83 protein-coding genes and 3 tRNA genes (1 of these 86 only partly in view) are annotated in these 115343 nt (G+C 52.2%); 43 read left to right on the plus strand and 43 right to left on the minus strand.

From position 1 onward, the window contains the following. Positions 1–100 precede the first annotated feature (100 nt). Positions 101–1516: a hypothetical protein gene (locus AB1L42_RS08640; protein WP_367053370.1), complete on the minus strand. Its 1416-nt coding sequence runs from the start codon at positions 1514–1516 to the stop codon at positions 101–103. 392 nt (positions 1517–1908) lie between these two features. Here AB1L42_RS08640 and AB1L42_RS08645 point away from each other — a divergent pair. Then, a tRNA-Leu gene (locus AB1L42_RS08645) sits at positions 1909–1993 on the plus strand. Between the two features lie 566 nt (positions 1994–2559). Here the strand turns inward: AB1L42_RS08645 and AB1L42_RS08650 are convergent. The 11 genes from AB1L42_RS08650 to AB1L42_RS08700 all read right to left on the minus strand — a co-directional run bounded on the left by AB1L42_RS08650 (position 2560) and on the right by AB1L42_RS08700 (position 17411). Next, entirely contained in the window at positions 2560–3120 is a 561-nt protein-coding gene (locus tag AB1L42_RS08650; RefSeq protein ID WP_367053371.1) for a hypothetical protein, read from the minus strand. A 286-nt stretch (positions 3121–3406) separates the two neighbouring features. Further along, complete coding sequence (locus AB1L42_RS08655) at positions 3407–6007, minus strand: polynucleotide kinase-phosphatase (RefSeq protein WP_367053372.1); 2601 nt, start codon at positions 6005–6007, stop codon at positions 3407–3409. Further along, positions 6004–6585: a HEAT repeat domain-containing protein gene (locus AB1L42_RS08660; protein ID WP_367053374.1), complete on the minus strand. Its 582-nt coding sequence runs from the start codon at positions 6583–6585 to the stop codon at positions 6004–6006. Before AB1L42_RS08660 ends, AB1L42_RS08655 begins: the two co-directional genes overlap by 4 nt. 738 nt (positions 6586–7323) lie before the next feature. Further along, positions 7324–8097, minus strand: a complete 774-nt coding sequence (locus tag AB1L42_RS08665; RefSeq protein ID WP_367053376.1) for a nucleotidyltransferase domain-containing protein — start codon at positions 8095–8097, stop codon at positions 7324–7326. Then, on the minus strand, positions 8094–8492 hold the full coding sequence (locus tag AB1L42_RS08670; protein ID WP_367053378.1) for a hypothetical protein: 399 nt from the start codon (positions 8490–8492) through the stop codon (positions 8094–8096). Before AB1L42_RS08670 ends, AB1L42_RS08665 begins: the two co-directional genes overlap by 4 nt. After that, entirely contained in the window at positions 8492–9544 is a 1053-nt protein-coding gene (locus tag AB1L42_RS08675; RefSeq protein ID WP_367053380.1) for a nucleotidyl transferase AbiEii/AbiGii toxin family protein, read from the minus strand. The genes AB1L42_RS08670 and AB1L42_RS08675 overlap by 1 nt, the downstream gene beginning before the upstream one ends. Beyond that, positions 9541–10173 carry a hypothetical protein gene (locus AB1L42_RS08680; protein WP_367053382.1) on the minus strand — a complete coding sequence of 211 codons (633 nt, stop codon included), beginning with the start codon at positions 10171–10173 and terminating at the stop codon, positions 9541–9543. The genes AB1L42_RS08675 and AB1L42_RS08680 overlap by 4 nt, the downstream gene beginning before the upstream one ends. Next, positions 10173–11117: a nucleotidyltransferase domain-containing protein gene (locus AB1L42_RS08685; RefSeq protein WP_367053384.1), complete on the minus strand. Its 945-nt coding sequence runs from the start codon at positions 11115–11117 to the stop codon at positions 10173–10175. Before AB1L42_RS08685 ends, AB1L42_RS08680 begins: the two co-directional genes overlap by 1 nt. Further along, positions 11110–12507, minus strand: coding sequence for a 3' terminal RNA ribose 2'-O-methyltransferase Hen1 (locus AB1L42_RS08690; RefSeq protein WP_367053387.1), 1398 nt, complete (start codon positions 12505–12507; stop codon positions 11110–11112). The genes AB1L42_RS08685 and AB1L42_RS08690 overlap by 8 nt, the downstream gene beginning before the upstream one ends. Before the next feature lie 649 nt (positions 12508–13156). Further along, positions 13157–16222, minus strand: a complete 3066-nt coding sequence (locus tag AB1L42_RS08695) for an efflux RND transporter permease subunit (protein WP_367053389.1) — start codon at positions 16220–16222, stop codon at positions 13157–13159. Positions 16223–16226: 4 nt separating this feature from the next. Continuing rightward, positions 16227–17411 carry an efflux RND transporter periplasmic adaptor subunit gene (locus AB1L42_RS08700; RefSeq protein WP_367053391.1) on the minus strand — a complete coding sequence of 395 codons (1185 nt, stop codon included), beginning with the start codon at positions 17409–17411 and terminating at the stop codon, positions 16227–16229. Positions 17412–18162: 751 nt separating this feature from the next. Here AB1L42_RS08700 and AB1L42_RS08705 point away from each other — a divergent pair. The 3 genes from AB1L42_RS08705 (at position 18163) to AB1L42_RS08715 (ending at position 20598) form a co-directional block, all read left to right on the plus strand. Next, positions 18163–19446 (plus strand): flavohemoglobin expression-modulating QEGLA motif protein, encoded by a 1284-nt coding sequence (locus AB1L42_RS08705; RefSeq protein ID WP_367053393.1) that lies wholly within the window; start codon positions 18163–18165, stop codon positions 19444–19446. A 430-nt stretch (positions 19447–19876) separates the two neighbouring features. Then, complete coding sequence (locus AB1L42_RS08710; protein WP_367053395.1) at positions 19877–20074, plus strand: hypothetical protein; 198 nt, start codon at positions 19877–19879, stop codon at positions 20072–20074. 116 nt (positions 20075–20190) lie between these two features. Then, entirely contained in the window at positions 20191–20598 is a 408-nt protein-coding gene (locus AB1L42_RS08715; protein WP_367053397.1) for a hypothetical protein, read from the plus strand. A gap of 337 nt (positions 20599–20935) precedes the next feature. On the opposite strand, the gene AB1L42_RS08720 is transcribed toward AB1L42_RS08715, so the two are convergent. The 4 genes from AB1L42_RS08720 to AB1L42_RS08735 all read right to left on the minus strand — a co-directional run bounded on the left by AB1L42_RS08720 (position 20936) and on the right by AB1L42_RS08735 (position 25682). After that, positions 20936–21253 (minus strand): hypothetical protein, encoded by a 318-nt coding sequence (locus AB1L42_RS08720; protein WP_367053400.1) that lies wholly within the window; start codon positions 21251–21253, stop codon positions 20936–20938. A gap of 274 nt (positions 21254–21527) precedes the next feature. Next, complete coding sequence (locus AB1L42_RS08725) at positions 21528–22103, minus strand: hypothetical protein (RefSeq protein ID WP_367053403.1); 576 nt, start codon at positions 22101–22103, stop codon at positions 21528–21530. A 265-nt stretch (positions 22104–22368) separates the two neighbouring features. Continuing rightward, complete coding sequence (locus AB1L42_RS08730; RefSeq protein WP_367053405.1) at positions 22369–23754, minus strand: DUF1552 domain-containing protein; 1386 nt, start codon at positions 23752–23754, stop codon at positions 22369–22371. Then, a complete protein-coding gene (locus AB1L42_RS08735) occupies positions 23754–25682 on the minus strand; it encodes a DUF1592 domain-containing protein (RefSeq protein WP_367053408.1) in 1929 nt (642 codons plus the stop codon). The genes AB1L42_RS08730 and AB1L42_RS08735 overlap by 1 nt, the downstream gene beginning before the upstream one ends. A gap of 664 nt (positions 25683–26346) precedes the next feature. Here AB1L42_RS08735 and AB1L42_RS08740 point away from each other — a divergent pair. The 9 genes from AB1L42_RS08740 (at position 26347) to AB1L42_RS08780 (ending at position 42423) form a co-directional block, all read left to right on the plus strand. Further along, a complete protein-coding gene (locus tag AB1L42_RS08740) occupies positions 26347–27900 on the plus strand; it encodes an efflux transporter outer membrane subunit (RefSeq protein ID WP_367053411.1) in 1554 nt (517 codons plus the stop codon). Continuing rightward, on the plus strand, positions 27893–29125 hold the full coding sequence (locus AB1L42_RS08745; RefSeq protein ID WP_367053413.1) for an efflux RND transporter periplasmic adaptor subunit: 1233 nt from the start codon (positions 27893–27895) through the stop codon (positions 29123–29125). Before AB1L42_RS08740 ends, AB1L42_RS08745 begins: the two co-directional genes overlap by 8 nt. A gap of 47 nt (positions 29126–29172) precedes the next feature. Continuing rightward, on the plus strand, positions 29173–32247 hold the full coding sequence (locus AB1L42_RS08750; RefSeq protein WP_367054817.1) for an efflux RND transporter permease subunit: 3075 nt from the start codon (positions 29173–29175) through the stop codon (positions 32245–32247). Positions 32248–32787: 540 nt separating this feature from the next. Then, positions 32788–33303: an RNA polymerase sigma factor gene (locus AB1L42_RS08755; protein ID WP_367053416.1), complete on the plus strand. Its 516-nt coding sequence runs from the start codon at positions 32788–32790 to the stop codon at positions 33301–33303. Then, the gene (locus AB1L42_RS08760) at positions 33300–34247 is read left to right on the plus strand and encodes a hypothetical protein (protein WP_367053419.1); all 948 of its coding nucleotides are present in this window, start codon (positions 33300–33302) and stop codon (positions 34245–34247) included. Before AB1L42_RS08755 ends, AB1L42_RS08760 begins: the two co-directional genes overlap by 4 nt. Before the next feature lie 3 nt (positions 34248–34250). Then, complete coding sequence (locus tag AB1L42_RS08765; protein WP_367053421.1) at positions 34251–36761, plus strand: PSD1 and planctomycete cytochrome C domain-containing protein; 2511 nt, start codon at positions 34251–34253, stop codon at positions 36759–36761. Between the two features lie 45 nt (positions 36762–36806). Continuing rightward, positions 36807–38264, plus strand: a complete 1458-nt coding sequence (locus AB1L42_RS08770; RefSeq protein WP_367053424.1) for a DUF1501 domain-containing protein — start codon at positions 36807–36809, stop codon at positions 38262–38264. A 368-nt stretch (positions 38265–38632) separates the two neighbouring features. Next, a complete protein-coding gene (locus AB1L42_RS08775; RefSeq protein ID WP_367053427.1) occupies positions 38633–39892 on the plus strand; it encodes a DUF1552 domain-containing protein in 1260 nt (419 codons plus the stop codon). 47 nt (positions 39893–39939) lie between these two features. Further along, a complete protein-coding gene (locus AB1L42_RS08780) occupies positions 39940–42423 on the plus strand; it encodes a DUF1592 domain-containing protein (RefSeq protein ID WP_367053429.1) in 2484 nt (827 codons plus the stop codon). Between the two features lie 109 nt (positions 42424–42532). Here the strand turns inward: AB1L42_RS08780 and AB1L42_RS08785 are convergent, their stop codons facing one another. Next, positions 42533–43744: a slipin family protein gene (locus AB1L42_RS08785; RefSeq protein WP_367053432.1), complete on the minus strand. Its 1212-nt coding sequence runs from the start codon at positions 43742–43744 to the stop codon at positions 42533–42535. Between the two features lie 128 nt (positions 43745–43872). On the opposite strand from AB1L42_RS08785, the gene AB1L42_RS08790 reads away from it, so the two are divergent. Beyond that, a complete protein-coding gene (locus tag AB1L42_RS08790) occupies positions 43873–44616 on the plus strand; it encodes a hypothetical protein (protein WP_367053435.1) in 744 nt (247 codons plus the stop codon). Between the two features lie 26 nt (positions 44617–44642). Here AB1L42_RS08790 and AB1L42_RS08795 read toward each other — a convergent pair whose 3' ends face one another. Both AB1L42_RS08795 and AB1L42_RS08800 read right to left on the minus strand, forming a co-directional pair. Continuing rightward, the gene (locus tag AB1L42_RS08795; RefSeq protein WP_367053437.1) at positions 44643–44825 is read right to left on the minus strand and encodes a hypothetical protein; all 183 of its coding nucleotides are present in this window, start codon (positions 44823–44825) and stop codon (positions 44643–44645) included. A gap of 184 nt (positions 44826–45009) precedes the next feature. Next, positions 45010–45086, minus strand: a tRNA-His gene (locus AB1L42_RS08800). 198 nt (positions 45087–45284) lie between these two features. Between AB1L42_RS08800 and AB1L42_RS08805 the strand changes: the two genes are divergently transcribed. The 5 genes from AB1L42_RS08805 (at position 45285) to uvsE (ending at position 48841) form a co-directional block, all read left to right on the plus strand. Continuing rightward, positions 45285–45794 (plus strand): hypothetical protein, encoded by a 510-nt coding sequence (locus AB1L42_RS08805; protein ID WP_367053440.1) that lies wholly within the window; start codon positions 45285–45287, stop codon positions 45792–45794. A 412-nt stretch (positions 45795–46206) separates the two neighbouring features. Continuing rightward, a complete protein-coding gene (locus AB1L42_RS08810) occupies positions 46207–46794 on the plus strand; it encodes a hypothetical protein (RefSeq protein ID WP_367053443.1) in 588 nt (195 codons plus the stop codon). A gap of 141 nt (positions 46795–46935) precedes the next feature. Next, positions 46936–47358 (plus strand): protein tyrosine phosphatase, encoded by a 423-nt coding sequence (locus AB1L42_RS08815; RefSeq protein WP_367053445.1) that lies wholly within the window; start codon positions 46936–46938, stop codon positions 47356–47358. A 158-nt stretch (positions 47359–47516) separates the two neighbouring features. Then, positions 47517–47945: a TspO/MBR family protein gene (locus AB1L42_RS08820; protein ID WP_367053447.1), complete on the plus strand. Its 429-nt coding sequence runs from the start codon at positions 47517–47519 to the stop codon at positions 47943–47945. Then, positions 47942–48841, plus strand: a complete 900-nt coding sequence (gene uvsE, locus AB1L42_RS08825) for a UV DNA damage repair endonuclease UvsE (RefSeq protein ID WP_367053449.1) — start codon at positions 47942–47944, stop codon at positions 48839–48841. Before AB1L42_RS08820 ends, uvsE begins: the two co-directional genes overlap by 4 nt. Positions 48842–48984: 143 nt before the next feature. Here uvsE and AB1L42_RS08830 read toward each other — a convergent pair whose 3' ends face one another. Continuing rightward, positions 48985–49824: a PP2C family protein-serine/threonine phosphatase gene (locus AB1L42_RS08830; RefSeq protein WP_367053451.1), complete on the minus strand. Its 840-nt coding sequence runs from the start codon at positions 49822–49824 to the stop codon at positions 48985–48987. A gap of 170 nt (positions 49825–49994) precedes the next feature. Between AB1L42_RS08830 and AB1L42_RS08835 the strand changes: the two genes are divergently transcribed. Beyond that, positions 49995–51257 (plus strand): PQQ-binding-like beta-propeller repeat protein, encoded by a 1263-nt coding sequence (locus AB1L42_RS08835; protein ID WP_367053453.1) that lies wholly within the window; start codon positions 49995–49997, stop codon positions 51255–51257. 42 nt (positions 51258–51299) lie between these two features. Here AB1L42_RS08835 and AB1L42_RS08840 read toward each other — a convergent pair whose 3' ends face one another. Further along, positions 51300–51695, minus strand: coding sequence for a DUF4345 family protein (locus AB1L42_RS08840; RefSeq protein ID WP_367053455.1), 396 nt, complete (start codon positions 51693–51695; stop codon positions 51300–51302). 450 nt (positions 51696–52145) lie between these two features. Between AB1L42_RS08840 and AB1L42_RS08845 the strand changes: the two genes are divergently transcribed. The 4 genes from AB1L42_RS08845 to AB1L42_RS08860 all read left to right on the plus strand — a co-directional run bounded on the left by AB1L42_RS08845 (position 52146) and on the right by AB1L42_RS08860 (position 57729). Further along, the gene (locus AB1L42_RS08845; RefSeq protein WP_367053457.1) at positions 52146–54644 is read left to right on the plus strand and encodes a DUF1588 domain-containing protein; all 2499 of its coding nucleotides are present in this window, start codon (positions 52146–52148) and stop codon (positions 54642–54644) included. After that, positions 54641–55996, plus strand: coding sequence for a DUF1552 domain-containing protein (locus AB1L42_RS08850; RefSeq protein ID WP_367053459.1), 1356 nt, complete (start codon positions 54641–54643; stop codon positions 55994–55996). The genes AB1L42_RS08845 and AB1L42_RS08850 overlap by 4 nt, the downstream gene beginning before the upstream one ends. 115 nt (positions 55997–56111) lie before the next feature. Continuing rightward, on the plus strand, positions 56112–56642 hold the full coding sequence (locus AB1L42_RS08855; RefSeq protein WP_367053461.1) for a hypothetical protein: 531 nt from the start codon (positions 56112–56114) through the stop codon (positions 56640–56642). A gap of 145 nt (positions 56643–56787) precedes the next feature. Next, on the plus strand, positions 56788–57729 hold the full coding sequence (locus AB1L42_RS08860; protein ID WP_367053463.1) for a DUF1731 domain-containing protein: 942 nt from the start codon (positions 56788–56790) through the stop codon (positions 57727–57729). A 648-nt stretch (positions 57730–58377) separates the two neighbouring features. On the opposite strand, the gene AB1L42_RS08865 is transcribed toward AB1L42_RS08860, so the two are convergent. Next, the gene (locus AB1L42_RS08865) at positions 58378–59214 is read right to left on the minus strand and encodes a hypothetical protein (RefSeq protein WP_367053465.1); all 837 of its coding nucleotides are present in this window, start codon (positions 59212–59214) and stop codon (positions 58378–58380) included. Further along, complete coding sequence (locus AB1L42_RS08870; protein WP_367053467.1) at positions 59186–62074, minus strand: hypothetical protein; 2889 nt, start codon at positions 62072–62074, stop codon at positions 59186–59188. Before AB1L42_RS08870 ends, AB1L42_RS08865 begins: the two co-directional genes overlap by 29 nt. Before the next feature lie 382 nt (positions 62075–62456). Here AB1L42_RS08870 and AB1L42_RS08875 point away from each other — a divergent pair, with 382 nt between their 5' ends. Beyond that, positions 62457–65879, plus strand: a complete 3423-nt coding sequence (locus AB1L42_RS08875) for a serine/threonine-protein kinase (RefSeq protein WP_367053469.1) — start codon at positions 62457–62459, stop codon at positions 65877–65879. A 53-nt stretch (positions 65880–65932) separates the two neighbouring features. Continuing rightward, positions 65933–66511 carry a sigma-70 family RNA polymerase sigma factor gene (locus AB1L42_RS08880; RefSeq protein WP_367053471.1) on the plus strand — a complete coding sequence of 193 codons (579 nt, stop codon included), beginning with the start codon at positions 65933–65935 and terminating at the stop codon, positions 66509–66511. A gap of 93 nt (positions 66512–66604) precedes the next feature. On the opposite strand, the gene AB1L42_RS08885 is transcribed toward AB1L42_RS08880, so the two are convergent. The 5 genes from AB1L42_RS08885 to AB1L42_RS08905 form a co-directional block, all read right to left on the minus strand. After that, positions 66605–67495, minus strand: coding sequence for a GDSL-type esterase/lipase family protein (locus tag AB1L42_RS08885; RefSeq protein WP_367053473.1), 891 nt, complete (start codon positions 67493–67495; stop codon positions 66605–66607). Between the two features lie 556 nt (positions 67496–68051). After that, on the minus strand, positions 68052–68264 hold the full coding sequence (locus tag AB1L42_RS08890) for a hypothetical protein (RefSeq protein ID WP_367053475.1): 213 nt from the start codon (positions 68262–68264) through the stop codon (positions 68052–68054). A 296-nt stretch (positions 68265–68560) separates the two neighbouring features. Then, complete coding sequence (locus tag AB1L42_RS08895) at positions 68561–68944, minus strand: hypothetical protein (protein ID WP_367053477.1); 384 nt, start codon at positions 68942–68944, stop codon at positions 68561–68563. Continuing rightward, positions 68941–70500, minus strand: coding sequence for a recombinase family protein (locus AB1L42_RS08900; protein ID WP_367053479.1), 1560 nt, complete (start codon positions 70498–70500; stop codon positions 68941–68943). The genes AB1L42_RS08895 and AB1L42_RS08900 overlap by 4 nt, the downstream gene beginning before the upstream one ends. Continuing rightward, positions 70497–70973, minus strand: coding sequence for a DUF2924 domain-containing protein (locus AB1L42_RS08905; RefSeq protein WP_367053482.1), 477 nt, complete (start codon positions 70971–70973; stop codon positions 70497–70499). The genes AB1L42_RS08900 and AB1L42_RS08905 overlap by 4 nt, the downstream gene beginning before the upstream one ends. A 49-nt stretch (positions 70974–71022) precedes the next feature. Between AB1L42_RS08905 and AB1L42_RS08910 the strand changes: the two genes are divergently transcribed. After that, positions 71023–71466 carry a hypothetical protein gene (locus AB1L42_RS08910; protein WP_367053484.1) on the plus strand — a complete coding sequence of 148 codons (444 nt, stop codon included), beginning with the start codon at positions 71023–71025 and terminating at the stop codon, positions 71464–71466. 203 nt (positions 71467–71669) lie between these two features. Here AB1L42_RS08910 and AB1L42_RS08915 read toward each other — a convergent pair. The 3 genes from AB1L42_RS08915 to purB form a co-directional block, all read right to left on the minus strand. Further along, positions 71670–71743: transfer RNA gene (locus AB1L42_RS08915), tRNA-Met, on the minus strand. A 115-nt stretch (positions 71744–71858) separates the two neighbouring features. Continuing rightward, positions 71859–73337 (minus strand): DUF1570 domain-containing protein, encoded by a 1479-nt coding sequence (locus tag AB1L42_RS08920; RefSeq protein ID WP_367053486.1) that lies wholly within the window; start codon positions 73335–73337, stop codon positions 71859–71861. A gap of 154 nt (positions 73338–73491) precedes the next feature. Beyond that, complete coding sequence (gene purB, locus AB1L42_RS08925) at positions 73492–74925, minus strand: adenylosuccinate lyase (protein ID WP_367053488.1); 1434 nt, start codon at positions 74923–74925, stop codon at positions 73492–73494. Positions 74926–75245: 320 nt separating this feature from the next. Here purB and AB1L42_RS08930 point away from each other — a divergent pair, with 320 nt between their 5' ends. Next, positions 75246–76583 carry a hypothetical protein gene (locus AB1L42_RS08930; protein WP_367053490.1) on the plus strand — a complete coding sequence of 446 codons (1338 nt, stop codon included), beginning with the start codon at positions 75246–75248 and terminating at the stop codon, positions 76581–76583. Between the two features lie 19 nt (positions 76584–76602). Here the strand turns inward: AB1L42_RS08930 and AB1L42_RS08935 are convergent, their stop codons facing one another. Next, positions 76603–77313: a DUF1080 domain-containing protein gene (locus AB1L42_RS08935; RefSeq protein ID WP_367053492.1), complete on the minus strand. Its 711-nt coding sequence runs from the start codon at positions 77311–77313 to the stop codon at positions 76603–76605. Between the two features lie 266 nt (positions 77314–77579). Here AB1L42_RS08935 and ispH point away from each other — a divergent pair, with 266 nt between their 5' ends. Both ispH and uvrA read left to right on the plus strand, forming a co-directional pair. Continuing rightward, a complete protein-coding gene (gene ispH / locus AB1L42_RS08940; protein ID WP_367053494.1) occupies positions 77580–78518 on the plus strand; it encodes a 4-hydroxy-3-methylbut-2-enyl diphosphate reductase in 939 nt (312 codons plus the stop codon). Positions 78519–78725: 207 nt separating this feature from the next. Beyond that, complete coding sequence (gene uvrA, locus AB1L42_RS08945) at positions 78726–82478, plus strand: excinuclease ABC subunit UvrA (protein WP_367053496.1); 3753 nt, start codon at positions 78726–78728, stop codon at positions 82476–82478. A 37-nt stretch (positions 82479–82515) separates the two neighbouring features. Here the strand turns inward: uvrA and AB1L42_RS08950 are convergent, their stop codons facing one another. Next, on the minus strand, positions 82516–83463 hold the full coding sequence (locus AB1L42_RS08950; RefSeq protein ID WP_367053498.1) for a ParB/RepB/Spo0J family partition protein: 948 nt from the start codon (positions 83461–83463) through the stop codon (positions 82516–82518). Between the two features lie 238 nt (positions 83464–83701). Further along, positions 83702–85435 carry a glycosyltransferase family 39 protein gene (locus tag AB1L42_RS08955; protein WP_367053500.1) on the minus strand — a complete coding sequence of 578 codons (1734 nt, stop codon included), beginning with the start codon at positions 85433–85435 and terminating at the stop codon, positions 83702–83704. 236 nt (positions 85436–85671) lie between these two features. Between AB1L42_RS08955 and AB1L42_RS08960 the strand changes: the two genes are divergently transcribed. The 9 genes from AB1L42_RS08960 (at position 85672) to dxs (ending at position 95564) form a co-directional block, all read left to right on the plus strand. Continuing rightward, the gene (locus AB1L42_RS08960) at positions 85672–87015 is read left to right on the plus strand and encodes a Trx7/PDZ domain-containing (seleno)protein (RefSeq protein ID WP_367053502.1); all 1344 of its coding nucleotides are present in this window, start codon (positions 85672–85674) and stop codon (positions 87013–87015) included. A 160-nt stretch (positions 87016–87175) separates the two neighbouring features. Next, entirely contained in the window at positions 87176–87898 is a 723-nt protein-coding gene (locus tag AB1L42_RS08965; protein WP_367053504.1) for a DUF1080 domain-containing protein, read from the plus strand. 58 nt (positions 87899–87956) lie between these two features. Continuing rightward, on the plus strand, positions 87957–88613 hold the full coding sequence (locus tag AB1L42_RS08970) for an HAD family phosphatase (RefSeq protein WP_367053506.1): 657 nt from the start codon (positions 87957–87959) through the stop codon (positions 88611–88613). Positions 88614–88629: 16 nt separating this feature from the next. Then, positions 88630–89523: an alpha/beta hydrolase gene (locus AB1L42_RS08975; RefSeq protein ID WP_367053509.1), complete on the plus strand. Its 894-nt coding sequence runs from the start codon at positions 88630–88632 to the stop codon at positions 89521–89523. Positions 89524–89686: 163 nt separating this feature from the next. Beyond that, on the plus strand, positions 89687–90271 hold the full coding sequence (locus AB1L42_RS08980) for a DNA-3-methyladenine glycosylase (RefSeq protein ID WP_367053511.1): 585 nt from the start codon (positions 89687–89689) through the stop codon (positions 90269–90271). A gap of 181 nt (positions 90272–90452) precedes the next feature. Beyond that, positions 90453–91847, plus strand: a complete 1395-nt coding sequence (locus AB1L42_RS08985) for a DUF1501 domain-containing protein (protein ID WP_367053513.1) — start codon at positions 90453–90455, stop codon at positions 91845–91847. Between the two features lie 172 nt (positions 91848–92019). Then, positions 92020–92616, plus strand: a complete 597-nt coding sequence (locus AB1L42_RS08990; protein ID WP_367053515.1) for a methyltransferase domain-containing protein — start codon at positions 92020–92022, stop codon at positions 92614–92616. A gap of 141 nt (positions 92617–92757) precedes the next feature. Continuing rightward, entirely contained in the window at positions 92758–93651 is an 894-nt protein-coding gene (locus tag AB1L42_RS08995) for a polyprenyl synthetase family protein (protein ID WP_367053517.1), read from the plus strand. Continuing rightward, the gene (gene dxs, locus AB1L42_RS09000; protein WP_367053519.1) at positions 93651–95564 is read left to right on the plus strand and encodes a 1-deoxy-D-xylulose-5-phosphate synthase; all 1914 of its coding nucleotides are present in this window, start codon (positions 93651–93653) and stop codon (positions 95562–95564) included. Before AB1L42_RS08995 ends, dxs begins: the two co-directional genes overlap by 1 nt. Positions 95565–95588: 24 nt before the next feature. Here the strand turns inward: dxs and AB1L42_RS09005 are convergent, their stop codons facing one another. Continuing rightward, complete coding sequence (locus AB1L42_RS09005; protein ID WP_367053521.1) at positions 95589–96596, minus strand: N(4)-(beta-N-acetylglucosaminyl)-L-asparaginase; 1008 nt, start codon at positions 96594–96596, stop codon at positions 95589–95591. Positions 96597–96895: 299 nt separating this feature from the next. Here AB1L42_RS09005 and AB1L42_RS09010 point away from each other — a divergent pair, with 299 nt between their 5' ends. Continuing rightward, on the plus strand, positions 96896–98617 hold the full coding sequence (locus tag AB1L42_RS09010; protein WP_367053523.1) for an acyltransferase family protein: 1722 nt from the start codon (positions 96896–96898) through the stop codon (positions 98615–98617). Positions 98618–98688: 71 nt separating this feature from the next. Here the strand turns inward: AB1L42_RS09010 and metH are convergent, their stop codons facing one another. From metH to AB1L42_RS09025, 3 genes are all read right to left on the minus strand, one after another. Next, entirely contained in the window at positions 98689–102378 is a 3690-nt protein-coding gene (metH, locus tag AB1L42_RS09015) for a methionine synthase (protein WP_367053525.1), read from the minus strand. A gap of 367 nt (positions 102379–102745) precedes the next feature. Continuing rightward, positions 102746–104023: an adenylosuccinate synthase gene (locus AB1L42_RS09020; protein ID WP_367053527.1), complete on the minus strand. Its 1278-nt coding sequence runs from the start codon at positions 104021–104023 to the stop codon at positions 102746–102748. Between the two features lie 285 nt (positions 104024–104308). Further along, positions 104309–104719 (minus strand): Dabb family protein, encoded by a 411-nt coding sequence (locus AB1L42_RS09025; RefSeq protein ID WP_367053529.1) that lies wholly within the window; start codon positions 104717–104719, stop codon positions 104309–104311. Positions 104720–104983: 264 nt separating this feature from the next. Between AB1L42_RS09025 and AB1L42_RS09030 the strand changes: the two genes are divergently transcribed. Next, positions 104984–105973 (plus strand): fatty acid desaturase, encoded by a 990-nt coding sequence (locus AB1L42_RS09030; protein ID WP_367053531.1) that lies wholly within the window; start codon positions 104984–104986, stop codon positions 105971–105973. Positions 105974–106240: 267 nt separating this feature from the next. Here AB1L42_RS09030 and AB1L42_RS09035 read toward each other — a convergent pair whose 3' ends face one another. The 5 genes from AB1L42_RS09035 to ilvB all read right to left on the minus strand — a co-directional run bounded on the left by AB1L42_RS09035 (position 106241) and on the right by ilvB (position 113011). Further along, a complete protein-coding gene (locus tag AB1L42_RS09035) occupies positions 106241–107356 on the minus strand; it encodes a glycosyltransferase family protein (RefSeq protein ID WP_367053533.1) in 1116 nt (371 codons plus the stop codon). A gap of 206 nt (positions 107357–107562) precedes the next feature. Then, positions 107563–108456 carry a UDP-2,3-diacylglucosamine diphosphatase gene (locus tag AB1L42_RS09040; protein ID WP_367053535.1) on the minus strand — a complete coding sequence of 298 codons (894 nt, stop codon included), beginning with the start codon at positions 108454–108456 and terminating at the stop codon, positions 107563–107565. 534 nt (positions 108457–108990) lie between these two features. Further along, the gene (gene hpt / locus AB1L42_RS09045; protein ID WP_367053537.1) at positions 108991–109515 is read right to left on the minus strand and encodes a hypoxanthine phosphoribosyltransferase; all 525 of its coding nucleotides are present in this window, start codon (positions 109513–109515) and stop codon (positions 108991–108993) included. A gap of 9 nt (positions 109516–109524) precedes the next feature. After that, positions 109525–110541 (minus strand): 3-deoxy-7-phosphoheptulonate synthase, encoded by a 1017-nt coding sequence (gene aroF, locus AB1L42_RS09050; protein WP_367054820.1) that lies wholly within the window; start codon positions 110539–110541, stop codon positions 109525–109527. Between the two features lie 652 nt (positions 110542–111193). Beyond that, positions 111194–113011 carry a biosynthetic-type acetolactate synthase large subunit gene (gene ilvB, locus AB1L42_RS09055; protein WP_367053539.1) on the minus strand — a complete coding sequence of 606 codons (1818 nt, stop codon included), beginning with the start codon at positions 113009–113011 and terminating at the stop codon, positions 111194–111196. Between the two features lie 147 nt (positions 113012–113158). Between ilvB and AB1L42_RS09060 the strand changes: the two genes are divergently transcribed. Both AB1L42_RS09060 and AB1L42_RS09065 read left to right on the plus strand, forming a co-directional pair. Beyond that, positions 113159–113527 carry a hypothetical protein gene (locus AB1L42_RS09060; RefSeq protein ID WP_367053541.1) on the plus strand — a complete coding sequence of 123 codons (369 nt, stop codon included), beginning with the start codon at positions 113159–113161 and terminating at the stop codon, positions 113525–113527. Positions 113528–113619: 92 nt separating this feature from the next. Next, a protein-coding gene (locus AB1L42_RS09065) for a protein kinase (protein WP_367053543.1) crosses the window boundary here: on the plus strand, positions 113620–115343 show its 5' portion. It continues 880 nt past the right edge of the window; 1724 of the gene's 2604 nt are visible here — the first part of the coding sequence; it begins with the start codon at positions 113620–113622; the stop codon falls past the right edge of the window.

Below are 115343 nucleotides of genomic sequence, written 5' to 3' on the forward strand. Positions count from 1 at the left end.
GCGATACACGCGACAATTGACGCAACTCTCTTGAGTTGACTTGTCAGTCCTGTGCGCGCTCTGAGAGTTTGGTTCGCGTCAAGCGTGGAGATTCGATCACTCAGTCTCGCTCGTCCGTGGAGGAATAGAGAGGCCGGTGTCGGATGGGTGTTTCAAGAATGAGGGTGCACATCGCAGTCAGATACAATCGCCCGGCATCCTGGCTTCTTTCTTGAAAAGCCCCCAACGGGCGTTTCGGATGCCAGCTTCCACGTTGTGATCCAGACGACGTTTGATTTTCGACGATGAGCTGGCTCGTCTTGCCAAACCATTCGTCCCATTCCTTCGAATCAAGGTTGTGCAAGACTTGCGCGACGTAGTACCAAGCATAGACATTGCGACGCCGTGAAGCCCATTGCGGCTCGTGCTTTAAATCAGTCAGCGTACGCACGCCGACTCGCAATGGAGTGTAGTCAGAAGGCCATCCCAACCACTGTCGACAGAGAAGCCCTTCCGCCGTCATCGACAATCGTTGCGATTCTTCGGCGGGGAAGTCAGGACGATAGCGATAGAACGACTCTGAATGCGGCGTCTCCTGAACCGAATTCAAAAACTGCTCAGCCAAGAGAAAAGCTTGAAACTCAATCGGAATCTCTGCGACTCGACCGGAATGGAGAGCCATCAATGCCCACCCTGTCACCGAAAGGTCGCCGATTCCATCTTCGGTCAAAGGGCGATATCTCCATCCTCCCAGCTTCGGGTTCTGTGCCCGTACGAGGTAGTCGACCGCCCGCGTCGCTGGCTCACGAAGTGATTCATCTCCAGTCAGTGCCAGTGCTTCGCAAAGCACAATCGTTGCTTGTGAATGCGCATAAAAATGAGCTTCCCGTCCCTGTTCTTCGATGTCGAACAAGTTTCCATCAGATCGCTGAACGCTTTGAAGCCACTTCAGACCATTCGCGACGACTTCTTGATGATCACCTGTTTGATGAGTCTGCCCGCTGCCCAGAAAGGCAAGCAAAGCAAGTGCAGTCGCCCCGGTTCGTGTCTCAATCGATCCCCCGTCCGGATAGGGGCCACGCAGATCCCAAGAGCCATCGGAAGCTTGCTGTCGGGCCATCCACGCTGTCGCCGACTTGATCGCTTGATACAAAGAATCGTCGGACGAACCAGCCTTTCCATTCGGTTCAGAAAAGCCCTTTCTCAGTTCAAAGACCTCCGAAACCGGCACCAGGCTCAATTCCACTGGCGAGTCAGCAACGTCACTCGAATCACGTTCTGAGGATCCGTTCGAAGACTTCGACTCTTCTTCCGAAATCGAATCATTTCCGTTCGATTGTATTGACACGGAAGGGATCGCGATTGGGCTGACTTCGGTGGCTGGTTTCTCGGCGTCCTGCTTATCGACGCGGGTAGACCATCCGAGTTCGATCACGTTCGAAGGGTCAGTTGGAAGTCGAATGATGATCCAGGCCAGAATGAAGAGCAGAACGAGATGGAAGACGACGCTAAAGCCCACGCCGGGCAGACTTGCCATAAGGTTCCGAGAAACCCGCTGCCAGTCAGCCTGACGATATCTGCGGATTCGCTCAATCGAACGCGGCGTGCGACGCGGACTGCGCTCTCGCTTCCGTTTTCGCCTCGGTTCCTGAGAATCCCCAGTTTCTGACATCGTTCCTCGCCAAATTTTCCCCAGTCAGGGACCGCTTCTCCGTGGGACTTCTCACCATCGTCCAGCTTGCGCCTGGCTGTCATTCGGATGGTGAACGCGGAGTTTCCTCAAGCCAATCTCCACAATTCAACGCCAAAGATTCTCCAGTTTCGCAGAACGTCCCATAAAGAAAAAGTTCCCCCATACGAGTTCATCGGGAACAGCTTCAAGTCGCACGGTTGACCGAAGCCATTGTTCGACTAAACTTTCCAACCATTGCGGTTGTGGCGGAACTGGCAGACGCGCAAGATTCAGGTTCTTGTGTCCGATAAGGACGTGGAGGTTCGAATCCTCTCAACCGCATTGATTTCTGAGGGCCGAAGAGTTTTACGGAAGTCATTGCTGTAGCGTTTCTTACGCTAACCTTCTTTGAAGTGTGGCAAACCCTTTCTTCAGTCATTTACCACATTCAATGTGACAAGCATCCGAAAGAGCGAGGGCTCGCATCTCACGCCTGGTGTGGATGGCAGTTCTCATATTGTCGAAAGACACACGCGTTTGCGTCGATGTGAGAGGTTTTTACCTGCTTTCTGGGTCTAATTCGAGCGTCGAGATTTTTGGGCTGGTTGATGTTGGATTGCCGTCGGGAGAAGGATGACTGGGAATGCTTCAATGATTGTTGAGCCGGTGTGGTTGGGCTTCGCAGTGACTTCGAGTAGCCATCAACGTGCAAGCGAACTGTAGAGGCTGAGTGGTTGATGTTCGTCGTGCTCCGCTGGGTAGCAAGTCGGTGGGTGCATTCGGTCCAGGGGTTGAGTACGCGACTTTGCAGTGTCAGTGGTTGCGATGAAGAGATTGAACATACTCTGGTTGAAGACGCTATGACCGAAGTCGCCCGGGGGTAGAATCTTTTCGACGTGATTAGGCGTCTAGATCAAACCTCCATGGCTTGCTCGGTATGAGAATTGGTCCAGAGGGGCGTTAGGGTATACTGCTTTTACCTTCTTTCGGTCGACTTCGGCGGCTTGGTCATCTCTGATCAAGTGGAAGTAAAACGCTCGGTGGAAATAGGGCTGCCAGGTTTCCTCACTCAGTTCAATACTCTTGTTGTATGCTTCAAGTGCTTGCTCATTTCGGTTTGCACTCAACAAGAGCATTCCACGAACAAGATGGACTTGCGACTGTTGTTCATTGTCTACGCATACGGATGCATAGAAGTCGATTACCACCAGAGCCTCTTCGATGCTGAATTCCTGGCGGGTGTTCAGTTCATTTAAGTCTCCAATCATTCTCGATACGCATGCACTTTCTGTGTTAAAGAAAACGATTTCGCCTTTTGTGTTGATGTCGCTTATTGCTGACCTCAGGATCCACTCGGCGTCGTAAAATGTCGGGCCCTCAATTCGAGCAGGAGAAAAGCACCCAAGTCGTAAGGTGGCCAGAAGCAACAGGATCGTTGTGAAAGCTTGAGATTGTGCATTGTACGTCATGTCTATCACACTTCCGACGGGTTGGGGTTCTTGGGTCGGGGAAAGATGTAGTACAGGTTGATATATGAGATGTTAGCGAGGAGTTAGAGTGTTCGAGAGTTAATCGGATGGACATCAAGGATTGATTGTTAGTGGTTTGATTGTATTCGGGGAATCGGTGTCGCTCTGTGAGTTGTGCTCTTTTCAGGATTTGGTGAGGTCGTTGAGGGGCTTCCGAACTGTCTTGGCTGGACCGGTTTCTCACGGTGTCGGTCGCCCATTCTGTGTTTCTCTGACGATAGGTGACCTATAGTCTTGGGTCGACTGGCTCGCTTTCTAGAGCCAGCACGCCGAAGACGCATTCGTGGACTCTTCGAAGTTGTCCCTTTTGGACGAACCGTTCTAGTGCTTCAATGCCGAGGGCAAACTCGCGAAGGGCCAGCGACCGTTTACGACCAAGGTTTCGGTTTCTCAGACGAGGCAGATTTTCTTCGGAGTCGTAGTCGGGGCTGTAGATGATTCTCAGGTATTCCTTTCCACGACATTTGATGGCGGGCTGTGCGAGCCCCTTCCTTCCGCGCACGATCCATTCGTTCGGTTTGACGACCATTCCTTCGCCGCCTCGTGCGGTGAGGTTCGTCCACCAGTCGATTCCGGTTGCGATGCTGTCGAGGTCGGTGAGATCGATGACTTGGAAAGCCGTTTCCAGCAAGAGGTCAGTATCTTCTTGGCAGACTTTCGCGAGTGTCTGCATGTGCCAAGCATGGTCCTGATCGATGTGAACTTTTCCTTCAGTCGCCAGCAGGTGGAAGGGAGCAAGTTTTAAGTCGCTGAGGGAGTTGACGGTCCAGCAGTATTGACGGTAGGCAGAAGTGAATTTTTCGATGCTGTGGCTGCGACCACGAAGGCGATTCAGGACTTCGGTCGTCTTCGATTCGTCGGCTCCGTGCATTCGGGCTGCGGCTTGTTCGAGAACGGTGATGGCTTCCGGCAAAGAGGCACTTCCCGCTGCTCCGACCGCGGCGTATTGTGAACGGAGTAGCTCTTGAGCCTTGGCAGACCACGGCATCAGTTCGCAGTCAAGGCAGGCCCACGATGTTTCGAACTGCTCCCAAAATCCGGAGTTCGTCATGGCTGTCCGCAGTCGGTCAAGAAACATCGATTCCAGGTCGGTGTCGTTGAAGAAGCGTCTGCCTGTGCGGGTGTAGACGATGCCTGCCTCACCTTCGGTCACACCAAAGCGCGTTCGGGCGGCATCCTCGTCTCGACACACTACAACGACGGCTCTTGATCCCATGTGTTTCTCTTCACATACGACCTTCGAAGCCCCCTGGCTTCGATAGTACGAGAACGCTTCGGCGGGGTGTTCCAGCAATCCTGGTTCGTTCGAGGCTTCTGACGGAGACATCGTGGGAGGCAAGTAAATTAACCATTTCGGATTGGCAGCATATCGGCTCATGACCTCCAGGGCTGCAGTGGCATTCTCCTCGCGGATGGTTACGGTTCGTCGAAGTCGAGTCGAAATGATCCGCTTCCCGAGGACATCTTCCACATCGAGAATGTCATCGTGCAATTGCTGAGAGGACAGTGTGTCTTCTCTGTCATACGTGAGGAATGGTCGCGATGGTTCGCAATAGGTCTGCTTTGCCGGAACTGAGACGAACTCTTTTTCCGGGTAGCGAAGGGCAGTGAGTTTCCCACCGAAGACGCAGCCTGTGTCAATATTTACCGTTTGATTGAGCCACTCCGGTTCAGCGACTGGGGTGTGACCATAGGCGACCATTGCCGAGCCGCGATAGTCGGCAGCCCAGTTGAATCGCACCGGCATTCCAAATTCGTCGGTCTCTCCGGTTGTGTCTCCATATAGGCAGAATTCACGAACTTTGCCGCTACTGCGACCTTGATATTCCTCCTTGAGGCCAGCGTGAGCAACAACAAGCTTGCCGTTGTCGAAAACGTAGTGACTCACGAGGCTGTCGAGAAACTCGGTCAACTCCGTGCAGAAATAAGTTCTTGCTGCTTCGGGAAGAGCCTCGATCTGTTCGATTGTTTCTGCGAAGCCGTGTGTCAGTTGTGGGTTCTTACCCTGCAACTTGCGCAGCAGCTTCATGTCATGGTTGCCCGGAACACAGATTCCAGCTCCCATTTTGACCATGTTCATGACGGTCTGATACGTCCCGACAACATCTGGCCCGCGGTCACACAGGTCACCGACGAAAACTGCCTTTCTCGTTGGATGTGCGTACCAACTTGAACCAAAACTCGGGTTGTTTTGTGGTTGATGAGATTCACATCGGTAGCCCAACTGCTGCAATAACTCTTTCAATTCTTCGCAGCATCCGTGAACGTCTCCGATGATGTCAAACGGTCCGAGTTCGTCCCGTCTGTCATTCCAAAGCGGAACTCGCTCGATAGTCGCCGAATCGATCTCTTCGACGGAATCCATTGCGAAAATATGTCGAAAGCCTTCTCGCTTTAGTTTCTTAATAGAACGCCTCAGTTGTGATCGCTGTTGTCGGATAACATGCGGGCCGAATTGTCGATCATCACGGTCTCGGTTTCGTTCGTGACACACCTTTTCTGGAGGATTTAACACAATCGCAACGGGCAGGCAGTGCTGTTTCCTGGCCAGCTGAACGAGTGGTCGGCGTGCTTCCGGTTGAACGTTGGTGGCATCGATAACAGTTAGAAGACCTCGAGTCAGACGTTTGGCTGCAATGTAGTGAAGCACATCGAAAGCATCATTTGTCGCAGCTTGATTATTCTCGTCGTCGCTGACGAGTCCGCGACAATAGTCGGACGACAGTACCTCGGTCGGTAGAAAGTGCTTCCGCGCGAAGGTGCTCTTCCCCGAACCGCTGGGGCCGATGAGGACGACAAGTGAGAGTTTTGGGATATTGATCGTCATTCGATAATTTTCGAATCTTGGTCACTAAACAGGTTGACGCACTGCTCTTCCGCGTCAAACGCAATCTCGTCTATAAGCCAGTTCGGTGCTGCGTTTTGTTGGCGAAGCAGACGAGCTGCACTGGACCGACACAGTTGGCATGGTGTTTCAAAGTATGCAATTAGCGCCAATTTCGAACAATCAGCGTGAGAGTTGGCCTCGAGGACTTTAGTTATATCCATTAGTGTCGAATGCTGCTCATACTTGCCCTCCGTGAATTTCAGTGCTTTCAGTATCCGGGATTCATCTCCGACTTCAAAGTTGTTCACGAACTGCTTGATCGCTACATCAAAAGATCCTTTCGAAAGTTGTTCAGCAGCGAAATTGCGAATGAAGGAGTTTCTGTTCATGGAAAGTGCAGCGATCGCAGCACTTCGTACTGCAGAATCGCTATGTTGACAGAGGTCGATAAGATGAGAGTCAAACTCAGGTAACGGTCGGTTGGAGAAAACTCTCAGCAGACGGCTGAGCACGTTTGGATTGGCTGAGGCGCGGAGTGCGTTGAAAACCGTTTGCAATTCTGAGTCGCTCGCTTGCATGCCCCAAGCTTGGAACCAGAAACATCGATCTTGCCCTTGCGCTGCTTCGCAAATTTCGTTCGAAGAGATTGATGCTATGTGAGTTCGATAAGACTTCGTACTGTCGGACTGCTTAACGGACTGCTTCAGCCATTGATCATAGTAACATTTCAGGCCGGGGTTTGTCGATGAGGTCAATATACTGTGAAAACGTCTCTCTCCGAAATTCTCAATCGCTGAGTGGGCGAGGCCTCCGTCATCCCATTCCCAGTCAGTTGTTGTCATTCGCTCTCCGCGTATTCGGGCAGCAAATTCGAAAGCTTGCTCTCCGTCCAGTGAAATGATCTCTTTCTCACCGAGCCACAAACTGTCTGCGACCGGTTTCGTTTCAACGATTTCATAAAGTCGACGACGGAAAGTATCGTTGCCTTCTTTCGCGTAGTGAAAAGCGATCTCACAGAGTTGGTTGACGCTTTGTTCATCATCTAATTGAGTCAAAGCCTCCAGTATCGGGGCGCGAAACCGTTCGGTAGCTTCCATTCTCTGGACTATCTTCCAAAGCCATTCGCTGCGAGAGTTCTCGCACTGCTGGTCGAATCGTTGGTCGTGGAGGCATGCTTCAAGCACAATTTCATCTGACAAGCATTTGGATGATGCCCAAGCCCATGTTCGTCCGAGACCTTTCTGCAAGGCGTCGCGCTGTTGCTCGGTTGTCGGTACTGGTTGTGGCGCGTAATCGATCAAATCCATGTCTTCAGTCTATTTTCCATCCAGGCGAAGCCGAACCAGCAGGTCATTGAGCGCCGCTGAGCCGCTCGGTTGTTCTGGAAGGGTGCATTGCTCGAAAGCTTCTTCAAGCTCTGAACGAAGTCGCTCGTATTCTTGAGAGTGAAACGACATGTCAGCCTGATCGAGTGTGACTTTCTCCGTCCCGGAAACTTTTCGATCGATGAGGTCAGGCAAGTACGGCAGCTTAAATGTCTCGTTCAGATGGATAAGGTTCGCCTCTACCTCGTCCGTTCTCATCAGGTGAATTCCTGTCAGTAGAACTCGATAGACATATAAGAGCGGCTTCACTCGCGGCAAACCAGCATGATTGGGTTGGCATTCCTTCTGGAACAGCTTCCATTGAGTGGTTGCAAAGCCGAGGTAGTGGTGGGCGTGATGTTTTGTCAGGCAGTCAGTGGCAATGGCCTTGAGTTCATCGTGCTCCGGCGTCGTGTGGACGATGAGCGGTGAAAGCACCTGCTCAAGGACGTATCCATTCTTTTTAAGCATCATCTCGAAGAACTTCTTGGCATCATGAGTCACGAGGTCGATCTCCAAACCATCATGGATGCCCGACTTTTCGATCGTCTCTAGGCTGGGATTCAGGCCTACGACTTCTTCGAGCGGGAGCAGGTGGGCTCCCCGCAAATCAAAGTCCGAGTCAGGAGACGGAAAGCCGTACAAGTGCGCTCCGCTGATCGTGGCGAAGAGCAGTGGATAGGGATGGTTGTTCACTTGTTGTTGAAGTCGTGGATCAATGGTCATGATTTGGGTTCCTGATCTTGACCAGTCGGTCTGAACTCATGAGTGATTGAGATGGTGCCAACGATGTTGTCGTTGAATTCATCGAGGTGTTCAGCAGGAATCCAGTATTCTCTCAGTTCTCTCCCGCCAGCTTCGTGGATTTCGTAGCGGTCGAGAAAGAACTTCATCACGTCGAAACGAAGCACATAGCCGACGTACTGCGAGTTCGGGTCTTTCGTGTTCCAGTCCCGGGAAATGCGAATGGCATAGTCTTCGGTCAGAACTGGATAGAATATCGGTTGCCACTCCAAACGAGGCGGAAATCGTTTCCAATCAGCGGCCTCGATCAGGTCGAGTTCAGCTTGTCCAACTGGACGGAATAGAGTTGTGATGCTCCTCTTACTTATGTTTGCCATTATGTTTCATATTGCTTATTAAGTTGAGACTCTGCGATCTCCTGAAAGAGCGGTTTGAGTGCTGCTTGGAGACGTTGCTTCCAATCAACAGCTGTTCCCGGGATTGTGGGATACTCTTTGACAAAATCGTCCCACTCGACACTCCAGTTTTGGATCTCTTCAGCTGTGAAGTTTCTGTAGTGACTGTAGTGCAGAGTCTCATCGGCCTCGAAAGTTCGTTTTAAAAGATCGGCACTGATCTTCGAATGTTCTGCTAACAAGACGGCATCGTACAGATCTTTTCCCATGGCAAAGCAGTCCGTTGCCAACCAGAGCAGTTTCCAGGCCAATGACTGTTCGATAGTCGCTGTTCGCAACGGAATAGGAGAGAAGGGACCGACAATGACATCGGTGAATTGTGGTTGCGATGGCATAGCCTCGCCGAAAACGAAATCCATTTGAATCGTTCCGTTGAGACGTGGATCGCTAGTCTTCCACGGGACGATAATTCGCCTCCCTGGAGCCTTTTCGTATGTCCAGATTTCGTCAGTTGCAAACGGTGTGTCCGGAATGTGTAAAGAATCGTCCACAACCGATCCGCGCAGAAGCTCGACAAGTTCCTCAATTAATTTCCTGGCTGGCTGTTGATTGATGCTCCAATTTTGCGGGGTAACGACCCAGTCCAGATCTCCTGGCTGCCTTGCCTGTTCACCGAACCAGGTGCGCAGCAAAACGCTGCCACGCAGAACGAGATGCTCAGCACATTCGGATTCGCTGATCAGTTTAAGAATATGGTGAAGTACCTTCAGACGGTTTGTCTGCCACAGCTTCTCAACATCGGGCGAAGCGAACTGCGGTTCGCCAGCCCGAAAGCCTTCAACGAAGTGACGCAACGCGGGGTCGAAGTATTTTGGGCGAGACGTTCCCGAATTCGCGATTCCAGCTTCAAGAGTGCTTGGTGTCGATTGTGGGATCTTTGACTTCGAAGAAGTTCGTGACGCTGCAGTTGTTATGCGGACGATTGACGTCGGTCGTAATACTGCACGTTCAAGCAGTTTCCGTATCCACTTCACGTTCTCTCCATCCATCCAGAGTCGAGTTCGAAGTTGGTGTCATAAAGTACGAATTCATGTTCAGACTCAACGATTTCGATTCCTTCAGTATGAATCACATCGATGAGTTGATTGAATTGTTTGTAGCTTGTCGATAGCTCAGCCTTGTACACGCGCTGAGTGACAAAACGTTCTTGCATCCCGTCATCGCGGTGACGTCGAGCGTTTAGTGAGAGATGACCTCCATTGCGTTTCACGAATCTGGAGAGTTGATCGAAATCCGTTTCTCGTGGCAGCAGCAGTTTGAAATGATGCTCAAAGTATTGTTTGTGAAATGATCGGTTCGGGGGTAGTTCGATCTGAGTTTCTGCAACGGGCAGTTCCAGTTCAATTTTGGTTCGGGCAACTTGGAATTTGTTCTGCGCAAGCTGCAGAGCAACAGATTGCGACCGCTTGAGCTGTGCTTCAAGAGTTCCTTGCCCTCGAAAGGAAATCATTGGCTGCGAAGGTGTGTTTCCACTGTCAAGGACGATGTGTGTCCACTTGAAGTCGTGGGCTGTTGCCCAGTCCTTTGCTCTTGTTGAGTCGCTGTTCGCGTCAAGAAGCAATGTCATATGAGTTTCAAAACGTGAGTTTGTCTGAGGTTTCATTACAGCTCTCCAGCGGCAGCCCTCCGAGCTTTGATGAGAAACGCATTCGCTCTTTCATAGTTAGGTCGTTCCGGCAACTTTGTCCCGCTCAGTGCTTTGTCGAAGTCTGAGTGCAGGGCGAGTCGCCACTTCTCAGTTTCCTCCCAAGGTACCTCGCCTCTTTTGATTGCCAGGAGTTGGTCGCGGTGTTCATCTATCTGGACAGACACAAACCCATCTCGCAGCACTTTGATCCCAGAAATGAGTAACCGAATCAAATGCATGACGTGTTTCCACTTCACTTGGCCCTGATTGCGGATGTCTGCCTGCATCTTCTTGAACTGTGACATGACATAGCCGTTGTACGTCTGGTAGACGAGTCGAGACAAAAAAATCTCTCTGTTCGCCAGCAATTCGTCGGTCAACGGTGTTGTTTTCTCTATCAATGGAGAGTAGAGGCACTCCAGCACGTTTGGGTTCGCTTTCAACGCGAGTGTCAGGAACTTTTGGATCTCCCAGTAGGCTTCCTGTGTTGGCTCGCATTCGAGTTGTTCCGGAACACCATAAAGCGACCAGTGCAGTTCAGCAGGCGGCAAGTAGAATCCACGTCGGTCGATGTCCGACTGGTCGTCCGCCAAGCCGTATGCCTGCGAGCCAATAATGCATTGAAAGATTACCCGCTCGAACAGATCGCTGCTGCCTGCTGTGAGATTGCTGTCACCGATCTCACCTTCCTTAAACTTGGCCAGCAGGGTCAATTCGCTAGTTTTGAGAGCCTCTTCGATGCCATCGGGAAACCGGACTCTGTAAGAGTGTTCAAGGTCTCTTGGTGCTTTGACCACAACACCGACCGAACCGCGAGGATGCAGCGTGCGACCGTTCTGGCCAACGATTTCCTTCAGTGCGACAACCTGCGTGCCGACTGAGAATATCAAGTTGGGATGGATGTGAACTCGTTTAGCCACGCTCGAAAACTCCCATTTGTGTCGGCGATCCGGCTTCCTCGTCTTCCGGTCCGACCGGAAGGAAACGAACCGAGTAACCGTTCTGTTCACTAACTCGATGGGCCCAGTCTTGGAACTCCTGACGCGTCCACTCGAACCGATGATCGGAGTGCCGGAATTGGCCAGCTGGCAGTGTTTCCCACATGACGTTGTATTCTTGATTTGGAGTTGTCAGAACGATTGTCTGAGGCCGGGCGAACTCGAACAAAACTCGCTCAAAGGCAGACAGTCTCGGTGGGTCAAGATGTTCGATGACTTCGACCACCGCTGCCGCGTCAAAGCCTTCCAGTCGTTTATCTCGGTAGATCAGTGAGCCATGAATTAACTCTATCCGCTCGACTTGTCGATCTGGAAGTCGTTCATAACCAAGCCTTCTCACTGCACGCTCCAGGGATTGCACCGACACATCCATGCCTACAATTTTTTCGAATTGACGATCCTCAAGGAGTACACGAAGGAGTTTCCCTTCGCCACAGCCTAGGTCGAGCACAGACTTGGCACCACTTGCTCGGAGCGCTGTCGTGACCGCACCATGGCGTTGATCGTTGAGGCTCAACGTCTTCTCGAGTGTTTCTTCCTGCTGCTCCTTTGCTGCCAGCTCATTCGATATCCCGTCGCCCTCATCATCGATCAGCCGGGCGAGCGCCTCTCGATAAAGAATGGACCGATGTTTAAGGTAACGACGCGTTATGTGTTCCTTTTCCGGGTGAGTAGCCAACCAACCGCCCCCCTTAGTCAGCAACTTCTCCAGTTCATCTTCACCGACGAAGTAGTGCTTCTCGTTGTCAAACACGGGAATCAGTACGTACAAGTGCGTGAGCAGTTCGGAGAGTGTCTTCGTCCCTTGTATTGTGGCTGAGTAGTAAGGACTCTCGCCCCACTCGGGGAACTGTTCGTCAAGCGGATGCCGCACAGCTTCAACTGCATAGCCCAGAGGTTCAAACATGCGATGAAGGAATCCCTCACCACCCCGGACGGGTAGGACATCCAGACGAGCAGTCAATGGGATCTCAGTTGTGACGAGTTCCGGTCGATCTTTGCAGCGACCGCCCATCGCTGTGCCGAAGACTTGTGCAATTGCCACACTCATGAAGGATGAAGCGACATACGGCCGGTCATTCACGTAGTGGCCGAGCAAGAAGCTCGCGTTCCGATTCTTTCCGCGAACCATGCCGATCGGGTCGACATCGAGCATTAAACACGCCGTGCAGCGGTCTTCCGTGGCTTCGGGATAGAAGACGTGGGCCTGCCCGAAGCTGAGATGAAAACTCTGAAAGCGATCTGGATGCTTGTGCAGTAAGTACCCAAGGTCGCTGGCCGGTTTGTGTTTCGTGGAAATCGTCAGGAGCATGAGCACATCTTACTTGATGTCACTGGCTGGGAAGCGAGTTCTGATTATCTGTGTCGAACCCTGTTATCACCATCCTGGGACACTCAATCGACGTCAATGGCTCGCACTTCACAGCAAGTTTTCAGGTCGCCGCCAAAGATGCCGCTTGCTTGAAACGATGTGTCGCCGAGGAAGGACCTCAATAGATGCCTTCACGTAAAGCTTTCGGACATGTCGTTCAGTGAGGCAACTACACGTTCAATACGGTATGTGCAGATCTGTTGTGATGGACGTGGAGCAGATTTGTCTTAGAGTTCTTGAAGTGCACAGCTGAACGATTTCAGTTTTCGCGATTCAGAATCGTTAGTTGGCGTTCCGCATTTACAGAATCACTCTTGAAGAAGAGATTGAGGAATCGAAATCCTGACACTGAAACTCTTCGATTGGATCGAACTGCGCGTTCACTGGCGACCAAATGAATTTGTACTGCTGACTGGTCGAGTGCCGTCCTGAGGGCACGCTGGTATTTGACGTTCGATCGAATCCAGGCACCGACGAGTGATTGCATAGGAACTTTATCCGTAGAATCTCGATCGGTTCTTCATCGAGTTGATGACCGATCTCCAAGCTACTTTCGTGTAGGCAGTAGTCCCTCACTCTACCAAATTCCTCAAGTCGATTCTGGGCGGATGCGGTAGAGGAGGCTGTAGAGTGTGGGGACCATCACCATGGTGAGGAGTGTTCCGGCGATCAGGCCGAAGAAGATTGTGACTGCCAGCGCGACCCAGAAAACGTCCTGAAGCATTGGAAGCACTCCCAGCACCGTTGTTCCGGCGGCGTTGACGACCGGGTTCAAACGAGAGACTGCTGCTTCGACGACGGCGTTGTATGGAGTGAGTCCTTTCGAGAGGTTGGAATTCACTTCATCCAGTAGCACAACAACATTCTTGATCATCATGCCTGAAAGGCTCATCGCTCCGAGCAGGGCGATAAATCCGAAGGGGGTCTGTGTCATTAACAAACCGCTGGTGATTCCGATCATGACAAAGGGGATCACCATCATGCAGATCAGCATCGGTCGAAAAGCGTTAAACAGTGCCACGAGAATGAACAGCATCACAACCAGTGCAGGCACGATGCCTGGGACGAGCGCGTCTTGAGATTGCTTTGCGCTCCAGTATTCACCGTCCCAATCGAGTCGATATCCCGGCGGCAGTTCGATCGCTTCAAATTTTTCTAAAACGGAGTTACGAAGAGTTGGGGCTGTGACGTCGTTGGGGGAACACTGAACTGTGATCGATCGCCTGCGATCCCAACGCCAGATGATTGGATCTTCCCAGGGAAGTCGAATTCCATCGATCACCTGTAAGACGGGGATGGAGTGAGAGGAGAGATGCGAAGTGACTTGTAATTCATCAATTGCAGCTGCCGCTTGGACTCGCTCTTTCTCGATGTTTCGAGCCACGATCGGAATGAGATCGTCCCCTTCGCGGAATTGTCCGACAACAATTCCATCGGATGATCGTTTCATTGCCCGGGCGAGATCTTCTCTGGATACTCCTGCCCACCGGGCGCGCTCATCGCTGAATTCGGGAATGACTGCTCGAGTTCGTTCTCTCCAGTTTACACGCACTTCTTTGGCATCCGGAGACTCACGAAGAATGTTGGCACCTTGTTCGGCGAGATTTCTTAAGATCTCAGGATCAGCGTTCGCTGGCCCACTGAATCGTGCTTCGATCTTCCAATCGTCGAACGCGCCGACGGCATACTTTCTCACGCGAACCATCGCTTCCGGGACGTTCGCGCGGACCCAAGCATCGGTCTCCGCGACAAGCTGATTGACGCCGTCGAGCGAATTTGTGTTGACGATAATCTGAGCGTATGAGGAGTAAGGATCTTCTGCACTCACCGGGAGGTAAAACCGGGGCGGACCTTTTCCAACGAAGGCACTTGTCGATGTCGTCGCTGGGTGTTTCAGCAGGAACTGCTCGATCTTCTCAAGATCGGCACTTGTCTGCTGAATTCGGGTTCCTTGCGGAGCCCAGTAATCGATCATCACCTGTAAGCGACTGGAGTCTGGAAAGTAGAGCTTTGGGACGAAACGAAAGCTGACGAAAGAGACTGCCAGCAGGCCGACCATGCATCCTAAAAAGAGGATTCGGTAGCGAATCGTCCAACTCAGCAAGCTTCGAAAACGCTGATAAAGTTTCCCTTGGTAGGGGGAGTCTTCAGCCTGACCCGGTTTAGGGGCTGGCAACATCGCCATGCACATGATCGGTGCGATGGTGACGCAAAAGACCCAACTGAGAACCAACGAAATGGCAACGACTGTGAACAGGCTTCCCGCATATTCTCCGGTGTCGTAGCTGGAGGCGAAGATAGGATAAAACGCCATGCAGGCAACCACAGTCGCTCCCAGCAGCGGCCATGCTGGACCAGAAGCTGCTTCAATCGCTGCTTTTCTGCGGTCCATTCCCTGAGCGATCCGAATCATGATTCCATCGGTGACGACAATGGCGTTATCGACCATCATTCCCATCGCGATGATCAAAGCCCCGAGGGAAATTCGATGCAGATCGATTCCGAAAATCGCCATGACGATGAACGTTCCGAGGATCGGAAAGACGAGACCGCTAATCCCGATAATAATTCCGGCACGTACCCCCATTGTGATCGCCAGCAACGCGAGCACAATGGCGACGGCTTCGAGAAGACTGATCATAAACGCGCGAATCGACTCGCTCACCTGATCCGACTGCCATGAGATTCTCTCGACATTAATGCCCACCGGAAGTTCGGCGACCAACTCGGAAATTCGCTGATCGATTCTTTGTCCGACGGTGACGATATTCTCTCCAGCACCCGGAGCAAGTGCCATTGCAATCGCCTGCCGGCCATTGTGTCGCAGCATCGAACTTGGAGGTTCGACGTAACCGAAAGAAACCGTGGCGAAATCTCGGATTCGCACGATTTCGTTTCGACCTTCGATCACGCTGGTGATCGCGAGATTTCCAATATCCTCAGGCGTGTGAAATTCTCCTGTCGGAGCGACGCGGAGTCTTTGAGTATCCAGGTCCACTCCGCCTGCATCAACGACCAGATTCTGTGTCTGAAGCGTTTGCATCACCTGGTTAGGCGTCAAACCCAGAGCGGCTAATTGAGCGTTTGAAACTTCAATGTAGACTCGCTTGTCTTGTGCTCCCCACAGGTCCACTCGAGCGACGCCGGGGACGACACTCAGCTCTTTACGCATATCTTTGACATAGCGTTCAAGCTCCGCGTAGCTGTATCCGTCACTGCTGACAGCTAGGAGAAAACCGAACACGTAACCGAAGTCGTCTCCGACCTTCGGCTTCCCGGCACCGGGAGGCAGCGTCGGTTCGATGTCTTGGACTTTCTTCCTGAGATTGTCCCAGACCTGTGGGAGCCGATCTGACCAGTAATTACTTTTAATGTCGACTTTTATAATCGACAAGCCAGCCCGAGAATTGGAGTAGACGTTTTTTAACTCCACCATCTCCTGCAGCTTTGTTTCAATTCGATCAGTTACTTCCAGTTCGACTTGTTCTGCGCTCGCGCCGGGATAAGTCGTTGTGATGACGGCAGTTTTTACAGAGAACTCAGGGTCTTCCAACTGCCCCAGCTGGAAGTAACAAAAGATACCACCCACCACGATTAGAAAAATCGCGAAATAGGTGATCGCCCGATTGTCGATCGCCATTGAGGTGAGATTCATCGGTTCACTTCCCTCCTTCGTTGAGAATCGTGACTTTCTGACTCTCACGAAGTGAGTTGACACCGGAAGTGATCACCCATTCGCCGCGTTCCAGTCCTTCCACAACAGTGAGCCCGAACGGAGTTAATTCTCCGACTTGAATTTCACGTCGAGTGACTTCTCCTCCCCCTTCCGGAACGATCCAGACGAAGTTCTCTTGTCCTGTTTCCGCCGCAAATATCGCAGCAGGAGGAACAATGATTGCACCTTCGTCGGCCTTCTCTCCCTCTTCCGGCTTGTTCTGTACCGTCGCAGCCATGCCTGGAAGAATCCGCACATCCTCCGGTTGATCGATCTCTACAGTGACCGGGAAAGTCCGCGTTGTTTGAGATGCTTCGCTTCCGATTTTTGTGACATGACCGACAAACTCCCGGTCTGCAAAGGCATCAAAGTGACAGCTGACCTGTTTGACTAGCGGGACTAATGGGATCACGCTTTCTGGAATCTGGATGGTGATTTCGATTCTAGAAAGATCCAAAAGCCGCACGATTGGCTGCTCTGTTTGAACGGTTTGAAAATTCTCGACATATGTCGCGGCGATCTCTCCACCGAATGGTGAATGAAGAACGGAATCGTCGAGTTGATTCTGAGCCGCACTGACAGCTGCCTCGAGCGCGCGAATCTCAGATCGCTTAGCTTCCAGGTCTTCCGGCCTGGCTCCTTTCATTCCAATGTTCAATGACTCTTTCGCAGTGGCCAGCTGCGCTTCCGTCCGTGCAGCTCTTGCTTCAGCAATTTCATAGTCCTGCTGAGTCGTCGCTTGACGCTCCATCAATCGCTTCTCGCGATCAAATTCGAGCACTGCTTGTTGGTGCGTTGCTTCTGCCTCTGCGACTGCCGATTTAAGTTGCTCGATTTCCTCAGGACGAGCACCGGTTTCCATCGCAGATAAGTTGGCTCGAGCCCTCTCCAGATTCCCTTGGGCACTCGCCAGGGCGACCTGAAAATCACGAGGATCGATCACCGCGATGACGTCCCCCTTCCTCACCGTGTCTCCGACTTCGACGGGAAAGGAAATGAGCGGGCCAGAAACCTGAAATGATAGATCGACCTCATCTCGAGCGGCAGCTCGCCCAGGAAACTGCCGTCCTTTAACGCCTGTCAGATCGCCGAGTTTCATAGCTCGGACAGGACGAATCGTTTCCACCACCTGTTTCTGTTCCTTGCAACCAGCGCTTAGGAACAGGCTTAAAATCAATGTGGTGACTACTGGACGCAGAGAGAAACATGGCGAGTGCTTCTCTGGATCCGCCTTTTCGCCGCATCGCCGCAGAGCGTGGTGTGTCATAATTGTTACCTGTCGTTCATCGACGAATCTCGATTTCGTCTCACCCATCTGAAGGGTTAAACCTTATCTCTCTTGTGCAGCTTGTCATTTACTATAGATTAAATGATGGTGAACAATCTGTGATCGTTCGTTGTTATCTAAAACAGTGCTCTTACGGATCAGGTCCAGTTGTTGCAATCTCCGTCACTCCGAGCGAGGTTTTTCAACCCGTGCTGTCTGGCTCAAAAACTCGCCAATTGAACTCGACGCAGGTGATTCTAATGACACAGGGAATCCGTGGCTAGAGACAGACTCGTGACCGTTTGTTTCTGTTGAGAGTCGCTTGGCTGAACCGTTTTCGGCTCGCTGGAGACTGGGGCGATCGCTCCAACAGGTTCTCCGAACTCTGGACGAATTGCGAATCAATCTGGTATGAAAATCGATGGCAAGTTAGTTCTCTCATTTGAGAGCAAGCGGGTCTCCACGTCTTCGACACGGAATCGAATTGCAGCACGAAGCGCAACGGGAAAGGCAACAACCCAGAAGCATTCGGTCATTCTAAAGTTCGCGGTTGACAAAGACGCTTTGACATCTGATCTATTAAAACAGTGAAGCAACAATTGGGATGCGATTCATGGATCCTGGTTTTAGACAAAAACTGATTTCACTGGATGCCGAGCTCTTGCAGCTCGTCAAGCCAGTCAATGTGCTGAAATATCTCAATTGGCCCGACTACGTGGAGGAGAGCTTTCTTGACCAATGGAATGCCGGCCGGCCCGAATTGCCACAAGTCGAACTTCAGGTCCCTGATTGGCGTGATTTGGTTGTATCGCTTGATGACTTCATTTCTCGCTGTGAAGGCGACGACCCGCTTGTGCAATTCTTGCGTTCGACCGCTTGGAGTTATGCAGAAGCTGCTCGAATGCTGATGGCAGCGGGGACTGCTCAGTTCACAGAACGGTCGATCAATCTCTACGGTCGACCTGATGATCTCTACCAGACCCAAACGTTCACCGGACTCGATGCGGCAACGTTCTTGCTGGAGAAGACGGATCACCTCCTGAAAGCCCAGCATCTCTCATCTGCAGAGGCGAATGTCGCTGCGCCTCTGTTCGCCGAGCGACTTCAGAAAGCTGTCGACGACTATTTTACAGACGATAAAGTCAGCATTGTTGTGGACGATGAGTTGTCATCGAAAGCCATAGCAGGCACTTCGCGCATCCGCATTCGCGGGTCAGCTCTGTTTTCCGAACTTGATTTCGACCAGCTTTACCATCATGAAGCTCTTGTTCATTCTGCGACGGCAATTAATGGCAAAAGGCAAACGTCTATGAAGTGTTTGAGTCTCTCCGCTCCTCGGACGACTCGCACTCAGGAAGGAATCGCGGTCTTTGCGGAACTCGTCACAAGGTCAATCGATATCAATCGACTCCGACGCCTTGCCCTTCGGGTGAAATCGCTCGATCAAGTCATCAATGGTGCCGACTTCATCGACTGCTTCAAGATGTTTTTGGAGGGAGGACAGACTGAGCGTGAAGCCTTTAAGTCAGCTCAACGCATCTTCCGTGGTGGGGACGTCCGAGGCGACGTCGCCTTCACAAAAGACAGCGCATACTTGAAAGGCCTCATGGAAGTCCATGTTTTGATGAACGTTGCGATCCGCGATAATCAACCGCAGGTGATTCAATGGCTCTTCGCCGGACGACTCGCAACAGGTGACGCAATCAGTTTACAGCCCTACTTCGACAACGGATTCCTCGACCCGCCGAAGTATGTTCCACCCTGGGCGCGAGATACAAGCCGCTTAGCTGCATCGCTGGCCTACTCTTCATTCATGATGAACGTCAACCTGTCAGCAGTCAGTCTGGACAGCTTCGTCGATGCAACCAGACGAAGCGACTTCAGTGGCGAGGATTGAAATCACCTCGGCTGCGTATATGGGATGATTGGATGACGGATGAATCCAGGCCAATGGAAATAGGGAAAACAGATGTTGCCAGGAAGGTATTAATCTTGCTTCGGCCTTTCTTAGCGGTCTTGTACCTCATCGTTTGCTGACATCTGTTCAGTTCCAGGACCTGCTGCAGTTTTGTCTGGTGCTGTTGGCATGTCGTCTTCCGCTTGCCATACCTCGGTAATTAAGAGCACGTTTAGTTTGGGTGTGGACATCGAACGAGGTCATGCTGATAGACAAGCTTTCGTCGGTCTGGTCTATGCCGTAGAATACTTCATCGGGACACTTTCACGGCATGCAGTCCCATCGAATAGGCGATGTGGGAGGACAAGCGATCTGTTCGGTTCGCTCGGTGGGGATGGTTCGTGCATAAATTGCGAAATGGGTGATGAGCATGGAGAGTCGCAAACCGTTGGTGATTACAAGCCGGCTCGCGTTCTATGTTTCTCTGTGCTCAGTCATCGTTGTGACTGTTGTGGGGCAACTTGTCGGTGGGGTCGGGACTGTGTTTCCGAAGACGTTTCCGGTCGAAGTTTTGAGATGGTGTGGGTTGGCTGTGATCGCGGTTGTCGCGATTCTCAGTTGCGTCTGACCGCCGTATCAGCACGTTATGAGAGGGGAGCTTACTTTATCGTCAGTTGTGTCTTGAGTGTGTGGATCGCTCACTGTCTGATGAACATTCTCTGGTTCTCCAGCCTTGAGCGATAAATGGACAAAAAGACGTCTCCGTACATGATCGCGAATACCTGCATGAGTTTGGCGGGGCTGACGTCATGCGTGGCTGGCGCAGTGTTTACGTATATTGATCAGCGAGTTGGTCCAATCGCGACTTTATTAGTGACGGTCGGCATTATGCTAACGTTTTATGATGATTGGCGGTCGCGAAGCGTGCTTGCAACGTGCGTGGCTTCGACGTTTACGGTTGCACTGATAAGTTGGTATTTCGTCGTTTTTGAGATTCTGCCGGGGAATTCGGAGTTCACCCCAGCCCACATCTTCGATTGTTCGATTGTCGTTGCCATCGCCGCTTCTTATTGCATCCTCTCCATTGGGATTTGGCGTGACAATGTGAAGTACTACCGGCCCAACGATTCCGGAGCAGAGGCGTCGGGATGACTTGATGAATGAAGAGCGTAGCATATCGCAGATCAATTCTTTCCATTAAACCGGGAAGGGTGAATTCGGCTGAGGCAGCACGCGATCAAAGAATGAGCGGCGGGCAGTGACATCGACAAACAGCCCGCTGTGTGGGGCGAGCAACATTCCCCTTGCTTCAAATGGTTCAGTTTCCACCCGGTGCGACAGATCCTTTAGCGGCCGATGAAGGTCTTCTACGATCGCGACGGCGAGAAGGTCGTGATTACGCCAGTGGGATAATGAATTCTTACCATGCCCACCCGGTCGAGCGCATGGCACACGTGCTCGACACAATTCTCACTGAATCCTGGGTTGCTCATTCCCTCGTCAGATGAGTTTCATATTCGTCGCTGCCATGCGGTTTCACCTCATTGTGAGATAGAACTCGCGTCCGGAGTACCAGTTGGCAATATGCAAGAGTAAAGAATAAGATTCCCAGCATGGGGCCGATGAAATACCAGTGGCGCGAAAGTGGGTGGCCAATCACAACTGCAGCAAAAACACCTCCAAGAGTGACTGTTCCACAGAAAAAGTAGCAGAATCCAGTGAACTTGAGGATGAGCGGGTATGTTGCCGAGTAAGCAGGTCCACGTTCGGACGAATGATGACGATTGTCGCCAAGAGAATCATTCATGGTCGTGAAGCCCGCTACTGGTTTCGTTGGCTTGTGCGTTCGAAGCGGTGCGAAAAGTCTTCCGGAGTGACGCGCAGAGTTTCCTGCGCTCGCTGCAGAAACAGAATTCTAATCTTAAACCAGTGTGTCGGGACGATCGATAGCAGTTTTAGAGAATTGAGTAAGCTGAATTCGGCAAGGCTGTATTCGATGCTCGATGATTTCGAAGTTGAAAGGAGTCTGGACGCTTTCTGTGCCGCGGCCAGCCCTTCATCCGCTGAAGTCAAAGACCCCTTCAGGGTGACTCATTGATTTGAGGGATATTTACCCAGTGAGGCTTGCTTTCCAAGCAGGCGACAGCTTCGCTCTTCAGTTTTGACAGACTCTTGGGTTCTTGAAGTCGATTTATTGTCGATGCAATGAGTTGGCCAAGTCGGTACTCACGACTGGTCGAGAGGTTAGGCGGCATTGCCTCAAGTGCTTCGAGTACTTCTTCTTCAGACCTATGTTCGGTCAGCAGTTCTAATAATTGTTCGTGCAGTTCCCAACGATCAGGTTCGTAGCTTAGTCCCTTTCGGCAGTTTGCAATCGCATCCTCGTATTCAGCTAAAGCCGCTTTGCTTTGTGAGATCTGTAAGTAGGCACCAGCGATAGCGGAATAAGTGCACTGGTCGCGTTCCGGATTGGGAGTTTCGCGAGTCGTAGCAAGGATTGCCCTCAACAACCTAAGGCGATCGCTGTGAAGGTGGATCAACTTTCGGTGGTATTCCTCAATTTGTATTCTGTTCCAGGACTTTTCTCGGGATTCGACAATCCTGAGAATGTTCTCAAAGAGTAGGCTTTCTTGTCTTTCCATTTCTTCAGGGACCATGTTCAAGTCTCTCTTGAAGAACTCAGGTGATTGGGGACAGGAAGTGTGAAAGCCGGAGTGTGTTTCGTAGAAGGGGCCAAGGAGTGTGGTAGATGCGATTGTGAAATCGTTGATCGCTGTGCGAAGGATATTAGATGTTTTCTCGCTTCGAAGGTGATCGAGTACGTGGTGAACGTTGGCCACCGGTGCAAGTATATCCCACAAAGGCTGAGATGCTATCGCTTAACAGCCCGAACTCCATTGCAGAAACAGGCTTCCTCTGCATTTAGAGAACGGTCGTGATTTCTTTGAGTTGTTTGGTGGCGATTCCGACGGGGCGGTCGATGGGGACTCCGATGCAGGTGAGGAGAGTGGTGAGCAGGTCGCCCTGGTTGCCTTTGATGTCGGGGAGGAATTGGCCGGTTTTGAGTGAGCCGTTTCCGCCGCCGGCGAGGATGAAGGGGAGGTTGGCACGAGTGTGCGTGTCACCGTCTTCGAGGCCGGAGCCCCACATCATGATGCTGTGATCGAGTAGGGTTCCATCGCCTTCCTGCAGGGAGTCCATCTTCTTGACCATGTAGGCGAATTGCTCGATGTTGAATTCGGTGATCTTTGCAACCTTCTCGACTTTTTCCGGTTGGTTGCGGTGATGTGTCTGTGAGTGGTGTTGGTCGTTGAATCCGAGTTCGGGATACGAGACTCCATTGGGAGTTGAACCGATATACGAGCTGATGCGTGTTGTGTCTGTTTGAAATGCCAGCACGGTGAGGTCACACATGACCTGCATATATTCGCTTCGTTTGTCTCCCTCGGGGATTTTAATATCGATGGGAGGCGAATCGGCGGACTTATTGTTTTTTGAACCGTGGCCGGCCTTTTCGAGTGCTGCTTCTTTCTGGCGAAGCTCGATGGCTGCGATGCGGCGTTCGACCGACCGGACGCTGTCGAGGTACTCATCGAGTTTTTGCTGGTCGGGAGTTGGTAATGTCCGTCGGAGTTCTCGGGCACCGCCGAGGACCAGGTCGAGCATGCTTCGGTCGAGCGGTGTTCCCAGTGGGGAATTCTTCCCGCTTGAGTCTTTCGTGTTAAACAATCGGTTCAGCACGTTTCGCGGGTTAATTTCAGCGGGGACAGCTTGCGTGGGAGAGCGATAGCTGCAATGCGAGTAATAGGCTTCGTTGAGTCCAGCCTGATTTTCTTTCCAGGTTTGAGGCATGGTTGCCAATTCCAGTGACGGCAACGGCGTAAAAGCACCGACATAATTGGCGGCGATTTGGTCGGCTGAAATCGCGATGTTGATTTCGTTTCGTTTGTCGGAGTTGGGGAGCGTCGCTGTCAGCCATGTCGAAAGTTCCAGCGCGTGCGGAGCCCCGTTGAATGGGCCCGTTCCGACGCCAGCGATGCCTTTCATCATCAGGCATTTGTTGAGCACTGGTTCCAGCGACTTCAGGGCAGGCGGAGGAGAAGTGAGGAAGCTTTCCGCAGTGGCTGGCCAGAACTGATCCATGATGACCCCGTGGGGCATATACATGAATGCAAGTCGGGTTGGCGATGGCTTTGCTTTTCCGCCGACGGTGTCTGCCCATCCCATCACGTCCAACAGTGGCAAGCTGAGAGAAGCTCCCAGACCTTTCAGACAGGTGCGACGATTGATCAGTGTGTGATGACTCATTATTTGCTCCGATCTTCTTGAACTCGTCGATGGGTGAAGGGGTAGCTGGTGACGACAGCGGTGATGAGAGTTTGCATGCGATAATCATCGTCGGCGATCTCTTGCATGAGACCGTCGACCACGATTTCGTCGTAGCCTTCGAGGCTTCGACACAAACCGTAAGCGAGCAGTTTCTCGACCAGATTTCGCGCGAGTTCGTCGACGCGGCTGGCGATCATGGCTTTCAGTTCGGTCGGGTTCGAGAACTTTCGTCCATCAGGAAGTTCACCAGCAGCGTCGATGGCGTCTCCTTGGTCGTCCTGGTCTCTCCATCTTCCGATGGCATCATAGTTCTCCAGACCGAATCCAATTGGATCGAGCAACTTGTGGCAATTTGCACACACAGGATCAGTTCGGTGTAATTCTGTTCTTTCGCGAAGGTTTAGGTTCGCGACCGATTGTTGATCCTGGCTTTCGAGAGCGGGAACATCGGGCGGGGCAGCCGGAACGTGATCTCCGAGGACTTGTTCGAGAACCCAGACCCCGCGTTTGACGGGGCTTGTGCGATTGGGAAATGAGGTCACCGCGAGGACACCGGGCATTCCCAAAATTCCGCCGCGACGAGAGTTCGACAGTTGAACTCGTTGCATTTCGCTTCCGGTGACTTGGTCGTCCAGTCCGTAAACTGACGCGAGAGTCGGATTGAGGTAGGTGTAGTCAGCATCGATGAATCTCACGACGCTTTGATTTTCGCGAACAATGCTCTCGAAGAAGAGTCGAGCTTCGTCGTACATCGCCAGTTTCATTTCGTTGGTCATCTCCGGAAAGACTTTCGGGTCGAAGACCTGATTTTCGAGTCGATCCAGCCCGAGCCACTGAGCTCCGAACCCATCAAACAGCGCACGCGACCGTGGATCGATCAGAAGGCGTTTCACTTGGGACTTGAGAACGGAGGGTTCGCGGAGTTTTCCCTGATCGGCCAGTTCCATGAGTTCATCGTCTGGCATCGATGCCCACACCAGAAACGATAAGCGAGAGGCGAGTTGATAGTCGTCGAGGGGGACGATCTGTTCGGTTGGCTCAACGTCAGTCGCGGGTGTGATGAACAGAAACTGAGGCGAGACGAGGACAGCTTTGACCATCAGGCGAAGGGCTTCGGTGTCCGAAAGATCGTTCTCACGTCCGAGTTCGAAGACCTGTGTGAGGGTGTCGACTTCTTCACTTGTCGGCGGTCGACGGAAAGCTTTTCTGGCGAGGGTACGGGCACTCTCACGGATGTCGGCATTGGAGAGTTTTGTTTCTTCGGAAAGAGTTGTTCCGAAGAGAGTCAGCTGCTGCTCACTTGATGGAGACTCACCGTTGGGAAAAACTTCGTTGAGAACTTTTTCTGCGATTGCGAGGTACTGTTCAATCTGCAGAGGTGACAGCGAATTGAGATAGCCTGCTCCGCTGACTTCGTCAGGGAGGTCGTTTGCGACCTCTGGATTCACTCCGAACAAGTCGCGGAGCGTGTTGCTGTATTCGACTTTCGTGAGTCGTCGGATGATGAAGAGTCCCGGATCTCGCGGGCTCAGATACTTAATTTGAGCCACGCCCTTGAGAAAGGCTTCGCGGTCTTCGTCTTTAGGAAGGCGATCCGCGTAGTCGGGCGGCATGTCGTGAGCACGGACTCGAGCGATCGCTTTCTTCCATTGCTCATGGAAGGCTGCGTCTTCCGGTTTCGGAAGTGCTGGAGAGAAATTCACTCCGGCTTCGGTGGGTCTTCGATTTTGATGGCAATCGAGGCAATAGCGTTTGATAAACGGCGCGACGTCATCTTCGAACGACTTTTTCGCTGCCGCTTTTTGCTCGCTGTGGTCTTCGTCAGCGTTTGCGTGTGGTGTCAGAGGCAAGCACACCGAACAGCACAGTGCAGCGACACACCATGCGAAGTGTTTGAAGAGAGACACTTCTGTGTTCTTTGCGAGACAACTCAATCAACTACTCCTCACTGTCTCAACATGCGATCACTGCGAGAGTCTTGCAAAGTCGAAATGCATCGCTTTGGGTTTCTCGCTGTTTTGCGTTCAGTGGTTGAACTCAAAACCAAACACTCGAAGGTGTTGACTCCAGGCGTGATATCGCATCAGCTCATCGAGCGGTCAAACCGACGATGATTGGTATTCTCTCGGGTGGGAACTTCTGGTGGGATGAACGGCACCTGATGAGGTGGATTCATAAATTCGAGTCTATACGACAGTCATCGCTTCGCAAAGCAAGTTTTCAGAATCGAAACACAATTGCGGTATCAACGTTCCGATTGTCGGACCGGGAGGAACTTGTGACCGGTTTCGCAACTCACGTGATTGCATCGCATGCCGAGTGTGCGTGCGAGTCGCGGGGGTCGATGGGTTCCTTCCCGTCTCTGTCAGTAAATTGACCGACCAACTAGGTCAAAATCTGTGGCTCTTAACTTGAGGGTTTTCTCTCGATTTTTGCTGAGTTTGAAATTGCTTCAAATGTTGAGAACTTCTGGCGAAATTTGGCTTCCAAAACGTCAATTCTTGCCGGTGAATAGGCGTGGGAATGGACTGCGATTGAGGCAATTGATCACGACGAATAGATTGCCGGGCTATGGCCTCTCACCACACAATCTGGACGAGACACGGAAGCTGCGCACTGCTGTTGGTCGTGCTTCAGTTGGCACAGGGTGGTTGCGCCTACCGTGATGCCGCGGTGGTTGATTCCCATCAGTATGATCCGCCATTCTCGTACAGCGGAGACGTACCGGTTCCGGATCTCTGGTGGACAGCCTTTCAGGATGTGGAACTGAATGGGCAAATTCAGCAGGCGATGCAGAAGAACTACACGCTGGTGGCGGCTTTCGAGAGGCTTCGCGCAGCTCGGGCTCTGACTCGTCGTGAAGCTTCGGATCTCTGGCCGGATGTGGACGGGTTCAGTGAAATGAACTCGACGATCTTGACCGATGGACCTAACCGTTCGAACTATGCCTTCGGCGTTGACGTCTCCTATCAGGTCGATTTGTGGGGACAGATTGAGTCACGCGTGGAAGCTCAGAATTTTCGAGCCACCGCGACTCAGGAAGATTATTACTTGATCGCTTTGACTTTGTCCGCCGAAATCGCGTCGACTTATTATTCGCTCATCGAGGCACGTGCTCAGCTGGAACTGCTTGACGAACAGATTGAAACCAATCAAACCGGAGCTGAGCTACAGGAAGCACGGTTTGAGCTTGGACAGATTCGAAGTGCCGACCTGTTGCGTCAGCGGCAACTTGTTCAGTCGACTCGTGAACAGGCTGTTGTTGTCCGAGCACGAATTGAAGTTCTCGAACACTTGCTCGCCGTGCTGCAGGGGCTGCCTCCTCAGTTGCTCTATTATGAGACGGGATCAGTTCTCCCTGACCTGCCTCCTCTGCCTTCGACCGGAATTCCGTCTGAGCTGTTGAATCGACGACCGGATGTTCGTCGAGACTTCTTCCTGATTCAGGCAGCAAATCAAGATCTTGCGTCGGCGATTACGTCACAATATCCGCGATTGAATTTGTTTGGGACGCTCACGACAGCTGCGGACAATCCCGATCAGATTTTCCGCGACTGGATTCTGCTGTTGGGAGGTCAACTGATCGGTCCCATCTTCGATGGCGGAGAACGGCGAGCGGAAGTGGATCGCACAGATGCAATTGCACAACAACGGCTAGCGGAGTACTCTCAAACGGTGCTCATTGCCTACCAGGAAGTTGAGGACGCTCTGACGTTTGAACATTATCAACTGGAGAGAATTGAACGTCTTAATGACCAACTGGAACTCGCACACCAGTCGTCGATTCAACTTCGTGAACAATACCTCATCGGTGAGGTTGACTACCTAGATGTTTTGAGTGCGATTACTGGAGAACAACGATTGCAGCGTGAAGTTTTATCTTCTCGTCTGGAACTGATTTTAAATCGTATCTCCTTGTATCTCGCCCTCGCTGGAGGTGTCGACCCTTGCCCCGTTCAACTGCCAGTAGAAGTTTCTTCGTATACAGAGATCCCGGTCCCAATCGAAGTTCTCGAACCAGTTGAAGCCCTACCCATTGAAGTCCCAATACCATCCGAAGTTCCGTTACCTCCAGAAATTCCTTTGCCCGTAGAGATTCCTTCAGGGAGCCCCGCACATGAATGAGGTCGCAACCATTCGACCGAAAAGGTTGTGGGCCCGCGTCTTAATCACAGGTTTCATTTGCCTTGCGATCCTCGGAGCATCCGCTGCGGCGATCGTGATTATCAATCAGACCGAACCGACAGCCCAACAGATTGAAGCGACTCGTAAGTCTGCAGCACTCGTCCAGACCGTTTCGGTGAAGCGAGGAGATTACTCGCCGCGTCTTGATGTATTAGGAACGGTCCGCCCTGCTCAGTCGATTGTCCTCAGCCCGCGAATCAGTGGCCAAATCACTGATGTTGCTCGGAGCTTTGTTCCGGGAGGAATGGTTAAGAAGGGTGAAGAACTCCTGCGAATCGACCGAGTCGATTTTTTGAATGCATTGTCGATCAATGAAAGTGAATTGTTGCAGGCGAAGGCGGAGCTCGAGATCGAGCAGGGTCGACAGACTCTGGCAAAGAAAGAGCTTGCACTTCTTGAAGGCACCATCGGAGAAGCAAATCGGGCACTTGTTCTTCGTGAGCCGCAAATCGCATCGATCGAAGCACAGGTCAGTGCAGCCGAAGCCGCTGTGGAGCGAGCGCGTCTGAATCTTGAGAGAACGAGCATCATCGCTCCGTTCGACGCTCACATCGTGGATTGTTCCGTGAACGTTGGATCGCAAGTGGCAACGGGTGATGAACTCGCTCAACTTGTTGGTGTTGAAGAATACTGGATCTTTGCTTCTGTCCCGATTCGAAGTCTGCAATGGGTTCAGTTTCCGGAAACAGATGGAGAAGGCTCACGGGTCACTCTTCGGAATCGAGATTCCTGGCTGCCAGGAACGAGTCGCACAGGAACGGTTTCGCGACTGATTGGAACACTCGACCAGCAAACCCGATTGGCTCGTGTCTTAATTACAGTTGCAGATCCGCTTGCATTAAACATGGATGCTCCCCCACTTATTCTCGAGAGTCTCATCGAAACTCAAATTGAATGTCGGCCCATTAACGACGTCGTCCGCCTGAAACGTGATTACGTTCACGAGGGGGACACGATTTGGGTCATGAAGAACGACAAACTGGAAATTCGCAAAGCAGTGATAGTGTTCCGAGACGCGGAATTCGCGTACGTTCAGTCAGGCCTTTCAGACGGTGAACAGGTTGTCATCACAACGCTGGCAACGGTTGCTGAAGGAATTGACCTTCGCAAGGTCGATGAATTCTCCGGATTCACAGAAGAGTTGTCTGAGGAGGCAACGAATTGAAGACCGATCAGGACGATCAAAAACTGCAAGGCGGCGCAATTGCATGGATGGCCAGCAATTCGATCGCTGCCAATCTGCTGATGGTGATCCTGCTCGGTGGAGGAATCTGGTCGGCCTTTGCGATCCAAAAGGAAGTCTTCCCGCAGTTTCAGTTGGACATCGTTGAAATCACGGTTGGCTATCCGGGTGCTGCTCCTGCGGAAGTCGAGCAAGGCATTCTACAACCGATTGAAGAAGCTGTTCGCGGCGTTGAAGGTGTTCGCGAAATTGTCAGCGAAGCGAGAGAAGGTCGTGGCGAAGTTTTGATCGAACTCGTCGCAGGCCAGAATCGCATGAAGGTCTTTCAAGACATCGATCAGGCTGTCAATCGAATTCAGACGTTTCCCGACGACATTGAGCAACCGGAAGTTCGGCTGCAATCTCGTCAGCAGGAAGTGATGCAGATCGGGCTGTATGGCTCCGTCGATGTCTGGACACTCCGTAAGCTTGCTGAGCAACTCAGGGATCAATTGCAGGTCCACGAAGAAATCACTCAGGTGGAACTGGGGCGAGCCCCCGAATACGTCACTCATATTGAAATTCCGCGACAGCGGCTCAGACAATACGGACTGACACTTCCCGATGTGGCACGCATCATCCGGACGTCGAGTCAGGACATCGCGGCCGGAACGGTTCAGACGACGTCGGGTGAGATCCTGCTGCGTGTCAAAGCCCGGAAACAATGGGCGGATGAATTCGCTCAGATCGAAATCGTCGCTGCCAACGACGGGCAAATTGTCACGCTCGGTGACATCGCCGAGATCCGAGACGGGTTCGAAGAAATTGGGTTTCACTCACAGTTCAGTCAAACTCCTTCGATTGAACTGGAAGTCTACCGCGTCGGAAATCAGTCTCCGATCGACATTGCGAATGCCGTCGAAGAGACGATGGAACAATTCGAGAGCGCGCTCCCACCGGGTGTCCAATGGCGAATTGATCGCAACAACGCGGAAGAGTTTCGTCGACGACTGGAACTCGTGCTCGAAAACGCTGTGATGGCGGTGGTAATCGTGCTGGTTATCCTCGCTTTGTTTCTCGAGTTTCGACTCGCCTTCTGGGTCATGATGGGGATGGTCGTCTCTTTCGTTGGGGGAATCATGCTGCTTCCGCTCGTCGGAGTCAGTATCAACATGATCTCCTTATTCGGCTTTCTCATCGTTTTGGGGATCGTGGTCGACGATGCCGTTGTCGTTGGTGAGAACGTTTATGAAATGAGACAGGAGAAGGAGAGTTCACTCGCCGCCACGATTCAGGGCACGCAGGAAGTCGCGGGACCTGTTGTTTTCAGCATTCTGACGAACATTGTGGCGTTCGTCCCGCTGATCTTTATTCCCGGTGAGACAGGGAAATTCTGGGGACCGCTTCCGATTGTCGTGATTGTGGTCCTCTGTCTTTCGCTGATCGAGTCGCTGTTTATTCTTCCTGCTCACCTTGCTCACGCTCGAAGTGGAGAACAGCATTCGACCGGGATCGGCGCATGGCTGCATGGGCGACAACAGGCCTTCAGCAACGGGTTCACTCGGCTCGTCGACATTATCTATCGCCCGATTCTCCTGCTGTGTATGAAGTATCGCTACGTCACTGCATGTCTGGCGCTCTCCATCTTTTTAGTGGTCAGTGCTTACGCCGCCAGTGCGCATATGGGTTTGATCCTCATGCCTGCGGTCTCTGCGGATGAAATCGAAGCTGGGATTCGAATGCCCGTCGGGACGACTCGTGACCAAGCTGCCAGAATTGCTGAGGTGGTTACACAAGCCAGCCAGCGTATGTTCGAAGAACACAACCTGCACGAAGTCGCAGAGGGAATTAAAACCAACGTGCGGGGGCAGAATTTCATCGATGTTGAAATCGTCCTTAAGCCGCCAGATCAGCGGGACATGACCGCCGATGAAGTGATTGAACTCTGGCGAGATTCGATCGGTGATCTACCCGGTGTCACGCAAGTGACCTTCGAAGCTGAAAGTGGTCCAGGCGGAGCACGTCAGGATATTAGCGTCGACTTAAGTCACAACGATGTCGACGTTCTCGGACTGGCAGCCAAAGCATTCGTCGAACGCGTTGAACGATTCTCGAACACACGCGACGTGAGTGACAACTACAACAAAGGGAAGTCGCAATTCGATTTTCGACTGCGACCGGAAGGTCGTGCGCTCGGACTGACCGACGAAGAACTCGGGAATCAACTTCGTGGGGCCTTCTTCGGGTCACTCGCACTTCGGCTTCTCCGAGGAACAAACGAAATCGAAGTTCGAGTCAAACTCCCGGAGAATGAACGTGAAGATGTTCATCATCTGGAGGATCTGGTAGTGCGGACGCCCGGAGGAGTGGAGGTTCCGCTTCTCGATGTGGCCGACGTGGAGAAAACGGAAGCGTTCTCATCGATCAACCGTCGCGATGGTCGACGAGTCGTCAATGTTTCGATGGACGTCGAACCCAAGCGGGCGATCGTGCAGGTCATCAGTGCGTTGCAAAACGAAGTGCTTCCGGAACTTCGTGAGAACTACCCCGGCCTCACTTGGAGCTTCGAGGGGAGCGACGCTGAAATGCGCGAAGCGACCGCCTCGTTGTGGGGTTCATTCAGCCTTGCCATTGCTGTTGTCTATGCACTTCTCGCCATTGCGTTTCGAGGATACATCCAACCACTCATCGTGCTGATTGCGATTCCGTTCGGAATTGTCGGAGCGATTGCCGGGCATATTATGCTCGGTTATGACCTCTCACTCGTGAGTTTGATGGGGGTGATTGCGTTGTCCGGAGTGGTGATCAATGACTCGCTGATCATGATCGATTATGCGAATCGACAGCGAAAAACACAGTCCGCATTCGACGCGATTTCACAAGCTGGAATTCGACGATTCCGACCGATTCTGTTGACGACAGCTACAACTTTCGGGGGACTCATTCCGCTCATTTTCGAGAAGTCGCTTCAGGCACAGTACATTATCCCGATGGCGATTTCGCTCGGTTTTGGAATCCTCTTTTCGACCGCGATTATTCTCGTACTCGTTCCCTGCTTGTACCTCATTCTGGAAGACATCGATCAGTTCAGAAAATCTCTCTCAGAGACTGTTCAGTCGAACTAAAGCACTTTGCTCTCTTCAATCTACTTGCTTGCGTGGTCTCACTTTTTACAAAGCTGAGTTTGCTCGCGTGAGTCAGTGCAAATCGATTAAGAATGTTCTAACAGCCTTCGAAAGGCTGCCGTCGCTATTTTTGAGGCGTGACTTCCGCGTTCGCTTGATCGCCAATCCAGGCAATCGAGCAACATCCGCCTCCGCCCGGATACAAACCACCGCCGACCTACACGAGGGAATTTCCTGAGTGAAAGTTGTCAGAGCAATGTCCAGTCAGCGGGATCGATACCAGGATCAGGGTTTCGACGAAGCCGATGATGCCTCCCAGGATTAAGATCCCGTAGAGTGGTTCCGTTTCTGCAGGAATCCGCGCGTCGTCGGCGAAGGCCAAGGCACAAAGCCCGGTCTTTCTAGCTGATCGTTCTTCTCGACGAGTTCTGAACGTGCAGGTGAATGTCTTAAACTGTGCGTGAATTCAGATTTCTCCCAAAAATCTTGTAACGATTGAATCGCTGATGTGTTGTTCAGGTGTGAGCAGGTTTTTCCTCGATGACTGACGAACTCTCAGCATGGATCACAGAAAGTGCTCCAAGAGCGCTGGCGTACGCCGTTTCGCTCGTCAGGAATGTCAGCGTTGCGGAAGATCTTGTTCAGGATTGTTATCAGCGATTGCTGACGAAGTCGGAAGAGTATGACTTACCGAAGGATGGAACCAAGCTTCTGTTCAAAGCGGTAACCAATGCGAGCATCAACTGGAATCAGCGCGAAGCGAAATCGCTCAGCTTGCATGCTGTCAAACAGAATTCGAACTTCCCGGCTGCAGCGAGTGAGCGACCGCTTCAGGCAGCTGTTCGTCGTGAACTCGATGACGCTGTTGGTATCGCACTCGCGGAATTGCCTGTTGAACAGCGAGCGGTCATTGAACTTCATGTGATGGGACATACGACCTCTGACATTGCGAATATGCTCGAACTGACTCCGGAGAATGTACGTGTCCTCCGACACCGGGCTCGAAAACAACTCGCTGCGCAACTCCGACCATTCTTGGAGAACGACACCCAGTGACTGACGAACCGAGACAATCTGAAATTGATGAGGTGGAAGATCTCGTTAGAAACCATCTGCACGAGCAGGTACTCCAGCTTGATTCGACAGCCTTGGTTGATCGACTCGTTGGTCAGATGCCAAAACGTCAACCGGCGGAGGGTTCCGGAGTCGCACGTCGTTGGGGGAGCCCATTGGTGTGGTCACTGACGACGACGTTGGGGTTCATCGTGGCATTTTTCGTGGGACGTTCTTCGTCATCTTCACCGATTCAGGCTGCCACAATTTTGCGTGGTGTTAGCGCAGCCCATACCCAGTCGATGGATCGTTGTTACGACGTTCACTTCGCTCCCGATCCGGGATATTGGAACGAGCGAAATCCCTTTACTGGGCCATCGGATACGGTCTTATGGACTAGAGGGGACCGTTTTTGGGCGGATGCGACTGTGGGGAAGATCAGGCTGGTGTATGGGCGAGATGGGCAGGGCAAGCTGTGGGTTAGCCCGGACCGTTCGACCGGCATTCAGATTTACGGCAGCGACGAGGAACTTCCGGAGGAGATCACAATGTTTGTTGCGATCAATTCAATGACGGTTCCTGCCTTGATTGAAAACGTCCTGACCGATTTCGACCTGCGGGCAGATGGTCCCACGAATGAGCAATTTCAGAAGAGCGAAGACATCCCTCAAACCGGAATTGGGAACTCCGTGATCTGGGCGACATTGAAGCCGGGGCGGTCGCATTCACTCATTTCATCAGCATTGCTTGAGGTGGACGAGACCGACACGCTGGTCAGGTTGATTCTCTGGACAGTTGATCAAGAACAGCCGCGTGGCGTTGTCAACTTCACGCTTATCGATACGGCTGAAATCGGTGACGAGCAATATCAACTGAACGCACATCTCGATGCGGACGCTGAAATCCGAGTCCATCGTCCCAAGCGTGAACAGAGTGAGGTTCAATGACCGATGAAATCTCTTCAACTCGCAACTTTATTCGTTCTTTCTCTCTCGCTTTGTAGGCAAGTCTCTGCGGATGACCAGAAATCGACGGGAGATCCACCATCAGCGTCCGACTTCGCATTCTTCGAAGCGAAGATTCGTCCTGTGCTGATTAAGTATTGTTACGATTGTCATTCGATCGAAGCGGGTACAGCCGAAGGGGAACTTCGGGTAGATGAAAAGTCCGCTCTTCGGGCTGGCGGAGGCCGAGGGCCTGCCATCGTTCCGGGGCAACCCGATGCGAGTCTGTTGTTGACTGCCATGCTCCACCAGGATTCCGACCTCAAAATGCCTCCGAAAGAGGAACGGCTGTCTGATGATGTGATCCATGATTTCAGGAAGTGGATCGAAATGGGAGCGCCCGATCCTCGCATCGCGAATCGGGAAGAGACGAACGAAGGATGGCGAGGAAAAGACACAGCGGAGACGTTTTGGGCGTACCAGACGCCGCAGGCATCAGCGGTTGGAGAGGTTTCGAATCCGGAGTGGGCAAATGATGAAATCGACCGCTTCATCTTGCGACAACTCGATCGCAACCATCTGATGCCGTCTCAAGATGCCGAACCGCACGTCCTTCTGCGTAGACTGCATTTCGATCTTGTCGGGCTGCCTCCATCGCCGAATGACCTCAAGCGATTCGGCAGGTCGATTGAGTCGCACGGGATCGAAAAGGCTCTCGAAAATGAAGTCGACTCACTGCTCGAATCGCCCCAATTTGGCGAGCACTGGGGGCGGCACTGGCTCGATGTTGCTCGGTTTGGAGAGTCGAGTGGAAAGGAAGCGAACATTCCTTTTCCGTATGCATGGCGGTATCGGGACTATGTCATCGAAAGCGTCAATGCAGATATTCCGATCGATCGATTCTTTACCGAACAAATCGCTGGCGATCTGCTCCCTTATGAGTCGCAGGCAGAACGTGCTCGATTGCTTGTCGCCACAGGATTCCTGGCCGTCGGGACAAAGAATCTTTCGGAGTCCAATGACAAGCAGTTTCAAGCGGACATTGTCGATGAACAAATCGACAGCCTGAGCAGAGCGATGATGGCCTCCTCGGTCGCATGTGCCCGCTGTCACGATCACAAATTCGATCCGTTCACGATGGAAGACTACTACGCGTTGGCAGGAATCTTCGAAAGCACGAAAACTTTTTTTGGCACGTTCGTTTCGCCAGCCAGTCGGCAGGGAGGCGAATTGATGGAGTTGCCAAATTTAATTAACCAAACTGTCCTCCATCCTTCGGTGACACCGGAGAAAGTCCAAGAGCTTGAACAGAAGCTTGAGGAACTTAAAGCCGAAAAAGCAGAAATGGACGCTGCGCAACGTGCACTCTTCTCCGGGAAGAAACCGGAGAAGACATTCACTCTGCGAGATGTGTTGGCGAACATCTGGCGAACGGGTCCCATCGTCGGGAAGTTGCAGACCGTTGACGAAGACGGGAGTGCGATTCCGGTGGCGATGGGAGTGAACGATCGGGAACTCATTCGCGATGCTCATCTTCTTGCCCGTGGTGAAGTCAGTCGACCCGGAGAACAGATCCCTCGTCGTTTTCCGCAAGCGATCAGGCTCGATGAGCCGCCTCAAATTCCAGAAGGGGAAAGTGGACGATTACAACTCGCGGAGTGGCTCACCGATTCACAACATCCCCTCACAAGTCGCGTTTTTGTCAATCGTGTCTGGCATCATCTCTTTGGAACCGGACTTGTTCGTACCGTGGACGACTTTGGGACAACTGGCGAACTACCCAGTCATCCGGAACTGCTCGACACGCTGGCCGTTCAATTCGTGGAAGATGGCTGGTCTCTGAAACGCCTGGTGCGTCGGCTTGTGCTCACTCGCACGTATCGACAAACCTCAGATTTTAATCAGGCAGCATTCTTACAGGACCCGGAGAATCGACTGTTGTGGAGAATGGCGAAGCGGCGACTTCCCGCCGAATCGATTCGGGATGCAATGCTCGTTGTTTCCGAGGAACTCGATATGTCTCGACCGAAAGGATCATTGGTCGCACGCAAAATCCTCGACAAACCGATCTCGCTGATTGGACTCGATCCTCGGTTGCCGACGGACCTGGATGGTTCGCTACACCGTTCAGTTTATCTGCCGGTCATTCGTGATCGCTTACCCGATGTCCTCGAACTCTTTGACTTCGCGGAGCCGAGTCTCGTCACCGGAGATCGAGAGAAAACGAATGTACCGGTTCAGGCTCTTTACTTGATGAACAGCCAGTTCGTCCTCGATCGAAGCCAGGGATTTGCTGAGCGACTGGATCGTGAGGCCGAATCAAGTGCTGAAAGGGTTAAGCTGGCGTTTCAGCTCTGTTTCGCTCGCAGCCCAGACCACGAAGAACTCGAACGCTCGCTGGCATACCTGCAAACTTCATCGCTTTCAAAGGGTGATAATGTTGCTGGTCGAGATGAGTTGTTGATGAGTTTCTGCCAGGCGCTGTTGTCGACTGCCGAATTCCGAAATATCGACTAACGATATAAAAGCATACAAACTGTAGTTTATACAGAGGGAAATATAATGCCCCTGCACCAGTACAAACGATTCCTATATAGCAATCTGTATTCGCGGCGAGCTGCTTTGAGATCGCTCGCTTCCGGGTTTGGCTATCTCGCGTTTGCTGGGCTTGCTCAAGCTCAGGCAGCCCGAGACACATCATCAACAACGGACGGGCTTGCGCCGAAGCCGACTCATTTCCCGGCCCGAGCAAAGCGAGTGATCTTCCTCTGTATGAACGGGGGACCCTCGCATGTCGATCTTTTCGACTACAAGCCCAAGCTGCAGGATCGATCAGGACAGCAGACAGCTGATAGCGTTCTGAAAGGGAATGCCGGCCTGATGGCGTCTCCATTTCAGTTCGCCCAACATGGGGAGTCGGGACAATGGTTCTCGGAGCTGATGCCGCATCTCTCCCAACTTGCCGATGACCTCTGCTTTATTAAGAGTATGAATACCGACCTGCCGAATCATGCACAGGCGTTCTTGCAAATGCATACCGGCAGCTTCCAGTTTACTCGACCGTCTCTGGGAGCGTGGTCACTCTACGGGCTGGGAACTGAAAACGAAAATCTTCCCGGGTTCGTGACCTTAAATCCACCATCGGACAACGGAGGAGCCCAAAATTACGGCAGCGGATTTCTTCCGGCGATCTGTCAGGCAACGAAGATCGGGACCAACCAGATTCCCGGATTTTATGCTGCCCTTCTAGGTGTCGACTCGGAACCGGGACCACCTTTGCGAAATATTCAAAACCCGGTTCTGACAAATGCGAAACAACGCCGGCAGCTCGATCTGATTCGTGATTTGAATCAACACAAACTTCAACGCGATGAATATCATCCTGAAATCGAAGGCGCGATTGAGTCGTTCGAGCTGGCATTTCGCATGCAGGACGAAATTCCGCAGTTGATGGACCTTTCATCAGAGTCGCAAGCAACACAGGACATGTACGGGATTGGTTCAGGACTCCCGACTGATCTTTTCGGTCGTCAGTGTCTGCTCGCTCGGAAAATGACCGAAGCTGGCGTCCGGTTTGTTGAGATCACCGCTCCCGCCAAGTGGGATCATCATTTCTTGCTTGAGTCCGCCCTTCGGGAGAGCTGTTCGCAGACGGACCAGCCCATGGCGGCTCTATTGAATGATCTCAAGCAACGCGGGTTACTCGATGATACTCTTGTGATCTGGGCGGGCGAGTTCGGCCGTACTCCGTACGCTCAAAGCGGAACAGGACGGGATCACAATAACAAAGGGTATACCATCTGGATGGCCGGTGGTGGTGTTCGAGGAGGTCTCAGCTACGGACAAACGGACGAGCTGGGATACCAGGCTGTCGAGAATCCGGTGCATATCCATGACTGGCACGCAACGATTCTACACCTGTTGGGATTCGACCACACAAAGCTCACCTTCAACTACGCCGGTCGAGATTTCCGATTGACCGACGTCTATGGACAGGTCGTCAACGATATCTTCGCCTGATGGGATTTGAACGAGACTTTTTTGGGCTCTCTAGGAAGGACACTTCAGACTCAAAAACTGCTTACTCGTTTGAAAGTGCAAAGTTGTAGTTCGGCTTCTCACGAGAAGAGAATATCGCGCTCACCATCTTCGATGGATTTGTGAAACTGGCCTGCGTCTTGGTACTCTTAAAGCGGTTTTGAAACTGCTTGTAGAGTTCCTGAAGAAGAACAGCGGACAACCCGTCACGTTGATTCTCGTTCGTCTGACAACACAGATCGAAGGCAAAGGTCCCGTTCTAACACATATGTTCGCCAGCGACTCTCACCCAGAAGCTGTCGGGCCACTCCTTGAATTAACAGTTAAACACCAAGGAAGAAGGTGATTCAATGCATCCCAATCGACGCCTGTTTCTGAAGAGCATGGGAGGAACTCTTGCTCTCCCGTTACTCGAATCACTTTCGTTTGCCGCCCCCGCACCGACCGCAGTTCCGACTCGATTCCTTGTGGTTGGGAACCCGTATGGAATGCATCCCGAGCATTTCTTTCCCGCAGATTTTGGGACTGACTTTACGATCTCTCCAACGCTGAAGTCATTGGAGTGGTTAAAGGATCGTCTGACGATTGTCTCGCATGCCGACCACAACATGGTCAGCGGTCATGGGCGTGAAATTTCATTTCTCAGCGGAGTGCTCCCGACCGATGCTCAGGCGTTTCCTGAGAAAAACATGTCTCTCGATCAGTTGTTCGCGCGGCACATTGGGAGTCAGGTTCGGTATCCGTCTGTCGGAGCATCCCTCGACTCCGGTATTCGAATGAGTTGGACGGCCAACGGTGTTGAGAAACTACCGATCACCGATCCACAGGAACTCTTTAATCATCTGTTCTTAAATCTAACATCGCAGGAGAAGGAACAGCGACGCGAAATGCTTCAGCGGAACGGAAGCATTCTTGATACCTTGGGAAGCCAATTCGCTGGAGTTCGCACGAATGCAAGTCGGCTGGATCGAGATCGGCTTGATCAGTTTCAGACTTCAATTCGAGAACTGGAGCACTCGCTGGCTGACCGCGAGACCTGGCTGGATCGCGATAAACCATCCTTCGATATCTCGGAGCACTTTGTTGGCGAAGCGACCATCTCTAACAAGTACGATGCGATATTCGATATGATTACCTACGCGTTCGAAACCGATCTAACACGCGTCGCCAGTATCGAATTCCCGGCTGAACTCAACTACACCGACATCGACGGAGTCAACCGCAGCTATCACGGTTGTACGCACAACGGGCAGGGAGAAGATCTCGTTCAGGAACTGGTTTCAATCGAGTCATTCCAGATAGCACTTCTGGCGAGGTGCCTTCAAAAACTCGATTCGATTCAAGAACCGAATGCTGAAGGAAGCATGCTCGATCATACGATCGTTCTCTTCGGTAGCGGGATGGGCTACGGCGGAACACACTCGAATCGAAATCTGCCAGTCTTCGTCGCTGGGGGTGGCTTCAAGCATCGCGGTCACATTGATACACGCGACAATAGCGGTAACAACATGCCGTTGTGCAATTTATACGTCACGCTGATGCAGCGATTCGGCATCGAACGCGACTCATTTAATACCAGCACCGGGGCGTTCGATCTGAACTTCTCTTGAGCCTACGAACTTCGCGACTTCCTACAGCTTTCTCTTCGGATTCTTTTATGAGCCTGATCAATCGAATTCTATCGTGGTGCACTGTCGTCGCATTCTGTTGTGTCATTGCCTTTCCAGCATTGGCAGACGAAGGACTCATCAAGATCCATTGCGGCAAGTGTCACAGTGGAACAGAGCCCAAGGGAGATTTCAGTATTCATAATCTGGGATCGCATCCGGAGAAGAGCAGTATTGATCTGTGGACAGCCAGTCTTGATCGCGTGAAAGCTGGCGAAATGCCGCCAGCAAAGAAGAGTCAGCTCGCAAGTGGGGATCGCGAGCGTTTAGTTGAGTATCTCTCTGATCGGGTCCGTGGTTATTCCGCCAGTTCGGAACGAACTCTCCGTGTTTCACCAAGACGAATTAACAATCGAGAGTTTAGGAATAGCGTTCGTGACGCCCTCCTGATCGAAGATGTTGGAACTCATCAGCCGACGTACAATCTGATTGGCGATTCGCTCCACGAAGGATTTGATACGCACGGCGAGACCCTCGGCTTCAGCAATTTCCATCTGGAACAATATATCGAGTCACTTCGGCGAATTGTGGATGCCACGATCCTTAACGGCGAACAACCAAAGTCAAAGCTGTATCAGATCAACTCGCGAGAGATCCTGTCCGCACATACCAGCCAGAATGTGAAGCGTCCTGAACGACGCGGCAAACGTGACGGATTCGAGTTTCTCGACCCAAAAGAGTTGGCATACTTCGAGAAGTTTCCTGTCGTGCCTACAACGGGTTGGTACAAGATTTCGATCCGATGTACCGGCCTGGACCGCGGCTACTACGAAGCTGAGAAGACCGGGATCTACGATGACGATCCAATTCGCTTGACCGTCGCGATGGGAAATCGAGAACGGACCTATGATCTTCCGGACAACGAAGTCGTCGAGATTGAGTTGACCGAATGGCTCGCAGCCGGAACGCGTCTGCGATTCCGCTATCCGACCGACGGACTGACACTGCGCAGCAACGGAAACTTTAAGTTTCAGAACGCCATCGCAGGGGAATATATTAAAGAGCACGATCCCGAACTCTATCAGCAAGTGGCTGACTCGATCGTCACCAAGCCGGGCCGTCGAATTTTGAAGCCAGAAAGTTGGCATCACTGGGTCGAATACTGGCGTGGGCCGCGACCAAGAATCGACAGTGCCACGGTCGAGGGACCATTGTTCAACTCATGGCCTCCTCGTCGCCAAGTGGCTTTAATTGGTGACAATCCCAAAGCGGAAGACGCTGCTAGCATTCTACAACCGATCGCGGAACGCGCCTGGCGTCGTGAGGTTCGTAACGGAGAACTGGCTCCGTTCGTTCAACTCGTGCAATCGAAAAGGCAAAGCTTGGGAGACGTGGAGGCTTTGAAGGAAGGAATCATCGCAATCCTGGCATCGCCACCGTTTTTACTACTTAATACTGATGATCTCACTCCCCAAGAGCGGTTCGCTGCGAAGTTGAACTACTTTCTGCAAAGCACGATTCCCGATCACGAACTGCGCGAAGCAGCAGAAGCTGGGAAGTTGGAGTCTTTTGATGGCGTCTATGCGGAAGTGGAACGCCAGTTGAATTCGGCACAGTCTGATCCATTTCTACGGGCGTTCCCGTTCGCGTGGCTCAAGCTGAACGACATTAACTTTATGGCTCCCGATCCCGATCGGTATCCGCACTATCACCGCAAAAAAGTCAGCGAAGACATGATCGAAGAGACGCTGGCTTTCTTTCGCTATGTCGTCGAAGAAGATCTCCCAGTCACGGAGTTCATCTCCGCGAACTACAGCTTTATTAATGCTGATCTCGCGGTCGTTTACGAAATTGACGATGCTCCGCAGGATTCGAAATTCCGCAAGTATACTTTCAGCGATGGGCGTCGCGGCGGCCTGCTGGGAATGGGGGCGTTTCACACAGTCACCGCCGACAGTCTCGGAACGTCTCCAATTCATCGGGCGATTTATGTGATGGAGAATTTTCTCGCGATCCATCCTTCACCTCCCCCAGCAGACGTCGATATTCAGGAACCGGATATTCGCTCTGCAAAAACGATCAGAGAAGTTCTTGAAGCTCATCGATCCGACAAGACTTGCGCTGCGTGTCATCAGAGCATCGATCCGTTCGGCTGGGCCTTTGAAAACTTCGATCCGATGGGCAGTTGGCGAGATACCTACGATGACCCCACAATGGAAGTTGTGAGTAAGCGGAAACAACAAAAGCGAGTTCAAGAGACTGGAATTCCCATCGATGCTTCCGCGAGCTTCCTGAGTGGTGCCGAATACCACGATATCGTCGGCTTCCGGGAATTGATGCAAACCGAAGCAAATCGCGACCGTTTCGTTCGATGCTTTGTCACTAAACTGTTGACTTACGCCAACGGAGAAGAACCGAGTGACTACAATGAGATTGAGAAGATCGTCGCAAAATCGGCCGAGCATGATTACCGCATCGTCGCCACAATTGCCGCTGTCATCGACAGTCCACTCTTCCGCGAAACTTCGAGATAAATCTGCATCGGTTAATATATGTGTTTGTGAGGAGATTTAAGTTATATGCGAAAACACCGCTGGTCCGATCTATCGCACCAGCGGTGTCGTTCTTCACAGTCATAGACGACTACAACAGGTTGATCACCTTGTCAGCCAGCCCCTTCTCGCCTGGGGTCTTGTCACCCAGGACGATATTGAGCTTGCCCGAAGCGGCGATCTTTTCGAGGACTTCCAGTTCCCGCAGCCGCATCAGGACCGGATTGTCCGCCAGCAGTTTGGCCGTGTTGGCCTGCGACCGCATGGCAGCCGTTTCCTCACGACGCGAGATCAGGTTCGCCTCAGCTGCCTTGCGAGCTTCCGTAACCTTGTTCATGAGATCCTTCATGTCACCCGGCAGAATCACATCCCGGATACCGACCGAGGCGATCTCAAGACCTAGCTCGCCAGCACGACGACGCACGCTTTCTTCAATCTCGGACGCAACGGCATCCTTCTCCGTCAGGAAGACGTCGAGATCACGGGCACCGATCACACTTCGCAGCACAAGCTGCGTTTCGCGATACAGTGCCTGCCGAACATCGTCCGTCTGGCTGACCGCCTTGCGGGCATCGTCGATCTTGTAAGTCACCACGGCATTAAGCCGCAGCGTGACCTTATCGGCTGTCATGATGTCCTGACCGCCAACGTCGACCATCGTCTCCCGCAGGTCGATCTCGGCAATCTTGGCTTCGGATTGCCCCTTCCAGAAGGCGTACAGACCTGGAGACAGCGTGTCGACAAACCGACCGTCGATGAACAAGACACCAACACGATCACGGTTGACCGAGCAGACATCCAGAACACGCTGCACCATCGGGGACTTCGCGATGACCTTCAGCTCGTCGTGCTCGAACCGCACGTTCCGGGCATCGACCACTTCGACACGGACGTCTTTCAGCCCGGTCCAGTACGCGTACAACCCGGAAGGAACTACATGGCTGAATCGGTTTTCGATCCAGACCAATGCACGTTCGTGGTCCTTCAGGTCCAGCACAACGGCGCGGTCCTTCAGCGTCGCCACAGGCGAAATGCGATTGCCGCGAACGAGCATGTTGAGCATCTTCTCCAGGAACGGAACGCGATCTGAACCAACCTCCGCTCCGGCAGCCGACTTGACGATCAGGTCGAGCTTTTCATGGACCAGCCACGGATCACGCTGGGACACAATCTCCACGCGGACCTTGCCGAGCGGATCGAAAAACCAGCGGGTGCCAGCTTCAACCAGCCCGCGGAATTCTTCATCTCGGAACAACAGTCCCATTTCATAGCTTCGGATTTTGTAACGCTTGAAAATGAACATCCTTCACCTCTCCGGAGACTGACTCCGGACTGACAGCACTAAGTCTTTGGATTCCATTGACACCTGATTTCCGAATATAGTTCGCTCACTATTTGATGCCACACATTGATCTGTTAGAATGAGTTTATATGATTATTACAGTGCTAATTCGTGTTCTGCTCGGTTGCTTTCTTGGGTTATTGCCCGGAGTTCTAGTGGCTCGATGGAATGTTAAGTCGGGATTGGCCGTCGGAATCGCTGGCGCAATTACCGGAATTATTGTGGCTCAGTTTCACATTAGCCCAAAGCGTTTCGCAGCGCTTGTGTCGATAGCGGTGTTCGGCAATATCTGCAATCCTTTAGCAGAGTCAGCAGTTGATGCAACAGAAGATGATCGCGTGGACGAGAGTGAAGACTGGATTTCGAACTGGGTGATCATCGCGTGGAAGTCCGCTCCGCCAAAGCTAGCAGTTTCTCTAATTATCGTACTATGTGGCATTGCGCTTGGTTCAACGGTCTCGATTGCTGAGTACCACAAAGTAGAAGCTGGAGGGATGGGCATATTGCTCCCGCTCAATGGTTCGCGAATATCCTTGACTCACCAAGCTTTGAACTGTGGATTTATGCTGGTGACGGCGATTTCAAGTGTGATTTTAGCCGTGTATTCGGTTGCACTGCGACGAGCGCTACTTGCTGCTGCAACGATCGGCCACTGTCTTGGTGCGGTCATTGGAATCAGCGTAGGAGATTGGTCTTGCTATGCGATACCGTTCTCCATGGTGTTCGCTGCTGGAACGATTGGGTTTGCATTACTTGTGATGTGCGTAGAGCGACAAGAACAACATTCAGCATGTGAAAATGGATCATCGAGCGAAGATGTACTTGGCTCGTGACCATCCGAAGGCAGATCGTTCGTCGATCACATGGACGAATCGCGGAGTGCGATTAAGTGCCCGTTGGCAACGGTGTCCAGGTTCTTCCGCTTCGACGTTCCCTTTCCGTATTCCCGAAGGAATCCGATCTGGTGAACGTTTTCGCTTTTGTACCCTTCAGTCGCTGCCGTTCGGACACGGTATCCACGCACTACAAGGCGTCGCCACATGTTGCCAGAGGAAGGTTGTTTTTGGACCGATCGCTTTGCCGAAGCTCCGCGAAGTGGTGCGTAGGCACCGGGTCCAAGGCCATCCCCTGGCTGATCAAAACGGACGTCTACCTCCTTCAGGCATTGTGAGACGCTAGGCAGCGTCGCCAGCTTAACAGGCTGGTGCCGGGTACTATCCGGCTCGTGGGTGTTGGTACAGGAGTCGAACCTGTGACAGCCAGATCCATAGTCTGGTGCTCTAACCATCTGAGCTAACCAACGTTAATGTTCCCTGGTCAGATCCCATTCACGGAACAGACAGCGTCAAACCCTCCCGGGTGACCTGCCTGCCGCTGGACAGACAACATCAACGACATTGAGGAAGACAAGGGAAGTGGCTCCGAAGTTCGCTGTGGCTGTGAATGTCCGTTAGAATTGTGAACGTGTTACACAAAAGGCTGTGAGTCATGGGGTAGGAGAATGGGAGCATATCGGAGCAAGAAACTGGCTATCTTATTGGTCGGTTTAACGATTCTTGCTTGCTTCATCCCAGTGTTCGTTACAGATTTGTACACGTGCGCTGTCTGCGGTAAGTCTCGAAGCCTCACGCAGGTTTTCGGATTCACGATTGAAGCATCCGATTCAGAAACTCCATGTAGCCTATGGTACGACATGAATGTCGAAAGTTGTCGCGACCATGTTTGGGTGCGTGGGACATGGCGAGAAACGAAAGGTCTCTTCAGCTTTCCGAATATTGGAAGCAACATCTCGTCGCGAGCAACTGGTCCGCTCATTCGATTCGGTGAAGGCGAGCGTCTGCTGATCTACCAGCATAGTCCTGATGTACGCGATGCTCGGAACGTCTTTCTCGGGCTCGCAAGCTGGGAGACCGACGCGAGAAGAAGACGGCAACAAGAACGGCTTGAGTTGGAACTTGCCGAATGGGTAGACAGTGGTTTTGTCGGCCCACTTCCTCAAATTGGACACTGATTGCATAAGTTGCTTCTTGAGGAGATGCGGGCGAGAATTGAACCCACTTCACCTTCGCAAAGTCGCGAGTCTCCATCACACCCACGCACGTATTGGTCAAATGGTTTCCTGCTGCGTGGTGTGTTGGTCACGCTCGAATGGTTCCGTTGTGGTCATCGTTGTTGAGCCGACGACCGATTTCTTCGGCTTGTTTCTGTGTCTTGCATGCGATTCTTACCTTTCGTTTTCCTGAAAGGTTGTTCTCAACAAGCGGTGTTCTCGCCATGTGGTGGACGATTTAATACGGTCCTGCGTTCTTCGGGATGATATAAATGGCCACGAACGGTGGCCCTGCTTCACACTAGAATTGAACGGGCGGTTGATTCTCAAGAAAACAGTGTTGTGCCGGCCGGGATCGTGCGGTTTGAAGCGAATGAATGATAAACACTCACCAGCTGTGATTTTCACGATGTCCGGACTTGCGTCTGGGCTTCTGTCTGGATTGTCAGTCGTAGTACCGGGGCTTGTCGTTTTTGTTCCCGGTTTCTTGTTTGGAGGAGCGCTCTGTTTTGCAATTCAGAAGTCACTGACCCCCATTGCTGTTGGGCAGCAGTTGGTCCTGATTGTTGTTTCAGGGGTCGCCTATTTTCTGGCAGAAATTGGAGGACTTTTCTTCGGGGCATACCTACTCGGAGTCGACAATGGGTTGTTTGGAGGAGCCATCGTTGGTGCGATCAGCGGATGCATCGGGGCGACGCTTCTCGTATTTCCACTCATTACTTTCGTCGAAGAATCACAACCTGAGTTGACACTCCTCTTGACGCCATTTGTCGGAGCGATTCTGGGTTCAGCGTTTATGGTGATTGGAATCTTCATTTCGGACCACACGCCGATTGGTCACCCTTGGGACGACTTTCTTGTGTTTCCGATGTGGCAGGGCGGAGTTGCTGCCACAATGGGCGTGCTGTGTGATCCCGAAAGCGATCGCATGAGGGACCTGGATGAAGGGGAAACGATTTAGCAGTTGCTCAACCACGACTGCCCGTTTCAGTCACAGTGTTTGTCGCCATTGAGTGCTTTTTTGAATTGAATGCTGATTGTACTCTTGGACTTGTGGCGTCAGATGGCGTTCGGATTGTGATTCTTGCGGAGGACTTTGGGAATGGATTTCATTGCTTCGCACTCTCTTTGGATCGGGCATGCGGGAGATGGCCGTAATGTCAGGGCGATTTGCAACCGTGGCATTGAGGCTGTTCTTCAGTTGGCCACAGAAGAACCTTCGCTCGTTCTTCCTCGTGAAATCCTTCAGTTCCGCATTCCGATTTTTGACGGAGAAGGAAACGAACGGAGTCGCCTCCGGCTCGCTGTCAAAGTCCTGTCTCACCTGATTGAGTCACGCGTTCCAACTCTCGTGTGCTGTAGCGCCCGTGCCAGCCGGTCTCCAGCGATTGCTGCACTTGCCATCGCCCAGCTTGAGAAACGGACACCGCAGGAGTCCTTGAAGTTCATTCGTGAGCATCATCCCACTGATGTTTCGCCTGGACTTTGGAACGAATTGCTTACATGCTTCACTGAAGACAGGTGACTCCAGATTGAGTTCGTCTATTGCTTTCTGGTCGCGGATCGTGTTGAAGTTTTCCTCCATCGTGTAAGACGGATTTCCACCACGGCGATTGGCCGGGCAATTGTGTTTGACTTGCCGGAAACGCAGTGTGTGCTTCAATACTTTCAATTGAGAGCGGAGTGTTTTACGAATTGAGAGTCGAAATGAATTGGATGGAGTGGTATCAGCAGCTTGAAAAACCATCGTGGACGCCGGAGCCGTCGACGATTGGTTTCATCTGGCAGTGCTTGTATCCAGTCATCTTCATCACATTTGGTTTCGTGTTTGTTCAGGCAATCAGACGGAAGATTTCATGGGCAGTTGCATTGCCGTTCGGGATTAATCTGTTGGCCAATTTGATGTTTACGCCGATTCAATTCGGGCTTCGGAACTTACCCTTGGCTGCTTTCGACATCTTGATTGTGTGGGGAACAATTATCTGGATGGTCGTGGCTGTGTGGCCGTACTATCGTTGGATTGCTTTGGCTCAAATCCCGTACTTCGTCTGGGTCTCGATTGCGACGGTGCTGCAGTTGTCGATTACGATTTGGAATTGGGGGCAGGCATGATTCGGCTCGGACTCTGCTGTGTCTTTCGTGACGAGCCGATTAAGTTTCGAAACACCACAGCGAAAGCGACCTCGAAGCTCAATCGCCAAGACGCTTTGGAAAAGCTCGCTGGTCTGTGCATGACGAATGCGAATGCTCTGCACGAAGCTCTTCAATACTGCGCTGAAAATGATATTGGTTGTTTTCGGGTGAACAGTCAGATCCTCCCACTCAAAACTCATCCGGATTGTGGATATGAGATTGAGGAATTGCCTGACGGTGAAGATATCGTTCGACGTTTTAAAGAGTGTGGGAAACTCGTCGAAAAGCACAGTCTGCGGACATGCTTTCATCCCGATCAGTTCGTGGTGCTGAACTCACAGAAACCGAATGTGGTTGAAGCCTCAATTCGTGAGATCGAGTACCAGGCCAAAGTTGCGGACTGGATCGGCGCTGATGTCGTTAATATCCACGGTGGGGGAGCATACGGCGACAAAGAGAAAGCCTTGGCTGATTTTGAGAAGGCTCTCGACCGCTTATCTTCCAGAGCAAGAGAGAAATTGACTGTCGAGAACGACGACCGGACATTCTCCCCGGAAGATCTGCTGCCAACCTGCAAGTCGGCAGGTATTCCATTCGTTTATGACGTGCATCACCACCGCTGTCATGACGATGGACTTTCAATCGAAGATGCGACAAGTCAGGCAATTAAAACGTGGGATCGCGAGCCGCTCTTTCACATTTCCAGTCCCCTCGAAGGTTGGGACGGCCCGAAGCCTGAACGCCATCACGACTTCATTGACGTGAATGACTTCCCAGATTGCTGGCGAGAAATGAGTCTGACCGTTGAGGTTGAGGCCAAAGCGAAGGAATCGGCCGTGCTGAAGCTCCGAAAAGAGTTGTCATCGCAGGGGTAAGCCGCGTGATGACATTCTGGTTGGTTAGTGAGAACGTTTCGTTAGTAAACTCGTCGGTCGTTACTTCTCGTCGAAGTTATTTCCATTAGGAAAGCAAAAAGCTTGAAGATTCTAAGATCGCGAGTTGAGCCGTGGTTTCGTTGTTAGCTTCGTCCCGTAAGGCGATTGAGTAATCGAAAAGGGGCGAGGATTTCATTTTTGAATGAGACTCGAGTCTTGTTTGCTCGAGTCAATAGGATTGTGACATCATCATCCTGAAGGTTGCGTGGGCTGAGTTTTTTCAGCGATTCAAGGATAGCAGGGATCAGCGACTCAGGTGTTTGTTCGGGGAGTGAATTGAGCAGGTCGAGCAATCCGTCCGTTCTGAGTTGAGTATCGCTTGCGTCGTCGTACGATTCATACAATGCATCGGTATAGCAGAGGACCATATCGCCTTCAGCGAGACGGCAAGCAGTCGACCGATAAGGGTGGTTTTCATCGATCCCGAAGGGCAGATTGTTCGCAACAGGTTCGTTGCTGTCTGAAGCGAAGCATTCCCAGATTTTTTTTAGAGCGTTGAATTTCAGTGGCAGCGGGTGGCCAGCTGCGCAAATTGTCAGTCGACGAGTCGGCAGGAAGTAGGTGCCAACGACAGCTGTCGCGAATCTGCCAATCGCTGACACTCGCTCGAATTCCTGATTGACCGAATTCACAAGTCGAGAGTGATCAATCAGATTGACATTCTGCCGCACAATCTGCTTCAACGATTCCGCCGTCGGCGACGCTTCTTCTCCATGCCCGCTGACGTCTCCCACGAGCAGGCGAGTCGTTCGTCCGGATGCACACGAGGAGAGATAGTAGACGTCGCCCCCTTGGTCATCAGAGCCGAGCGGCTCGGAGTAAACCCAGAGATCGAGTCCAGGAACATTGAAGTGGGACCATGTCGAGCTGTTTCCACCCCAGACCTCCATGCATTGCATCGTTTCGCGAACAGCTTCGGCCATGGTATGCAATCTCGATTCAATGTGGTTGGGATTTCTTTCAAGACTATAGTCGCTTGAGAAAGTTGGGACAGTGCGCGATTCGCTTCACGACTCAAGTCGTCAGGTGAAAAAAACAAACAGCGGCCCGGAAACACGATTACAAATTCGCACGGGAAGAGGAACCACTAAGAATGAGACAGCATCTCCTCACAGGATCGCTCGTCGCGTTGTTTGCGCTTAGCGGTCAGTTTTCACTCGTCGCTGAGGACGCATTGCCAGCCTGGAATCAGTGGCGTGGGCCTCAACGAGATGGCATTGTCGAAGGGAAGCAGTGGCCCGATTCCCTAAGTGAGGATGTATTAAAGCGGAAGTGGCGGATTGAATTGCCTCCGAGTTACTCGGGGCCGATTGTTTCTGACTCCGCGGTTTTCGTGACCGGTACGGAGAACGGAGAGTTCGAGGTGGTTTACGCTCTTGATCGCAGCAGTGGCGATGAACTCTGGAGAGCGAAGTGGCCCGGCGCGATGACCGTTCCGTTTTTCGCTGCTGCGAACGGAAGTTGGATTCGATCGACACCGGCGTTCGATGGTCAAAGCCTGTTTGTCGCTGGAATGCGGGATGTTCTCGTTTCTTTAAATGCAGAGACTGGTGAAGAACAATGGCGAGTCGACTTCGTCTCGCAGCTTCAGACACCATTGCCGTCGTTTGGTTTTGCCAGTTCACCATTACTCGATGGAGACTGGCTTTACGTCCAAGCTGGTGGCTCGTTTATTAAACTCGATAAGAAGAATGGGAAGATTGTTTGGCGTGTACTGATCGAAGATGGCGGCATGATGGACAGTGCGTTCTCCTCGCCGATCATCACGACTCTCGCTGGGAAACGTCAGCTTGTTGTACAGACTCGGCAGAAACTCGCAGGGGTTGATCCCGCGACTGGTGACGTACTTTGGGAACAGGAGGTGCCGAGCTTTCGAGGAATGAACATCTTAACTCCCGTGCCGTTCGAAGATGGCGTGTTCACCAGCACTTATCAGAACAAGTCGTGGTTGTTTCAGTTATCCCGGGCTGGCGAGAAGTTCACCTGCGATGAACTGTGGGATAACAACGCAATGGGTTACATGTCGACTCCGGTTGTCATTGACGGGCATGCTTACCTGCATTTACAAAACCAGCGATTTACCTGCATCGACTTGAAGACGGGTGAACGCAAATGGACGTCCACACCGTACGGGAAGTATTGCAGCATGATTGCCCAGAACGACCGCATTCTGGCACTCGATGAACGAGGACAGTTGCTGTTGCTCAAGGCGAATCCCGAAGAATTCGAACTGCTCGATGAAAGAAAAGTATGCGAAGGTGAAGCCTGGGCTCACCTCGCTGTTCATCGAGATGATGTCATTGTTCGGGAGCTGAATGCTGTCAGCCTGTTTCGCTGGGCCACGGAGGACGAGTGATTGCGGCGGCACTCCTGGATGAAAGTGTTCAAGTTTGTGAATTCATTCTTCCAGTTTCGGTTCTGACTTCGAAAAGAGAATCGCTGCAATCAAGAAAATGACCCATTCCGTAGCGGCGAGGGAGTACGTCGTCGTCTCAAAGCCGGTGTAGATGAAAAAGCCGATCGACCGAAACAGGACGAGACTGGAGTGGACGACAAGGCAGATCGCCAGCGAAATTCTGGTGTCGTCTCGTTTGAGGAGTGGCCACAAGAAAATGAGTCCTAAGGCGACTTCGAGGCCGCCGTACACTGTCAAAAATTCTGATTGGCCTTGCCCGGGCTGAAGTACGAAGCCGACCGAGTCTGACGTGGCTTGTGGGGCAATCGAGCACCAGACTCCCAGTCCGATGTAGGCGAAACCAAGCACTGCCAAAAAGAATCGCGATACAGTCGTCATTCCAGTTCCCTCTCCGATTATCAAAACGCTGCTGATGCAGACGCTGAGTTCATCCAAGCAAAACCGCTTAAAAGATCATCTCAACTTGAGAGTCCGTTGAATCGTAGACAGCATCCCATTGCTGTCATTCAATTTGGATGGAGCCTAGCCAGTTGTTCCAGATCTCACTTCGTTCTGAGAAATATGCGGTGAATGCTTCAGTCAGGAGGGACGGTTCGCGCCATGTGATCAACAACTTCGACTGGACTCTCGATGCTGGCCCGTCGTCCGATCAGAGAAACTCAATGATTGCCGTTTCGCATTTAAATGGTATAATAGTGGGAACGGACTTGCCTTCCGATCTCACCCACCACGCAGCGTAAGTTCAACATATCAACAGCTTTGCGGACTCGCTGGCTGTTCCCTCCATGTTGCTGAACGTCATAATCTGCGCAATTAGAGTGATTGCACATGTCTGCCCTAAGAACAGAGTTCCATTACAGCTCGAATCCAATTCCCGCTCGATCTCTCTTCCGGAGCGTGAGTCAGGTGAGAATTGTTGCCGTGGCGTTGCTGGCCGTGATGCTTTCAGCCTCGACGTTGCAAGCTGACGAAACTGCCACAGGCGAAAAGGTCAGCGAGGCTGATACTTTGATGGCCAAGGGGCAGGCGATTTGGATGGAGTCTTGCGCGATTTGTCACGGTGACACGGGAGAGGGCGTTGCAGACTCGTACGCGACTCCGCTGGTCGGTGATAAGACGATTGGACAGCTCGCGGATGTGATCACGAAAACGATGCCCGAAGGTGAGCCGGAAGTCTGCGATGGCGAGGACGCACTGGCTGTCGCGACCTGGATTCATCATTCGTTCTACAGCGAAGCGGCTCGACTGCGCAACCGCCCGCCGAAGGTGATGTTGACTCACTTGACCACGAATCAGGTCAGGCAGAGTCTGGCAGACCTCTACGGTCACGGACGCGACAGCATGTGGCGCGAAAACAAACGCGGCCTGAATGCGATGTACTTCAACGGATCGAGGTACAAGAGAGAGGAACTCAAGATCGAACGCGTTGATCCCGTCATTCATTTCGACTGGGGAAAAGAGAGTCCCGGCGAGGGGATTGGCTCGGAAGCTTTCTACGTACAATGGCGAGGAGGGCTGAAAGTCGATGAGACAGGGCGATATGAAATCGTCATGAGATCGACGGCCGCATTCAAAATGGACTTCGGTCGATTCGGCAGAGAGTTCATCGACAACCACGTCCAGTCAGGCGACAAGACCGAGTTTCGAGAAACATTGACGCTGATCGCAGGCCGAGTTTACCCCATCGAAATCGATCTCTATCAGCGAGAGCGAAAGACCGAACAGCCACCGGTTGTCGTGAGTCTCTCCTGGGTTCCACCCCACGGAGTCGAAGAGATCATCCCTACTCGCAATTTGATCCCCACATCGCCACCAGCCACATTCGCTCTGCAAGCGAATCTTCCTCCTGACGATCGCAGCTACGGTTTTGATCGTGGTTTGGCGATTGATCGAAGCTGGGACGAATCGACGACAAAAGCAGCTGTTGAGTTTGCAACAATTGCTGTGAACGAACTGTGGCCGAACTACCAGCGAAGTCGATCGAAAGAGCCTGATGAAAATCGGTCGAAGCTCCGCAAATTCGTTTTGGACATCGCGGAAGTTGCGTTCCGAGGTCCGCTCAACGATGAAGAACGAACGTTCTATGTTGACGAACAGGTCGATGCGACTGAAGACGATGCCTTGGCAATCAAGCGTTGCCTCCTGGCGATCCTGAAGTCACCACGCTTCTTGTATCCCTCCCTCGATCGAGACCGTTCGGAGAGTCAGCGAGCCGCCAACAGGCTAGCCCTGACGCTCTTTGACTCCCTACCCGTCGACAAAGATCTGATCGAAGCTGCCCGAAAGGACAAGCTGCAAACAGAAGACCAGATTCGGCAGATGGCCAAGAAAATGGTCCGAGACTACCGCTGCGAGGCGAAGTCTCGGGAAATGCTTCAGGAGTGGCTCAATCTCAGCCACTTTGCCGAAGTCTCCAAAGACAGTGAATTGTATCCGGACTTTGATCGAGAACTCGTTGCTGATCTCCGGGACTCGCTCCATGCGATGCTCGATGACGTGATTCTGAGTTCTGAAAGCGATTACCGGAAATTGTTCTCTGCCGATTCTCTGTACTCGAGCGATCATTTGGCCGCGTTCTACGGGGAAGGCTGGTCACGTCCCGAAGTTGAAGAGACAGCGGCCGAAACTGGGGCAGAAGAATCGGAATCAGAATCGAAGAGTTCCGAATATGTCGGTTTACAGCCCGTCGATGAATTCTTCAAAGTGAAAGCGAATTTCCCGTACAATCAGGGCGTCCTCTCTCATCCTTACCTGATGACTGGTTTGGCTTACACCGATACAACATCCCCCATTCACCGCGGGGTTTTCCTCGTCCGCTATATGTTGGGACGAACATTGCGACCGCCGAATGAAGCCTTCACGCCTCTCAGCCCAGACCTTCATCCCGGACTGACAACTCGTCAAAGAGTTGAACTTCAGACCAGCCCGGATTCATGTCAGGTCTGTCACGTAAAGATCAATCAATTGGGCTTTACGCTAGAGAGTTTTGACACCGTTGGTCGATTCAGACAAATGGAAGCAGAGAAGCCCATCGACACTTCCGGAAGCTACACGGATCGAACCGGAGACACAACGACATTTGCCGGATCGGAAGATTTGGCGAAATACCTCGCGGAAAGTGACGACGCTCACCGTGCTTTCGTCAACCGTGTGTTCCAGCATTTTGTGAAGCAACCCATCGCCGCTTACGGACCGGAAACCCAAGATCACTTGACTGAGGTGTTCCGTATGGGAAACTATAATTTGCAGAACCTCCTTGTTGAAGTCGCAGTCATTGCTGCGATGCCTCCCTCCACATCCTCCTCCAAGCCCACCGAAATCCAATGACTCACTACTCCACACGACGTGAATTTTTGAAACAGGCTGGAATAAGCGCAGCGGGTATTCAACTCGCTATGGGGCTACCGAGCTTGGCATCTGCACTGACAACAGCTCCAAATCGACGTCAACGGCTGATCTTTGTTTTCAGCCCGAATGGTGTCATTCCAGATCACTTCTGGCCGGAAAAGCTCGGCGCTGATTTCGAATTCAAAAGAATTCTGAAACCGCTTGAGTCATTCCGCGATCAAGTGATCACGATGCACGGCGTCTGCAATCGGATCAAGGGTGACGGCGACGGACACATGCGCGGGATCGGCTGCCTGTTGACCGGAATCGAATTGTTCCCCGGCGACATCCAGGGCGGTTCGGACACGCCAGCTGGCTGGTCCATGGGTGTTTCTGTTGACCAGTTCATTAAAGGGAAACTGCAGGCAGATCCACGAACTCAAACACGGTTCGGATCGCTGGAATTCGGCGTGATGGTTCCCGATCGAGCCGATACATGGACACGCATGTCCTACGCCGGCGCAAACCAGCCAATGGCTCCGATCGACAATCCTTACCAAATGTTCGACAAGCTGTACGGCCAGCAGAAGAACCGTCAGATGCTCGCCAGCGTCTTGGACGGTCTGCAGGATGACTACCGCCGCTTGTCGCAGATGATCAGCACTGAAGATCGCCGACTTCTTGAAGAGCACATGGAGTTGACGCGGCAGCTGGAGAAAGACTTGAAGACCGAACTCTCGGCTTCGAAGTCGGAAGTTTCACAGACGGCCGAAGAAGCTGGCCACGCAGTGCCAACACTTCCAGCGAACATTGAAGAAGAGAATGAGAACATGCCTCTTCTGACGAAGATGCAGATCGATCTTCTCGTCAACGGTTTCGCCGCAGACTTCGCTCGCGTCGCCACGTTCCAGATCACGAACAGCGTCGGGCAGCCTCGCATGAAGTGGCTCGGAATCGAAGAAGGCCACCATTCGCTGTCTCACGAACCTGACAGCAATGAAGAGTCTTACGAAAAGCTGATCAAGATCAACACCTGGTACTGTGAGCAGGTTGCCTATCTCGCTAAACGGCTCTCCGAAACTCCAGAACCGGGTGCGGACGGCTCAATGCTCGATCACACAACGATCGTGTGGACCAACGAGTTGGGTAAAGGTAACTCACACACTCGCAACAACATTCCGTTCGTGATGGTCGGTGGAGGACTCGGTTGGAAGACCGGCGTCGCTCACGACTTCAAGAGCGTGCCGCACAACCGACTGCTCATGAGCTTCTGTGAAGCTATGGGCTATCCGGTCGACTCGTTCGGAAACCCAGACTTCTGCAACGACGGTGTCCTCACTGGAATTGCGTAGTCAGCACCTCAGCCTGTTCAGCTGAGGACTTGCTTCAATACAAAACGCTTTCACCAGGCGATTGCGCGACACATGTCAGCGCAATCGCCTTTTTCAATGTTTCCGGGTGTAGAGCATGTCGCCGATCACATATCCGGCACCCTGGCCACCTCCAAGCAGGAAGCCAGATTTCTATGATCGCATCCCAGTTGCGGGAGAGATACTTCGATCAATTTGTGAACTCGCAACGGGCAGTGCCTATTGGAAGTCACAAAACGAGATCGCGAATCAGATTGAAATCCAACTCCAGGCACGTAGCGGGGAGCGTTTCGAGTGGCCAGCTCACGATGAACATCAGATCGTTCTCGAAGCACTCCAGGAAACGGTCTGCTTCTGGAAAGGAGTTGATCAGTTTTGCCCTCATCCAGACGACCCGGCAGTTCTTCTGTTTTGGGGACCATTTGATGACTTGAGCCCCCTCTGTTTTCAAACCGCCTTGGAGAAGAAGATCGAGCGGCGACCAATCCCACATGTTTCGGAATGCATTTTCGGCCCGGTCCCTCCCTTAGGTTTCTACGATGTCGGCAAAGCTCTTTCCTCAAAATGTACGATCGGCGAAGTGCTCAACTTTTACGTCAACTGGATGATCGAAGACATCAAAAGCTAGGTTCAACTGGTATGACGATTGATACATTTCGGTTTTGAGGTAGTTAGAAGCACACACCACATCCCGCGTGTGATTCGACGATCCGGTTAAATTCAATTCTGGAGGACGGTTGATTCGGTGAAGAAAATCCATCGGAGTTCACCGGATGCGCGGACCACTTGAGAAGCAAAAAGTTGTGATTGCTGGCGGGAGTGGTTTCGTCGGGCTGTCACTCGCCAGACATCTTGCTGATCGTGGAGCATCCGTTGTGCTCTTTTCACGGACTCTGCCGAGAGTCGACGGGCCTTGGAAACATCATCGATGGGATGGACGAACTCTGGGCGACTGGGTGGAGCAACTCAACGGAGCGAACGGTCTCATTAACCTCGCTGGCCGAAGCGTTGACTGCATAAAGACTCCAGATCATCAGGATGAAATCTTGCGTTCGCGAGTCGAATCGACACGAATTCTTGGAGCAGCCCTGCGTACTCTTTCGTCTCCGCCGAGCATATGGGTGCAGATGAGCACAGCCCACATTTATGGGGATCCACCGACTTTGCTTTGCGATGAAGACACAGCCCTCGGGTACGGTCTGGCCCCAGACGTCGGACGGGCCTGGGAACAAGCGTTCCATGAGAGTCTTCTACCGACGCAACGTGCTGTGATTCTGAGGACCAGTTTCGTATTGGGACGAGATGCAGGTGCGGGGAGTGGCGCTCTGAACAAGTTGGTTCCGCTGGTTCGATTCGGCCTCGGTGGGACGGTTGGAAGCGGATCGCAGGGAATGAGCTGGATTCACTATGAGGACATGAACAGGCTGTTCGAAAGAGGACTCACGAACCCTGACATGCAGGGCGTGTATATCGCGTCAGCTCCGAATCCAGTCTCTCAGGCTGAATTCATGCGGGAGCTCCGTCGAGCAGTGGGCATGCCGATCGGCCTTCCCGCAGCTTCGTGGATGGTCCGAATCGGTGCAAAACTACTTCTACGAACAGATCCAGATTTGGCACTCTACGGCCGGTACGTCCATTCCAGGCGCCTCGAAGAAGAATCGTTTCAATTCTGCCAGCCAACCATTCGAGAGGCATTGCACGACGTTTTGAGCTGAAGCTCCGAGAATTGCCTGCAGCACCAAACGCCTCAGTTTGAGATCATCCCACTGTTGCTGCGAAGACCTGATCGGCGAAGTAAACTGTTGCGTGAACTCAGGAATTAATTGCGTTTCTCTCGTTCAGCCCAAAAGAAAACCCCACGGTCGCGGAATTCGCCACCTTGGGGCTTATAAATTTTTCTGAACCTGAGGTTCAAGTTAGGTGAACATAGCGGGAAGGTCAATTCTCGACAAAATGAACTTTGAAAACTATGAGCGGGGGGTGAATAGTTTCTGTAAGACTTTGGAGTGGGCATTCTTCTCGGTAGGCGATTCGGATAGAAGGCCGTGAGATCTGTTCTATTGCATGTTGACCAACTAATCACAGGAGTCAGTAGCACGGTGTGCCTCATCTGCGACATCAACTAGCGGCGTTGTGCAGGTTCGGAGCACGTTGACGATCTGCACAATCTGCAGCGGTCGAAAAGACCGATGCGAGTTGCCGGAGAACTCGAATGAAATGAGTTATGGACACCGATACGCAGTTTGCAGGGACTCGTTGAAATCCGTACGCATCCACACGAGCGGCTGCAAGCTGACCTTCAGGCCATTTACGGCGTTAACTCGTGAGACTGATGACCGCCATTTGCGTGCCATCAACCCACGTTAATTCTTGATAGGAAGCCAGTCTTCCGCTCTCCATCGCACGCGCGTGATTACAACCATCAACACTGCACCTAGACCCCATAAGACAAGACTGGCTGGCTCTGGAATGACTCGTCCTTCTAGAGCGAACGCACGATCTCCTTGACGAACAAGTCTTTCTCCCGACGGGAGGATATCCTGAATTGTGAGATCATCAGGCCCAAATCCGGCTTTCCAAGAAAAGAGCGGATTGAATGAGACAGATCGAGAGAGAGTAGAAAACCAATAAGTCTGCCCGCCATTCACTTGGATCGGACTACTGAGGTGTGCCTCAAACTCGAATACCGGAACACTGTCTCCGGAAAAGTTGCCATTAAACAGAAAGGTGCTGTTGATACTTGCGACCGAAAAGTTTTCGGTCTTTATCGCAGCACCAGGTTCTCCTCCGGAGTCAGACCAAAAACTTATGTCCCAGGTCACAGTCTCAGCAACAACAGGATTATTTCCTGGAGTGATTGAGTCCCAATAAAAACCTTGCCAGCGAACGTTGGTGATCATCGAATCGGCGGTCAGCTCGAAATTGTCGAAGGATTGAAAACCATTGCCTCCGTTGTCCAAATCCGAAGTCCAACTGAACCCTGTCACGTTGTTGAAAGGCGCCTGTTCATACAGAAGTATATCAGCCTTTGCTGTCTGAAGATTTGAAACAATTAGTATGGACGCTGCTGCTAACGTATAGAAATGGCGATTCATTGATCTTCCTTCAAATTGTTTCGGTTTTTCTTCTCCAAAAAGCAAATATGTGGCAGACTGGCCCGAGCCGTAAGAATCATGGGACCAGCACGTGCAACGTATCATGTTGGTCTGGACTCGAGTAATCGACCTGAACTCGAGCGTGCAGTTTTTCTGCCTTCAGCGTAAATTCAACTTCCAGTCGACGGAGCCACTCCAGGAATTCGAATCGATAAGCTTCCGGGACGACGATTTCAGGGTCATCTCCATTAAGCTTGGTCATTGTCGATGTGAGTACGACGAGTCCAGCTTCGCTCTGGAGCTGCTGAATCGTGCCGCCTGCGGCACAGACGACTTTTCCGCCAATTGACTTTTCCAATGTGTCGCGTACGCGTTGGACCGAAACGTTGAGCCACATCGAGGTTCGGTTCAAAAATTGGATTGTTGCGTCGCTGTCTTGTTTACACTGGTAATAGCGGGACGTTCGAAGATAGGGAAAAACCTGTGATGATCGGACATCGTCGAGAGCAAAGAACACTTGTGCCGATCGAGACGTTGACTCCAAGGCAAGTTCATTGAAAACTTGATCTCGAACTGCAGCACTTTGCCCGTAAACTGACCAATTGCCAGCCTCAATTTCCTTCCGATCAATGTTAGCCAGCTGTCGCGCCCTATCGGATGAAGCCATGGATTGAAAGAGCAAGACCAGTCGCTGAGTGGGCGTTGCGAACACGAATTGCGAAACGCGCACAGCTTTCGCAATGTGCTTAACTAGGATTCGAATAAAGTTCTTAGGTGCAATCTCATTTTGGAAATTGGATGCAAACTGTTCCAGCAGTTTGAGACCTTGGAGTCCACCGGGGCGTATTGCTGCGTAACTGTTCTGCCTGCCAAATGAACTTCCTTCAAACCTCCCCATCGGCTCGACAACTCCATCCCTAATTCGAAATGGGACCTCGTCATCTTGAATTCCAAGGCGAACGTTATAAGGTTCTGGAAAGTTCTTCAGTGTGGCGGAAAGGCTTAGCAGATCACTCTTCTTGACAGTTTGAGTACGATGCTCCTCGCCCAGATATCTCGTAAGGAATGCGTACTCCTGACGGGCATAGGGTGTGACTCCAATGTCCAATAGAACACGGTTCTGGCCCTCAGCTGGAGGTTCTTCTGCTGAAATCGTCACAATTACTGGGTCCACTCGCCTCCATTGACGTGAATATGCGGCCGTAAACTGTTGGTAGGAGTTGAGCTCCTCTTTCGTCACTGAGTTGACCGGAACATCTGCAATGGGAAGAAACGTTCCAATTCCACCTCGGAGGGAATCGACAACGCCATCGTCAAGGAGGAGCGAAGTCGAACCGTCAGCCCGATCAAGAAAGAAGCTCGGGAGAAACCTTGAACGAACGAGACCTTCGAGCGATTGATCGGCATGACTTTCCGCTGAAGCTACGAACCTGGCCAAGGTGAGTTGCTCTAAGTCCCTTCTGGCGAGCTTGCGCCGAGCATTCTCAATGCGATATGCAGGAGTCGTGACGCTGCGGAAGAACGGATCAGACAAATAGATCGATGCCACTTTGTTGCGATTTTTCGGAACTTGACTGCAGGCATATTGATACTCAGGCAGTCCTCCTAATCCGCGACCTGATTCGGCGGTGTCCAAAAAACGATGTGCGAGATGCTGACAGTTTGTCAACAGACTGTATTTCCCTCTTGATGTATAGAGGCAGCGAATCCGATTGTCGGGAGTGGAGACCTTCCAGATGTTTCGTCCCTGATATTGCTCTGATGTCTGTTTCAGCCCAAGTTGATTCTTGGTTTCGTGCCATCCGATCCCCAATATGCGAGAAACGTCATCTTCATGATCAGATTCGAACAAAATACCGAGCCCAGCCCCATTCTCGAATTCCAGGTCGGTTCCGATGAGAGCGCAATCCGAAATGACTTCGTCAATGCCCTTTTCCACGATTTGGCGGGGGCTGAAACATAACTGCCGTTCGTATCGAGAGCGGAGCTCGGGATCGACATTTTTAACGGCGACAATGTCCGACATGCCGCCACCCCAGCCCATCAGTAGATCCCGAACCCAAAGGTAGTTTTGAATCCGTCCGCATCGAAGATAGAAACATTCCGGCGGGACCGCCGATGCAATTGGTTCGACCTGGAAGTTGCTGCCCAAAAATGGAGTCGTAACGCTCGCTATTTGAATTGGACGAGGGAGAGGATAGATCGCTTCTTCCGGTTGCCTCGATTGTTTAACTTCTTCATCTGTCATCATGGCGAGTCGAACTGACTCAAACCCAAACAGCATTTCGACCGAACGTTCAAATTGGCGCTCGAGATCGGTGCTGCGACGACGACGCCTGCGGTTTGGCCTTTCCAGCTGCATTCGGCGGGCGAGCATGTCGAGAAAATAATCACGAACCGTCTCCAGTTCTTCTGCGACAGTAAGAACGTCATCGTTTGTAAAATAGAACCACCATTTCTTCAGCAGATCGCGATGTGCTCGCTGGTCATCGATGACTCTGGAAACTCGAATCTCGATTGGATCGCCGAATCCCGTTAGCGTTACCGAGAAGGGCTCTTTTCCTTTAAATAAGAAGATCACTTCAGCTTCAGACTGCGTTTCAGGGGAAGCCTTTTCGACTTTTGAAGTGAAATAGAGAATCGGTCGCTCGTGTGATTTGGTGAGGACTGCGATTCGATCGTTCCGAAGCTCTGTGATGTCAGCGAGCTTGAGGTGAATCCTGCCGACACTCAAAGGCTCCCCGGAATAAGCGACTAACTCCAGGATCGCAGGTGTGACATTCGACGAGGATGAAATTCGGTGATCAATGATCGTAGCCTCCTGAACTCTCGATTCCCCTGGATTCGAAAGGTCACCAAGCGGGTCAGGAGGACCATCTGCAAAAGTGTTGATCGAACCTTCGAAAAGGAGAAACGAGAGGATCGTTGCTATCCCAACATTGTGACTGTTGCAGCGTTTCGACATGACTGCCTCTTGTCGTGAGTAGTTCAAGATGGTTCAAAGCAAGAGAGGAATCGACTGCATATCACTCTTACCGTAAACAACCTAACCGGCCCGCCATCTTTTGCCAGAATTTGAATTGAAGATTGTTCGAGGACTGATTGGCCAGCGGATATTGAATCGCATATTGAGTTGAGAGTGGCACCTGTTCGTCATACCAGCGATCGTGTCGGAGTACGCCTCCATTGTCTTTTTCCTATTGAACTGAACGATTCGAAGTGGATTTTCGACGGTTGTTCCAGCTATCCTTGTAATGACGAAACTGAATATTTAATGGCGGGTCTTTTCTTCGCTGAGCGGTAGATATCTTGGGAAAACTTCATCACCAGATGTAGGCAGACTCGATATGTCGAAAACTGAGGTCGCTCGTGACGCCTCGCTTCCGATTGAATCACTCGAGCAGATCGACGAGGTATGTGTCGCTTTTGAAGATCTCTGGAAGTCCAGCCAACCCGTTGAGATTGAGTCTCTTCTAACCGAAGTCAATTTCGACAACCGAGAGCATCTCCTCTATGAATTGCTTCTTATCGAATTTGCTTACATCCGGGATCAGGGTCAATCGGTCCCATACGGCGACTACCGCACGAAATTCGCTGTGTATTCGTCCGCCGTCGAGCATGCGATCGAGGACTTTCTACCACGGATTGACACAACACGACTCACTACAATTGGGACGCCTCCATCTCGACTGATTGGTCAACGCGTCCGTTATGTCGGGAATTACGAGATCCTTGAAGAGATTGCACGCGGAGGAATGGGAGTCGTCTACAAGGCTCGCCAGCAGAAATTGAACCGTATCGTCGCCCTGAAAATGATTCTTTCAGGTCATTTCGCGAGTGATAGAGAGATCGAGCGTTTCCTGCGAGAGGCACGTGCGGCAGGGGCGTTGAATCATCCAAATATTGTAGCGATTCATGAAGTCGGTGAGTTTGAAGGCCGACACTACTTCACGATGGATTTTGTTGACGGTCAAAGTCTTGCTCAATTGATTCAGAAAGAGACTCTCCATCCCAAAGATGCTGCGTCTCTCGTCTCGAAGATTGCTGAGACAGTTCATTTTGCTCATGAGAAGGGGACAATTCATCGAGATCTGAAACCATCGAACATACTCTTGAATCGCCAGGGAGTTCCGTTAGTCACTGACTTCGGATTGGCGAAACTTTACGACGTTGGTTCTGCCGAAAATTCACTGAAAGAACTTACCCCGACTAACCAAATTCTTGGAACTCCGAGCTATATGTCTCCCGAGCAAGCCGCTGGTCGATCCGATCAGTATGGTTCTGCAACCGATGTCTGGTCGCTGGGTGCAATCCTGTACGCTTCTCTTACCGGTCGTGCTCCATTCGTTGCAGACAATGCTGTTGACACGATGTTGCAAGTGATGCGGCATGAGCCTCTGCCACTGCGATCACTTAATCCTAGCGTTCCGAAGGATCTGGAAACGATTTGCTTCAAGTGTCTCTCAAAGCGGATCGAGCAACGTTACTTTTCGGCGAAGCAACTCGCTGAAGACCTACAGCGATTCCTTGAAAATCGACCGATACACGCTCGGCGTGTTGGAACAATGAAAAAGTCACTTCTTTGGGTCCAACGCAACCCTCGCACCTCAGGTTTACTAGCACTAATCAGCCTTTCTCTGCTTACCGGATCACTAGTAAGTTCTTACTTCGCAATTGAAGCCAACGTGCGAGCCGATTCCGAAGCTGAGGCTCGAAAGGCGGCAATTGCACATGAGGCTCGTGCAGGTGTCGCACTTGCAAGAGTCGAAGAGGCGCTGGCAAAAAACAGACAGCTACTTGAAAGCGAGAGGGCTGCAAGGCGTGAGGCCGAAGTCGCGACTCATCGTGCCTTACGCGAAAAAACTGCAGCAATCAAAGCAATGCATCTTGAAGAGATTCAGACGCAGAAGCTCAAGCGTGAGCAAAGAAGCAATCAGTGGCAACGATATGTCGCACAGCTTCAAATGATGCAAGTGGCTTGGATCGAAAAGGATTCTGAGTACTTGAAATCACTTCTGATGAGTTCAATACCGACAAAAGGGCAGGCCGATTTTCGAGGATGGGAGTGGTATTTCTTTTGGGATGAGATCGAACATAGGCCTCAAAACATTGGAGAAGGTAATCGAATTAGTGCCCACGAAGGCGCAGTTCGAGGCTTGGATTGGTCACCTAACGGAAACCAAATTATTACTTCAGGTGATGACAAATTGTTGAAGTTGTGGGACTCGACAACTCTCCAGTTGGTACGGCAATTTCAGCAAGCGGACTTCAATCTCGTTCACGATCTTGAATGGGATGAAAAATCGCAGTCCCTGATCTCAGTTGACGCGGAAGGACTTTCATTTTGGAACCTTGAGGAGGGAATCGAAAGCGTTCGCATCTCTACCAGCGCAGGAGATTGTCCAACTCTCTCGCTGAATCCGAAAAGCGATCATGTGGCCGTCGGCTCCGATCGGGTGCGAGTGTTTGCCCCACCACAGCAGGCGTCTGTTGCGACAAGTGCCCCCGTCGGGAAATGGTTCTCCCCGCACTATAGTCCGGATGGCACAATGATTCTCGCAGTGTCCGCCCAAAGAATCACTCTCATCGACGAAAAGACCGGAAAACTCGTCTTTGATTCCGGGAAAGGAAGCAGCAGTGATGGTCGTCGGGATGCAGCCTGGTCGCCTGATGGAAGGCTGTTCGCAGTTGGTGGAGATCAAATCCTGATCTTTGATGCTCACACATTCCAGGTCGTTGCAGAACTGAATGATCAGAGAAGTCCATCAATTAGTCTGTCGTTCAGTCCATCCGGCACACGACTTCTATCGACCGGATCAGATAACAGGCTTGCAATCTGGGATTGCGCAACTGGAGATCTGTTGATTCACCTTGTTCATCCAAATGAGTCCGGATTGACCGCAGCGAAATGGAGTCCTAGCGGCAAGCAAATCGCCGTATCGACAAGAAGTGGTCACTATTGGGTCTGGGGTTCTCGAGAACTTTCACAGTTGGCGCTTCATCCAGAATTCATTGAAGACGCTGTGCTGAGCAAAGTTCAATCGATTGAAATCGCGCTGAAAGATGCGACCTCGCGGATTCAGCTCAACCCGGAAGATCAAGAAGCACGGGAAAGTCAGGTCGAATTGTTAATGCGGATACGTCGCTGGAAAGCCGCGTTGCAATCATTGAATGAATATATCAAGAGATATCCGCATAACCCGTGGAGTTCGACACGAGGTCTAATATTGGCTGTGGTCGTAAATGACAGTAAATCAATTAGGGAGCATTCAGAGTTGTGCCGAAAATTCTTGAATAGCTCGGATGACAATTGGACCAAGGCACAAATGGCATTGGCGCTCGCAGTTTGCAATTCTCCAGAAGATGACCCTAATGAATTGGTCAAGGCCGCGCGTCCACATTCGGAAAACGGTGATCGGTGGGACTTTCAATACCCCCTCATGGTAGCGCTACTTCGAGACGGAAAATTGGAAGAACTTTCTGAACGCATCAGGGTTCATGAGAAGAAGAACGACTTCAGTCAATTGCAGGTCTTAAGTCTTCTGGACGCACTCAGGCTTTATGAGTTGGGAGAGCTGGATCTCGCTGCGCAAAGCTTCGTGGTCGCTCGAGCCTATTCCGATGTGCTTCCTGAGATCTATCGTTCCACTCCGATTAATGAACTGATCTCGATCCCCTTACATCGAGAAGTTAAACAAAAACTTGGTGTTGACATGACGATTTCGAACGACAGCAATAGGCATGAGACACTCCTGGAATCTAAAGACTGAATTGCGATTCCACCTGCTTTTGCGGAGTTTAGTAAACTACAAAGTCAGCATAGATGAATGATCGATCGATCCGCAATTGTATTGAGAAGCTCAAAGAAGGCGACAGTCAGGCGGTCGAAAAACTGTGGGTCGAGTGTTATCAACGCCTTGTCAAACTGGCAAGAAAACGGCTCGAAGGCGTCCCACGCAAGATGGCCGATGAAGAGGATGTCGCTCTGAGTGCTCTCGAAAGCTTTTGCAGGGCGGCTCGCTTGGGAAGATTCCCTGATCTCAATGACCAGAACGACTTGTGGCGAATTTTGTTTGCGATTACGACGAGAAAAGCAATTGACTTTAAACGGTATGAGTCACGACGGCCGGTGACCGCGGAGTCTGGATTTATCAATCCGAATAACGAGAAGGCAGGGATTCATAACCTGCCAGCTGATCCCAGTGAAGAAGCCGTTGCTGCAAGTTTAGCCGAAGAATTAGACGCTCAACTGGGGAAGCTGTCACCTGACTTGCGTGAACTCGCTGTCGCAAAGCTTGAAGGCTACACGAATCCAGAGATCGCCCAGCGTTTCCGAATTGCATTGCGAACTGTCGAACGACGCCTGCACCTCATCCGACGCAAGTGGGAGAACGGGTTGTAAGTACTATGGGGTTTGGCCGCTCCCCCGCACAAATTTCAACTCAGCGTTGCGAGAGAACGGCCATTCATCCGGCCCGCCTAAGGTTCCGCTCAATCAATCTGTGAGGTCCGCAAGCTCGGACTCGGTGTAATATGGAATGTCGTCACCGAAGTTCTTGTTTAAACCTTCGATCATGTCGTTCGCCAGTAGAGCATTGCTCACGGCAGTTGGGTGAAATGGATCAGCGAAGATGTCGTTCGCTTCACCAAAATCAGGAGTGGGATCAAGTTGGATGCCACCGACAGTCGGAGGGTAAAGTGAAACGGCCAGCAACACAGATGCAAGGTCGTGGATCGCAATGTCCGCGCGATTTCCCTGGGCACGAATGAATTGATTCAAACGCATGATGTGACCACGCAAGTTGGCTGTCTGCAGCTCAGATAGTCCGAAGGCAAGGACATAAGGTATGAGCGTCACATCAGGAACGGTCCATAGCACGAACTGCGGTTTGTCAGACTTGCGTAGCATCTGTAAAGCTGACATCAGATTCTTCCTGATATCATCAACAATTTGGTCGACAGATACATTTTCGCCTGGAGCAGCGCTCGAGAGGGCAAAGATGTTTTCAGTTGTCAGGAAGTCATTCCCTCCCGCTTCAAGACTGATGAGTGTCGCAGGGGGGATTGCGTCAGCTTTCCTTGCAGCGACGTATCCCTTCACGACCTCCAAGACCTGAGCTGAGGTGGCTCCAGCGGCTGCAAAGTTCATGAGAATGTCGTTTTGACCAGCTGCCTTCTGAAACATCCCCTCGAATGGATCAGCACCATAGATCGCTGGATTCAGGTTGAGTTCCGGTGGAAAGAATAAGTACGCGAATTCGTTATCAGTCAAGCTGTCGCCAAATGAATAGGAACGGGAAGTGTCAACTTGCGCTTCGGTGGCCCGATATCCGAACAGAATCAACGCGATTGTGAAAATCGTAGTAGTACAGCACTTTGTGCCCATGAGAACATCCTCGGCAAAGGTAGAGAAATTTGACTAGACTACTTACCGAATGCGTTCTTCAAATCCCGCCACCTTTAAGGATCGATTTTAATCTTTGGATTAGAGAGTTTGACGAACAGAAATCTATTGGTATCGGAGAGTGACGTCGAAAGTCATAGAAGTGAACATACCCTAGCTAGGTGCGCAATTCTCCAACTTGCTTCAGTCATTTTTACCGAAACGGAAACTGCAAGTTTCGACATACCTCCGGTCACATTGAATGGAGATACAAATTGATACACTGTTCACAAAACCTAAACCAATGTTTTTCAGGTGGACTGACATGAGCAAGTAGTGCCACTATTCAAACTGAAGATTTCTACCGATTGAGGACTATCGATTCCGTACCACATCCATGACGGCCTTCTGGAGTTCCGTCAGGTTCCATTCGGCTAGCTCGGCGCAGGATTCTCCCGAAATCTGTTTAAGTAAATATGGATCGCCAGGCGGAGTCATGGTTTGAGAAAGATCCTGCCATTCCTTCATTGCCCAGAGGATTTCCTTAGGCCGCTGCCTCTTAAATCTCGATCAGAAGTGTGTACTCCTCCGCGGCATCCTTATGCATTCGCGATCGGTAAGCTTTCAGCTTTCGTTTCGTTTCGTTTTGATCAATTGTGATCAGTGTGGACATCATCCCGGTTCCTTTCAGTTTTGCTCCCTGTGCGATGACCGGAGTTTCAGGGATAGCAGCGAGGACAGGGTAAATTGTCGAGTTCGTATTCCCTCGCACTGCAGCAGAGTCGTCAGCGTCTGCTCGACCTAAGGTTTGGAATTCCAAACCTTAGGTGTGCTGGCACAAAAGGCTGGTAGGCGGGAAGTTCGCTTTTCGAAGTCCTACTGGAAGACTGCTTCTGAATAACCGTGTTGATCGATGAGATTGACATTCCTGCGCGATGGGGCTGAACAGATGTCGCCAGCGCGGACCATTCGGACTTGGAGATCGGCAAGCGTAGTTTCAGAGAGATTAATGGTGGCTAGTTACTCGTTCACTTTTCTCCATCATGGTGATGCACGCTGTCAGTCGTTCTATGAGAGTTCTGACCACATCTTCCGTTGTTTCTTCCACGAGGCTTGAGCAGTCATTGGTCTCAGCATCCTCTCGTGGATCGGATCGCGGCCGCTGGTCACTCGGGGAAGAAACAGCAGCTCTTCCTGAATGTCCGGTGCAAGGTTCAGGAGGTTCATGATCTGGGTCATACGCGGCTGCGTGACGTGAGCAAGGCGGGCGAGTTCGGACTGGTCTGTAATGATGCCAGTCGTGATGAGACCATCGAATTTGATTGCCAGTGCCATCAGTCGCGAGATCCGGGGGATTCTACCGCTGGGAACGTCGATTTGGTCTCGGCTGTCCTGACGGCGTCGACCTCGTCTGTTGTCTCTGAACTGGACTTTCCGCTTCACTTTGATCATGGGGTCTCCGTTGTCTTACTCTTTGTGAGGGAGTGGAACGCCTCTGTGTGGAACTCGATCTCGACGCTGCTGTCTGTCGAATCGAACTCAACTCGTTTCACCGCGAGAGCGAGGGATCGTGCCTGTTCTCGTGGACTGAGTGTGTCCCAGAGCCCTGCAAAATCTGCGAACGCGGCTTCCACGTCCTCTGACGTCAGCTGTTCCTGATCGACCTCTAATATCCATTGGTCGAGTTCAGAAATCTGTCGAGCGGTCTTGGCGATCCGATCGTGCAGGTCGGCGACGAGTGAGCTGTTGTCGGTATTGGCATCAGGAGCAACTGTCAATCGATTGAGTTCTGTGTGGTACCAGGCACATTGCTGCCGAAGCTGATCCCGGTCCTTTCGCAAGCGTTTGATCTCAGTCATCGCGTCTTCGAGTGCCTGCAGCCGCACTTTTGAACGCAGGGTGGAGTCGGTCGTCATTTCTCGGAACTGTTCGACCACGACCTCTTCGATCTGTGCGGCGGGTAGCGAACGTGTCGGGCAACTTCTGCGTCCGTTTTTGAGGACCTGCGTGCAGGTGTAGTATCGATAGCGTTTGGTTCCCTTGCCGGTGAACGTGTGCGTCATCGATCGCTCGCAGGCTTTGCAGACCAACAACCCCTTCAGCAGGGCGCCGTGTTTGTTGCGAACCTCGACCCCACCGGTTCGTCCGTTGCGTTGCAGCTGCTGTTGGACGCTCCGAAACAGGTCTTCGCTGATGATTGATTCGTGTTCCCCTGCGTAGAGTTCGGACTTGTGCCGAATCTTTCCGATATAAATGGGATTGGTCAGAAGTGCGTGCAAGCTGCCTTTGTCGAACTCTCCGTCCCCCTTCGGTCGACCTTTTCTGGTCATCCATGCTTTGTTTCTCCAGCCGAGCTGTTTCAGTTCGACGACGACGGAGAGCAGCGAGCCCAATTTGAGGTACATCTCGAAGATCTCCCGAGCACGGGCGGCTTCCTCAGCGTTGACTCTCAACTTCGGACTCGGTTGAGAACGATCCACGTCGTACCCGAGGACGGGGATTCCTCCGGTCCATTTGCCACGTCTTCGTTGAGCGGCGATCTTGTCCCGAATCCGCTCGCCAATAATCTCGCGTTCGAATTGAGCAAATGAGAGCAATACATTGAGTGTCAGCCGGCCCATCGAATGGGACGTGTTAAACTGTTGGGTCACCGAAACCAACGAGACATCGTGTTTTTCGAACGTCTCCATCATCCGGGCAAAGTCCATCAGAGAGCGGCTCAGCCGATCGACCTTGTAGACCACGACGCAGTCGACCTGTCCCGCTTCGATGTCCATCAGGAGTCGTCTCAATCCCGGCCGGTCCATGTTGCCACCGGAGAATCCTCCATCGTGGTATTGATCTGGGACACAAACCCAGCCTTCATGCTTCTGGCTGGCAACAAATGCTTCACCTGCTTCACGCTGAGCGTCGAGGGAGTTGAACTCGACGTCGAGGCCATCTTCGGTCGACTTGCGGCAGTAGATTGCGCAGCGGATCTGAGAGTTGGAAGTCTGTGTACGGCTCATGTCGCTCCTCCCAGCTTGAAGAACCGGAACCCGTTGCAGTGTGACCCGGTGATTGCTTTGGCGACCGCCGACAACGTCTTGAACCGCTCTCCGTCGTACTCGAATCCGCTCTGCAACACGCGAACTTCCAAAGTCTGACCCTTGTACTTCTTGGTGATGGACGTTCCCGGCGAAGGGAGTCTGGGATCGGACTGCAGAGCGCTCTTCACGGATTTTGTAGCCGAAATCATCGGCTGATCGTCTCTCGGTGGAGTTGTTCTCACTTCGGCTTCGACCGCCAGCTCTTCGGCCCGTCTTCGAGCCCGTTGACTGAGGTCGCCTTCTGCGATTGCCTGCAACCGCCAGCCAACCTTGCGGATGAGATAGGCTTTGTGACGGGAACGGGGTGGCTCTCCGAAGACCTCGGCGTAGCGATTACGAAGTTCGTCCGTGGTGAGTTGCTGCAGCGCAGCGAGTTCGTTCTCAATGTTCATGGCAATCCTCTCAGTCTCAAAGTGTTCTCCGGTCGCGATGAATACGACCATGTGGTTGGCGGGTCTTCAGACGCGAAGCACAGCTACGGTTGATCGCGGGCTGAAAGCTCTTGGGCAACAGTCACACTGGGCCTTGTTTGGTGGAGAACCTCAAGGCATGTGCCACCGGATTCGGAAGAGGATTTGGGACTGCGAGAGTCACAGCGTTTTGAGAGCCTGCTGTGACGGCGAACTCCGTCGGCAAGAATGGCGACAAGGTCGCGGAGGTTCTGGTGAGAAGATTGTTCCTGCATTAAGTTCCCGGTGCTCAGCGAGAGGTAAGATCGACGATGACCCAATGCCATCGCCTCTCTTATTACTTATGCAGAAAAAGTCTCCGTTGTCCGCTGTTCTCATCACCGGGCAGTCGGAGTATTTCGGAGGGGAATTCGAAAACCCGAATCATGCATGTCGAACCGAACGAGCTGATAACCCAAACGCTTTGTCTCTGTGAGTGAAGAGAGACTTTCGGTGCAAAAGAGGAGCCTTGAAACGAATCGTCGGTGACTGAGTTGTCTCTATTAATTCGGCAGAGACACTTTGAGGATACGCGGAGCAACGCAAACTGTTGCGGAGATTGGGGATCGAGTTGCGTGTCTCTGGTTGAGCGCAAAAGAAAACCCCACGGTCGCAAAACTTGCTACCTTGGGGCTTTAGTGGCGGGGGCCGGATTCGAACCGACGACCTCGAGGTTATGAGCCTCGCGAGCTACCGGGCTGCTCCACCCCGCGTCATGTGAGGAATACTATCGGTCGTTTTCAGAATGTCGACCCAGTTTTCCGTAGAAATTTGTGAAATCTTCTTGGAATTGGGGCGGCGGTGCTTTTTGGTCGGCGTGAATGAAAATCAGTCGCCTCCCAAACGTGGTCCGGGGAGTTGGCCGGACTCCCAGACTTGTGATTCACGGCTGTCAGCTGGAACGGATCGGATGAAGACCTGATAGGAACCGGGGGGAAGTTGGACGTTCGGTCGAAACAGCTTAGCTGCTCGTTGTCTCGGAAGCTGGATCGAGCGGCTGGGGGCGACGCTCGGGATCAGCCAGTCTGCGTATGTGCCGCCTGAGGTTTCCATCGTGACGTAGAACGTCATGGTTCTCAGTGGAGAAAGATTTTTGAGCGTTCCTGAAGCTTCGATAGCGGTTCCTGCGTTCGATGTGGCGACCGCTTGCATTTCGACCTGTCCGAGTGATTGAGTCCGGGTGCCGATTCCGTCCCGGCGAGGCTGTTCGAGTTTGATTTTTTGAACCTTGGCTGCCAGTTGGAGTGATTTGGGGAAGCTTTGCTGCAGTTCGTCGACTGAGACATGAAAGATCTCTTCAAACCGGCCGATTCGTTCGTCGGAATCCAACTCGCCAAGCGTCTTTCGCTGGCTCAGTTCTTCGACATAGTCTCGATACTCGTCTTCATGACGTGTCGCCAACATCCAGTGCATGCACCAGGCCATGGTGTAAGCTTCTCCGGCGAGAATGTCTGCTGTGAAGGCACCGTCGTCGCGAATCACCGATTCCCAGGAGACTTGGCCGGAGCGTGTCATCGCTTGCCGGGCATATCGACTGTTGACCTTTGAGGGAGAGATGTTGATGCGGTCCCCGTTGCCTTCAAAGCCGGTGGCGATCCCTTCATCGAACCACTTCGGAATGGGGGCGAGTCGTTGGAAAACTCGGTTGTACATTTGCAGGTGAATGGCTTCGTGCAGCGGAACTTCGAATGTGTCACAACTGCTCATTCGGACAGCGAGCCAGTTGGTGATGGGCGAATAGAATCCGAGAATGTTTTCTGCAGAGAGTCCTCGCCCGCCGGTCGCTTCTTCAGCGTAGGAGTTGAAGTCGTCATCGGATTCGAAAATCAGCAGCACCATCGGGAATTTTGGATCGTGAACCGAAATGCGTTTTGAGCGGGCGTAGCGGAGAAATGTTGCGTCGACACGTCTCATGAACGAACTGGCTTTGCGGAGGAAGCCGCTCGCCTGGGATTCTGATGAGCGTTCAATGGGCGAGCTGAGGATGAGAGCGACAACGAAATTCTTGTCGATATCTGTTCGAACGAGGTCGGTTCCGAAATGTTCCTGGAAGAGTTCGACCATTCCTTCCTCGTCGATTGGAGCAGGTGGGTCGGTTGGCTCTCGAGCGGTTACTGCTGCATTCGGGACAATTTGAATCTGTCCATCTCGTCGTTCGAACGCTTGAAATCCCAAGCCTTCGCCCGCGATTCTGGCTTCGATCGTGACTTCCTTCCCGTCCTCATCACGATAAGTGATCGTGTCTGAGAGAGCTGGGAATGTCATCACGACGATGAACAAGAAGGAGAGAGGGCTGGCTCGCAACATAGAATCGACTGTCTCTTCGTGAAGGATCGAATCGGTCGATTTTAATCTAATTCAAATAGCTTACGGAACTCAACCAGCGCAGGCCGATGAGCTGCAATTCGCGAACAGATTGCAGGCAGCCAGGTGGAAGAGACCGGAATTCAGAGTGCAGGTCTTAGACCTTAAGCTCTTCAGCTTGCTCTCCAAGATCGCTGGCGTATTTGCTTCTGATTGGTGTGATGATTTCGGAGATGAACTCGTCGACCTGTTCTGGGGCGCGCCCAATGTATCGACGAGCGTCGAGAGTTGCGGAAAGGTCGATGTTGGCGAACAGCTGGTCTTTTTCCAGTCGTGCGATCAAATCGTGTTCATTTCCGAACTCTTTGACTTGTCGATCAGATTCGACGCTGTGGATGCGAATTTGTTCGTGGAGTTCCTGACGGTCTCCGCCAGCTTTGACGCCTGCCATGAGAATTTCTTCAGTCGCCATGAACGGCAACACTTCGTTCAAGCGGCGAGCGATCACTTTCGGATAAACACGCAGTCCTTCTGCCACGTTCTGATAGAGGATCAGGACCGCATCGATTGCGAGAAATGCCTGCGGGAGCGAAAGTCTGCGGTTGGCACTGTCGTCGAGTGTTCGTTCCATCCATTGGACAGCTGCGGTTTGATCTCCATTCGCAGTCAGGCTGATGGCGAATCGCGACAGAGCGCAGATTCGTTCAGAACGCATCGGGTTGAATTTGTAAGCCATCGCGGACGAGCCGATTTGCTTGTCTTCTTTGGGCTCTTCGACTTCTTTCCAGCTTTGCAGCAATCTCAAGTCACTTCCGGCTTTATGAGCAGATTGTCCGATTCCTGAGAGTGAGGAGAGGACCTGGGCGTCGACTTTTCTAGAGTAAGTCTGACCGGTGACTGCGTAAGTCGACTGGAATCCCATTTTTTGTGAGACCAGTGCATCGAGCTGGCGGACCTTGGCGTGATCGCCGTTGAAAAGAGCCAGGAACGTCGCTTGTGTTCCGGTGGTGCCTTTCACTCCGCGAAACTTGAGAGTCTCAAGCCGATGTTCCACTTCTTCGAGGTCAAGAACGAGATCCTGACACCAGAGAGTGGCCCGTTTTCCAACCGTCGTTGGCTGTGCCGGTTGAAGATGTGTCAGGCCGAGACACGGCAGATCGCGGTACTCATTGCAGAACGTGGCCAGAGCATCGATGACTCGGACGAGCCGTTTGCGAATCAGCTCGAGGCTCGACCGAATCTGGATTAGTTCGGAATTGTCGGTCACAAAACACGACGTCGCTCCAAGATGCAGAATACCGCCGGCGGTCGGGCAGACGTCCTTGTAAGCGTGAACGTGAGCCATCACGTCGTGGCGAAATTGTTTTTCGTATCGCGCGGCAGCTTCGAAATCGATGTTGTCGACATGTTGCTTCAACTCAGCGAGTTGTGTGTCTGTGATTTCCAGACCGAGTTCCTGTTGGGCTTCGGCCAATGCAATCCACAGTTTTCGCCAGGTGCTGTGCTTTGTTTGCGCTGACCAGATTCCGCTCATCGCTGCGGAGGCGTAACGGGTGTTCAGTGGATTCTGGTAGAGTTCGTGCTGTGACATGCGCAATTCCTTCCCCGACGAGACAGTAAGTTCCCAGTCTGAAATTGGTTCTCTGACTTTCGGGATGGGGGCATCAAAGATGTTGTGAGTGATCCAGAATGCTCCCGATCACTGCGAAAAAGGTCAACCGACCGAGATTTGATTCCGCTGTAAATCTCTCATCTTGCGGTATTTTCCCGAATGACTTACGGTCTCAGACCGCTCGAAACCAAGACTGAGCGAGAATTTGCTCCGGCGACGTGCCGGAAATCTGTCTTGGTTGATCTTCGGATCACATAGATTACCCATTTTCACCCTCTCGTGGCAGCAAGGAGGCCGTCATGAGCACCCACCAGGCGACATTTCTTTCCGGTACGGTGTTCGGCATCGTGATTGGGTTCGTTCTCGGACACTTCACGCTTTGGAACGATCCGGGGCAACCTAAGCCCGCGATCAAGGTGCAAGAATCGCTTCCCCTGGGGATGTCGTACGATCTGGGGCCTCCTGCGGCCGGAGACCCGTACTACATGCTTGAGCCGCTTGAGAACGAAGAGCATTCGATCCCGCAGATTTCGACTCCGCCAGCTACAAGCGTTTTCGTATCTGAGTCGATCGGCGAACTTGAGGAACAATGTTCCCCGTTGGCCAATGCCATCGCGATGACGACTTCGGAAATGGACGTTGTTTCTGATCGGGATGCAACGATCGGTGTGCAGTTTCAGCCAGAAAGCTCTGCGCCTCAGCCGCTGGCGATTCCCGAAGCGACTCCTTTGGAATCGAATCCGCCCGATGCCGAAAAAGACACTCAGCTACGGAATATGATCAAGGAAGAATTGCCTGATCTGCCCGAGTCGCAACGAGAAATCTGGTTTGAATCGCTTCAGGAAATGTCCGTCGAAGATGCGACGGGCGTTCTGAGAATGTGGAAAATGGTCGGAACCCCGATTCCGGGTCTCGGGGGAGATGAGTTGGATGCGATGCTGCAAGCACCCGTTGTTGATGCTTCGGAGCCAGTTGCGAACCCCGCTTCTGAAACGGGCTCGCTCAACGATGTTTTGCAGGCGGCGATCGAGATTCATCGGCGGAATTGTCTTCTCTCGTCGACGTTTGGCTATTGCCGGGTGATGCCGAGATTTGTGGAAGTTTCAACCAATGGAATGGAAGACACGATTTCCCTCGTGGAGAGTTACGACTTCTCCCAAGGTTTGAGGAAATTGACCGGTAGCCGATTTGACGTTCGCATCAACGGCCCCGGTCTGTTCGTGCTGAAAGACTCCGACGACCAGATGTATCTGACACGTCGCGGACAATTCGGGCTCGATGAACATCGACGGTTGGTGATTCGCGACCCGGACAAGACTTATTTTCTTCATCCTGAGGTGATCCTTCCCGATGAGTCCTCAGACTTACAGATCGAAGAAAATGGGGCCATTTACATTGATGTCGACGGAGAACGCCAGGAGATTGGAGTCCTCGAAGTCGCAGAAATTCCCCCGGATGGATCGATTCGTCATTACCGTAATGGGATTTTTGCCGTCGGAGACGAGTCGGTGATTCGCCTGCCGGGGAAGACTGAGTCTGGCTTCATTCGACGAGAGCAGGGATCCCTGGAAGTTTCGAATGTCTACATCGACGATGAGATGAAGATGATCGACTGGTGCCGATCTCAAATGAAGTAGATCTCCACAGCGGGAAGAGTCACTCACCGATTGGTTCAGCTTCGTTTTCTGTCGAAGTGAGTTCTTTGACGCGGATGTTTCGAAATGCGACTTCGGACTTGTGTCCGAGCAGAGCAATTCGTCCGGAGTGTCGTTCGATGCCGGGGTGCTCACGGTCGTCGAGGGGGCCTGCGGCGTAGGCTTTCTTCACGTCTCCATCCACGACGATCATCCCGTTGGTGATGATGGTAACTCGCGAACCAACACACCGGATTTCCTGTTCGTTCCATTCTCCGACAGGTTTCAGGAATCCCTGTTTCGCGGGGATCAGCCCGTATACGGAACCGTGTGTCTGATAGGGTTTCAGCTTTTTAGCGAAGTCGTTGGAATCGTCGATGAGTTGTATTTCCATGCCTTGCGTCGCAGCGTGTTGACCGGGTGGAACTCGCAAGCCGATTCCATTGTTCGCACCGGATGTCAGGCGAAATTCGAAACGCAACACAAAGTCACTGTAGTCGTTAATGGTTTCGAGGTTTCCCGATTGGTCGGGAACGGAGTGAAGTAAGCCATCCTCCACGTAATAAACATTCTTCGCACCTTGCCATCCGTTTAGGCTTTCGCTGTCGAAAAGCGAGACGAATCCTTCTTCGGACTCTGTTGAAAAAGGCGTCGTGGTCTCAGTTTGTGCAAATGCATAGCTGTGACAGCAGAGGGCGCTTAAAAGGAATGCGATCAGTTTTGTTTGATGCATAGTTGCTCCGTTTTCTCAGTTGGCAGAGAAAAGTGCGTAAGAGTGTGAGTCGAGCGCTTGTGCTGTGGCGGGAGGTGATTGCAAGCTGGCGGGTTCCGTCTGGAAGAACTCTGTGGCAATAGTACTCTTCGGCGATTGCATTGTTCCTGCGAGACATTGAAAGCTTCGCACTGGATTCCATGTGATCTTCCAGAGTAAACTTCGGTTTTACACCGGGCTCAGTCAACAATAAGTCGAATTGAAATTACGTTTCGGAAAGCATCTCCATGAAGATCCTGCTGGCGAATCCCCGTGGCTTTTGTGCGGGTGTCAACATGGCAATCGAGTGCCTTGATGAATGCATCAAAGCTTTTGGTCCGGACATTTTCGTCTACCACGAGATTGTTCACAACCGATACGTCGTGGATCGTTTCACGCAGCAGGGCGTGACCTTTGTTGACGAAATCGAATCCGTCCCTGAGGGAGCCATTTTGCTTTACAGTGCGCACGGCGTTTCGCCGGAGATTCGCGACAAAGCCCGTCAACGCGATTTGCGGACGATCGATGCCACTTGTCCGCTCGTTACGAAGGTGCATCTGGAAGCAGTGAAATACGCCAAGGCACACTACAACATCATCTTGATCGGTCATGAAGGACATGACGAAGTGATCGGGACAATGGGAGAAGCTCCCGAGAGTATTACTCTCATCGAGACTCCTGAAGAAGTGCAGGAACTTCCTTTCAAAGATGAAGACAAGATCGTCTATCTGACTCAGACCACATTGAGTGTCGAAGAAGCTGGCGTCGTCATCAAAGCGCTCAAAGAGAAGTACCCGAGCATCGAGTCTCCACCCAAAGAAGACATCTGCTATGCGACAACGAATCGACAACATGCTGTGCGACAGCTTGTCGAGCAGGTCGATCTTGTCATCGTGCTGGGAAGTCAGAACAGCTCCAACAGCCGCCGATTGATGGAAATCGGGCTGGCCGAGGGAACGCCTTCTCATCTGATCGATGGAAAAGCCGAATTGCGAGCGGAATGGTTTGAAGGAGTCGAAAACGTGCTGATCACCGCCGGAGCGAGTGCTCCAGAGGTTGTGGTCCAGGATTGTTTGACCTATCTGGTCGACAACTACGGTGCGGAAGTCGAGGAAATTACGACTCGCGAAGAGAGCGTCACCTTCCAGCTTCCTAAAGAGCTTCGACGACTTCAGTCGATGATTTAGTGTCTCAATTTTCGAATTCGTTCGTTGTTGGCTCCTGTTGATCTATGAGAAGCTCTTGACTGTCGCTTGGGAGTTGTCTTGGAAGTGCTGATCTCGCTCGCAGCGAGCTTTGATCGATCACTTTCCTCGCCGGTGCGTCTGCCTATACTTTCCGGAACCGAACATTTTTTCGGTTTCAGGATCAATTCTTAAAGGACTGACAATCGCATGCCGGCGGCAGACATTGAAATTCGCGGGGCCCGTGAGCACAACCTGCGAGACGTTTCGCTGACACTTCCGCGAAATCAATTGATCTGCATGACGGGCGTGTCCGGTTCCGGAAAGAGTTCGCTCGCTTTTGACACGCTTTATGCAGAAGGTCAACGTCGGTATGTCGAGTCTCTCTCGACGTACGCGCGGCAGTTTCTGGGCCAAATGCCAAAACCGGACGTCGATACCATCAGCGGGCTGGCTCCGTCGATTTCGATTCAGCAGAAAGTGACTTCGCGGAATCCGCGAAGCACGGTCGGAACGATCACAGAGATCTATGATTATCTTCGCGTTCTGTTCGCCCGGGTCGGTCAGGGCGTCTGTACTCAGTGCGGCGAACCGATCAGTGCTCAAACGACCGACCAGATTCTCGAACGCATTCTCTTTCTTCCGGACGGCACTAAGTTTCTGATTCTCGCTCCCATCGTTCAGCAGCAGAAGGGAGAGTTCAAAGACCTGTTCGCTGACTTGCTGAAGCAGGGGTTTTTGCGAGCACGCGTCGATGGAGAAGTTGTCAATCTGTCTGACGATCTGAAGCTCAAGAAGAATTTCAAGCACACGATCGAGATCGTTGTCGATCGCCTCATCGCATCGAAAGTTCAGCGAACTCGACTTTCGGAAGCGATTGAATCGGCGATCAAGCTCAGCGATGGAATGTTGATCGTTGCACCTTCTGACTGCGACATTCCAGAGAAACTCTATTCCGCAAAGTATGCCTGTGCTGCGTGTGGGGTCAGCTACGAACCTCCTTCACCGCAGTTGTTCAGCTTTAACAGCCCGCTTGGAATGTGCCCTGACTGCACCGGCCTCGGGGTGCGGCATGATTTCGACTTGGACCTTTTGATCTCGCAGCCCGACAAGCCGATTCTTAGGGGCGCTCTAGATCTCATGAAGGGTTCGAAGAAAATTGGTCGATGGAAACGGCACATCTTTCAGGGGGTGGCTTCCGCTATTGAGGAAGACTGCGATCTCCCCAAAGGCTCCTTTCTGAAAACGAAATGGAGCGACGTTCCGGCTCAGGCTCAGCAGTTCTTTCTGCACGGAATGGGAGCCCGGCACATCACGTTCTCGTGGCGACATTCGGGCGGAACATGGAAGCATGGCGGGACCTGGAACGGATACATTCCTGAGCTGCTTGAGGAGTACCGCAAAGCCAAGAATCCGATGCGGCGACGACAACTCGAAAAGTACATGCAGGTCGTCAATTGCCGATCTTGCGAGGGGCAACGTCTCAACCCGCAAGCTAGAAACGTCCTTATTCGCTCAACCTCAGTTTCCAGTTCCGAGATCCCGGAGACCCAATCGCTTCCCGGAGTGTGTGCACTCCCAATCGATGACGCCTGCCAGTTCTTCACCGAGCTTGAACTTGACGCAACGGGAGCAATGATCGCCGAAGAGGCTTTGAAGGAGATTCGTGGTCGACTCGTCTTTCTTCAGAAGTGCGGCTTGGGATATCTGACACTCGATCGAACGGCCCCGACACTGTCAGGAGGAGAATCACAGCGCATCCGGCTGGCGGGCCAAATCGGATCAGGCTTGGTCGGAGTTCTCTACATCCTCGACGAGCCATCGATCGGGCTGCATCCCCGCGACAACGAAATGCTGCTCGGAAGTCTTCTCGATTTGCGTGATCAGGGGAATACAGTTGTTGTCGTCGAGCACGACGAAGAGACGATGATGGCGGCCGACCACATTGTTGACTTCGGTCCGGGACCGGGTGTGCGAGGCGGCGAGATCATCGTTACCGGCACGACCGATGAAGTGATGAGTCACGATGGGAGTCTGACTGGAGCGTACCTCTCCGGACGAAAGAAGATCGAGGTTCCGAAAGAACGCAGACCGCGAACCAAGAACTCACTCAAGATTAGCGGAGCACGCCAGAACAATCTCAAGAACGTTGATGTCGAAATTCCGTTGGGAATGTTCGTGTGCGTGACCGGTGTCAGTGGCTCAGGCAAGAGCTCGTTGTGCAATAACATCCTCTGGGAAGTTTTGAACTCTGAGCTGAATAAAGGCCTCGGTCAGCCCGGTGCTCACGATTCCATCAAAGGCCTTGAGCATCTCGACAAAGCGATTGATATCGATCAATCTCCGATCGGCCGGACTCCGCGATCGAACCCAGCGACATACGTCAAACTGCTTGATCAGATTCGCACGTTGTACGCGCAACTTCCGCAGTCGAAACTCCGAGGTTATCAGCCAGGGCGATTCAGCTTCAATGTGGCAGATGGCCGGTGCGAAGCTTGCGAAGGACATGGCGCAACAAAACTCGAAATGGACTTCCTCGCGGACATCTGGGTTCCGTGTACGGTGTGCGAAGGGCATCGATTCAATCACGAAACTCTCGAGGTTAAGTATCGAGACAAGTCGATTGCCGACGTGCTCGAGATGGATGTTCAAGAGGCCATCGAACACTTCAAAAACCATCCGAAGATCTTTCGGTTGCTGCAGACGCTTCACGATGTCGGACTCGATTACATGAAACTCGGGCAACCTTCGCCCACGCTGTCAGGTGGAGAAGCTCAGCGAATCAAACTCGCGCGAGAACTCGGAAAACGTTCTACCGGAAAAACGCTCTACCTCCTCGATGAACCGACGACCGGGCTCCACTTTGAAGATGTGAAACGGGTCCTGGAAGTGCTGCATGGATTCGTCGAACAGGGGAATTCGGTTCTCGTGATCGAGCACAATCTGGATGTGATCAAGACAGCGGACTGGATCATCGACCTCGGTCCTGAAGGGGGGCAAGGTGGAGGTGAAGTCATCGCTGTTGGCACTCCGGAAGAAGTCGCGAACTGTCGAAATTCGTTCACAGGTGCGGCACTCAAGCCGATTCTGAAACCGAAAAGAAAGTCCACGAAGTCAGCCCGCAAGAAGGCTTCGACGTCAGCTGCTCGCCGAGCGAACGGAAAGTCCATCGATCAAATCAGCATTCGTGGAGCAGCTCAACACAATCTGCAATCGGTCGACATCACCATCCCCCGCGATCAAATGAGCGTCTTCTGCGGGCCGAGCGGTTCGGGAAAAACGTCTCTCGCGATGGACACTCTGTATGCCGAAGGGCAGCGACGATACGTGGAATCGTTGTCGGCGTATGCCCGTCAGTTTCTCGGTCAGATGCCCAAACCGAAACTTGACAACATCTCCGGGCTCTCCCCGTCAATTGCCATCGAGCAGAAAACAGTCGGAGCGACTCCGCGTTCGACCGTCGGAACCGTCACGGAAATCTATGACTACCTGCGTGTTCTCTTCGCAAGACTTGGAGACATGTATTGTCCCGAGTGTGGTTCACCGGTGACTCGTCAGACGACCGATGAGATCGTCGAGAAGATTCTTTCCAATCCCGATGGGACAAGACTTTACCTCGCAGCACCGATGCAGGTTCCAGTCGGTCAGTCGTATTCGAAGCTGTGGGATCGACTTGGGACGCAGGGATATCTGCGGGTGCGGATCAACGGGACAACTTACGAAGTCGAGAATGTTCCGCAGATTGATCATCGACGGAATTACCTCGTCGAAGCCATTGTCGATCGCGTCAAAGTCGACCCGGAAGCGCGAGGCCGAATCGCCGACTCGATCGAGACAGCTCTCGATCTCGGTCGCGGAGTCATTCACGTGATTCACGTCGACCGAGATCATGCCGAAGAAGAGTGGCTGACCGAACGGCTCTCCCTGAACTACTCTTGCCCTAGTTGCGATGCAGGCAAGTGACCCGATCAACCGGAGTTGATCGGGGATCGGCGATAAGTCAGGCGGCGCTGCGTCTCATTGTTTTGAGGAGACGTTCGAACTCTTGTGTTGAAGAGAACGGAATCTGAATCGTTCCGGAGTCTTTACCCTTCAGCTTGATCGAAACTTTGACTCCCAGCAGATCGCGAAGCTGCGCTTCGAGGGAGTTCATGTGATTCGTGCGTTCTGCCTCGCCGTTCGAGATTGGAATCGTTGCCTGTTCGCCTTCGCTTGACTCAGCTTGAGCTTCTTCTGTCGCAGGCTTCTGTAGAGCTTCCTTAACCGCCGCTTCGGTGTTGCGGACGGAAAGTTTCTCAGACTGAATTCGTCCGCAGAGTTCGAGTTGTTGTGACTCTTCGAGCGACAGCAAGGCCCGTGCGTGACCGGCGGTGATTCGCTCTGAGTGCAGCGCGTTTTTCACCGGATCGGGAAGTTCGAGCAATCGCAGCATATTGCTGATCGCCGATCGACTCATGCTGAGTTGTTTGGCCAACTCTTCGATCGTGCACTCGAACTGATCGAGGTAGTCCCGGAATGCTTGAGCTTTTTCCAGATCGTTCAGATCTTTTCGCTTCAAGTTTTCTTCGAGAGCAAACTCGCATGCGGTTTTGTCGATCACGTCGAGCACACGACACGGAATTTGTGTCAGCCCGGCTCGTTTGGCGGCCTGCCAGCGTCGCTCACCGGCGATGAGTTGATACGAGCCTTCATACTCCCGGACGATCACCGGTTGAATGACACCGTGCTCTTTAATACTCGAAGCCAGTTCGCCCAGCGATTCCTGGTCGAATTGCTTTCTGGGCTGGAAGGGGTTTCGGACGACTTTGTCGATTGAAACCTGTGTCAGTTCACCGGCAAGCTGTTCTCCCTCAGCCTGCTCGACGCCTGATGGAGCATTGTTTCCGAGGAGGGCACTGAGTCCACGACCAAGTCGGCGATTTCCTTGTGGTTGTTGATGCTCTGACATTGCCAGTCTGACTCCCTACAGACGAGTAGTTCTCGGCCGCACTCTCAGAATTGGTGCTGACCAGTCCGATCATCGGACCTGTTTCGAAAGTTCCGATATTAATGATTCGGACAATGAGCGACGATTCCTGAACTCTCCGGGGACGAGTTCGGAAAGTCTTTCTGAATCTTCAGCGGATGAGAATCTGGTCAGTCTAGTGTGATTGCAGATCCTGCATGTTCTGGCTCAGGTGAAACGATTATGGGCCGACGATTTTCCACAACTCGACCAGCTCCTCAGGATTTCCTTCAAGTTCTTGATCGGACCAGTTGTCGAATTTGACCAAGCGACTCGGTTGGTACGTAAACTGTTTGATCAACTTTGTTTGATGAGAACGGCTCGGGAGTTCTCGCTGTTCTGATTCTGCATGAGGCCCAGCGACGAGGTAGGTGGCAACCTCCGGATTCGGCTGCGCTGTTTGGAGCATTCCCAGTCCCTGAGCAGGCTGCGCGATGACTTCCAATCCCGGTGTGATCTGACTTGCCAGATGAAAATAGAGACCAGGCTCACCCAGCACATAGATGACATTCACTTTGGGCGGAATTTCGTCATTGGCTGCTTCGCTCTGAATGACTGCAGCAATCTCTTGAGCCAGTTTACGAAAGCCTGTGCGATCATCGTCTGATTGTCCTCGGATCACTCCAGCAACGCAGAGTGCGATGCATCCACCAATCAGTATTCGTTTGTTCCAAGGCTGCTCTAATAATTCAGTATCTGAAGCCTTGCCGAGAAGTCTTCCCTTCAGAATCTGATTGATACCGATGGCGCATGCGATGATCATCGCCAGATGCCACGGCATCATTAGTCTCGGATAAGGCTGATAGAATGGGATCGAGACAGTCATCCCAATCGCCCAGGCGAGTAACATCCACCAGCCCAGAATTGTCGGATGTTGCAGATCTTTGGGTACGCTTCGATGTTCTTCTCTACCCAGGCTGATTAACCCGAAGACGGCCAGGCAAATCAAAGTCGCCAAACCCCAATTCATGATCAGCGCGATGCCGAGACCTCCGAGGATGGTTCCCAATCCCAGCTTGGATAGCTTCGGATTGTCTTTCGAATTCACCATCGTGAATACGATTCCGAGAGCGATTCCCGGAATGATTATCCTCGACAGTTCTGAGTGGATTTCCATTTGTCGAAGTGCGGATTCGATCCACCCCGAGAAACCAACGAGGTAGCCCTTGTGATTCGCTGCGACGGCAGAGTAACCGCCGTATTGTTCGAGCGTGCTGAGATAGGGACACCACAACAGAAACGCTCCGACGCAGATGAGAATGCAAAGCAGAACTCGGGACGCCCAATATTTCCAGGCCGGTCGATCGAACACAATCCAGCCAGCCAGCCCGGCTCCTGTAATCGCGAGAGGAAGCCAGCCGTTGTACTTGGTCCACCACGCACCAGCAGTGAGTACAGAAGCTGCGACCAGCGCCAGGCGACTACGATCGCGAATCGCAATCAATCCAGAACCGACAGCCAAAACTATCAGCAAAGAAACCGGAGTCTCAGTTAAAGCGGCTCGGCTGAAGTCAATCAGAAATCCGCTGAGAGAGGCAATCGCTGCCGCAATTAAGGCAGCACTGTCTCCAGCCATCAATCGTGTACACCACCAGATCGCCAAGACCAGAAGTGTGCCGAGGACGACGTTGACCCACATGATTGCATCGGGGTGTCCGCCGGTGAAAACCAAGACCCAGTCAAAGAGAGCTGGAAGAAGAGGCGGCGCATAGAGGTGCTGATCTGGATATCGAAATCCTAAATGCTCAGAGAAGTAATTGGAGGCATAGACCCCTTCATCGAAATGTTCGATGGTGATCAGCGATGGCTGCCAGGCACGGACAACGAATGACAAGAGGAGCAGCGCCCCGAGTGTCCATCGGGAACGACGACTCTCAGCAAGTGCATCCTCGTTCAGCTCTTTCTCGTCACTCACGCTGAGACCTTCACTGTGATCAGCTTCTGAAAATGGGTCGTGAATTGATTGCATTCAGATTGTAGAGGGCAATCAGCAGTTCTGAAGTTCCCAGACCAGTCACTCAACAGATTGACTCGGAAAAGCGATCCGAATAGTGACTTCCTCGACACGGAGCGGAACTCATTTAAACTCAGTGATGCATCAGATTGCTGGTGCGATCATCGATTGTTGTGAATCAAGAAGAGGGAATTGCCGTGACAGGTCGTTCGATAGTGTTCCGAATCGGAATGGTGCTTGCTTTGGGGGCGAGTTTCCAATCAATGGTCTCCGCTCAATCAAGGGAAGAAAAAGTTCGCGATGATCGAGCCAGAGTCGAGAAAGAAGGATTCTGGATTTACAACAATCTTCCAAAAGCCTTCGAGGAAGCCAAAGAGACCGGCAAGCCGATCATCGTTGTCTTGCGATGCATTCCCTGTGAAGAGTGCGTCAAGCTTGACGATGAACTGGTCGACACTGATCCGGTGATTCGCCCGCTCCTTGAGCAGTTCGTTTGTGCTCGTCAGGTTTCCACAAATGGTCTCGATTTGAATCTCTTCCAGTTCGATACCGATCAATCGTTTGCGGTCTTCTTCCTGAATGCCGATGGAACGATTTACGGTCGATTCGGAACACGATCCCATCGTACGGAATGGCGTTCAGACGTCTCGTTGAAAGGTCTCGCGGCGGCACTGCAAGGCGCGCTGGAGCTTCATGCAGATTATCCCAACAACAAGGAGATCCTCGCAGGGAAAAGTGGAACACCGCTCGAGGTCAGTTCCCCCGAAGAATTTCCGACCCTGAAAGATCGTTATACCGATCGACTCAGTAACGATTCCAACATTGTGAAGAGTTGTATCCATTGCCATCAGATTGGCGATGCTCGAAGAGATTTTTATCGCAACAGCGGAGAAGCCATTCCGCCGCGTTTGCTCGATCCGTTTCCACATCCCAAAGTCATTGGACTGATCCTCGATCCGCATACCCCAGCTACGGTTGAGACCGTTGCAGACGAGTCACCAGCGAGCGAAGCGAGAATTCAGGTTGGCGACCGTATTGTGACAATGAATCGGCAGCCGATTCTGTCGATGGCCGACGTCCAATGGGTGTTGGATCAAACAGCTCCAGAAGGAGGTACTGTTGCGCTGGAGGTTGATCGCGATGGAGCGAAGGTCCCTACGGAATTGAAGCTCGATTCCGGATGGCGTCAAAAAGGAGATCTGACCTGGCGTGTCAGTTCTTGGGGACTCAGAAGAATGGTCACCGGCGGAATGCTGTTGAAACCCGCGAGCGAGGAAGAACGAGCGAGCTTGAAAGTCGAAGACGGGAAGATGGCACTGAAGGTCGATCACGTCGGTCAGTATGGCGACCACGCGACCGCGAAGAAGGCTGGTTTTCTGAAAGGTGATTTCGTTGTGTCGATTGATGGTCGCGACGATCTCATGACGGAGAACGATCTGTTTCGCTATGGGGTGACGGAGAAACGTGCTGGGGATCGGGTGAAAATGAAAATTGTTCGGGGAGATCAAACAAAGACAATGACTCTTCCCATGCAGAAATAAGTCTGCTGTTCCTCCAGTAGCCGTGTGTGATCAGAAGTTCACATAAAACTGCAAATTCGACAATGAATTTCACGTTGTCAGCCCCTATCCTTGGAGAGCCGATTCGGTATGACCGGATCGGCTCATGCTTTCACGTGCATTTCCTCATGGAGATTCAGATATGTTTCAACACCGTTTTTCCGCTTCGTTTCTCACAGTTGCTTTGAGCGCAGCGTGGATGTGTCTGGCGTTCGCGCCCACTGTCAACGGTGAAGAAGCTGCTGAGATCGCTCCGGCTACCGGTCGAGAGATCATACTCTTCGATGGAAAGACTTTGAAAAACTGGGAAGAAACAGATTTCGGCGGACAGGGAGAAGCCCATGTTGAAGAGGGCATTCTGCTGATCGACCAAGGTGAACCACTCAGTGGAATTAACTGGTCGGGTGAGAAGCTTCCGAATGTGAATTACGAAATCACTCTTGAAGCGAAGAGAGTCGATGGGAATGATTTCTTCTGTGCGATCACGTTTCCCGTCGTGGAAAATCCCTGTACGTTGGTTCTCGGCGGTTGGGGAGGAAGCTTGATCGGCCTGTCGAACGTGAATGATTTCGATGCTTCGGAGAACGACACCACGGACTACTACTCATTTGAGAACGGGAAGTGGTACAAAATTCGACTGCGTGTTGATGACGAAATGATCCGAGCGTGGATTGATGGCGAACAGGTTGTGAAGCTGAACCACAAAGAGAATCGGATCTCTGTCCGTATCGAAATGGAACTCAGCAAGCCGCTGGGACTCGCAACGTTTCAAACAACCGGAGCGATCCGAAATTTCACAATGCGTGAGTTGCAGCCGAAAGCTGCCGGTGCAAAAGCGTCTCCAGAAACAAAGAGCGAAAACTGATCGCACAATTCTCGAAGCATCTGAACAACGAAATTGAACTGTCGGAAAACTGAAGACCGTGAGCAAACCTGAAATTCGCGCCGTCGCGTTCGACCTTGATGGCTTAATGTTTAATACCGAGGAAGTCTTCAATCGAACCGGGACGGAAGTGCTTCGAAGGCGAGGCAAAGTTCCGCATCCTGAATTGTTCATGTCGATGATGGGGCGGCGAGCCGACGAAGCTTTTCAGGTGATGATCGACATGATGGAACTCACCGATTCCATTCCGGAGCTGAAGTCAGAGTCGGAAGAAGTCTTCGGAGTATTCCTCGACGAAATGGTCGCTCCGATGCCGGGATTGCTTGATCTCCTGGACCGCATCGAGCAACGCAATCTTCCGAAAGCAGTTGCGACATCGTCACACCGCGCGTTCCTCGAGAACTTGTTGACTCGCTTCGAATTGATGGACCGGTTCCATCACACGCTGACTGCGGAGGATGTCACGCTCGGCAAACCTCATCCTGAGATTTACCTGACAGCTGCCGAGCGGTTGAATGTTCGTCCTGAACAGATGCTTGTTCTCGAAGACAGCGAAAATGGAACACGAGCCGCGGCTGCTGCTGGAGCGCATGTGATTTCAGTTCCGCACGAGATCAGCCGTCATCACGACTTCAGTAAATCGAAAGGCATTGCGACGAGTCTGGCCGATCCGTTGATCCACGACCTGTTGAATTGACGTCAGGACGCCACTCATGGGAACACGCTCGACAAGCTGGAAGAAACGAGGATGGCGTTGGGTTGTGTTTGCAGGGAGTGTTTTTCTGGGAATGCTACTCATGCTCGCTCTGCTTCAGCGGAAACTGATTTATGTTCCCGATTCTCGTCCGGTTGAGCTGTCAGACGCACTCAGCGTTTGTGAGTTAACTGAAGATGTCAAACTCGATGTCGCACCAGGTGTTCAACTTTGTGGCTGGCACAGTCGATGTTCTCCGCAAGAGCGAGCTTCAAAGCGGCTGGTCATCCTCTTTCCAGGAAACGCTGGCAACCGACTGAAGCGAGTCTCATTGCTGGAGCAGTATCATCAGCTCAACTGCGACACATTAATTTTCGACTACCGAGGTTATGGAGGAAGTGCGGGGTCGCCTGCTGAGTCAGATATTTCGGATGACTCACTCAAGGTTTGGGACTTCGCCATTGAGAAGCTTGGCTATCAACCTTCGCAGATCATTTGCAGTGGACAATCTTTGGGAGGAGGAGTCGCTACTCGGCTCGCCTGGGAATTGTCCCAACGCAAGACTCCTCCCGCCGGGCTTATTCTAACGGCCACGTTTTCTTCACTCGCGGACGCAGCGAGTGTTCATTATCCGTGGTTACCGGTGAAAGCTTTGCTGGTCGAAAAATATCCTTCGGCCGAGCGGATCCGGAATGTCGACTGCCCACTGCTCGTGATTCATGGAAAACAGGACCGGATCGTCCCGTTCGAACTGGGGCAGAGATTGTTCGAAGCTGCTCCCGATCAGGTGCAGGGGATTCCGAAAACATTCGTCGAGCTTCCGCAGGCTGGTCACAATGACATTCTTCATGTCGCTGCCGAGGACGTTCTTCATGCGAAACGAGCTTTCTTTCAGCAACTCGGTGATGACTAGAGTATTTTCTGATTTTGTGTGCACGACCTCGCACGAGCAAGCACAGCCTTTTAACTTGTGAAGCGGTGCAAGCGAGTGCATAGGAAAGAGCAACTTGCTCTAAAACTTCACGTCGATTCAATTCGCTAACGTTATGAAACCGCTCGATCGTGATAGTCTGGAGATGGCGAGACTCCACTTGATAGAAGCTGACCCCGTCCTCGCGGAGTTGATCGATCGTGTCGGGCCTTGCACGCTGAAGCGGCAGACGAATCGGTATCGAACGCTTCTACGTGCCATCGTCGGTCAACAAATCTCTGCCGCAGCTGCCAAATCTGTTTTTCGTCGACTCGAAGCAGCGGTTCATACGTCGACCTTACAGCCTGAGTCTGTTGCCGAGTTGACTGATGAGGAATTACGGAGCGTCGGGTTGTCGTCACAAAAGAGTAGATACATCCGCGATCTCACCGAGCACGTTCTCGATGGACGGCTCAAGCTGCGCGCTTTGCATCACCGGTCGGATGAAGAAGTCATCGAGTTGCTGACAGACGTGAAGGGAATCGGTCACTGGACTGCGCAGATGTTTTTGATGTTTTCTCTCGGGCGACCTGATGTCCTTCCGTGGGGAGATCTCGGAATTCAGACTGCGATGAAGAGGCTCTATCAACTCGACGAACTTCCCGATCGTGTTCACTGTCACGCTCTCGCGGAACCTTGGCGACCTTACTCAACCGTGGCCTGTTTATATCTCTGGAGAACGATCGACTGACGTCAGCATTGGTTCTAAGAGATCAATGCTGAAGCAATTGATCACGCGCAGTTGCCGATAGATACGGCACTCTCGGCGTTTAATCCAAATCAATTGGTGATCAGGTTTGGTTTCAGTCGTCGACTGATGGTATGCTCGTAGTCCGTGCACGCCTTCTGTTACTTCTGAGGGGTCCGATTCAGTGCTCAGTTTTGTAGACAGCAGCAATCGAGGAAGTCGTCGAGAATTCCTCCGCATCGGAAGTTTAGCGCTCGGAGGATTAGGGCTTCCCGGACTTTGGCGAAACGCGATCGGAGCAGATCACGCTCCCGGACTGCTGACGGATCGCTCAGTCGTGTTTGTATTCATGCACGGTGGGCCGAGTCAGATCGAGACGTTCGATCCGAAAATGGATGCTCCGGTGGAAATCGCCAGTGTCACCGGCGAAATCTCGACGAAGCTGCCCGGCGTGACCTTCGGAAGCAGCTTTCCTGAGTTGGCCTCTCTTGCCGATCAATTCTGTGTTGTTCGTTCGTTTCAGACCGGCAACGGAATTCACGATGTGAAACCGGTCGTCAGTTCGGCGACGTCAAATATCAATCTCGGCTCGCTGTACTCCCGCATCGCTGGCCAAAATCGTCCTGATACCGGGATGCCGACGAATGTCTGCCTCTTCCCGCGATCAGTGGATGATTCAACGATGCCCGCTTTCAAAGAGCTGGGCGATCTCGAATCGACGGGAACACTCGGAACCGGTTATCGCCCCTTCAGTCCCAGCGGAGGAGGGGACCTGCAACAGGACATGCAGCTGCATCTCTCGCTTGATCGATTAAACGACCGTCGCAAGTTGCTTCAGAATCTGGATCGAATCCAAACGGGAGTTGATAGCAATCCGGAATGGGACAGCCTCAATAAATTGACTCATCAAGCCTTCAGTACAGTTCTGGGCGGCATTGCGGACGCGTTTGACCTTTCACGTGAAGATCCGAAAACCGTCGCCATGTACGATACGGCGCCGCTTGTTCGACCGGATGCGATCGATAAGAAATGGAACAACCACAAGCGATATGCTGATAACGGGAAAAGTTTCGGCAAGCTGATGCTTCTCGCACGACGACTCTGTGAACGCGGGTGTGGATTCGTCACCGTGACAACCAATTTTGTATGGGACATGCACGCCGATCAGAACAACGCCGGCATGGCGGAAGGCATGAAGTATCTCGGTGGTCCGTTTGATCGCGGGATATCAGCATTCTTGAAAGACCTTCGGCAGCGGGGGCTTTCAGACAAAATCCTGCTCGTCTGCTGCGGGGAAATGGGGCGTACTCCGAGAATCAATGCTGGTGGCGGACGAGATCATTGGGGCCGACTCGCTCCGCTGATGTTGTCTGGACCGGGGATTCCACGAGGTGCTGTCTTCGGCGAATCGACGCGCGATGCGTCCGAGCCGTTGTCGACTCCTGTCGGAATTCCGCATCTTGTGTCGACAGTCTTGAATTCTCTCATCGATGGAGGCACGCTTCGCCTGGACACAGCTACGCCGCGAGAAGTCACCAACGCGGTCTTCGCTCCTCCCATTCCCTTTGCGAATGCTTAATCCATTTTCAAAGTTTCTATTCCCTCGTCTCGCCTGATTGAAATAATTGACCGACCCGCGAGTCCTTGATCATTCGCGGTGTGTGTTGAGCATTTTCATTCTCTTCTTTCAGACGTATCCGGCGAACCTCACGGTCAGACTCTGTTTGACCTGACAACTGGCTTGATGACTTATGGCGAAAACCGATAGAGACTGGGACCAGAAGTACCGAACAAACGAGACTCCCTGGGATTCTGGAATTCCCTCTCTGGAGCTGCGACGTGTTCTTGAATCAGCGACCCTGCCGCCAACGACTGCGCTGGAGTTAGGCTGCGGAACCGGGACGAACGCGATCTATCTCGCTGAGAGCGGATGGCAAGTTGCTGCTGTCGATTGCTCGGCTCCTGCACTCGAATTGGCTCGTCGAAAGTCTGAGAAAGCAGAAGTGGAAGTCGAGTGGATTCTTGACGATGTCGTTCGCTTCGGAGCAGATCGAGAACCAGTCGATTTCGTCTTCGATCGAGGTTGTTACCACTGCTGTCGACGAGTCGATCTGGAAGGCTATCTGGAGACGCTTGAAGCAGTCACTAAAACCGGTAGCAAAATGCTTGTTTTGTGCGGCAACACGAATTCAACCGAAGCGGGCGGTCCGCCGCGCGTCTCGAAATCCGAGATCGAAGCTGAGTTTTCTCCGCTGTTTGAATTCCATCACATTCGTGAGTTCCACTTTGAGGATGCAGGGAACGTGCAAGGCCCTCTGGGGTGGTCGGTGTTGATGTCGAGAAGGTGAGCAAACTGAGCAATTGATTGGGAGTTCAGCTTGGAAAATCACGCTGTCTTGGCAAAACTTGCACTCCGTTGATTGACGCAACCGTTCTCCTTACGGTTCAATGCGGTATTCATCCATTCTTCACTCAATTCTCAGTGTCAAATGCAGCAAGTCTCCGACCTTTCCAGGTACCTTGACCAACTCAGGGTTCAGATCGAAGAGTCGCTGATCTCTGCCACGACATTTTCTGATCAATGTCCGCCGCAACTTTTGGAAGCGGTGCGATACAGCTTGCTGGCCCCGGGGAAAAGAGTCCGCCCGTGCCTGGCACTCATGGCTTGCGATGCTTGCGGAGAACCTGCCGAGAAAGCGATTCCCGCTGCCATCTCACTGGAAATGATCCATTGTTATTCGTTGATTCATGACGATCTCCCCGCGATGGACGACGATGATCTCCGTCGCGGACGGCCGACGAATCACATCAAATTTGGTGAAGCAACAGCGATTCTCGCAGGCGATGCCCTGCTGACGCGTGCGTTTGAAGTTCTCGCGCTCGGAATCGAAGAGGCTGACATCGCGGTCGCCTGCATTTCTGAACTTGCTTCCGCTGCGGGGGCAGAGGGAATGGTCGGCGGGCAACAGGCGGACCTTGAAGCAGAAACGCGAACAATCACTGATCCCAAGGAGCTTCAGGGGATTCACCGTCGTAAAACCGGGCGTCTTTTGGCTGCGTCCCTTCTGATGGGCGGACGCATTGCCCGAGCCGACGACGAAACACTCGAATGCCTGAAGATTTATGGCGAATCGGTTGGATTAGCGTTTCAAATTGCGGATGATCTCTTGGATGTGGTCGGGGATTCCGCGAAAATGGGGAAACACGTCCAGAAGGATGCCGATCACGGAAAATCGACTTACCCCGGACTTCTGGGAATTGAAACAAGCCGATCGAAAGCTTCGCAGCTGATCGATCAGGCTTGCGATGCTGTCTCATGTTTTGGAGAACAGGGACAGCACTTAATTGATTTAGCGAAATATCTCATCGAGCGAGACCATTGATGGAATACGAATTGCTCCCCATGATCAGTTCCCCTGAGGAGCTGAAAACCCTGTCCAATCAGCAGCTCGAACAGCTTGCCGAAGAGATTCGCGAAGCATTGTGTGAGATTGTTTCCGATCGTCCTGCGCACTTTGCGAGTAACTTGGGAGTAGTCGAACTCGCGATTGCGCTGCATCTGGTTTTCGACTTCTCGAAGGATCGCCTGATCTGGGATACCGGGCATCAGATCTATCCTCACAAATTGCTGACTGGCCGATTTCCAGAATTCCAAACCATTCGTCGCAAAGGTGGGTTGATGGGGTATCCCAACCCATCTGAAAGCGACTACGACCTGTTCATGACTGGTCACGCCGGAGCGAGCGTCTCGACTTCACTCGGACTGAAAGCTGGTGACGACCTTGTCTATCCGGGCGAGAATCGAAAGTCCGTGGCGGTCCTCGGAGATGGTGCGCTGCCGTCGGGTGTCGTTTTCGAAGCATTCAACAACGCTGCGGGACTCAACAAAGACCTGCTTGTCATTCTCAACGACAACAAGATGGGAATCTGCCCGCGCGTCGGTGGTCTGGCCAAGTACCTCGATAAAGCTCGGGCTGCTCCATTCTATAACGGGTTGAAGCGAGACGTGTCATGGTTGCTTAACAAGGTCCCGATGATTGGGGAATCTGCAGCAGACACACTAGGAAACTTCAAAGACGCAGTGAAGAGCTTCCTGCATGGCGGGATGCTGTTTGAAGAACTCGGGTTTCGATACGTTGGTCCCGTTGATGGCCACGATCTTTCATCGCTGCAAGATGCGTTGAAGATGGTTAAAGAAATCAAGGGGCCTGTACTGCTTCACGTCTTCACTGAGAAGGGACACGGCTTCGAGCCAGCCTCTCAGAATCCTGTGAAGTTCCACACGCCTGCTCCGTTCTGTCGTGACGAAGATGTGGGAGTTGTCTACGCCCCCAAAGCTTCCAGCCCGGCTTATACAGATGTCGTGAGCGATTCGATTCACTCGGCGATGTCTGAGAATGAGAAAGTTTGTGTTCTGACTGCAGCGATGTGTCAGGGGAATAAACTGGATCAGATTCGCGCCGACTTCCCCGATCGCTTTTTCGATACCGGAATTTGTGAAGGACACGCTGTGGCGTTTGCCGGAGGAATGGCGAAGTCTGGAATGCGTCCGGTTGTTGACATTTACAGCACATTCCTGCAGAGAAGCTTCGACCACATTTTCCAGGAAGTTGCACTGCAAAATCTACCGGTCACTTTCTGTCTCGATCGAGCCGGTTTGTGCGGTCCAGATGGTCCGACGCACCACGGCTTGTTCGACGTCTCGTACATGCGTGTCTTCCCGAACATCACGATCATGGCTCCCGGCGACACACTCGACGTCGCCCCAATGCTCAACTTCTGTTTGACGCATGACGGTCCTGCGTCCATTCGATATCCCAAGACCAAAGCAGAGACGATCGAACGCGATTTCGCCGAAATCGAATACGGAAAATCGGAAGTCATCCGCTGGGGTGAAGATGGAATGTTCGTTGCGTTCGGTGCGCAGCTGCCCACATGTGTTGCTGCCGCTGAGCGATTGGCTAAGGACGGAGTTGATGTTGGTGTCATCAACGCACGTTTCCTAAGACCTCTCGATACCGAAACGATCTTCCGAGCGATTCAGGATACAGGATTTGTCATCACTGTCGAAGAAAACACTCTGTGCGGTGGATTCGGGAGTGCCGTCCTGGAAGCAGCCAATGATGCTGGAATTCGAACAGACAACATTCGTCGTCTCGGAATTCCGGATCATTTCATCGAACATGGTGAACGCAGCGAGTTACTGGCAGACCTTGGCCTCGACGTTGCCGGGTTGATGAAAGCCGCTCATGAGATGTCGCAAAAACATCTCTCCAGCGATTCAGCAGTTGCTTGATCGATTGATGGAACCGAGTTCGCATTACGGTTTCGCGTAGAGGAATTCGCAGTCTTCGTACCGCGTCCCTTGTGAGTCTGTCACAGCGAATTGGGTTGGTCCCCACATGGAAACGCCTGCGTACTCGCCAGATTTGGCGAGTACGTAGAATTTCAAACCGAAGTTAGGGCGTCCATCGTCACCCAGCAAGTAGGGTTCGCCGACGTGGTTGGCAATGCGTTTCATGGCTTCCAACCCAGCTTCAGCAGGGCTGAGGCCAGATCGCATCAGTTCGACGACTGCAAACGACGAGCAGTTCCGGACATTCTCTTCTCCTCGTCCTGTGCTTCCACAACTTCCGATTTCATTGTCGACATACAGTCCCGCCCCCGGAATGGCGGAGTCTCCGACGCGTCCGGGGAGTTTGAAAGCGAGTCCACTCGTGGTGGTGACGCACGAGAGATCTCCGCTCCCATCGATGCATGAGCAATGGATCGTTCCGGTGGGGCGATCAACAACCTCGCTGCGTTGATACGCATTGTGTGTGCTTTCCGTCCCGGGCTTCATCTTCGCAAAGAACTTCTGAACTTCAGGAGCCAGAGTCTCCCACGGCGGAGGAACCCAGTCCTCGCGTGTTGAGTTCGTCTGTTTCCAATACAGCCAGATTTGACGGGCAGTTTCTGTCAGCAAATTCTCCTCTGGGAACCCGTTCGCCCTTGCGAACTCGGCAGCCCCGTCGCCGACAAGAAGTGCGTGCTTCGTCTGTTCCAGAACTAACTTCGCCAGACGAACTGCATGCCGATAGCCCTTGAGCCCTGCGACTCCTCCAACTCGATGCGTTGGTCCGTGCATGGCAGCAGCGTCGAGTTCAACTTCACCGTTGCAGTTGGGAAGCCCACCGTAACCAACGGTCATATCTGCTGGATCATCCTCAACAAGAGTCACCCCTTCGACGACTGCCGACAGCCCGTCCGATCCAGAGACGAGAGCGTGGTAAGCGTGGCGGGTTGCTTCGAGGCCGTTTTTCGACGAGATCACAGTGATTTCTGACATCGATCTTCCAAATGTTGTGGAAAGCTGAAACCATTCGAACAGGAAACAGGTTGTGTTTTCGTCGAGTTCCCCAACAAATTGCAAATCAGTGTGAACTTTTTGAGTCTGTTGACGTTCTCGACCATTGATGAGCTGACGTCACGACAGCAAGAGATGTTCTCGATCTATCACAATTGCCAATGTGATTTTCGAGATTCTGAAATCCGGCACGCTATCGTGAAACGACTTCCGGGCTTCAATTCAAACTTTCATTCGGCGTCGAGTTCCTCTCGCGTTTTCCCCTCTTCGAAAAATTCAAGATGAATTCAGATAATCGCCTCTCAATTTCGCGACGTCATGACCTCGATGCACTCCGCGCGTTTGCGATGCTGTTGGGGATTGCTTTGCATGCGGCGCTGTCATTCACGCCGCTTCCTTGGCCAGTTCAAGATGAGAACCAAAGCCCGATGTTTGGTCTCTTCATGAGCCTCGTTCACGGATTTCGAATGCCGCTCTTCTTTGTGATGAGCGGTTTTTTTACGGCCATGCTGTGGAGAAAGCGAGGACTGAAAGCCTTGCTGCAACATCGCTTTAAGCGGATTTTTCTTCCGTTACTTTTAGGATTGGCGACGATCATTCCACTCACGAATGTCATCATGATCTGGGCAATTTACTCCGGAGCGAACGCAGCTGTACAAGAGGCTCCGAGCGACTTCGCGAATGCGGATCTCTGGACGTTGATCAGGTTCGGGCAGCATGAAGAACTCGCGAGAAGGGAGTTTTCGCAAGATGAAATCAATCAATTGCATCGAGAGTCGGGAAGCAGCCCGCTGGCCTATGCGGCGTTATTTGAAGATCCAGAGACCGTTCAAACGCTGTTAAATTTGGGAGCAGATCCGTCCCTGAAATCGCGAGACGGGAATACAGCCCTCCACTCAGCGGCGTTTCTCGGACGCAGCGAAGTCTTGAAGGTACTTTTGAATGCAGGTGCTGATCCGACCATTCTCAACGCGCAACGTCAACGACCGATGGAATCAGCTCGAGTTGACTGGGGAACGACGCAGTTCATCGCTGGGATGATTCAGGTTCCCATCGAACAGACAAGTGTCGAAGCGGGGCGGCAGGAAGTGCTCGCACTCCTTGAATCACCAGCGCTGACAGAAAATCAGGCTAACGCCCCTCCGGTAGCGACCGTTGCGAGTGGTCAGTTCCAACTCGGACAGTTCCTTCAGACTTTGATGGGGATGCATCTCTTTCACCATCTGTGGTTCCTGTGGTTTTTGTGCTGGCTCGTCGTTGCCTTCGCAGTCTATGCGATGCTCGCCGATCGAATCGGTTGGAAAGGAATCCACGGTCCCTGGATTCTTTCCCCTCTTCGCTATTTGTGGCTGATCCCGATCACCATGATTCCCCAGTGGGAAATGGGCAGAGCTTTCCCGACATTTGGCCCGGACACCTCGACAGGTCTGATTCCTTACCCGCATGTCCTGTTGTATTACGGTGTGTTCTTCGCGTTCGGTGCTCTCTACTTCGATTCAGACGACGAAACCGGAAGAGTTGGCAAATACTGGTGGATTTCGATTCCGGTGGCGATCTTTATGGTCTTCCCCGTCGGATTGGTCTTCGCATTCGGATCGAGCGAATTCAGCCCACAGCTTGGCGAGACAGCAACGCGACTGATCTCAGCATCGCTTCAGGTCACCTATGCCTGGTTGCTCACGTTCGGCTTGATGGGAGTCTTTCGCCGGTTTGTGAATGCTGAGAACCCGACGATTCGTTACCTCTCAGACTCTTCATACTGGTTGTATCTGGCACATCTTCCGCTGATTTTTGTCGCACAGATTCTAGTGAGAGACTGGTCGGCTCCAGCGTTAGTGAAGTTCATTCTGATCAATGTTGTTGTCACAGCAATTCTGTTGCTCAGCTACGACAAACTCGTTCGATACTCCTGGCTGGGAAGACTTCTCAATGGACCGAGAACTCGCCCAGTTAGAGTGGCCGCTGGACCGACTGATGCTCAGATCGGTGTCGAGTCCGCCTGACGCGCGTCGGAATTCTTGCACTCGTCGAGGCAGTTCATTCTCGACGAGTACATGGATTCTGTGAATATGCCTTACGGGGTGTATCCGAGATTCGGAGACAGCCACCTTTCGGTCTGCTCCAGCGTCATTCCGGATCGCTTTGCGTAGTCGGTGACCTGATCCTTTGTCACGCGGTCGACACTGAAGTACCGCGATTCAGGATGTGCAAAGTACAGCCCGCTCACTGATGCCGCTGGGAACATCGCAAAGGACTCAGTCAGCTGAATTCCAGTCGCCTTCTCGGCATCGAGCAACTTCCACAATCGTTCTTTCGGAGTGTGGTCAGGGCAAGCTGGGTATCCGAAAGCTGGTCGAATTCCTCGATACTTCTCTGCTATAAGGTCATCGTTCGTCAGAGAATCAGCTTGGTCGTATCCCCACTCAATTCTCGATTTCATGTGGAGATACTCTGCGAAGGCTTCTGCGAGTCGGTCTGCAATCGCCTTTGTCATGATGGAGTTGTAGTCATCATGTTCGGCCAGGAATTCAGCCACCAGTTCATCGCAGCCATGTCCAGTAGTGACAGCGAATGCCCCGATAAAGTCACGTCGACCGGACTCAAGTGGAGCGATGTAATCTGTCAGTGATCGGAAATCCTTCTGTCCTTTTCTCTCCCATTGTTGTCGAAGCATCGGGAAGATCGCGATCGGATCGCTCTTACGTTCTAGATCGTTTTGACCAAAGACATAGATGTCTTCGCCGATACTGTTTGCTGGCCAGAATCCGTAGATTCCACGAGCGGTCAGTCGCTTTTCGGTGATAATACGATCGAGCAACTTGTTGGCGTCAGCGAAGATCTTTCGAGCCTCTTCACCAACATGTTCATCGTCGAAAATCTTGGGGTATTTGCCGCGGAGTTCCCATGTGCTGAAGAACGGCGACCAGTCGATGAATTCGCGAAGTTCTTCGAGGCTCTGATTCTCGATTTGTCGACTCCCGAGGAATCCTGGTTCGGGAATATCGACGCTCTTCCAGTCGGTTGCGAACCGTCGCTGGCAGGCATCGTTGTATGAAACGAGATTTCGATCCTGTCGCTTATTGAACTCTGACCGATCTTTTTCCTGCTTTTCCATATTCTTTGTGATAAACGCCTCTCGACGGTCGTCATCGAGCAAAGACTCAACAACCGGAACAGAGAGAGATGCATCCACGACGTGCACAGTCGGTGAATCATAATTCGGAGCGATCTTGACCGCCGTGTGGCGAGCAGACGTTGTCGCGCCACCGATCAGCAGCGGAACTTGAAAGCCAGTCCGGTTCATCTCTTTGGCGACAATGATCATCTCTTCAAGCGATGGCGTAATGAGCCCCGACAGCCCAATGATGTCCGCGTTCTTTTCCTGTGCGACCTCCAGGATTTTCTCGCAGGCAACCATGACACCGAGGTCAATCACATCGAAGTTGTTGCAACGCAGAACCACACCCACGATATTCTTCCCAATGTCGTGGACGTCCCCTTTGACAGTTGCCAACACAACGACTCCGCGACCGGGAGCGTTTTCAAGACCGGCTTCGCGTTTCTCCTGCTCCATGTATGGTTCAAGATACGCGACCGATTTCTTCATCACGCGGGCGGACTTCACCACTTGCGGCAGGAACATTTTGCCTGTTCCGAACAACTCTCCGACGACATTCATACCGTCCATCAAAGGACCCTGAATGACGTTCAGCGGTCGTCCGTATTTCTGCCGGGCTTCTTCTGTATCTTCGACGATGAAGTCGGTGATTCCCTTGAGAAGCGAATATTTCAAACGCTCTTCAACGGTGTTCTCCCGCCATGCGAGGGCACTTGCGTCGGACTGTTTGCCTCGCGATGAGTTCTTGATTTCCTCAGCGTATTCAATGAGTCGATCGGTCGCTTCCGGATGACGATTGAATAGAACGTCTTCAATTAGTTCGCGAAGCTTCGGTTCAATCTCATCGTAGACTTCAAGCTGCCCAGCGTTCACGATTCCCATATCGAGACCGGCAGCGATCGCGTGATAGAGGAAGCATGCATTCATCGCTTCACGGACAACATCGTTCCCTCGGAATGAAAACGAAACGTTACTCACACCTCCGGACGTCTTCGCCCCCGGGCATTCCTGCTTGATCCGTCGAATGGCATCGAAGAACTCAACAGCGTAGTTGTTATGCTCTTCCATTCCCGTCGCGACGGTGAGGATGTTCGGATCGAAAACGATGTCTTCTGGCGGGAACCCAGCTTTCTCTGTGAGCAGTTGATAGGCTCGCTTGCAGATCGCCACCTTGTGATCCGCTGTGACAGCCTGACCTTCTTCGTCAAAGGCCATCACAACAGCAGCGGCTCCGTATCGGCGTACGATTTGCGCCTGCTCGAGAAACTTCTCTTCACCCTCTTTGAGGCTGATGGAGTTGACGATTCCCTTGCCCTGAACACATTTGAGTCCTGCCTCAATGACCTTCCAGTTCGAGGAGTCGATCATGATCGGCACGGAGAGACTGTCGTCCGAGAGAAGCCACAGAAACTTCTCCATGTAAGCGACAGAATCGAGGAGCCCCTCGTCCATGTTGACATCGACGATATTCGCTCCGCCCTCAACTTGACCGTGAGCAATACTCAAAGCTTCATCGAATTTCTCTTCCCGAATCAATCGAGCGAACTTCCGTGAACCGGTCACATTCGTCCGCTCCCCGACCATGCAGAAATTCGAGCTTTCCGTCAGTTCGAATCGTTCGAGACCGGAGTAGCTTGAGACAGCTTTCCGGCCGGGTCGAGTGCGTGGTTTCGTACTGTCAACGTGTTTGGCGATTTGCCGAATGAACTCCGGCGTTGTTCCACAACATCCGCCGACAATACCGACCCATTTGTTTTGTGCCATCTCTCCAATGACGGCAGCGACTTCTTCCGGATTCGAGTCGAACCCACCCATGCCGTCTGGCATTCCGGCGTTGGGATAGCAGGAGACGTGGCAGTCGGCGACACGAGAGAGTGCTTCGACATACGGGCGAATCTGTTTCGGTCCCAGTGCACAGTTCAGGCCGACGCTAAACAGCGGAAAGTGTGAGACTGATGTGTAGAACGCTTCCACTGTCTGGGCGGTCATCGAGCGACCACCTTCGAAAATCGTACACGACGACATGACCGGCAAGCGAACGTTCTTCTCACGGAAGACCTGATCGATAGCAACCAGTGCCGCTTTCATGTTCAGCGTGTCGAAGGATGTTTCCGGGAGGAGAATATCAACTCCTCCATCGATCAAACCTCGCACCTGTTCTGCATACGAAGCTGCCATCTGATCGAATTTGACAGGACGAGCTCCAGGCTCATCGGCATTCATCGACAACTGGCGATTCGTTGGACCGATACTCCCTGCGACGAAGCGAGGTTTGTCAGGAGTTTTCTTTGTGTAATCGTCTGCTGCGCGTCGAGCAAGTTCCGCAGCTGTCTTGTTGATTTCGTAAGTCAGATCCGACAGTTTGTATTCTTCGAGAGTGATGATGCTCGCGGTGAACGTATCGGTTTCGATGATGTCCGAACCCGCTTCGAGATAGTCTCGGTGAATTTGTTCAATGAGTTGAGGCTGGGTGAGGACGAGAATGTCCGCCGCGTTTCGCAAGTCGACGGGATGGTTCTTGAACCGTTCTCCTCGGTAGTCCTCTTCCTGAGGATTGTTCGAAAAAATCAATGCTCCCATCGATCCATCGAGAAGAAGAACTCGCTCTTCAAGAATCTGATTTAGCTGGTCTTCGGTCGAATTCATTGAGTGCTCAAGAAAATTTGTAGGCTTGACCCTAAAGAGAGGAAGAGTCGCCCAGGGGTTCGCGTCTGACGATGCTCTTGTCCCAACTCCAAGTCGAGATCTGAGAGAGCATCAAGTCTTATTCTATCCCACCGAGTCAATAGAATGATGGGATTCGACAGGCACCCGCGGTTTTTTCGCGGATGAGAAACGCAATTCTAACAAGAAATCAACTGAGAAACAGGGGCGAACCGACAAGATCAGGCGAGCCGTCGAATCCGCCACAGCTGTTGCAGTCAGTGCGTACGAGCCAATCCACTTGATGTGACTGGCGGATGTAAAGATGACCCCAAACACTTGAAGTCATGTTTGTGTTGATGTCATCAAGCTACAAAATGACTGTTTGCTCACGGTCAGGACCGATCGAGACGAATCCAACTTTCGATTCGAGAAGTTCAGAAACACAGTCGATGTAGGCTCTGGCTTCGGCGGGGAAGTCTTCGAGTCGACGCACGCCAGTGATGTCCGTTTTCCAACCGGGCAGGGTTCGGTAAATCGGCTTGGCTTTCGCGAGGTCGTCGAGTTGGCTTGGGAAATCAGTCGTTCGCTCGCCATCGATCTCGTAAGCTTCGCAAATTTTGACTTCGTCCAGCTTGCTCAAAACGTCAAGCAACATGACGGCGATACAATCGATCCCCGACACGCGAGCTCCATGAGCGGTGGCGACGGCATCGAACCATCCACATCGACGCGGACGGCCCGTGACGGTGCCGTATTCGTTGCCTTCGTCACGAATGTGCTGTCCAGTCTCGTCTTCCAACTCTGTCGGGCATGGACCTCCACCGACACGTGTTGTGTAAGCTTTGACCACTCCGATCACGCGATCAATGCGCCGACTCGGAACGCCGCTGCCAGCTTGAATTCCACAGCCTGAACTGTTGGAAGAGGTGACATACGGAAATGTCCCGTGATCGATGTCCAGAAGACTCCCTTGAGCGCCTTCAAATAACATCGACTTGCCTTCTCGGAGTGCTCGATGCAGATAGGACGTAGTGTCGATCACTCGATCTTTGAGGATGTCCGCATAGCCCATGTACTCGTCGAAGATTTCATCGACAGGCGGTAATTCGGCTTTGGCATCCATCGCGTTGATCAACAACTTCTTCGTTTCGTAGACGTCATTGAGTCGTTCGCGGAACAAGTCCTTGCGGAGCAAGTCCCCCATCCGGATCGCGTGCGTTCTGCCGTACTTGTCACGATAGCAAGTACCGATTCCTCGCATCGTTGTTCCGATGGCTTTGTCGCCGCGATGAGATTCGAGGACCGCTTCTTCAACCATGTGATACGGGAAGATAACGTGAGCTTTGTCGCTGATCAGGAGATTTCCCGGATCAACTCCCTGCTTCACGATTGAGTCGAGTTCGCTCAGGAGCGCCTTGGGATTGATCACGACACCATTGGCGATCACCGAGGTCACGCCGGGGCGAAGAATGCCCGCTGGCAACAGCGACAGTTTATAAGTCTGCCCGCCAAACATCACAGTATGGCCAGCGTTATTTCCTCCCAGATATCGCACAACAACTTCGTGCTGGTCTGTCAGAAGATCGACAATTTTTCCTTTGGCCTCGTCTCCCCATTGGAGACCAACTACTGCTGTGACTGACATCTGAATTCCCAAAGTTCCCAAAAATCAAACTGTCCCAATTCGCAATCGACCAGCGACAAGTCATTGGAGTCTTAGAGGCTCTGATCGACCCGCATCGGCGGTCGAGTCAGAACGGTTTAGAGATTCCATCTGCGAACGTCTTTTCGTGGAGTCCAGTATCGTGAAGACAACACGAAACGAGACAGATTTTCACTGCGCAATGAAAATCCGTCAGTGGAGACTGACGGATCCTGCGCCAAACATGTCGAGTTTAGCATCGCGATGGGCCAATGAAACCCGCACGAATCAATTTGTCGCCCAATAATCCACAACAGTTACGTCGTCGAGAATGGGTAGGAGGATCTTGACGAATTCCTGATGGGCAGGATGGGGAAGATATGCGTCTCGGTCTGCTTCGCTTTTGAACGACACCAGGAAGCAGTGAGTGTGACCTTTATCGTGTCCTTCAGGGCTGTTGTTCGTTCCCCATTCGTAGTCCTGAATCTCAGAGATCTTCTCGGGAAGCTTTCCGAATTCCTCCACGACTTTCGAAATCTGCTCTTTGGTCGCATCGTCCTTGAATTTGAACAGGACAACGTGCCGCAGCACGGTTTTTTCGTTCTCTTCCGCACTCACATTCTGCTCCTGACCACGTGTCAGAATCATGCACGCAGCGAAGAGTGCCAGGATTCCAACGCCTTGAAAGACGACTTTCATCTGATTTTCTCCATTTCAAAAACGTGATTTCGACTCGAATTTGTGCTGAAAACAGCTTCGCAGAGAAGTTTGCGATTCGTAGCAAAGGTCTTTTCAGTAATGGGTTACGTTTTGTTGACATTTCTTTGACACTTGTCGGCGCAACTTTGACTGAAGTTTCGCCACCGTCTGACACAACAACCCCGAATATTCTGATACAACCCCGCTCAATGCCCGGTGACCGGGTGTTTTGACCTTACATCAATGAACTGGATTGAATCGCAGATGTCAACACTCATCGATCAACCTGATGTTCTCGAAGATATCGACCAGCCATCCGTCAATGAAGAAGGATTGGTTTCCGTCGACGCTGATCAGGATACCAAAGACCAAGAGATGAGCGAATCAGCTATCGCTCGTCAGGAACTCCTGTCTTACTTCGAGCCACGACAACTCACCTGGAAAAACCTGGATCCGGTCGTTGCGACATGGATGACAGGCATGCATCTCGGAGCACTGGCCGCCCCGTTCTTCTTCACTTGGGAAGCAGTCGCTGTTGCTGTCGTCCTGCACTGGCTGACATGCAGCATCGGAATCTGCCTAGCTTACCACCGTTGCCTGTCACACCGATCTCTGAAACTGAAGTGGCCTGCCAAAGTGGTCGCGACATTTTTCGGAGTGATCGCTGGTGAAGGTGGACCGATTCGTTGGAGCGGAACTCACCGCGTTCACCACGGCCATTCTGATAACCCCGGCGATCCACACTCCCCACTTGATGGCCCTTGGTGGGCACATCTCTGGTGGATGATGCTTAAGAATCCAAAACGCAAAGATGAGCTCCTGCAGAAGTACTATGTTCCGGATCTCATGAAAGACAAAACAATGGTCTTTTTCGAGCGAACATTCGCGTTGTGGCTTTGGGCGACTGGCTTGACTCTGCTGTACGTTGGTGGCCTGCCGATGCTGCTGTGGGGGATGTGTGTGCGAATGGTTTTCGCTTACCACAGCACCTGGTTCGTCAACTCAGCGACACATCTCTGGGGATACCGGAACTACGAAACAACTGATCAGTCACGTAATCTCTGGTGGGTTGCGATTCTCGCTTACGGCGAAGGCTGGCACAACAATCACCACGCACACCCAAGGCTCGCACGAGCTGGACACAAGTGGTGGGAACTTGATCCAACATGGTGGGCGATTTCGCTCCTGAGAAAAATCGGTCAAGCGACCGATGTCGACGACCGAATTCCCGCCGAATCATCCGCACAGGCGTAAGCTGCGAACGTCGCCACTCATTGCGACAACTGACTCTCGAAACAAGAACGACCACGCTATTCAGCGTGGTCGTTTCATTTTGTGCACAGCTCGGCGACGAACTTATCAGATGTCTTTTCGCTCACTCGCTCAGGAGGATTTCGGAAGAACGTCCGTCGGCTCTTTTTAGACAAGAACACTCGAAGCGAGAGAGTTCAGGTGGTCAGAGGCACGTTATCTCGCTAAAGACTAACGCCTACTTGCAGAGGGCGACCTCTTGGGAATTGCTCAAACTCCAGCTACAGCGAGCTGCTGAGAAAAGATCGGAGTCCGTTTCGGAGTCGGAAGGAAGTGATCAATGACCTGCATCGTACGCGTATTTCCGTTGAGAGCTTCGCGAGGGATGTTGCATTGAAACTGACTCAGTGATTCGAGGAACTCTCTCATTACGTTCTCGCCGAACTCAGAATAGCCCACCCAGGTTCCTCCGCCCGACTGTTCAAGGTACCGGGCGTTAATTTCCTGCTCGAAATTCTTCGCTTCCGGAAAGACCAGCACTGGCTTTTTCAGGAAGAGTGCTTCTCCAACGAGTTGGTTCCCCGCACTGGAGACCAATGCTTTACATGTCCGCAGGTCTTCCAGAAACCCAGAGTTACTGATCGGACAGAATTCGATCGATCCCAAGCGGGGGCGTTCCCCGAGGCCATAGACCTTCACTCGCGATCCGCAATTCGCGAGGGAGTCGAGCATTTTCTCCGTTGCAAATCGCCGTAAGTAAGCAACGACGTGATCGTGTTTCTCGGGAACAGCATTGACGACTTGATCTCTCAGCAGAACACCGGTCTGAACGGTATCCCGATACCGCTCTTTTAAAGGCGGAAAATAGAATGAAGAGACGACCATTTTCGCAGGATCGCGGTAGTACTGTCCCACCACCTTCGACATTAACCAGGCTTTGGTGCGCAACGATCTCGGCAGCGAATGAAAGTCACTGACGACCAAGAAGTGCTGGTGGTTCACGCTGATCCAGGGCACGCCCGCGAGTTTTGCTGCCCGAGGCAAAGCCGGTTCGAAATCTGTAATCGCCAGGTCAGGTTCGATCTGATCCAATCGGTTCTGCAAGCGAGAGACGAGTAGCGGAAGCCCTCGGACGTATTCGATCGTTCCCAGAGTTGTACCAGCGAAGTCGACTCGTTCGTTTCGATAGTGAAAGACGAGACCGGGAATCTCTTCAACGAAGACCCGTTCTGAATCCTGATAGACTTCCGAGAGAAGCTCATACGCGACAGCCGGAGCAAAGACATAGACGCGATGCCCACGTTTTACGAGCTGGTCGATGATCGTCTTTGAACGCGTGGCATGACCTCGTCCTTCTCCTGCCAGACTGTAAACAACTTTGGCCACGATCGACGCTCCATTCAATCTGTTGAATCCGCACCATTCTGAAGATCAACACTGACGTTGAACTTGAGGTGATTCGGGCTTCAATTCCGGGGCTGGAAAAGCAGTTTTCGTTGTGACTTGCAGTCCTCTGGCGTTGTCCGCTCAGAATCACGGTCTGTGTTTTCGTGCGATACGGCTCGAAGTACTTCTGCCATTCTGCCAAGACGTCAACTCTGCGTTGCCGTTGAAGCGGCTCGTGTTCCGCTTGGAACGGGTCTTGGCCTCAAGACGAGTGGTCGCTGTGTCGCGGTGGAAGCGATGTCAGTCGAGAGATGTTCAGATCGGCTGCTAGGACCGTATTTCAGTTCGAGGGTTCCATCGTGGTGTTCCAGCAATGCGGTACAGTTCTCAACCCAGTCACCTGTGTTGCAGTACGTGAGTCCGTCAATCTCCGTTTTCACAGGCGTATGAATGTGTCCACAGATCACGCCTTCACAGCCCATTTTTTTCGCGTGGTCGGCAATTTTCTGTTCGAACTCACTGATGTATTTAACGACTGATTTCACGCTGCGTTTCACACGCGCACTGAATGAGTATTCGCCAAAGAGCTGCTGATTGACGAGAAAACTCCACGCCTGATTCAGTGTCAGGAGCCCTTCATATACCCAGGAAGAGACAACTGAGACCCATTTCGCAGACTGTTCAATGCGATCGAAGCGGTCGCCGTGAATCACCAGGAACTTCTTTTCATCAATTGTTTGGTGAACAAATTCCTCAGCGAATTCGACCATCTGAAAGCGTGAGAGTTGGTTTCGCAGCTCTTGATTTCGCAGGAAATCATCGTGATTCCCGACGGCATAGCGAATTACTGTTCCCTGGGATGCAAGATCCATGAGCCGCAGCAGCACCTCGGACAACTCGGGAGCCCATCTCCATTTTCGCCTGAGGCTTCGACCGTCAATGATGTCTCCGATGAGGTAGAGATATTGCGGTCGGTAGTCGGAGAGAAAGTCGAGAAGCTTCTTTGCTTGCGAGTGGCGGCATCCGAGATGGATATCGCTGAGAAACATCGCACGCACCGACGTGTCGGTCCGAGAGAGATTGACCTCATCGTGTCTCATGACTCTTCCCTGAGTGTGCGAAGTATTGCTGGCAAAACATCCACCCAACTTGAGTGATGGTTGAACTTCGATAAGACCTACCGTGAGTGTTTGAGTTCACGGCAACTCCTTTCGCCAACATAAGAGAAGTGTCGCACAAGAGTTTTTAATTCTGTGAAAGATTGAATGAACTCGGTGCGAATTCGAGTCCTACACACAATGCTTGAAATGACCGCTGCACCAAAGACGCAAGAAGTCATGAACGAACTGTGAACGAAGCGCTAGGAAAGACCGGTTCCCAAGTGTCACAGAGTCCACTCTGACGCGTATGTTGCGGTGAAAGCGGTTTGGTCTCGCGTTATTCAACAGCAGCAAGAGGTGCGGATCAAGAGGTTCAGCCCATAGCCAAGCCGATAGTGATATGCGCAAGCGGCGAACTGAACTGGTGGGCAGAGGGGAAGAGCAAAGTCAGGAACTCAGATGGAGTTCGCTTGGACTCATTTGATATTATAACGACAGCGCACTATCGAATGAAAGCGGATTTAAGAAGGCCAATTAACTCTGTGGTGGAAGAACACCGATGTAAGGTAGGTGCCGATATTCTCCGTTGTAGTCGAGTCCGTATCCGACTACGAATTCGTCGGGAATTTCGAAGCAGTGATAATCCGGTCGAACGGGACCTTCGGTTCGAGACTTCTTCCAGAGCAAGACAGCGGAACGAATTCGGCGTGGCTGAAATCGCTCGAGTTCTCGCTGTACTTTTGTCATCGTTCGACCGGTGTCAAAAATGTCGTCGACAATCAAAACATCGCGACCACGAATCTCCGGGAGAGTGTCGAGGTTGATAATCAACTCTCCCGGATGTGTCGTTTCTCCGCGATAGCTTGAAGCTTGTATCAATCCAAGCTGGTGACGCACCGCGATCCGCCGCATCAGGTCGGTGACCAGGACGATACTTCCCGTCAGAATTCCAAGCACCGTCAATTCTGAGTCGACGAAATCATCGCTGATCTGGTGACCAAGTCGTTCGACGGCAGCATGGATTTCTGATTCGGAAATCAAGCAACGGACATCATGCATCGCAATGGCTCAAGACATTTTGTAATCGAGGGCGTCTGCAACTTTGCGACACTGCACCATGACTTTTTCGAAAGCTTCCGGAGTCAACGACTGGGCTCCATCGCTCATGGCGTTCTTTGGATCGGGATGGACTTCGATGATCAGTCCGTCCGCTCCGGCAGCGACAGCTGCGGTACACATTGGCGGAACAAGCGAAGCTATTCCAGTCCCGTGGCTCGGATCGATGACGACTGGCAAGTGAGTTCGCTGCCGCAGGTACGGGACAGTCGCCAGTGGAAGAGTGAATCGAGTATGGGCTTCGAATGATCGAATGCCACGCTCGCAAAGCGCAACTTCCTGGTTTCCTTGATCGAGGATGTATTCAGCTGCCAGCAAGAACTCATCCATCGTCGCTGAGGCCCCACGCTTAAGCAGCACTGGTTTGCGCACTTCACCCACTGCCTGAAGCAGATGGTAGTTCTGCATGTTTCTCGCACCGATTTGAAGAACGTCGGTGTACTTCGCAACCAACTCAACGTGATGAGGGGTCATCACTTCGGTGACGACAGCCAGGCCCGTTTCATCTCGGGCAGCTGCGAGTAATTTGAGTCCCTCTTCCTTCATGCCCTGGAAAGCGTAAGGGCTTGTCCGAGGTTTGAACGCTCCCCCACGAAGGCCCGTTGCTCCCGCTGCTTTGACTTTGCGAGCGGATTCCATGATCTGCTCTTCACTCTCGACCGAACAAGGCCCCGCGATCACGCCGACGTTGCCGCCTCCCATGACGAGATCACGAACTCGAATGACCGTTGGCTCCGGTTTCGTCTCCGAGCTGGCGATTTTGTAGGGGGCGAGGATCGGCATCACTTTTTCCACTTCGTCGTATGACTCGAGTGCCTCGCGGCCACCGTCGCGTTCATCACCGACAGCTGCGATGACCGTTCGCTCAGTCCCTTCAATGACATGTGCTTTTAAGCCCATTTTCTCAACGCGAGCGACCATGGTCTGAATCATTTCAGGGGTCGGGTGTGGTTTCATCACTACGATCATCGAATTGTCCTTGTTCACTTCCAAGAGATTCACACCGGAAGGTTGGCGTTGTGTTGGTAAATGGTGGTGAGCTGTTTCGCTCATCAAGTCCGTGGGAGTTGTGAAATCGTGCTGAAACACCGAAGCCCCTCCGTCTCTGGGGTGCAGAGATCAATTGAAGTTGGTCTTCAGATAAACCGCACGTCGTCAGTTTCGTTTCACGTCAACTTGCCGGAATAAATCAGGGAGAGTTGAACCGGAAAAGGATTGAATCGGGTTTGTATCAACAAAAAAAAGGCCCTGTTTCCATTCAGGAATCAGGGCCTTTGTTGCTGAGTCGTCATTCAAACGTTCACGGTCAACCGCCCCGATTTGCTTTAAAAGCAAACCAATAATACCCGCTAAACCAGCTCGCCAATTGTGACGACTGGAATGAAACGAGTGATGGGACGCAGTGAACGAGCATGTTTTTTCGCTTGTTTATCGATCGATCTCTAAAATTTGGTGAACGAGGATCTGCTCTATTTTCAGGAACAGAAAATCTCAGTCGTGCAATCACATAAAGTGAGATCGATCGACGGATGCTAGGAGCCGTGAGGATCGGAGTCAACACAATTCATCTCGCGGGGACCCGTGAGACACTATTGAACTGACGGAATCCGCCGGTTCTTTGTTACTCGGTGATGATATCTCGAGCGGTTCCGCCCGCTGGGATCATTGGCAACACGTGTTCCTGGTATGGGCAAATCACGTCGAGCAAATACGGACAATCCGAGTCCAGCATCTCTTTCAGAGCGGCTGGGAATTCTGCTTTGCTGCGAACTTGCTTTGCTTTGATTCCGAAGCTTTCCGCCATTTGAACGAAGTTCGGATACGTTTCTTCGTAATGGCTGCCGCTTCCTTCACCGAGGGCTTCTGGATGATCGACTGGACCGAGGTAAGTATGAGCTCGGCGTCCATCCATGAATCGGTCTTCCCACTGCACAACCATTCCGAGGTGCTGGTTGTTCAACAGCAGGATTTTGACCGGAAGCTTTTCGCAGTTGAGTGTTGCCAGTTCCTGAATGTTCATCAGGATCGATCCGTCGCCGTCGATGTCGACCACGAGTGAATCCGGGTGGGCTGCCTGCACTCCCATCGCTGTTGGCAGACCGAATCCCATGGTGCCGAGGCCTGAACTGGAGAGCCAGTGTTTTGGCTTACGGAACTTATAGAACTGGGCTGCAAACATCTGGTGCTGACCGACACCGACACAGATGTACGGGTCGCGCTCAATCGTTTGCTTCCAAAGTTCATCAATCGCGTACTGCGGCAAAATCAGGTCGCCAGCATCGGCGTAACTGAGCGGATACTTTTCTTTCCACTCGTTGATCTGCTTCCACCAGTCGTCTGTCTGCGGGACATCCTGATCGGTGAATTCGCGATTGAGGTTTTCAAGGAACAATTTCAGATCTGCGACGATTGGGAAATGAGCTTCCTTGTTCTTGTTCATCTCGGAAGGGTCGATGTCGACATGGATGATTTTTCCATGCTTCGCGAACTCTTCGAGTTTGCCAGTCACGCGATCGTCGAAGCGAACGCCGAAGGCCAGCAGGAGATCAGCTTCGTTCACAGCGAAGTTGGAATAAACCGTTCCGTGCATCCCCAGCATGTGAAGAGACTGTGGATCGTCACCAGGAAATGAACCGAGCCCCATGCATGTCATGGTCACAGGGATATTGGCTTTCTTGGCGAAAGCAGTCAGTTCTGCTGCTGCGTCGGAGTTAATACATCCGCCGCCGACGTACAGAACAGGGCGTTTCGAGCGACGAATCGCTGCAATCACCTGATTGATTTGTTCCGGGGCGACCTGACGACGTTCCGGATGATAACCGGGCAGATACATGGGTGGGTCGTAGTCGATTTCTCCATCCGCTTTGGAGAGTTGGATGTTCTTCGGGAAATCGATCAAAACTGGACCGGGTCGACCAGTTTTCGCAACGAAGTAGGCTTCCTTGACGATGCGAGGAATGCTTCGGAGCGCTTCCTGAACAGATGCTTCATCGTCTGGATCTTCTGCCGTGATCATGTAGTGATGTTTGGTCACAGCGCGGGCGATTTCGACGATCGGCGTTTCCTGAAACGCATCAGTCCCGATCACTTTCTGCGGGACCTGCCCCGTAATGGCCAGCATCGGAACGCTGTCCATCTTGGCATCGGCAATGGCGGTGACGAGATTTGTCGCTCCCGGACCACTGGTTGCCATGCAGATTCCGACTTCGTCGCTGGTGCGTGAAACACCCTGAGCTGCGAATCCGCCACCCTGCTCATGTCGCGGCAGGATGGTCCGAATTTGATCGCGATTTTTTCGCAATGCCTGATGGAGAGGCATGCTGGCGCCACCGGGGTAAGCGAATACGCTTTGAGCTCCCTGACGGATCAACGCTTCAACGAGAATTTCGGCTCCGGTGAGGGCACTCTTTTCAGTTTTCGGTTCCGCGACTGTCGACACAACAATGCCTTCTGCTGATTTGCATGTAAAGATATGGTGGTGCGGGGCAATTTCCCTGATAACCACTGAGTAGTAAGTGTAACGAAATCCAATTCCGACGACGAGAAAAATCAGACAGCAGTTTCCCGAAAACGTGGCAGTCAATCAATGCGTGGCACAATCGGTCCATTGTTCCAACAGTTTTTGTCGATGGGATTGTGGGGCGCTGGTCGAATCCCGCTCGCCGTGTTGGGACGGAGGCTGCCTGACTTCGTCTTCACTGCCGACACAATTGGCCAGCAGCAAAAAGTTTACGCCAAAACGAGAATGTCAAATTGCACGCCGGAGTACGCTGTACATCGAGTCGTGATCAAGTTTATCCTCAATGGTGGAGTATTTCCCGTAATCGCCACATTGGACCCCTTCGAGAGTGTCCGGTTCGGTCGGATGTCACAGGGAATTCATGAATTAGAGCATTTTTCGAGGTGGTCTTCGCAAATTCAGACAAGCGAACTGGACGACAAACTAGAGACGTAGACCAATTGGGCTCGCAAGCCGGAGCATTACGCTCTTGAGAGAGTTTCCAGTCTCAATACCGTGAACATTGACGTTTTCAGCATCGATCAGAAATGAATGCGACAACCGGAACACCCCTGGAATCTCTGATTGTCACACTCAAAAGAAGCGGACTGATTGACGCTTCCGTGCTGACGCAGACTGTCAACGATTTTCGACAGCAAGAGGGGGCGACGGGACCGGAGGACCTCGCCAACGTCCTGATTGAGAAGGAACTCATCACTCCCTGGCAAGCTGCCAAACTTCTCAAGGGAAAACATCGCGGATTTTTCCTCGGCAAATACAAGCTGCTTACGCTTCTCGGAAAAGGAGGCATGAGTACGGTTTACCTGGCCGAGCACGTTGTGATGAAGCGGCAAGTCGCGCTCAAGGTGTTGCCGCACAAACTCGTTCAGGATTCTTCTTATCTGGAACGGTTTCATCGGGAAGCTCAGGCTGTTGCAGCTCTTGATCATCCGAATATCGTTCGCGCGTACGACATCGACTCAGAAGTAGATGGCCAATTGGAAATCCATTTCCTGGTGATGGAATTCATTCCGGGGCACAATTTCTTCGAACTCGTCAGAGCACTCGGTCAGCTCGAACCGCTGACCGCTGCGGACTACATCCGCCAGGCAGCACTCGGACTCCAGCACGCACACGATGCTGGGCTCATCCATCGCGATATCAAACCCGGGAACTTCATCGTCGACGGGGCGGGTGTTGTCCGGATGATGGATCTTGGACTCGCGAAAGCCTTTCGGAAGGATGAGGATTTTTCACTCACCGTGGCCAACGACGAAAAGGTGCTCGGCACGGCGGACTATCTTGCTCCGGAGCAGGCAGTCGACAGCCACAATGTCGACACGCGGGCAGACATTTACGCGCTCGGCTGTACGTTCTACTTTTTGCTCGCCGGACGGCCACCTTTCAACGAAGGGACCTTGGCCCAGCGACTTCTCGCTCATCAGTCCAAAACACCCAAGCCCGTTCATCGAGTCAAAAAAGAGGTGCCGGTTGAGCTCAGCGATCTCATCATGCGGATGATGGTCAAAGATCCCCAAAAACGAGTTCAAACCGCCCAGGCAGTGGCTGATGAACTCGCTGCGTGGCTTGAAACAAACGAAGAAGAACCATCCGGCGACTCCCTTGCCCAGTTGGAAACACCGACCGTTGAGTCACTCCTGCGAAACAGTCGCAGCGATGGAAACGACGATGCTCCCGACGAACTCGTCGATTTTCTTTCCCGCCTCGACAGCAATGTGATGACGGACTCGCCGACCGGAGTGAGTAAATCAGACTCAACGATCAGAAGACGAGGAAAAGAGCCGGACAGCACCGTGCATGTCACTGCTGATTCGAGCAAGATTACGCGTCGGTCTTCGAGTTCCATCACTTCCTCGCACTCTTCTTACCGATCGCGACGTTCCAAGTCGATCAGCCCTTTCTGGATGTGGGGCGGTGGAGGCATCGTTCTGGTCGTTCTCTGGTTGATGTTTTCCGGAGATGGTGCTGAGCCCGAGCCAAATCAACCTCCCGCGCCGCCAGTTGTTGAAGAGGACCAGGCAGAAGAGTCGATTGAACCGCTTTCAAAAATCACTGGCGACACGATCACTGTTGGGCCGTCAGGTAATTTTCGAAGTTTGCGACCCGCTCTTCAGTACGTGTTGAAACAAGATCCGACGAAGCGGCGCTTTCAGAAAATACAGGTCGCTGCAGGCGAAACCTTCGAAGAACACCTCGTCATCGACAACTCGGGGCTGGGACAGTTCCCGCGAGGATTCGAAATCACCGGCGA

The sequence above is a fragment of the Thalassoglobus sp. JC818 genome, assembly GCF_040717535.1.
Classification (GTDB): Bacteria; Planctomycetota; Planctomycetia; order Planctomycetales; family Planctomycetaceae; genus Thalassoglobus.

Coding starts and splice junctions, on each gene's coding strand:
- AB1L42_RS08640 (WP_367053370.1), bottom strand. CDS start 1,516: ATGGCAAGTCTGCCCGGCGTGGGCTTTAGCGTCGTCTTCCATCTCGTT.
- AB1L42_RS08650 (WP_367053371.1), bottom strand. CDS start 3,120: ATGACGTACAATGCACAATCTCAAGCTTTCACAACGATCCTGTTGCTT.
- AB1L42_RS08655 (WP_367053372.1), bottom strand. CDS start 6,007: ATGACGATCAATATCCCAAAACTCTCACTTGTCGTCCTCATCGGCCCC.
- AB1L42_RS08660 (WP_367053374.1), bottom strand. CDS start 6,585: ATGCAAGCGAGCGACTCAGAATTGCAAACGGTTTTCAACGCACTCCGC.
- AB1L42_RS08665 (WP_367053376.1), bottom strand. CDS start 8,097: ATGACCATTGATCCACGACTTCAACAACAAGTGAACAACCATCCCTAT.
- AB1L42_RS08670 (WP_367053378.1), bottom strand. CDS start 8,492: ATGGCAAACATAAGTAAGAGGAGCATCACAACTCTATTCCGTCCAGTT.
- AB1L42_RS08680 (WP_367053382.1), bottom strand. CDS start 10,173: ATGAAACCTCAGACAAACTCACGTTTTGAAACTCATATGACATTGCTT.
- AB1L42_RS08690 (WP_367053387.1), bottom strand. CDS start 12,507: ATGCTCCTGACGATTTCCACGAAACACAAACCGGCCAGCGACCTTGGG.
- AB1L42_RS08695 (WP_367053389.1), bottom strand. CDS start 16,222: ATGAATCTCACCTCAATGGCGATCGACAATCGGGCGATCACCTATTTC.
- AB1L42_RS08705 (WP_367053393.1), top strand. CDS start 18,163: ATGGATCCTGGTTTTAGACAAAAACTGATTTCACTGGATGCCGAGCTC.
- AB1L42_RS08710 (WP_367053395.1), top strand. CDS start 19,877: ATGGAGAGTCGCAAACCGTTGGTGATTACAAGCCGGCTCGCGTTCTAT.
- AB1L42_RS08715 (WP_367053397.1), top strand. CDS start 20,191: ATGGACAAAAAGACGTCTCCGTACATGATCGCGAATACCTGCATGAGT.
- AB1L42_RS08720 (WP_367053400.1), bottom strand. CDS start 21,253: ATGAATGATTCTCTTGGCGACAATCGTCATCATTCGTCCGAACGTGGA.
- AB1L42_RS08725 (WP_367053403.1), bottom strand. CDS start 22,103: ATGGTCCCTGAAGAAATGGAAAGACAAGAAAGCCTACTCTTTGAGAAC.
- AB1L42_RS08730 (WP_367053405.1), bottom strand. CDS start 23,754: ATGAGTCATCACACACTGATCAATCGTCGCACCTGTCTGAAAGGTCTG.
- AB1L42_RS08740 (WP_367053411.1), top strand. CDS start 26,347: ATGGCCTCTCACCACACAATCTGGACGAGACACGGAAGCTGCGCACTG.
- AB1L42_RS08745 (WP_367053413.1), top strand. CDS start 27,893: ATGAATGAGGTCGCAACCATTCGACCGAAAAGGTTGTGGGCCCGCGTC.
- AB1L42_RS08750 (WP_367054817.1), top strand. CDS start 29,173: ATGGCCAGCAATTCGATCGCTGCCAATCTGCTGATGGTGATCCTGCTC.
- AB1L42_RS08755 (WP_367053416.1), top strand. CDS start 32,788: ATGACTGACGAACTCTCAGCATGGATCACAGAAAGTGCTCCAAGAGCG.
- AB1L42_RS08765 (WP_367053421.1), top strand. CDS start 34,251: ATGAAATCTCTTCAACTCGCAACTTTATTCGTTCTTTCTCTCTCGCTT.
- AB1L42_RS08770 (WP_367053424.1), top strand. CDS start 36,807: ATGCCCCTGCACCAGTACAAACGATTCCTATATAGCAATCTGTATTCG.
- AB1L42_RS08775 (WP_367053427.1), top strand. CDS start 38,633: ATGCATCCCAATCGACGCCTGTTTCTGAAGAGCATGGGAGGAACTCTT.
- AB1L42_RS08780 (WP_367053429.1), top strand. CDS start 39,940: ATGAGCCTGATCAATCGAATTCTATCGTGGTGCACTGTCGTCGCATTC.
- AB1L42_RS08785 (WP_367053432.1), bottom strand. CDS start 43,744: ATGTTCATTTTCAAGCGTTACAAAATCCGAAGCTATGAAATGGGACTG.
- AB1L42_RS08790 (WP_367053435.1), top strand. CDS start 43,873: ATGATTATTACAGTGCTAATTCGTGTTCTGCTCGGTTGCTTTCTTGGG.
- AB1L42_RS08795 (WP_367053437.1), bottom strand. CDS start 44,825: ATGTGGCGACGCCTTGTAGTGCGTGGATACCGTGTCCGAACGGCAGCG.
- AB1L42_RS08805 (WP_367053440.1), top strand. CDS start 45,285: ATGGGAGCATATCGGAGCAAGAAACTGGCTATCTTATTGGTCGGTTTA.
- AB1L42_RS08810 (WP_367053443.1), top strand. CDS start 46,207: ATGAATGATAAACACTCACCAGCTGTGATTTTCACGATGTCCGGACTT.
- AB1L42_RS08815 (WP_367053445.1), top strand. CDS start 46,936: ATGGATTTCATTGCTTCGCACTCTCTTTGGATCGGGCATGCGGGAGAT.
- uvsE (WP_367053449.1), top strand. CDS start 47,942: ATGATTCGGCTCGGACTCTGCTGTGTCTTTCGTGACGAGCCGATTAAG.
- AB1L42_RS08830 (WP_367053451.1), bottom strand. CDS start 49,824: ATGGCCGAAGCTGTTCGCGAAACGATGCAATGCATGGAGGTCTGGGGT.
- AB1L42_RS08835 (WP_367053453.1), top strand. CDS start 49,995: ATGAGACAGCATCTCCTCACAGGATCGCTCGTCGCGTTGTTTGCGCTT.
- AB1L42_RS08840 (WP_367053455.1), bottom strand. CDS start 51,695: ATGACGACTGTATCGCGATTCTTTTTGGCAGTGCTTGGTTTCGCCTAC.
- AB1L42_RS08845 (WP_367053457.1), top strand. CDS start 52,146: ATGTCTGCCCTAAGAACAGAGTTCCATTACAGCTCGAATCCAATTCCC.
- AB1L42_RS08850 (WP_367053459.1), top strand. CDS start 54,641: ATGACTCACTACTCCACACGACGTGAATTTTTGAAACAGGCTGGAATA.
- AB1L42_RS08855 (WP_367053461.1), top strand. CDS start 56,112: ATGTCGCCGATCACATATCCGGCACCCTGGCCACCTCCAAGCAGGAAG.
- AB1L42_RS08860 (WP_367053463.1), top strand. CDS start 56,788: ATGCGCGGACCACTTGAGAAGCAAAAAGTTGTGATTGCTGGCGGGAGT.
- AB1L42_RS08865 (WP_367053465.1), bottom strand. CDS start 59,214: ATGATACGTTGCACGTGCTGGTCCCATGATTCTTACGGCTCGGGCCAG.
- AB1L42_RS08870 (WP_367053467.1), bottom strand. CDS start 62,074: ATGTCGAAACGCTGCAACAGTCACAATGTTGGGATAGCAACGATCCTC.
- AB1L42_RS08875 (WP_367053469.1), top strand. CDS start 62,457: ATGTCGAAAACTGAGGTCGCTCGTGACGCCTCGCTTCCGATTGAATCA.
- AB1L42_RS08880 (WP_367053471.1), top strand. CDS start 65,933: ATGAATGATCGATCGATCCGCAATTGTATTGAGAAGCTCAAAGAAGGC.
- AB1L42_RS08885 (WP_367053473.1), bottom strand. CDS start 67,495: ATGGGCACAAAGTGCTGTACTACTACGATTTTCACAATCGCGTTGATT.
- AB1L42_RS08895 (WP_367053477.1), bottom strand. CDS start 68,944: ATGATCAAAGTGAAGCGGAAAGTCCAGTTCAGAGACAACAGACGAGGT.
- AB1L42_RS08900 (WP_367053479.1), bottom strand. CDS start 70,500: ATGAGCCGTACACAGACTTCCAACTCTCAGATCCGCTGCGCAATCTAC.
- AB1L42_RS08905 (WP_367053482.1), bottom strand. CDS start 70,973: ATGAACATTGAGAACGAACTCGCTGCGCTGCAGCAACTCACCACGGAC.
- AB1L42_RS08910 (WP_367053484.1), top strand. CDS start 71,023: ATGTGGTTGGCGGGTCTTCAGACGCGAAGCACAGCTACGGTTGATCGC.
- AB1L42_RS08920 (WP_367053486.1), bottom strand. CDS start 73,337: ATGTTGCGAGCCAGCCCTCTCTCCTTCTTGTTCATCGTCGTGATGACA.
- purB (WP_367053488.1), bottom strand. CDS start 74,925: ATGTCACAGCACGAACTCTACCAGAATCCACTGAACACCCGTTACGCC.
- AB1L42_RS08930 (WP_367053490.1), top strand. CDS start 75,246: ATGAGCACCCACCAGGCGACATTTCTTTCCGGTACGGTGTTCGGCATC.
- AB1L42_RS08935 (WP_367053492.1), bottom strand. CDS start 77,313: ATGCATCAAACAAAACTGATCGCATTCCTTTTAAGCGCCCTCTGCTGT.
- ispH (WP_367053494.1), top strand. CDS start 77,580: ATGAAGATCCTGCTGGCGAATCCCCGTGGCTTTTGTGCGGGTGTCAAC.
- uvrA (WP_367053496.1), top strand. CDS start 78,726: ATGCCGGCGGCAGACATTGAAATTCGCGGGGCCCGTGAGCACAACCTG.
- AB1L42_RS08950 (WP_367053498.1), bottom strand. CDS start 83,463: ATGTCAGAGCATCAACAACCACAAGGAAATCGCCGACTTGGTCGTGGA.
- AB1L42_RS08965 (WP_367053504.1), top strand. CDS start 87,176: ATGTTTCAACACCGTTTTTCCGCTTCGTTTCTCACAGTTGCTTTGAGC.
- AB1L42_RS08975 (WP_367053509.1), top strand. CDS start 88,630: ATGGGAACACGCTCGACAAGCTGGAAGAAACGAGGATGGCGTTGGGTT.
- AB1L42_RS08980 (WP_367053511.1), top strand. CDS start 89,687: ATGGCGAGACTCCACTTGATAGAAGCTGACCCCGTCCTCGCGGAGTTG.
- AB1L42_RS08990 (WP_367053515.1), top strand. CDS start 92,020: ATGGCGAAAACCGATAGAGACTGGGACCAGAAGTACCGAACAAACGAG.
- AB1L42_RS08995 (WP_367053517.1), top strand. CDS start 92,758: ATGCAGCAAGTCTCCGACCTTTCCAGGTACCTTGACCAACTCAGGGTT.
- dxs (WP_367053519.1), top strand. CDS start 93,651: ATGGAATACGAATTGCTCCCCATGATCAGTTCCCCTGAGGAGCTGAAA.
- AB1L42_RS09005 (WP_367053521.1), bottom strand. CDS start 96,596: ATGTCAGAAATCACTGTGATCTCGTCGAAAAACGGCCTCGAAGCAACC.
- AB1L42_RS09010 (WP_367053523.1), top strand. CDS start 96,896: ATGAATTCAGATAATCGCCTCTCAATTTCGCGACGTCATGACCTCGAT.
- metH (WP_367053525.1), bottom strand. CDS start 102,378: ATGAATTCGACCGAAGACCAGCTAAATCAGATTCTTGAAGAGCGAGTT.
- AB1L42_RS09020 (WP_367053527.1), bottom strand. CDS start 104,023: ATGTCAGTCACAGCAGTAGTTGGTCTCCAATGGGGAGACGAGGCCAAA.
- AB1L42_RS09025 (WP_367053529.1), bottom strand. CDS start 104,719: ATGAAAGTCGTCTTTCAAGGCGTTGGAATCCTGGCACTCTTCGCTGCG.
- AB1L42_RS09030 (WP_367053531.1), top strand. CDS start 104,984: ATGTCAACACTCATCGATCAACCTGATGTTCTCGAAGATATCGACCAG.
- AB1L42_RS09040 (WP_367053535.1), bottom strand. CDS start 108,456: ATGAGACACGATGAGGTCAATCTCTCTCGGACCGACACGTCGGTGCGT.
- hpt (WP_367053537.1), bottom strand. CDS start 109,515: ATGCATGATGTCCGTTGCTTGATTTCCGAATCAGAAATCCATGCTGCC.
- aroF (WP_367054820.1), bottom strand. CDS start 110,541: ATGATCGTAGTGATGAAACCACACCCGACCCCTGAAATGATTCAGACC.
- AB1L42_RS09060 (WP_367053541.1), top strand. CDS start 113,159: ATGCGTGGCACAATCGGTCCATTGTTCCAACAGTTTTTGTCGATGGGA.